The sequence below is a fragment of the Dongia sp. agr-C8 genome, assembly GCF_054658695.1.
The window spans coordinates 110537-220708 of record NZ_BAAGHZ010000002.1; the positions used below are offsets into that span (position 1 = coordinate 110537).

General features: G+C 65.6%; 112 protein-coding genes and 2 riboswitches (2 of these 114 only partly in view). Of the genes, 49 read left to right on the forward strand and 63 right to left on the reverse strand.

All coding sequences use genetic code 11. The features are described from left to right. The 3 genes in view from ACYQ4T_RS07895 to ACYQ4T_RS07905 are tightly spaced (at most 12 nt apart) and all read left to right on the forward strand, a layout consistent with a single transcriptional unit that may run on beyond the window. A protein-coding gene (locus tag ACYQ4T_RS07895) for an adenylate/guanylate cyclase domain-containing protein (RefSeq protein WP_459852275.1) crosses the window boundary here: on the forward strand, positions 1 to 1026 show its 3' portion. It extends 51 nt beyond the left edge of the window; only the last 1026 of its 1077 coding nucleotides appear in the window; the start codon falls outside the window, past its left edge; the stop codon is at positions 1024 to 1026. Between the two features lie 12 nt (positions 1027 to 1038). Next, the gene (locus ACYQ4T_RS07900) at positions 1039 to 1941 is read left to right on the forward strand and encodes an aldo/keto reductase (protein ID WP_459852277.1); all 903 of its coding nucleotides are present in this window, start codon (positions 1039 to 1041) and stop codon (positions 1939 to 1941) included. Further along, complete coding sequence (locus ACYQ4T_RS07905; RefSeq protein ID WP_459852279.1) at positions 1942 to 2613, forward strand: DUF6064 family protein; 672 nt, start codon at positions 1942 to 1944, stop codon at positions 2611 to 2613. Here the strand turns inward: ACYQ4T_RS07905 and ACYQ4T_RS07910 are convergent. Further along, positions 2573 to 4000 (reverse strand): serine hydrolase domain-containing protein, encoded by a 1428-nt coding sequence (locus ACYQ4T_RS07910; protein WP_459852281.1) that lies wholly within the window; start codon positions 3998 to 4000, stop codon positions 2573 to 2575. The genes ACYQ4T_RS07905 and ACYQ4T_RS07910 overlap by 41 nt on opposite strands. 98 nt (positions 4001 to 4098) lie before the next feature. On the opposite strand from ACYQ4T_RS07910, the gene ACYQ4T_RS07915 reads away from it, so the two are divergent. Then, positions 4099 to 4959 (forward strand): NAD(P)-dependent oxidoreductase, encoded by an 861-nt coding sequence (locus ACYQ4T_RS07915; RefSeq protein WP_459852283.1) that lies wholly within the window; start codon positions 4099 to 4101, stop codon positions 4957 to 4959. Here ACYQ4T_RS07915 and ACYQ4T_RS07920 read toward each other — a convergent pair. Next, a complete protein-coding gene (locus tag ACYQ4T_RS07920; RefSeq protein WP_459852285.1) occupies positions 4956 to 6185 on the reverse strand; it encodes an MFS transporter in 1230 nt (409 codons plus the stop codon). The genes ACYQ4T_RS07915 and ACYQ4T_RS07920 overlap by 4 nt on opposite strands. A 12-nt stretch (positions 6186 to 6197) precedes the next feature. Beyond that, on the reverse strand, positions 6198 to 6539 hold the full coding sequence (locus tag ACYQ4T_RS07925) for a GFA family protein (protein ID WP_459852288.1): 342 nt from the start codon (positions 6537 to 6539) through the stop codon (positions 6198 to 6200). Positions 6540 to 6773: 234 nt separating this feature from the next. Between ACYQ4T_RS07925 and ACYQ4T_RS07930 the strand changes: the two genes are divergently transcribed. Continuing rightward, positions 6774 to 8216, forward strand: a complete 1443-nt coding sequence (locus ACYQ4T_RS07930) for an aldehyde dehydrogenase family protein (RefSeq protein WP_459852290.1) — start codon at positions 6774 to 6776, stop codon at positions 8214 to 8216. A 59-nt stretch (positions 8217 to 8275) separates the two neighbouring features. Here ACYQ4T_RS07930 and ACYQ4T_RS07935 read toward each other — a convergent pair whose 3' ends face one another. Together ACYQ4T_RS07935 and ACYQ4T_RS07940 are read right to left on the reverse strand one after the other, a co-directional pair. Next, a complete protein-coding gene (locus tag ACYQ4T_RS07935; RefSeq protein ID WP_459852292.1) occupies positions 8276 to 9199 on the reverse strand; it encodes a DMT family transporter in 924 nt (307 codons plus the stop codon). Between the two features lie 17 nt (positions 9200 to 9216). Then, entirely contained in the window at positions 9217 to 9891 is a 675-nt protein-coding gene (locus ACYQ4T_RS07940) for a peroxiredoxin-like family protein (RefSeq protein WP_459852294.1), read from the reverse strand. Between the two features lie 127 nt (positions 9892 to 10018). Between ACYQ4T_RS07940 and ACYQ4T_RS07945 the strand changes: the two genes are divergently transcribed. Continuing rightward, entirely contained in the window at positions 10019 to 10642 is a 624-nt protein-coding gene (locus ACYQ4T_RS07945; protein WP_459852296.1) for a TetR/AcrR family transcriptional regulator, read from the forward strand. A gap of 70 nt (positions 10643 to 10712) precedes the next feature. Here ACYQ4T_RS07945 and ACYQ4T_RS07950 read toward each other — a convergent pair whose 3' ends face one another. Further along, positions 10713 to 12389: a methyl-accepting chemotaxis protein gene (locus tag ACYQ4T_RS07950; RefSeq protein ID WP_459852299.1), complete on the reverse strand. Its 1677-nt coding sequence runs from the start codon at positions 12387 to 12389 to the stop codon at positions 10713 to 10715. A 145-nt stretch (positions 12390 to 12534) separates the two neighbouring features. Here ACYQ4T_RS07950 and ACYQ4T_RS07955 point away from each other — a divergent pair, with 145 nt between their 5' ends. Further along, positions 12535 to 13338 carry a DODA-type extradiol aromatic ring-opening family dioxygenase gene (locus tag ACYQ4T_RS07955; RefSeq protein WP_459852301.1) on the forward strand — a complete coding sequence of 268 codons (804 nt, stop codon included), beginning with the start codon at positions 12535 to 12537 and terminating at the stop codon, positions 13336 to 13338. A gap of 202 nt (positions 13339 to 13540) precedes the next feature. Then, positions 13541 to 14722, forward strand: a complete 1182-nt coding sequence (locus tag ACYQ4T_RS07960) for a hypothetical protein (protein WP_459852304.1) — start codon at positions 13541 to 13543, stop codon at positions 14720 to 14722. Between the two features lie 54 nt (positions 14723 to 14776). On the opposite strand, the gene grxD is transcribed toward ACYQ4T_RS07960, so the two are convergent. The 11 genes from grxD to ACYQ4T_RS08015 all read right to left on the reverse strand — a co-directional run bounded on the left by grxD (position 14777) and on the right by ACYQ4T_RS08015 (position 23268). Continuing rightward, positions 14777 to 15118: a Grx4 family monothiol glutaredoxin gene (gene grxD, locus ACYQ4T_RS07965; RefSeq protein ID WP_459852306.1), complete on the reverse strand. Its 342-nt coding sequence runs from the start codon at positions 15116 to 15118 to the stop codon at positions 14777 to 14779. Between the two features lie 147 nt (positions 15119 to 15265). Beyond that, a complete protein-coding gene (locus ACYQ4T_RS07970; RefSeq protein ID WP_459852308.1) occupies positions 15266 to 15499 on the reverse strand; it encodes a BolA/IbaG family iron-sulfur metabolism protein in 234 nt (77 codons plus the stop codon). 23 nt (positions 15500 to 15522) lie between these two features. Beyond that, on the reverse strand, positions 15523 to 17751 hold the full coding sequence (gene purL, locus ACYQ4T_RS07975) for a phosphoribosylformylglycinamidine synthase subunit PurL (protein ID WP_459852310.1): 2229 nt from the start codon (positions 17749 to 17751) through the stop codon (positions 15523 to 15525). Further along, a complete protein-coding gene (gene purQ, locus ACYQ4T_RS07980) occupies positions 17748 to 18440 on the reverse strand; it encodes a phosphoribosylformylglycinamidine synthase subunit PurQ (RefSeq protein ID WP_459852312.1) in 693 nt (230 codons plus the stop codon). The genes purL and purQ overlap by 4 nt, the downstream gene beginning before the upstream one ends. A gap of 6 nt (positions 18441 to 18446) precedes the next feature. Continuing rightward, positions 18447 to 18689, reverse strand: coding sequence for a phosphoribosylformylglycinamidine synthase subunit PurS (gene purS, locus ACYQ4T_RS07985; RefSeq protein WP_459852314.1), 243 nt, complete (start codon positions 18687 to 18689; stop codon positions 18447 to 18449). 44 nt (positions 18690 to 18733) lie between these two features. Further along, positions 18734 to 19498 carry a phosphoribosylaminoimidazolesuccinocarboxamide synthase gene (purC, locus tag ACYQ4T_RS07990; RefSeq protein WP_459852316.1) on the reverse strand — a complete coding sequence of 255 codons (765 nt, stop codon included), beginning with the start codon at positions 19496 to 19498 and terminating at the stop codon, positions 18734 to 18736. Between the two features lie 149 nt (positions 19499 to 19647). Beyond that, positions 19648 to 20610, reverse strand: a complete 963-nt coding sequence (locus ACYQ4T_RS07995) for a nickel/cobalt transporter (RefSeq protein ID WP_459852319.1) — start codon at positions 20608 to 20610, stop codon at positions 19648 to 19650. Then, positions 20601 to 21197: a DUF1007 family protein gene (locus ACYQ4T_RS08000; RefSeq protein ID WP_459852321.1), complete on the reverse strand. Its 597-nt coding sequence runs from the start codon at positions 21195 to 21197 to the stop codon at positions 20601 to 20603. Before ACYQ4T_RS08000 ends, ACYQ4T_RS07995 begins: the two co-directional genes overlap by 10 nt. A gap of 5 nt (positions 21198 to 21202) precedes the next feature. After that, positions 21203 to 21490: a hypothetical protein gene (locus ACYQ4T_RS08005; RefSeq protein WP_459852323.1), complete on the reverse strand. Its 288-nt coding sequence runs from the start codon at positions 21488 to 21490 to the stop codon at positions 21203 to 21205. Between the two features lie 46 nt (positions 21491 to 21536). Beyond that, positions 21537 to 22439, reverse strand: a complete 903-nt coding sequence (locus tag ACYQ4T_RS08010; RefSeq protein WP_459852325.1) for a metal ABC transporter solute-binding protein, Zn/Mn family — start codon at positions 22437 to 22439, stop codon at positions 21537 to 21539. Positions 22440 to 22521: 82 nt separating this feature from the next. Continuing rightward, positions 22522 to 23268: an NRDE family protein gene (locus ACYQ4T_RS08015; RefSeq protein WP_459852327.1), complete on the reverse strand. Its 747-nt coding sequence runs from the start codon at positions 23266 to 23268 to the stop codon at positions 22522 to 22524. A gap of 161 nt (positions 23269 to 23429) precedes the next feature. Here ACYQ4T_RS08015 and ACYQ4T_RS08020 point away from each other — a divergent pair, with 161 nt between their 5' ends. Then, entirely contained in the window at positions 23430 to 23753 is a 324-nt protein-coding gene (locus ACYQ4T_RS08020; RefSeq protein WP_459852329.1) for a DUF1476 domain-containing protein, read from the forward strand. Here ACYQ4T_RS08020 and ACYQ4T_RS08025 read toward each other — a convergent pair. From ACYQ4T_RS08025 to ACYQ4T_RS08035, 3 genes are all read right to left on the reverse strand, one after another. Beyond that, positions 23750 to 24592, reverse strand: a complete 843-nt coding sequence (locus ACYQ4T_RS08025; protein ID WP_459852331.1) for a GNAT family N-acetyltransferase — start codon at positions 24590 to 24592, stop codon at positions 23750 to 23752. The two genes, ACYQ4T_RS08020 and ACYQ4T_RS08025, sit on opposite strands and share 4 nt — an antisense overlap. Continuing rightward, positions 24555 to 25850, reverse strand: coding sequence for an adenylosuccinate lyase (gene purB, locus ACYQ4T_RS08030; RefSeq protein ID WP_459852333.1), 1296 nt, complete (start codon positions 25848 to 25850; stop codon positions 24555 to 24557). Before purB ends, ACYQ4T_RS08025 begins: the two co-directional genes overlap by 38 nt. A 307-nt stretch (positions 25851 to 26157) precedes the next feature. Further along, positions 26158 to 27747 carry an anti-phage dCTP deaminase gene (locus tag ACYQ4T_RS08035; protein WP_459852336.1) on the reverse strand — a complete coding sequence of 530 codons (1590 nt, stop codon included), beginning with the start codon at positions 27745 to 27747 and terminating at the stop codon, positions 26158 to 26160. A 113-nt stretch (positions 27748 to 27860) separates the two neighbouring features. On the opposite strand from ACYQ4T_RS08035, the gene ACYQ4T_RS08040 reads away from it, so the two are divergent. After that, positions 27861 to 28424: an NAD(P)H oxidoreductase gene (locus ACYQ4T_RS08040; protein WP_459852339.1), complete on the forward strand. Its 564-nt coding sequence runs from the start codon at positions 27861 to 27863 to the stop codon at positions 28422 to 28424. 67 nt (positions 28425 to 28491) lie between these two features. Then, on the forward strand, positions 28492 to 30450 hold the full coding sequence (locus ACYQ4T_RS08045) for an oxidoreductase (RefSeq protein WP_459852341.1): 1959 nt from the start codon (positions 28492 to 28494) through the stop codon (positions 30448 to 30450). A gap of 4 nt (positions 30451 to 30454) precedes the next feature. On the opposite strand, the gene ACYQ4T_RS08050 is transcribed toward ACYQ4T_RS08045, so the two are convergent. Next, positions 30455 to 31099 (reverse strand): glutathione S-transferase family protein, encoded by a 645-nt coding sequence (locus ACYQ4T_RS08050; RefSeq protein ID WP_459852343.1) that lies wholly within the window; start codon positions 31097 to 31099, stop codon positions 30455 to 30457. Positions 31100 to 31218: 119 nt separating this feature from the next. Further along, entirely contained in the window at positions 31219 to 32337 is a 1119-nt protein-coding gene (locus ACYQ4T_RS08055; protein WP_459852345.1) for an ABC transporter substrate-binding protein, read from the reverse strand. Between the two features lie 207 nt (positions 32338 to 32544). Here ACYQ4T_RS08055 and ACYQ4T_RS08060 point away from each other — a divergent pair, with 207 nt between their 5' ends. Then, positions 32545 to 33204, forward strand: coding sequence for a CGNR zinc finger domain-containing protein (locus ACYQ4T_RS08060; protein WP_459852347.1), 660 nt, complete (start codon positions 32545 to 32547; stop codon positions 33202 to 33204). Positions 33205 to 33208: 4 nt separating this feature from the next. Here the strand turns inward: ACYQ4T_RS08060 and ACYQ4T_RS08065 are convergent, their stop codons facing one another. The 7 genes from ACYQ4T_RS08065 to ACYQ4T_RS08095 all read right to left on the reverse strand — a co-directional run bounded on the left by ACYQ4T_RS08065 (position 33209) and on the right by ACYQ4T_RS08095 (position 40787). Next, complete coding sequence (locus ACYQ4T_RS08065) at positions 33209 to 33562, reverse strand: hypothetical protein (protein ID WP_459852349.1); 354 nt, start codon at positions 33560 to 33562, stop codon at positions 33209 to 33211. 19 nt (positions 33563 to 33581) lie between these two features. After that, a complete protein-coding gene (locus ACYQ4T_RS08070; protein WP_459852351.1) occupies positions 33582 to 34541 on the reverse strand; it encodes a DMT family transporter in 960 nt (319 codons plus the stop codon). A gap of 77 nt (positions 34542 to 34618) precedes the next feature. Next, on the reverse strand, positions 34619 to 35809 hold the full coding sequence (locus ACYQ4T_RS08075) for an aromatic ring-hydroxylating oxygenase subunit alpha (protein ID WP_459852353.1): 1191 nt from the start codon (positions 35807 to 35809) through the stop codon (positions 34619 to 34621). 71 nt (positions 35810 to 35880) lie between these two features. Continuing rightward, a complete protein-coding gene (locus ACYQ4T_RS08080; protein ID WP_459852355.1) occupies positions 35881 to 36726 on the reverse strand; it encodes a 4-(cytidine 5'-diphospho)-2-C-methyl-D-erythritol kinase in 846 nt (281 codons plus the stop codon). A gap of 20 nt (positions 36727 to 36746) precedes the next feature. Continuing rightward, a complete protein-coding gene (locus ACYQ4T_RS08085) occupies positions 36747 to 38432 on the reverse strand; it encodes a tetratricopeptide repeat protein (protein ID WP_459852357.1) in 1686 nt (561 codons plus the stop codon). Positions 38433 to 38706: 274 nt separating this feature from the next. Further along, positions 38707 to 39759 carry a carbohydrate kinase family protein gene (locus tag ACYQ4T_RS08090; protein WP_459852359.1) on the reverse strand — a complete coding sequence of 351 codons (1053 nt, stop codon included), beginning with the start codon at positions 39757 to 39759 and terminating at the stop codon, positions 38707 to 38709. Then, complete coding sequence (locus ACYQ4T_RS08095; protein WP_459852361.1) at positions 39756 to 40787, reverse strand: hypothetical protein; 1032 nt, start codon at positions 40785 to 40787, stop codon at positions 39756 to 39758. The genes ACYQ4T_RS08090 and ACYQ4T_RS08095 overlap by 4 nt, the downstream gene beginning before the upstream one ends. A 111-nt stretch (positions 40788 to 40898) precedes the next feature. Between ACYQ4T_RS08095 and ACYQ4T_RS08100 the strand changes: the two genes are divergently transcribed. Both ACYQ4T_RS08100 and ACYQ4T_RS08105 read left to right on the forward strand, forming a co-directional pair. Then, positions 40899 to 42098: an esterase-like activity of phytase family protein gene (locus ACYQ4T_RS08100; RefSeq protein WP_459852363.1), complete on the forward strand. Its 1200-nt coding sequence runs from the start codon at positions 40899 to 40901 to the stop codon at positions 42096 to 42098. A gap of 91 nt (positions 42099 to 42189) precedes the next feature. Then, positions 42190 to 42609, forward strand: coding sequence for a hypothetical protein (locus ACYQ4T_RS08105; RefSeq protein WP_459852365.1), 420 nt, complete (start codon positions 42190 to 42192; stop codon positions 42607 to 42609). On the opposite strand, the gene ACYQ4T_RS08110 is transcribed toward ACYQ4T_RS08105, so the two are convergent. Both ACYQ4T_RS08110 and ACYQ4T_RS08115 read right to left on the reverse strand, forming a co-directional pair. After that, a complete protein-coding gene (locus ACYQ4T_RS08110; protein ID WP_459852367.1) occupies positions 42606 to 43523 on the reverse strand; it encodes a YihY/virulence factor BrkB family protein in 918 nt (305 codons plus the stop codon). The two genes, ACYQ4T_RS08105 and ACYQ4T_RS08110, sit on opposite strands and share 4 nt — an antisense overlap. 103 nt (positions 43524 to 43626) lie before the next feature. Further along, positions 43627 to 45279 carry an electron transfer flavoprotein-ubiquinone oxidoreductase gene (locus tag ACYQ4T_RS08115; RefSeq protein WP_459852369.1) on the reverse strand — a complete coding sequence of 551 codons (1653 nt, stop codon included), beginning with the start codon at positions 45277 to 45279 and terminating at the stop codon, positions 43627 to 43629. A gap of 99 nt (positions 45280 to 45378) precedes the next feature. Between ACYQ4T_RS08115 and ACYQ4T_RS08120 the strand changes: the two genes are divergently transcribed. The 3 genes from ACYQ4T_RS08120 (at position 45379) to moaB (ending at position 48646) form a co-directional block, all read left to right on the forward strand. Continuing rightward, positions 45379 to 46236 (forward strand): uracil-DNA glycosylase, encoded by an 858-nt coding sequence (locus ACYQ4T_RS08120; RefSeq protein ID WP_459852372.1) that lies wholly within the window; start codon positions 45379 to 45381, stop codon positions 46234 to 46236. Between the two features lie 295 nt (positions 46237 to 46531). Beyond that, positions 46532 to 48073 carry a lytic transglycosylase domain-containing protein gene (locus ACYQ4T_RS08125; protein WP_459852374.1) on the forward strand — a complete coding sequence of 514 codons (1542 nt, stop codon included), beginning with the start codon at positions 46532 to 46534 and terminating at the stop codon, positions 48071 to 48073. A gap of 33 nt (positions 48074 to 48106) precedes the next feature. Continuing rightward, positions 48107 to 48646: a molybdenum cofactor biosynthesis protein B gene (gene moaB / locus ACYQ4T_RS08130; RefSeq protein ID WP_459852376.1), complete on the forward strand. Its 540-nt coding sequence runs from the start codon at positions 48107 to 48109 to the stop codon at positions 48644 to 48646. Positions 48647 to 48679: 33 nt separating this feature from the next. Here the strand turns inward: moaB and ACYQ4T_RS08135 are convergent, their stop codons facing one another. The 4 genes from ACYQ4T_RS08135 to ACYQ4T_RS08150 are packed head-to-tail and all read right to left on the reverse strand — an operon-like array spanning position 48680 to position 52010. Next, positions 48680 to 49669, reverse strand: coding sequence for a glycosyltransferase family 2 protein (locus ACYQ4T_RS08135; protein WP_459852378.1), 990 nt, complete (start codon positions 49667 to 49669; stop codon positions 48680 to 48682). Continuing rightward, positions 49666 to 50403, reverse strand: coding sequence for a class I SAM-dependent methyltransferase (locus tag ACYQ4T_RS08140; protein ID WP_459852380.1), 738 nt, complete (start codon positions 50401 to 50403; stop codon positions 49666 to 49668). The genes ACYQ4T_RS08135 and ACYQ4T_RS08140 overlap by 4 nt, the downstream gene beginning before the upstream one ends. Positions 50404 to 50412: 9 nt before the next feature. After that, positions 50413 to 51579 carry a glycosyltransferase family 87 protein gene (locus ACYQ4T_RS08145; protein WP_459852382.1) on the reverse strand — a complete coding sequence of 389 codons (1167 nt, stop codon included), beginning with the start codon at positions 51577 to 51579 and terminating at the stop codon, positions 50413 to 50415. A 38-nt stretch (positions 51580 to 51617) separates the two neighbouring features. After that, the gene (locus ACYQ4T_RS08150) at positions 51618 to 52010 is read right to left on the reverse strand and encodes a hypothetical protein (RefSeq protein WP_459852384.1); all 393 of its coding nucleotides are present in this window, start codon (positions 52008 to 52010) and stop codon (positions 51618 to 51620) included. Between the two features lie 48 nt (positions 52011 to 52058). Between ACYQ4T_RS08150 and ACYQ4T_RS08155 the strand changes: the two genes are divergently transcribed. From ACYQ4T_RS08155 to ACYQ4T_RS08175, 5 genes are all read left to right on the forward strand, one after another. Next, a complete protein-coding gene (locus tag ACYQ4T_RS08155) occupies positions 52059 to 53195 on the forward strand; it encodes a PA0069 family radical SAM protein (RefSeq protein WP_459852386.1) in 1137 nt (378 codons plus the stop codon). 49 nt (positions 53196 to 53244) lie between these two features. Further along, entirely contained in the window at positions 53245 to 53721 is a 477-nt protein-coding gene (locus ACYQ4T_RS08160; protein ID WP_459852388.1) for a hypothetical protein, read from the forward strand. Between the two features lie 66 nt (positions 53722 to 53787). After that, the gene (locus ACYQ4T_RS08165; RefSeq protein ID WP_459855149.1) at positions 53788 to 54360 is read left to right on the forward strand and encodes a ribonuclease HII; all 573 of its coding nucleotides are present in this window, start codon (positions 53788 to 53790) and stop codon (positions 54358 to 54360) included. A gap of 54 nt (positions 54361 to 54414) precedes the next feature. Further along, complete coding sequence (locus ACYQ4T_RS08170; RefSeq protein WP_459852391.1) at positions 54415 to 55539, forward strand: DNA methyltransferase; 1125 nt, start codon at positions 54415 to 54417, stop codon at positions 55537 to 55539. A 35-nt stretch (positions 55540 to 55574) separates the two neighbouring features. Next, entirely contained in the window at positions 55575 to 55802 is a 228-nt protein-coding gene (locus ACYQ4T_RS08175) for a hypothetical protein (protein WP_459852393.1), read from the forward strand. A 238-nt stretch (positions 55803 to 56040) separates the two neighbouring features. On the opposite strand, the gene ACYQ4T_RS08180 is transcribed toward ACYQ4T_RS08175, so the two are convergent. Both ACYQ4T_RS08180 and ACYQ4T_RS08185 read right to left on the reverse strand, forming a co-directional pair. Beyond that, complete coding sequence (locus ACYQ4T_RS08180) at positions 56041 to 56526, reverse strand: DUF7693 family protein (RefSeq protein WP_459852396.1); 486 nt, start codon at positions 56524 to 56526, stop codon at positions 56041 to 56043. A 138-nt stretch (positions 56527 to 56664) separates the two neighbouring features. Next, entirely contained in the window at positions 56665 to 57129 is a 465-nt protein-coding gene (locus tag ACYQ4T_RS08185) for a hypothetical protein (RefSeq protein ID WP_459852398.1), read from the reverse strand. Positions 57130 to 57591: 462 nt separating this feature from the next. Here ACYQ4T_RS08185 and ACYQ4T_RS08190 point away from each other — a divergent pair, with 462 nt between their 5' ends. The 3 genes from ACYQ4T_RS08190 to ACYQ4T_RS08200 all read left to right on the forward strand — a co-directional run bounded on the left by ACYQ4T_RS08190 (position 57592) and on the right by ACYQ4T_RS08200 (position 62328). After that, on the forward strand, positions 57592 to 58836 hold the full coding sequence (locus ACYQ4T_RS08190) for a DUF2280 domain-containing protein (protein ID WP_459852400.1): 1245 nt from the start codon (positions 57592 to 57594) through the stop codon (positions 58834 to 58836). A 224-nt stretch (positions 58837 to 59060) separates the two neighbouring features. Then, complete coding sequence (locus tag ACYQ4T_RS08195) at positions 59061 to 61478, forward strand: mechanosensitive ion channel domain-containing protein (RefSeq protein WP_459852402.1); 2418 nt, start codon at positions 59061 to 59063, stop codon at positions 61476 to 61478. Positions 61479 to 61572: 94 nt separating this feature from the next. Beyond that, positions 61573 to 62328, forward strand: coding sequence for an SH3 domain-containing protein (locus ACYQ4T_RS08200; protein WP_459852404.1), 756 nt, complete (start codon positions 61573 to 61575; stop codon positions 62326 to 62328). A 20-nt stretch (positions 62329 to 62348) separates the two neighbouring features. On the opposite strand, the gene ACYQ4T_RS08205 is transcribed toward ACYQ4T_RS08200, so the two are convergent. Further along, positions 62349 to 62867 (reverse strand): PAS domain-containing protein, encoded by a 519-nt coding sequence (locus ACYQ4T_RS08205; protein WP_459852406.1) that lies wholly within the window; start codon positions 62865 to 62867, stop codon positions 62349 to 62351. A gap of 182 nt (positions 62868 to 63049) precedes the next feature. Between ACYQ4T_RS08205 and ACYQ4T_RS08210 the strand changes: the two genes are divergently transcribed. Beyond that, positions 63050 to 63310 (forward strand): hypothetical protein, encoded by a 261-nt coding sequence (locus ACYQ4T_RS08210; RefSeq protein ID WP_459852408.1) that lies wholly within the window; start codon positions 63050 to 63052, stop codon positions 63308 to 63310. Positions 63311 to 63363: 53 nt separating this feature from the next. Here the strand turns inward: ACYQ4T_RS08210 and mutY are convergent, their stop codons facing one another. Continuing rightward, the gene (gene mutY, locus ACYQ4T_RS08215; protein WP_459852410.1) at positions 63364 to 64395 is read right to left on the reverse strand and encodes an A/G-specific adenine glycosylase; all 1032 of its coding nucleotides are present in this window, start codon (positions 64393 to 64395) and stop codon (positions 63364 to 63366) included. Between the two features lie 166 nt (positions 64396 to 64561). On the opposite strand from mutY, the gene ACYQ4T_RS08220 reads away from it, so the two are divergent. The 11 genes from ACYQ4T_RS08220 (at position 64562) to ACYQ4T_RS08270 (ending at position 74734) form a co-directional block, all read left to right on the forward strand. Then, positions 64562 to 65554 carry an ABC transporter ATP-binding protein gene (locus tag ACYQ4T_RS08220; RefSeq protein ID WP_459852412.1) on the forward strand — a complete coding sequence of 331 codons (993 nt, stop codon included), beginning with the start codon at positions 64562 to 64564 and terminating at the stop codon, positions 65552 to 65554. After that, entirely contained in the window at positions 65551 to 66339 is a 789-nt protein-coding gene (locus ACYQ4T_RS08225) for an ABC transporter permease (RefSeq protein ID WP_459852414.1), read from the forward strand. The genes ACYQ4T_RS08220 and ACYQ4T_RS08225 overlap by 4 nt, the downstream gene beginning before the upstream one ends. Then, positions 66336 to 67121 (forward strand): ABC transporter permease, encoded by a 786-nt coding sequence (locus ACYQ4T_RS08230; RefSeq protein ID WP_459852416.1) that lies wholly within the window; start codon positions 66336 to 66338, stop codon positions 67119 to 67121. The genes ACYQ4T_RS08225 and ACYQ4T_RS08230 overlap by 4 nt, the downstream gene beginning before the upstream one ends. Positions 67122 to 67133: 12 nt before the next feature. Further along, the gene (locus ACYQ4T_RS08235; RefSeq protein ID WP_459852418.1) at positions 67134 to 67658 is read left to right on the forward strand and encodes a DUF721 domain-containing protein; all 525 of its coding nucleotides are present in this window, start codon (positions 67134 to 67136) and stop codon (positions 67656 to 67658) included. Positions 67659 to 67883: 225 nt separating this feature from the next. Further along, on the forward strand, positions 67884 to 68546 hold the full coding sequence (locus ACYQ4T_RS08240) for a DsbA family protein (protein ID WP_459855152.1): 663 nt from the start codon (positions 67884 to 67886) through the stop codon (positions 68544 to 68546). Between the two features lie 16 nt (positions 68547 to 68562). Beyond that, positions 68563 to 72027 (forward strand): chromosome segregation protein SMC, encoded by a 3465-nt coding sequence (gene smc / locus ACYQ4T_RS08245; RefSeq protein WP_459852420.1) that lies wholly within the window; start codon positions 68563 to 68565, stop codon positions 72025 to 72027. Positions 72028 to 72208: 181 nt separating this feature from the next. Continuing rightward, positions 72209 to 72529: an AtpZ/AtpI family protein gene (locus ACYQ4T_RS08250; protein ID WP_459852422.1), complete on the forward strand. Its 321-nt coding sequence runs from the start codon at positions 72209 to 72211 to the stop codon at positions 72527 to 72529. Positions 72530 to 72571: 42 nt separating this feature from the next. Then, on the forward strand, positions 72572 to 73333 hold the full coding sequence (locus ACYQ4T_RS08255) for a F0F1 ATP synthase subunit A (protein ID WP_459852425.1): 762 nt from the start codon (positions 72572 to 72574) through the stop codon (positions 73331 to 73333). Positions 73334 to 73390: 57 nt separating this feature from the next. Beyond that, complete coding sequence (gene atpE / locus ACYQ4T_RS08260; protein WP_459852427.1) at positions 73391 to 73615, forward strand: ATP synthase F0 subunit C; 225 nt, start codon at positions 73391 to 73393, stop codon at positions 73613 to 73615. A gap of 34 nt (positions 73616 to 73649) precedes the next feature. Then, complete coding sequence (locus ACYQ4T_RS08265) at positions 73650 to 74141, forward strand: F0F1 ATP synthase subunit B family protein (protein ID WP_459852430.1); 492 nt, start codon at positions 73650 to 73652, stop codon at positions 74139 to 74141. Then, on the forward strand, positions 74141 to 74734 hold the full coding sequence (locus ACYQ4T_RS08270; RefSeq protein ID WP_459852432.1) for a F0F1 ATP synthase subunit B family protein: 594 nt from the start codon (positions 74141 to 74143) through the stop codon (positions 74732 to 74734). The genes ACYQ4T_RS08265 and ACYQ4T_RS08270 overlap by 1 nt, the downstream gene beginning before the upstream one ends. Before the next feature lie 164 nt (positions 74735 to 74898). Here the strand turns inward: ACYQ4T_RS08270 and hpnR are convergent, their stop codons facing one another. The 12 genes from hpnR to ACYQ4T_RS08330 all read right to left on the reverse strand — a co-directional run bounded on the left by hpnR (position 74899) and on the right by ACYQ4T_RS08330 (position 85653). Next, positions 74899 to 76410 carry a hopanoid C-3 methylase HpnR gene (gene hpnR, locus ACYQ4T_RS08275; RefSeq protein ID WP_459852435.1) on the reverse strand — a complete coding sequence of 504 codons (1512 nt, stop codon included), beginning with the start codon at positions 76408 to 76410 and terminating at the stop codon, positions 74899 to 74901. A 63-nt stretch (positions 76411 to 76473) separates the two neighbouring features. After that, the gene (locus ACYQ4T_RS08280; RefSeq protein ID WP_459852438.1) at positions 76474 to 76959 is read right to left on the reverse strand and encodes a hypothetical protein; all 486 of its coding nucleotides are present in this window, start codon (positions 76957 to 76959) and stop codon (positions 76474 to 76476) included. Between the two features lie 48 nt (positions 76960 to 77007). Then, positions 77008 to 78180 carry an aminotransferase class V-fold PLP-dependent enzyme gene (locus ACYQ4T_RS08285; RefSeq protein ID WP_459852440.1) on the reverse strand — a complete coding sequence of 391 codons (1173 nt, stop codon included), beginning with the start codon at positions 78178 to 78180 and terminating at the stop codon, positions 77008 to 77010. Positions 78181 to 78419: 239 nt separating this feature from the next. After that, on the reverse strand, positions 78420 to 78944 hold the full coding sequence (locus tag ACYQ4T_RS08290; RefSeq protein WP_459852443.1) for a cysteine hydrolase family protein: 525 nt from the start codon (positions 78942 to 78944) through the stop codon (positions 78420 to 78422). A gap of 75 nt (positions 78945 to 79019) precedes the next feature. Further along, a complete protein-coding gene (locus ACYQ4T_RS08295; protein ID WP_459852446.1) occupies positions 79020 to 79583 on the reverse strand; it encodes an MORN repeat-containing protein in 564 nt (187 codons plus the stop codon). A 5-nt stretch (positions 79584 to 79588) separates the two neighbouring features. Beyond that, a complete protein-coding gene (gene gcvPB / locus ACYQ4T_RS08300; protein WP_459852449.1) occupies positions 79589 to 81133 on the reverse strand; it encodes an aminomethyl-transferring glycine dehydrogenase subunit GcvPB in 1545 nt (514 codons plus the stop codon). Position 81134: 1 nt separating this feature from the next. Continuing rightward, on the reverse strand, positions 81135 to 82487 hold the full coding sequence (gene gcvPA, locus ACYQ4T_RS08305) for an aminomethyl-transferring glycine dehydrogenase subunit GcvPA (RefSeq protein ID WP_459852452.1): 1353 nt from the start codon (positions 82485 to 82487) through the stop codon (positions 81135 to 81137). Positions 82488 to 82537: 50 nt separating this feature from the next. Further along, positions 82538 to 82912, reverse strand: a complete 375-nt coding sequence (gcvH, locus tag ACYQ4T_RS08310) for a glycine cleavage system protein GcvH (RefSeq protein WP_459852454.1) — start codon at positions 82910 to 82912, stop codon at positions 82538 to 82540. Between the two features lie 32 nt (positions 82913 to 82944). After that, entirely contained in the window at positions 82945 to 84063 is a 1119-nt protein-coding gene (gcvT, locus tag ACYQ4T_RS08315; protein ID WP_459852456.1) for a glycine cleavage system aminomethyltransferase GcvT, read from the reverse strand. Between the two features lie 53 nt (positions 84064 to 84116). Further along, positions 84117 to 84261: riboswitch (glycine riboswitch) on the reverse strand. Next, positions 84262 to 84366: riboswitch (glycine riboswitch) on the reverse strand. A 78-nt stretch (positions 84367 to 84444) separates the two neighbouring features. Further along, positions 84445 to 84672, reverse strand: coding sequence for a dodecin family protein (locus ACYQ4T_RS08320; RefSeq protein ID WP_459852458.1), 228 nt, complete (start codon positions 84670 to 84672; stop codon positions 84445 to 84447). 118 nt (positions 84673 to 84790) lie between these two features. Then, positions 84791 to 85357, reverse strand: a complete 567-nt coding sequence (locus ACYQ4T_RS08325) for a hypothetical protein (RefSeq protein WP_459852460.1) — start codon at positions 85355 to 85357, stop codon at positions 84791 to 84793. Between the two features lie 56 nt (positions 85358 to 85413). Continuing rightward, on the reverse strand, positions 85414 to 85653 hold the full coding sequence (locus tag ACYQ4T_RS08330) for a CDGSH iron-sulfur domain-containing protein (RefSeq protein ID WP_459852462.1): 240 nt from the start codon (positions 85651 to 85653) through the stop codon (positions 85414 to 85416). A gap of 270 nt (positions 85654 to 85923) precedes the next feature. Here ACYQ4T_RS08330 and ispH point away from each other — a divergent pair, with 270 nt between their 5' ends. From ispH to ACYQ4T_RS08355, 5 genes are all read left to right on the forward strand, one after another. Continuing rightward, positions 85924 to 86883, forward strand: coding sequence for a 4-hydroxy-3-methylbut-2-enyl diphosphate reductase (gene ispH / locus ACYQ4T_RS08335; protein WP_459852465.1), 960 nt, complete (start codon positions 85924 to 85926; stop codon positions 86881 to 86883). 21 nt (positions 86884 to 86904) lie between these two features. Continuing rightward, entirely contained in the window at positions 86905 to 87867 is a 963-nt protein-coding gene (locus ACYQ4T_RS08340; protein ID WP_459852467.1) for a homoserine kinase, read from the forward strand. Then, positions 87864 to 88313: a ribonuclease HI gene (rnhA, locus tag ACYQ4T_RS08345; RefSeq protein WP_459852469.1), complete on the forward strand. Its 450-nt coding sequence runs from the start codon at positions 87864 to 87866 to the stop codon at positions 88311 to 88313. Before ACYQ4T_RS08340 ends, rnhA begins: the two co-directional genes overlap by 4 nt. 159 nt (positions 88314 to 88472) lie before the next feature. Then, positions 88473 to 89237 (forward strand): alpha/beta fold hydrolase, encoded by a 765-nt coding sequence (locus tag ACYQ4T_RS08350; RefSeq protein ID WP_459852471.1) that lies wholly within the window; start codon positions 88473 to 88475, stop codon positions 89235 to 89237. A gap of 82 nt (positions 89238 to 89319) precedes the next feature. Next, the gene (locus ACYQ4T_RS08355; protein ID WP_459852474.1) at positions 89320 to 91233 is read left to right on the forward strand and encodes an AsmA family protein; all 1914 of its coding nucleotides are present in this window, start codon (positions 89320 to 89322) and stop codon (positions 91231 to 91233) included. On the opposite strand, the gene ACYQ4T_RS08360 is transcribed toward ACYQ4T_RS08355, so the two are convergent. The 4 genes from ACYQ4T_RS08360 to ACYQ4T_RS08375 form a co-directional block, all read right to left on the reverse strand. Then, on the reverse strand, positions 91230 to 92480 hold the full coding sequence (locus ACYQ4T_RS08360) for a flavin monoamine oxidase family protein (RefSeq protein WP_459852476.1): 1251 nt from the start codon (positions 92478 to 92480) through the stop codon (positions 91230 to 91232). The genes ACYQ4T_RS08355 and ACYQ4T_RS08360 overlap by 4 nt on opposite strands. Position 92481: 1 nt before the next feature. Further along, positions 92482 to 94320, reverse strand: coding sequence for a DNA helicase RecQ (gene recQ / locus ACYQ4T_RS08365; protein WP_459852478.1), 1839 nt, complete (start codon positions 94318 to 94320; stop codon positions 92482 to 92484). A 47-nt stretch (positions 94321 to 94367) separates the two neighbouring features. Next, the gene (locus ACYQ4T_RS08370) at positions 94368 to 94850 is read right to left on the reverse strand and encodes a redoxin family protein (protein WP_459852480.1); all 483 of its coding nucleotides are present in this window, start codon (positions 94848 to 94850) and stop codon (positions 94368 to 94370) included. 104 nt (positions 94851 to 94954) lie between these two features. Further along, the gene (locus tag ACYQ4T_RS08375; RefSeq protein WP_459852482.1) at positions 94955 to 96931 is read right to left on the reverse strand and encodes a protein-disulfide reductase DsbD family protein; all 1977 of its coding nucleotides are present in this window, start codon (positions 96929 to 96931) and stop codon (positions 94955 to 94957) included. 150 nt (positions 96932 to 97081) lie between these two features. On the opposite strand from ACYQ4T_RS08375, the gene ACYQ4T_RS08380 reads away from it, so the two are divergent. Then, entirely contained in the window at positions 97082 to 97657 is a 576-nt protein-coding gene (locus ACYQ4T_RS08380) for a YqgE/AlgH family protein (RefSeq protein ID WP_459852484.1), read from the forward strand. A 104-nt stretch (positions 97658 to 97761) separates the two neighbouring features. On the opposite strand, the gene ACYQ4T_RS08385 is transcribed toward ACYQ4T_RS08380, so the two are convergent. Together ACYQ4T_RS08385 and ACYQ4T_RS08390 are read right to left on the reverse strand one after the other, a co-directional pair. Continuing rightward, entirely contained in the window at positions 97762 to 98202 is a 441-nt protein-coding gene (locus tag ACYQ4T_RS08385; RefSeq protein ID WP_459852486.1) for a VOC family protein, read from the reverse strand. 64 nt (positions 98203 to 98266) lie between these two features. After that, a complete protein-coding gene (locus ACYQ4T_RS08390) occupies positions 98267 to 99109 on the reverse strand; it encodes an AraC family transcriptional regulator (protein WP_459852488.1) in 843 nt (280 codons plus the stop codon). 93 nt (positions 99110 to 99202) lie between these two features. On the opposite strand from ACYQ4T_RS08390, the gene ACYQ4T_RS08395 reads away from it, so the two are divergent. The 6 genes from ACYQ4T_RS08395 to ACYQ4T_RS08420 all read left to right on the forward strand — a co-directional run bounded on the left by ACYQ4T_RS08395 (position 99203) and on the right by ACYQ4T_RS08420 (position 105659). After that, a complete protein-coding gene (locus tag ACYQ4T_RS08395) occupies positions 99203 to 99763 on the forward strand; it encodes an SIS domain-containing protein (RefSeq protein ID WP_459852490.1) in 561 nt (186 codons plus the stop codon). A gap of 141 nt (positions 99764 to 99904) precedes the next feature. Beyond that, positions 99905 to 101635: a sensor domain-containing diguanylate cyclase gene (locus ACYQ4T_RS08400; protein ID WP_459855154.1), complete on the forward strand. Its 1731-nt coding sequence runs from the start codon at positions 99905 to 99907 to the stop codon at positions 101633 to 101635. Between the two features lie 70 nt (positions 101636 to 101705). Further along, positions 101706 to 103151 carry an amidase gene (locus ACYQ4T_RS08405; protein ID WP_459852492.1) on the forward strand — a complete coding sequence of 482 codons (1446 nt, stop codon included), beginning with the start codon at positions 101706 to 101708 and terminating at the stop codon, positions 103149 to 103151. 302 nt (positions 103152 to 103453) lie between these two features. After that, a complete protein-coding gene (locus tag ACYQ4T_RS08410) occupies positions 103454 to 104905 on the forward strand; it encodes an amidase (protein ID WP_459852494.1) in 1452 nt (483 codons plus the stop codon). A gap of 2 nt (positions 104906 to 104907) precedes the next feature. Beyond that, the gene (locus tag ACYQ4T_RS08415) at positions 104908 to 105237 is read left to right on the forward strand and encodes a hypothetical protein (RefSeq protein WP_459852497.1); all 330 of its coding nucleotides are present in this window, start codon (positions 104908 to 104910) and stop codon (positions 105235 to 105237) included. Then, complete coding sequence (locus tag ACYQ4T_RS08420; protein WP_459852500.1) at positions 105237 to 105659, forward strand: STY0301 family protein; 423 nt, start codon at positions 105237 to 105239, stop codon at positions 105657 to 105659. Before ACYQ4T_RS08415 ends, ACYQ4T_RS08420 begins: the two co-directional genes overlap by 1 nt. A 23-nt stretch (positions 105660 to 105682) precedes the next feature. Here ACYQ4T_RS08420 and ACYQ4T_RS08425 read toward each other — a convergent pair whose 3' ends face one another. From ACYQ4T_RS08425 to ACYQ4T_RS08450, 6 genes are all read right to left on the reverse strand, one after another. Next, positions 105683 to 106468 (reverse strand): ABC transporter ATP-binding protein, encoded by a 786-nt coding sequence (locus ACYQ4T_RS08425; protein ID WP_459852502.1) that lies wholly within the window; start codon positions 106466 to 106468, stop codon positions 105683 to 105685. Then, the gene (locus tag ACYQ4T_RS08430) at positions 106465 to 107274 is read right to left on the reverse strand and encodes an ABC transporter permease (RefSeq protein WP_459852505.1); all 810 of its coding nucleotides are present in this window, start codon (positions 107272 to 107274) and stop codon (positions 106465 to 106467) included. Before ACYQ4T_RS08430 ends, ACYQ4T_RS08425 begins: the two co-directional genes overlap by 4 nt. Positions 107275 to 107396: 122 nt before the next feature. After that, on the reverse strand, positions 107397 to 108455 hold the full coding sequence (locus ACYQ4T_RS08435) for an ABC transporter substrate-binding protein (RefSeq protein ID WP_459852507.1): 1059 nt from the start codon (positions 108453 to 108455) through the stop codon (positions 107397 to 107399). Positions 108456 to 108518: 63 nt separating this feature from the next. Then, a complete protein-coding gene (locus ACYQ4T_RS08440; protein WP_459852509.1) occupies positions 108519 to 109253 on the reverse strand; it encodes an SDR family NAD(P)-dependent oxidoreductase in 735 nt (244 codons plus the stop codon). A 17-nt stretch (positions 109254 to 109270) separates the two neighbouring features. Then, positions 109271 to 110050 (reverse strand): SDR family NAD(P)-dependent oxidoreductase, encoded by a 780-nt coding sequence (locus ACYQ4T_RS08445; RefSeq protein ID WP_459852511.1) that lies wholly within the window; start codon positions 110048 to 110050, stop codon positions 109271 to 109273. Between the two features lie 7 nt (positions 110051 to 110057). After that, positions 110058 to 110172 carry the 3' portion of a creatininase gene (locus ACYQ4T_RS08450; protein WP_459852513.1) on the reverse strand. 659 nt of this gene lie beyond the right edge of the window, so the window shows 115 of its 774 coding nt (coding positions 660–774); its start codon lies off the right edge, out of view; its stop codon occupies positions 110058 to 110060.

Here is a 110172-nt window from a genome sequence, read left to right on the forward strand (position 1 = left end):
CCGGCCGCCGATGCCTTGCTCTCGGGATTGGGCGCACGACTGATCGCCGACGGCGTGCCGCTCGCCGGCGGCGCCCTCACCCTGGCCGTGCCGGATCCGATCATCGCGCACCGCACCTGGCTCTGGCGCGCCGATAGCGGCGCGGTGATGGAGGCGCTGGGCTTTGCCGGCGGCATGAGCGCCGACGACCCGGGCAATGCCGGCCGCCTCTGGTTGCAGGGGCTGGCGCCGGGCGTCGTCCACGAAGAGGCTGCCGGCAGCGGCGCGGATGCGCCGATGCTGGGCTGGATCGGGCCGCGCGCCTTCACGCCGGATGAAGCCGAGCGGCTGCGCCAAGCGGCGCGGTTTGCAGCCGCGCCGCTCGCGGCAATCGCCGCCCGGTCGACGTTGCGCGTGGCGCTGCAGGCCTATCTCGGCAGGCGCACGGCGGCGCGCGTGATGGGCAGCCCGCTGCGGCGCAGTGTCGGCGAGACCATCCGGGCCGCCCTGCTCTACGCCGATCTTCGCGGCTTCACCGCGCTCTCGGACTCGACCGCGCCCGCTTCGGTCATCGCCGCGCTCGACGCCTGGTTCGACCGCATCGGCCTGGCGGTGCAGGCCTTCGGCGGCGAGATCTTGAAGTTCATGGGCGACGGATTGCTGGCCATCTTTCCGGTCGGCGGCGAGTCTGCAGCGAGCGCCTGTGACGCGGCCTTGCGCGCGGTCGCGGCCGCGCGCGCTGGGATGGCGCATCTCGATAAGACGCGGGCCGCCCAGGGATTGCCGCCCCTGCCCTTCGGCATCGCCGTTCACCTGGGCGAGATCCTCTGGGGCAATATCGGCGCCGCCGACCGATTGGACTTCACCGCGATCGGCCCGGCGGTCAACCTGGTCAGCCGATTGGAGGGATTGTGCCGGCCCCTCGAGCGCTCCATCCTGATCTCGGGTGCGGTGGCTGCGGAAACCGCCACCCCGCTGGTATCGTTGGGAACGCATGCGCTGCGCGGCATCGCCGTGCCCTGCCCCGTCTATACGCTGCCGGATTGAAGGGAGGATCGGATGAAGACCACGCGCCGGGCATTCCTGCAAACCACAGCGGTGGCACCCTTCTTTTCCAGCACGGCGCGCGCTGCGGAGACATCGCCGTCGACCCGCGCCATTCCCTCCAGCGGCGAGGCGATGCCGATGGTCGGGCTCGGCAGCTGGATCACCTTCAACGTCGGCGATGACCCGAAGCTCCGGGAAGAATGCGCTGGCGTCATGGCGGCGTTCTTCGAAGGCGGCGGGCGGATGATCGATTCCTCGCCGATGTACGGCTCGGCCCAGCCGGTGATCGGCTATGGGTTGAACAAGCTGGGGCGCCCGAAGGCGCTGTTCTCGGCCGAGAAGGTCTGGACCTCGGGCGACGGAGCGGCCCAAATCGAGACGACACGGCAGTATTGGGGCGTCGAACGCTTCGACCTGCTGCAGGTCCACAATCTGGTCGATTGGGAGACCAAGCTGCCGCTGCTCATGGAAATGAAGGCGGCGGGCAAGCTGCGCTATGTCGGCATCACGACGTCCGAGGGACGGCGGCACGACCTCTTCGAAGAGATCATGCGCAACCACCCGCTCGACTTCGTGCAGCTGACCTATAATCCGATCGATCGCGAGGCCGAGGAAAGGCTGCTGCCGCTGGCGGCGGAGCGCGGCATCGCCGTGATCGTCAACCGGCCGTTCCAGCAAGGCCGGCTGACCCGCCGGCTTGAGGGCGAGGCGCTGCCGGATTGGGCGGGCGAGATCGGCGCCGCGAGCTGGGCGCAGATCGTCCTGAAATTCATCCTGGCGCATCCGGCGGTGACGGTGGCGATCCCGGCGACCAGCCGGGTCGATCACGTGCGCGAGAACCTGGCCGCCGCAACCGGTCCGCTGCCCGACCCGGCGTTGCGCGAACGCATCTCTACCAGGCTGCGGGATCTTTGAATGTCGGAATGGTGGACCTACGCGCCTGAGGACTTCCTGTTGTTCTCGCCGCGCAGCTATTGGCGGATGTTCGCGCTGCAGAACGAGGCCTATTGGCCGCTGCCGGTGGTGACCCTGGCCCTGGGCGGCATCGTGACCTTCCTCGCGGCGCGTGGCGGACCCCATGCGATCCGCGGGGCTTCGCTCATCCTGGCGCTGGCCTGGGGATTCGTCGGCTATGCGTTTCTCTGGCATCGCTATGCCAGCATCAACTGGGCGATCGCCTATGTCGTGCCCGCATTCGCGCTCGAAGCGATCCTGCTTCCGCTGATCGTTTTTTGCGCGCCGGTCGCCGTCCGGCCGCGCGGGATCATCGCCTGGGTCGGCTATCTCTTGCTGGCCTTTGCCACGGTCGGCGTCCCGCTGCTGCACGGGCGCGATCGCGCCACTTCCGAGATCTTCGGCATCGCGCCCGATCCCACGGTGATCGCGACGCTGGGTTTCCTGATCGTGTTGCGCGGGCCGTGGGTCTGGCTGCTTTATCCGATCCCGATCCTCTGGTGCTTGCTCAGCGGCGTAACCCTCCGCACCATGGGCGAGGCCCAAGCCTGGATGCCCTTCGCCGCGGTTGCTTTCGTCACCTTGGCCCTGCTCACAAGGGCAGTCCGGCGTCCGTTGTCGCCTCGAGGGTGAGCGATTGGATGCGCGGGCTCGGCTCGCCCGTGAGGATGAGCTGTCCCTGCGCGGCGCCGCGCGCGCAGACCAAGGTCAGCTTTGCCGACAAGGCGTGGGTCGGTGCGGCATCGATATGCCGCAGCTCGCCGATCTGCCCAGCCAGCCTGGCGAGATGCCGGTCCCATTCTTCCGCCGGGCGGTCGAGCAGGAAGTTGACGGCGAGCAGGGGCGCGGCCTCGGCGATACGGCCGGCACGGTAGACCCGCGAAACCGCCTCGACCGCCGGCGCCAGATGCGCGCTGACCGGGACGGCTGGCGCCTTCCACAGGCCGGCATCCTTCAGCGCTTGCGCGGCTTCGATATTGGGCTCGTTCATCGCCGCATAGGTGCGGTTGGCAAAGCTGAAGATGCCGACCTGGGTTTCCGGCGAGAACAGGAAATGCGAGCCGTAACCCGGCAATCCACCGCGGTGGTGCAGATAGCGGCCGAGCTCGCTCTCGACCGAGTTGATCAGGCCGTAGCCGTAAGCGCTGGCGGTCCAGACCTCGCGGCCCTGGTGCTTGCGCGGGGTAGGCGCGCGCGGGCCGCTGTGGAGGGACGCGAGCTCGCGGCGCGCGGCGCGGGCGACCGGCCCGCTCTCCGCGGCGTCGCGCGGCGGCCAGGCATCGAGCATGAAGGCGACGAAGCGCGCATACTCGACGGTGTTGGTGACGATTCCGGCCATGGCACCATAGGCGCCGTCATGCTCGAGCTCGGCCGGCGACCAGGTGTCGTCGTGCCGGCGATAGCCGGGCGCCAGCGCACCGTCCGGCAGGTCGTCGATCTCGAAGGTGGTCTGCTGCATGCCGAGCGGCTGCAGGATCTCACGGCGGACGAAGCCGGAATAGGGCTCGCCGCTCGCCGCCTCGACCACGCGCCCCAGCAAGGTATAGCCGAGATTGGCGTATTCGAAGTCGATGCGCGGCGGGCGGGCGAAATGCATCCCCGCCTCCAGCATCGCGTTGAAGTCGCCGAGCGGCTGCGGCAGCAGGCGGTCGCCCCAGGGATCGTCGGTGACGAAACCGGCCTGGTGCGTGAGGAGGTCGCGCAGGCTGATGGACCGGCTGTCCGCGGTCGGCAGCTTGAGCCCGGCAAAGCGCGGCACCAGGTCGGCGACGGCGGCGTCGAGCGAGAGCTTGCCGCGGTCGCGCAGCAGCAGGACGGCAAGCGTCGTCACGCATTTGGTCATCGAGGCGATGCGGAAGAAGGTCTCGGGCCCGACCGGCGCCTGGCTCTCCAGCGCAGCGACGCCCATGCCCTTTGCATGGGCCAGCTTGCCGTCCAGGATGACTGCGTAGACCAGGCCGGGGATGTTCTCCGCCTGCTGGTAGCGTTCGTAGATCGCATCGAGCTCCTGGAACATCATGCCCCCGCAAAAATCCGATGGCTGCCATCGTTACAGGCGGTTTGCAGGCACCGCAAGCCGGCGGCTAGATTGTCGGCGAGGCATCAGAGGAGAAGGTCATGGACGTCGGCTTCATCGGTCTCGGCAAGATGGGCATCGCGATGGCGCGCAATCTCGCCAAGGCCGGGCATCAAGTGCATGCCTGGAACCGCTCTCCCATCGATTCCGCGGGGGTCGATGCGACCGGGCTGACCCTGGTCAAGACCGCGCGCGAGGCGTTCCAAGCCGAGGTGGTGTTCACCATGCTGTCCGACGACGCGGCCTTGCGTGCGGTGGTGCTCGACGGCGGACTGCTGAAGGACGCCCCCAAGGGCCTGGTGCATGTCGGCTGCTCGACCATCTCGATCGCGCTGGCCGAGGAGCTGACGGCACGGCATGCCGATGCCGGGATCGGCTATGTCTCCGCGCCGGTCTTCGGGCGGCCGGATGTCGCCGAGGCGGCACAGCTCAATGTCGTGGTCGGCGGCGCCGAGCATGCCATCGACAAAGTGGCGCCGCTGCTGGCGGCGATCGGCAAGAAGACCTGGGTGATGGGCGATCAACCCGCGCAAGCCAATGCCGCGAAGATCGCCGGCAACATGATGATCGGCATGGCGATCGGCGCGATGTCCGAGGCGACGCTGCTGGCCGAGGGCAATGGTGTTTCAGCCAAGGCCTTCTTCGAGCTGGTGCTGGAATCGCTGTTTGGCTGCCGGGTCTACCAGAGCTACAGCGCCAAGATCGTGACCGAGGACTATACGCCGGGCTTCAAGATGGCGCTGGGCCTGAAGGACCTGCGGCTCGCCGCCGAGGCGGCGGAGCGCGCCGGCGAGCGCTTGCCGATCCTCGAGGCGGTGCGCGACCAGATGACCGAGGCCGTCCATGCCGGCCTCGGCGACAAGGACTGGTCGGCGCTCGCCGATTACATGCGCAAGACCTAGGCAGGGCGCATCACCGCCCTGCGCTGCGGCGGGAAGGCCAGCGCGATCGCCACCGCCCCGAGGCCGACCACCGCCGAGGCGACATAGAGGCCCGTGTAGGCGTTCCAGGTGTCGTAGACCCAGCCGCCGATCGCCGGCCCGAGCGCCATGCCGAGGCTGGAAATCATGGCCGCAGCACCCATGATCGCACCCATGATCTTCGGGCCGAAGTAGTCGCGCGCCAGCACCGCATAGAGCGGCATCACCCCGCCATAGGCGAAGCCGAAGATGAAGGCGACGATGTAGAAGACCTCGAGATTGCCGGCATAGAGATAGGCCCCCGCCCCGACCGCCTGGATCAGGAGACCGACGATCAATGTCGGCTTCACGCCGAACCGGTCGCCGGCAAGCCCGAGCACGAAGCGACCGAACAGCCCGCCGACGCCTTCGACGCTGTAGATTGTCACTGCATAAGCCGGCGCGATCCCGCAGAGCTGCGCGAAGCTCACCGTGTGGATGATCGGGCCGGAATGACAAGCGCAGCAGGCGAAGAACACCAATGCCAGCACGATGAATTGCGGCGTGCGCAGCGCCTGCCCGACCGTCAGGCTGGATTGCTCCGGCTGCGCCGCCATCGGTTGCGGCGCCATCGGTTGCGGCGTTTCCGCGACATCCACCGGCACGTCGGGCGGGCGACGGATCAGGAAAGCCATCGGTACCAGCAGTACCAGGACCGCTACGCCGATGATGAACTGCGCTTCGCGCCATTGATAGGTCGCGATCAGCCATTCGGCGAAGGGCGACACCGTCATCGGCGCAACGCCGATGCCGACCGACACCAGCGAGACCGCGAGGCTGCGGTGCTTCTCGAACCAGCCGACCGTGGTCGCGATCAACGGCGGGAAGTAGCTGCCGCCGGCGATCCCGATCACCACGCCATACCAGATCTGGAATTCGAGCAAGGTGGCGGAGCGGCTGGCCATGATGAGGCCGAGACCGGCCAGCAGATTGCCGACCACCAGGACCGGCCGCGCGCCGATCCGATCGCTCAAGGCACCCCAGCCGAAGCCGGCGGCGCCCATCACCAGGAAGGCGATGCTCATGCTGCCGCCGAGCGCCGTCATCGACCAGCCGGTATCGGTCTCGATCGGTCTCAGGAAGACCGGGAGGGAAAACAGCGCGCCCGCACCGATACAGGTCATCACCGCGCCGGCGAGCACGATCACCCAGCCATAGTGCCATTTCATTGCATCTTCCCCCTAAACCGAGCGGCCATCAAAGTGGTGCAGCGGGATCTTGTCGAGATCCACGGCTTCGAGACAGCGGATGTTGATGTAGACATCACTGCCGCCGGTTTTGTCTTCGCCATGGGTGTGGATGCCGCAGGTCGTGCAGAAGCGGTGGCCGATCACATGGCGGTTGAAGGTGTACTCGCCCAGATCGCCCGGCAGCAGCCGGAAGCGCAGCTGCGCTCTCGGCACGGCCCAGAGCAGCGCACCCTTGCGCGCGCAGATCGAGCAGTTGCAGGACAGGGCGGCCGTGAGCTCGCCTTCGGCCTCGAAGGCGACCTTGCCGCAGTGACAGCTTCCTTTATAGACCATGCTTCGCTCCCTTGGCTGCCGTCCCCACGGCAAGCTCTTGAGAACACGTCGAAGGCAGGCACCCGGAATCGACAGCCGTTTCCGATTTTTTCCAAGATGCCGCCCGGTGCGCAATAACCAATTGAAATAACAAGTATTTTCTCGTGGATTCTGCGGCGGCATCGCGGTTGCCGGATCAAGCTTGGCGCACTAAGTTACCGGCCGAAATCATCCTACAATTCCAGCGGAGCCGTCATGAACATGGAAGTGAAGCGCAACCTGATCGCCGGTCAGTGGGTCGAAGGTTCGGGAACCCGCCAGAACGAGAATCCCTCCGACAAGAGCGATCCGGTCGGCGCCTTCGCTGCGGCCACGGCGGATCAGGTGAATGACGCGGTCGCGGCGGCGAAGAAGGCCTTCGCCGCCTGGTCGCGCACCAGCCCGCAGGTCCGCGCCGACATCCTGGACAAGGCCGGCAACGAAGTCATCGCCCGCAAGGAAGAGCTCGGCAAGCAGCTCAGCCGTGAAGAGGGCAAGACGCTGCCCGAAGGCATCGGCGAGGCGACGCGGGCCGGCCAGGTGCTGAAGTGGTTCGCCGGCGAGGCGCTCAGGATCCACGGCGACAAGATGTCGGGCCTCCGCCCCGGCACCGAGGTCGAGGTGACTCGCGAGGGCCTCGGCGTGGTCGGCATCATCACGCCGTGGAATTTCCCGATCGCGATCCCGGCCTGGAAGGTCGCCCCCGCCCTCGCGTTCGGTAATACGGTCGTGCTGAAGCCGGCCGATCTCGTCCCGGCCAGCGCCTGGAGCCTGGTCGATATCCTGCAGCGCGCGGGACTCCCCGAGGGCGTGCTCAACCTCACCATGGGCTCGGGCTCGGTGGTCGGCAATGCGCTGATCAACCACAAGGACGTTTCCGCGGTCACCTTCACCGGCTCGACCAAGACCGGGAAGACGGTCGCCGAGGCCTGCGTGAAGCGTCTCGCCCGCGTGCAGCTGGAGATGGGCGGCAAGAATCCGATGGTGGTGCTGGACGACGCCGATCTCGACATCGCGGTCGAGGCCTCGTTCCAGGGCGCCTTCGGCAGCACCGGACAGCGCTGCACCGCCTCCTCGCGCCTGATCGTGCAGCAGGGCATCCACGACAAGTTCGTGGCGGCGATGATCGAGCGGCTGAAGAAGGCGAAAATCGACAACGCCCTGGAACCGGGCGCGGAGATCGGCCCGGTGGTCGACCAGCGCCAGCTCGACCAGGACCTCGAATACATCAACATCGCGCAGAAGGAAGGCGCGAAGCTGGCCTGGGGCGGCGAGCTCCTGAACCGCAAGACCCAGGGTTACTACCTCAACTGCGCGCTGTTCACCGAGACCAGCAACAACATGCGGATCAGCCGCGAAGAAGTGTTCGGCCCGGTCGCCAATGTGATCCGGGTCAAGGACTACGACGAGGCCCTCGCCGTCGCCAACGACACCGAATACGGCCTGGTCGGCGGCATCTGCACCACCTCGCTGAAGCACGCGACCCACTTCAAGCGCAACATCGAGGCCGGCATGACCATGGTCAACCTGCCGACCGCGGGCGTCGACTACTTCGTGCCGTTCGGTGGCCGCAAGAGCTCCAGCTACGGCTCCCGCGAGCAGGGCGAGCTGGCGCGCGAGTTCTTCACCGTGGTCAAGACCGCGTATACGCGACCCTAAGTCGTTCGCGTCAAAGAGACGAAGCTGGGAGCCGGGCGGTCTTGCCCGGCTTCTTCTTTTTAAGGCCGGGCCTCGCTGCGCGACGCAAGCAGGCCGACGATCATTCCGCCGGTCACGGCGGCGACGCCGAGCATTCCCGCGGGACCCGGGACTTCCGAAAGCAGCGGGATCGCCGCCAGCGTGGTCACGCAGGGAACCGCGGCGGTGAAGAATGCCGTGGTGGTCGGCCCCAAGCTCGCGACCGCCCGCGTATAGACGAAGATCGACACCGCACCGATGAGCACGCCCTGGACGAGAGCCTGCAGCAGCAGCTCATGCGGGGCGACCTGAAGGAGCGCTCTGCCGGGAAGCACGGCATAGACCGGCAGGAAGGCGCACATCGAGAACACGGCGACGATGGCCGCGCCTTGCGCCGGCGGCAGCCCAAGCCGGCGCGACAGCACGCCGTAGGCCGACCAGAGCAGCGAGGCCAGAAGCAAGCAGCCGTCGCCGAGCAGCTGCCGCGCATTGGCCCCGGCCCAGCTGTCGAGGCCCATCAGCAGGATGCCGCCGGCAATGACCAGGGTGCCGAGCTTCTGCGCGGCAGTGCGACGTTGCGGCGCCGATAGGCTGAGGACCGCGAGCGTCGTCAGCGGCAGCGTGCCGTGCAGCAGCACGGCGCCATGTGCCGCCGGGGCGAGCGCAAAACCGGCATAGGCGGCGAGCGCAAACCCCAGGCCGCCGAACAAGGCCAGCAGCACGGCATGCCGCCAGCGGACTCCCGCAAGCCCCCGGCGCAACAGCACCGGCAGCAACAACATGCCGCCGATCCCGAACCGCAGCGCCGCGATATCGGGCAGGGTCAGCGACGACGAAAAGCCGATCCGAGAGGCCAGCGTGAAACTGGAAAACAGGATGACCGAAAGCAGGCCGCACAACAGGCCGATCGCGCGCCGTCGGTCGAATGCCGGCGCCGCGCCCGCCGGTTGTCCGATATCGGCCATCCTGCCCATGCCCGGCCCTAGGCCGCGCTTCTGGTCAGCGCTTCCAGCACCGGAATGACCTCCAGCGGCTCCGGCCTGCGGGTGTAGTCGGGATCGGCCTTGGCGTAGCGGATCTCACCCTGGCGGTCGATCACGTAACGCGCCGGCATCGGCAGCGTCCAGCTCGGGTCGCCATTGAAAGCCGGGAGATCGACGCCAAGCTGCCGGTAGAGCGCGACCAGGTAGTCGGGCATGCGGTATCGCAAGCCATATTGCTCGGCGACGGCGTTGCCGGGATCGCTGAGCATCAGATAACTGAGCTTATGCTGCTCGATCACCTTGCGGCTATTGGCGGCGCTCTGCGGGGTGACCGTGACCAGGGTCGCCCCGGCGGATCGGATGCGCGCCGCATGGAGCTCCAGTTCCTGCAGCTCGATATTGCAATAGGGACACCAGGCGCCACGATAGAAGCTCAACACCACGGCCCCTTTCATCAACAGATCGCCGATGCTCACGCGCATGCCGTTGGCGTCTTCCAGCGCGAAGACCGGCGCCGGGCCGCTGCGCACCGCGCGCTCGGCGATGCCGGAGGCGCGCAGCTCGTCCAGCGCGCGCTGCATCACCTCATGGGCGGCGGCGGGAACCGCCTCGAACGGTGGCTGGCCGGATTCGAACCTGGCCTTGAAGGCGGAAAGCTTCTCTTGCAGGGACATGGGGGGCTCCTGTTGCGGGACCGACAAATCGTCGCGGTCGGCATCAGGCCCATTTTGTAATGAACAGTCAAGAATGATTCTGTGATAAACGTTCAAAAATTCGCAAGCCAGGATCGGAGCGCAAGAGATGGCGCGACCCAAAGAGTTCGATGCCGAAAAGGTATTGGCCAGCGCCGCGGATGTATTCTGGCGCCGCGGCTATGACGTAGTGAGCATCCAGGAGCTGGAGGCCGCAACCGGGCTCGGGCGCGGCAGCCTTTACAACGCGTTCGGCGACAAGGAAGGCTTGTTCATCGCGGCGCTCGATCGCTATGTCGAACGCCATGGCGCGGCACCGTTCCGGCACCTGTCCAACCCGGACGTGCGCCTCGGCATCCAGCGGCTGCTCGAGGCGATCATCGCCCGCATGGGCGATCCCGCCAATCCGCGCGGCTGCCTGCTCACCAATACCAGCCTCGCCTTCGGCACCGGGTCGGATCGGATCGACGTCCATGTGGCCGAGAAGATCCGAACCATGGAGGCTCTGCTCGAACAGGCGATCGCGCGAGCCCGGCAAGAGGGCCAGATCCCGGCGAGTGCAAGCCCGAAGCAGCTCGCGCGCTTCTACAGCGCGGTGACGCAAAGCCTCGGCGTGATGCACAAAGCGCTGGGCGACGTCGCGGCGTTGCGCGATATCGCGACCGTCGCCATGCGCGCCTGGCCGGCCGAAGCCCGAGGGTCACGACCCAAGCGTGCCATCCGGCAACACTGATACATTGCATCCGCCGGCAGCAAGAAGGCCGGGCCATCGGCCCGGCCTTTCATCCTCCCGCAGCCGGAAATCAGGCGCGCACGGTGCGCAGGAACTCCTCGACCTGAGTCTTCAGCAGCGTGCCGTTGCGCGAGAGTTCGCCGGCAGAGTCGAGGACCTGGCGCGCCGCGTGTCCGGTCTGGCCCGCAGCGTCAGTCACGCCGGAGATGTTCCCAGAGACCTCCTGGGTGCCCTGCGCCGCCTGCTGGACGTTGCGGGAAATCTCCTGGGTCGCGGCGCCCTGCTCCTCGACAGCTGAGGCGATCGCGGTCGAGATCTCGCTCACCCGGTTGATGGTCTGGACGATGCTGGAGATCGCCTGCGCCGAGCTTTCGGTCGCCTCCTGAATCGCGCGGACCTGACCGGCGATCTCTTCGGTGGCCTTCCCGGTCTGAGTCGCCAGGGTCTTGACCTCCGAGGCAACGACCGCGAAGCCCTTGCCGGCTTCTCCAGCACGCGCCGCTTCGATCGTGGCGTTGAGCGCCAGGAGATTGGTCTGGCCGGCGATGTCATTGATCAGGCGAACGACGTCGCCGATGCGCTGGGCCGCATCCGCCAGGCCCTGCACCTTCGAGTTGGTGTCGTTCGCCTGGGCGACGGCTTCGCCGACGATTCGGGTCGATTCGCTGACCTGGCTGGTGATCTCGCCGATGGAAGCCGAGAGCTCCTCGGTCGCCGAGGCCACGGTCTGGACGTTCTGGGTGGTCTCCTCCGAAGCCGCCGCCACGGCGGTGGACTGGCGCGAGGTCTGCTCCGCGGTCGCCGACATCGACTGTGCGGTCGATTGCAGCTGGGTCGCCGCCGCCGTGACGCCGTTCACCACGCTGCCGACCGAGCCTTCGAACCGGTCCGCGAGATCGAGCATGGCCTGACGGCGCTCCGCCTCGCTGCGCTGCTTCGCCGCTTCCTGCTCCTCGCGCAGGCGGTCCGCCTCGATCATATTGTCCTTGAAGACGCCGAGCGCGGCCGCCATGGTCCCGATCTCGTCCTTGCGGTCCTGCCCCGGCACGGCAATGGTCTTGTCGCCGTTGGCGAGCGCCCGCATCGCCCCAGTGATCGCCGCGATCGGCTTCGAAATGCCGAAGCTGGCAATGAACAGAGCCAATCCCAGGCCCATCGCCAAGCCCAGGCCGACCATGGTGAGAACCAGATACACGGTGGACCAGGTCGACGCCGTCGCGGCGTCCGAGCTTTCATCCTGGAACTTGATGGCCGCTTCCGAAAGCGCGACCATGTCGGTGGTCAGCTTGGCCAGCGGCTCCCGAATCTGCGCCGACAGGATCGCCATGGCTTCGTCATTCTTGTTGGCGAGTCCGAGGTCTGCGGCCTGTCGGATCGAGGCATAGAGGGTAGCGTAGCGCGCGGCGAAATCATCGAGCTTTGCGGCGTCTTCCGGACGCGCCGCCTTGGCGATCCCGATGTATTTGTTAAACTGATCCTTGTCGGCATCGAGCACGGTGCTCAAGGCCTTCATCTGCTCCGGCGTCGTCTCGGCGATGATTGCATAAATGTCGCCGCGGGTCTGGGCTAAGGCCCGATTGGCGCGCGGAATCGCCACCGCTTCCTGCGCCGGCCCAGTGAGGAGATCGCTGTAGACATCGTCGATCCCGACCATTCGAAATGCTGCGAAGCCAATGGCGCCCACCGTGATGAGCGAGAGCAGCAGCACCAGGCCGACAATCTTGGTTCCGATCGGGATATTCTTCATCGAGAGCTCCTAAGCGCATTATGGTATCCGGCAGAGCGCCAGGTTGCGCTCATGTGACCGATTGATAATCCTTTCGCCTGAAAATATTCTTAATACACAACCTGCTGAGCAATAATCGCGATACGATAAAACTGTGAAATCAGACATGAGCAATCAAGACAGCACACCAATGCCGGTTGTCTTCGTCTCGCATGGCAGCCCGATGCTGCCCTTCGAGGACATCCCGGCCCGCAAGTTCCTGCTCGGCCTCGGCGCCAAGCTGCCGCGTCCCAAAGCCGTGCTCTGCATCTCCGCGCATTGGGAGAGCCCGGTTGCGCGCGCGACCGGCGCCGCTGCGCCGCAGACGATCCATGATTTCGCCGGCTTCCCGAAGGCGCTCTATGAGCTGCAGTTCGATGCACCGGGCTCACCGGACTTGGCCGCGCGCGCGGTGGCGCTGCTCAACAACGCGGGGATTGCGGCGGAAGTCGATGCCAATCGGGGGCGCGACCATGGCTGCTGGAATCCGCTGATGCTGGTGTTTCCGCAGTCTGGCATACCGGTGGTGCAGCTTTCGCTGATCGACGGCGGCGACGCCGAAGCGCATCTGAAGCTCGGCGCGGCACTGGCGCCCTTGCGCAAGGAGGGCGTGCTGATCTTCTGCTCCGGTGGCGCCGTGCATAACCTGCGCTGGCTCGACCGCGAGGGCCGCGGCGGCACGATCGACTGGGCCGCCGAGTTCGACCGCTGGGTGGATCAGAAGATCACCGCCGGCGATGCGCAGGCGCTGGCGCAGTATCGCGACCAGGGACCGAACGCAGCGCTCGCGCATCCGAGCGAGGAGCATTTCCTGCCCCTGATGGTCGCGATCGGCGCCGCTTCAAACGGCGGCGGCGCCGCCAAGGGCAAGCGGCTCCACGACAGTTTCAATCTCGGCAGCCTGTCGATGGCGGCCTATGAGTGGCGGTAGACCGCGGCGGCTCAATCGCGCGCGGTAGCGATCCCAACCTTCCCCGGTTTGCATCCTTTGGTGAAGGGTTGTAGCTTTATTACAATCCAGGGCTTAGTCGCGGCCACGGATGCAGGGATCGCGGGTGGACGAAGGTACGGTTCGACCAGAGCAGACTGATCGTGCGGTCGGTGTTCACGACCCGGATTTCGTAGCCTGGGCGATGGGAAGCCGCGAGGCGGCGCGGAAGCTGGTGATCCTGCCGATTGCCGTCGGCGTCCTGGTGGCGCTGGTGGCGACCGCGCTGGACTTCGGCGCCGGGATCCCGGTCTTCATGGACAGCTTCGGCTGGGACCTGCTCCGCGGGTACCGCTGCTTCATTCTCCCGAAGCAATTGGTCAACTTCTGCATGGTCGCCGCGCCGATCGCCTCCGCCCTCATCTTCCTGACGCGGCCGCGCCTGCGCGAGCCGGCGCGCGAGAATTCCCCGCCGCCGCCCGCGATCAGCTCAGTCGACCAGGTCGCCACGATTGTCGGCGTCATCGCCTTTGCAGCGATGATCGCGGTCTACCACCTGTTCGGTGCCGGTTGGATTATGGCTTGCAAGCTCGAGAGCGCGATCGGCGTGGTTTCGCGCTATCTGCTCGGCGCGGTCGTGGTCGTCTTCGCGCCGGCGGTCTCGATCGCCGCGCTCAGCTTCGCCTACAGTTTGCGGCAGGGCCTGAGGTTCAACTGGGTCGGGAACGAGGCGCGCGCCGCCCTGCGCCAGGTCGGGCTGATGGTCGCCCTCATCGCCATGCTCAACCTCGACTACGCGATACTGACGCGGCATGGCGGGCTGCGCACGATCAGCGGAACTTTGGCCTTGCTGGCTTGCGGCTTTCTGCTGACGCAGGGCAGCCTGACCGTTGCGCGCATCATCGGGCTGCTGTCGGCGATCGTGATCGCGCTCTCGGTCAGCGAAGTCCTGACCGCACCGATCCAGACGCCGCTCGGCTTGCTGCTGGCGAAGTTCCGCGCGGCGCCGGTCGCGATCACGCTGGCGGTAATCATGATTTTCACCTGGTTCGGCGTCGCGCTCTGGGTCTATCAGGCGCTGCAGGCGAAGCCGATTCGCGAGGCCGCTAAGGCCGCGGGGCGGACGCGATTTCCGCCGCCATGGACCGGTTTCATCTTCGGCCTGTTGATCTTCGCCCTCGGGCTCGGGAACTACCTCATGATGGAGGCCAGGTACGGCGACGAGGCGCGCAAGCGCGCGCGCCTGGCCTATGGCGAGAAATACGCCTTCCAGATCACGGGCTACGGCTATGCCGGCTACACCGACCATGTCTTCGTGCAGCTCGAGGGCTACAACGACACCGAGCTCATCAAGGTGCAAGTGGATTGGAAGGAGCAGCCCAAATAGAAAGCCCGCCCCCGAGACCGGGAGCGGGCAATCTCGTAATCCGGGACGTTGCGCTTACGCCGCTTCGGTGAAGGCGACGCCCTTGGTCTTCAGCATCTCCTGGAGTTCGCCCGACTGGTACATCTCGCGGACGATGTCGCAGCCGCCGACGAACTCACCCTTCACGTAGAGCTGCGGGATGGTCGGCCACTGCGAGAATTCCTTGATGCCCTGGCGCAGCGAGGGGTCGGTCAGAATGTCGATGCCCTTGAACTTCACGCCCATATGGCTCAGCACCTGCACCACCGCCGCGGAGAAGCCGCATTGCGGGAAGACCGGCGTGCCCTTCATGTAGAGCACGACGTCGTTCGAGGTGATGTCGTTCTGGATGCGGTCAACGACCGGGTTGTCACTCATCTTTCTTTCCTCTTTCCATCTCGTCATGCCCGGATTTGGCATCTCTCGCCCGTCGGCCCGAGATTGCCGGGTCAAGCCCGGCAATGACGACTCACTTAAACCGTCATGCCCGGACTTGATCCGGGCATCTTGCTCCGCCCTATTATATCAAGCCGGCGGGCTGGTTTGCAGCGCCAGCGCATGCAATTGGTCGCCCATGCGGCCTTTCAGGGCCTGGTAGACCATCTGGTGCTGCTGCACCCGGCTCTTGCCGACGAAGGTTGCCGAGGTGACCTGGGCGGCATAGTGGTCGCCGTCCCCGCGCAGGTCCTCGATCACCACCTCGGCGTCGGGGATCGCCTCTTTGATCAGCCGCGCTATTTCGCTGGCTTCCATCGCCATGGCGATAACCCCTGTCCTATCAGTTACTTAGAAGCGCCCATGAGCTCCGGGAAGAAGCCTTCATGGGCCGATTTCAGCTCGGAGACAGATATGGCCCCGGCCCCGGTCAGAGTCAAATCGGCGCCCGCAGTCTTGCCGAGATAGCGGAAGGCGATGCCCATCTCCTTGGCCTGCAGCTCCAGCACCTGGACATCAGCCTGACGGACAGTGAGGACATAGCGGCCCTGGTCCTCGCCGAACCAGAAGGCGTGGTCCGGGCTCTCCTTCGGCCGCGCCAGGAGATCGCAGCCGATGCCCGAGGCCATCGCCATCTCGGCGATCGCGACCAGCGTGCCGCCGTCGGAGACGTCGTGGCAGGCGGTGACCATGCCGCGCTCGATCAGGTTGCGCACGAAATCGCCGTTGCGGCGCTCGGCGACGAGGTCGACCGGCGGGGGTGCCCCCTCCTCCCGGCCGTGGATCTCGCGCAGGAAGATCGAGCAGCCGAGCCAGCCGGCGGTCTCGCCGATCAGATAGATGGAATCCCCGGCCTGCTTGAACGCTATCTTCGGCGACTTGGTGACATCGGCGATGACGCCGACGCCGCCGATGGTCGGCGTGGGCAGAATGCCCTTGCCGTTGGTCTCGTTGTAGAGCGAGACGTTGCCGGAGACGACCGGGTAGTCGAGGGCGATACAGGCCTCCGCCATGCCTTCGATGGCGAGGGCAAACTGGCCCATGATCTCCGGGCGCTGCGGGTTGCCGAAGTTCATGTTGTCGGTGACCGCGAGCGGCTTGGCGCCGACCGCGGTCAGGTTGCGCCAACTCTCGGCCACCGCCTGCGCGCCGCCGGTCTTAGGGTCGGCCTGACAATAGCGCGGCGTGCAATCCGAGCTCATGGCAAGCGCCTTCTTGCCGACCTTGCCGTCCTTGCCCTGCGGGATCAGCACCACGGCGGAATCGCCGCCCGGGCGCTGCACGGTATGGCCCATGACCAGGTGGTCGTATTGCTCCCAGACCCAGCGCCTGGAGGCGAGGTCGGGGCAGGACACCAACTGCTTCAAGACCGCCATCAGGTCCTGCGGCGCCGGCACCTGGTTGGCGACGATCACCGGCTGCGCCGGGGTCGGAACCCAGGGGCGCTGATAGACCGGCGCCTTATCGACCAGCGGCGCCACCGGCATGTCGGCCTCGACCTTGCCGTTCTTCTTCAGCACCAGATGGCCGGTATCGGTAAGGACGCCGATCTCGGCGAAATCCAATTCCCATTTCTCGAAGATCGCGCGGGCCTTCTCGCGGCCCTCGGGCTTCAGCACCATGAGCATGCGCTCCTGGCTTTCCGAGAGCATGATCTCGTAGGCGGTCATGCCGGTCTCGCGCACCGGCACCTTGTCGAGATCGATCTCCAGGCCGAGGCCGCCCTTGGAGGACATCTCGACCGAAGATGATGTCAGACCCGCGGCGCCCATGTCCTGGATCGCGACGATCGCGTCCGTGGCCATCAGCTCGAGGCAGGCTTCCAGCAGCAGCTTCTCGGTGAAGGGATCGCCGACCTGGACGGTCGGGCGCTTCTCCTCGCTGTCCTCGTTGAACTCCGCGCTCGCCATCGTGGCGCCGTGGATGCCGTCGCGCCCGGTCTTGGCGCCGACATAGATCACCGGATTGCCGAGGCCCGCCGCCGCCGAATAGAAGATGTTGTTCGCATCGGCCAAGCCCACGGTCATCGCGTTGACCAGGATGTTGCCGTTGTAGCTCGGGTGGAAGTTGACCTCGCCGCCGACCGTCGGCACGCCCATGCAATTGCCATAGCCGCCGATGCCGGCGACCACGCCGGAGACCAGATGCCTGGTCTTCGGATCGTCGGGCGCGCCGAAGCGCAAGGCATTCAGATTCGCAATCGGCCGCGCGCCCATGGTGAAGACGTCGCGCATGATGCCGCCCACACCCGTCGCCGCGCCCTGATAGGGCTCGATGAACGAGGGATGGTTGTGGCTCTCCATCTTGAAGACGGCGGCCTGGCCGTCGCCGATGTCGATGACGCCGGCATTCTCGCCCGGGCCCTGGATCACCCAGGGCGCCTTGGTCGGCAGCTTCTTCAGATGCACGCGCGAGGACTTGTAGGAGCAATGCTCCGACCACATCACCGAGAAGATGCCGAGCTCGGTCATCGAGGGCTCGCGGCCCATGATCTCGAGAATGAGGTCGTATTCTTCCTTGGTGAGGCCGTGCTCGGCGATGGTGTTCGGGGTGATCTTCGAAGTGGCCGCACTCATGCCGCGAGAGCCTCCGCCATCGCCTTGAAGATGCCGCGGCCATCGGTCGAGCCCAGCATCTCGCGGATCGCGTTCTCCGGATGCGGCATCAGGCCCAGCACGTTCTTCTCGCTGTTGAAGACACCGGCAATGGAGCGCACCGAGCCATTCGGGTTGTGCGCGGGATCGAGCGACCCATCCGGCGCACAGTAGCGGAAGGCGATCTGGTCGCGGGCTTCCATCTGGTCGAGGGTCTTCTCGTCGCAGGTATAGTTGCCGTCGTGATGCGCCACCGGCACCGAGAGCACCTGGCCCTTCTCATAGCGCGAGGTGAACAGCGACTGCGAGGTCTCGACCCGCAGGTTCACGTTGCGGCAGACGAACTTGAGGCCGGCGTTCGGCATCAGCACGCCGGGCAGCAGGCCGGCCTCGCAGATGATCTGGAAGCCGTTGCAGATGCCCAAGACCGCCATGCCCTTCTCCGCCCGGGCCTTCACCTCGCGCAGGATCGGCGAATGCGCGGCGATGGCGCCGCAGCGGAGATAGTCGCCGTAGGAGAAGCCACCGGGGACCAGAACCAGATCCACTTTGGGGAGCTCGGTGTCGCGGTGCCAGACCAGGACCGGCGGCGTGCCGCTGATCTCGGTCAGTGCCGCTTCGGCATCCTTCTCGCGGTTGGAGCCGGGGAAGACGATGATGGCGGATTTCATGGCGCCCTACTCCACCAGGTCCACCGAGTAGTTCTCGATCACCGTGTTCGCCAGCAGCTTGGCGCACATCTGATCGACTTCCGACTTGGCCTTGGCCTTGTCGGTCTCCTTGAGGTCGATCTCGATGAACTTGCCCTGGCGGACGTCGCCGACTTTGTCGAAGCCGAGCGAGTGGAGGGCGTTGGCGATGGCGCGTCCCTGGGGATCGAGGACGCCGTTCTTGAGGGTAACGTGGACGCGGGCTTTCATGACACTCCGTCAGCTGAGCGGGTGGACAATCACTGCATCGCCCCTCATTGCATGGTCGAGGGGCCCTTCATGTCGCGCGGGCCGCCTTCGGGCAGAATCCCCAGGCGGCGCGCGACTTCCTGATAGGCCTCTTCGACATTGCCGAGGTCGCGGCGGAAACGATCCTTGTCGAGCTTTTCACCCGTACGAACATCCCAGAGCCGGCAATTGTCCGGGCTGATCTCGTCGGCGAGGACCAGGCGCATCTCCTCGTTCTCATAGAGCCGGCCGAACTCGAGCTTGAAGTCCACGAGACGCAGGCCGACGCCGAGGAAGAGACCGAGCAGGAAATCGTTGATCCGGAGCGACATCGCCAGGATCTCGTCGATGTCCTGGGGCGTCGCCCAGCCGAAGGCGGTGATGTGCTCTTCGGAAACCATCGGATCGTTGAGCTCGTCGGATTTGTAGTAATACTCGACGATCGAGCGCGGGAGCTGGGTTCCTTCCGGCATGCCGAAGCGTTTCGACAGCGAGCCGGCGACCACGTTGCGGATCACCACCTCGAGCGGGATGATCTCGACCTCGCGCACCAGCTGCTCGCGCATGTTGAGGCGGCGCACGAAATGGGTCGGCACGCCGATCTCGCCGAGCTTGGTCATAAGGTATTCGGAGATGCGGTTGTTGAGCACGCCCTTGCCGGTGATCGTGCCCTTCTTCTGGTTGTTGAAGGCGGTGGCGTCGTCCTTGAAATACTGGACGAGGGTCCCCGGCTCCGGCCCTTCGAACAGGACCTTGGCCTTGCCCTCATAAATGCGACGACGGCGCGACATCCGATTCTCCACAAACCGGTCGGCCCGGCGGGTGCGGCGGGAGTCGCGGTTTCGGCCCCCTTCTAGCAGGTGTGCCCCGCGGAAACAATGACGGGCGGCCGCAGCGCACAACCCCGCAGCGTCCGGATTCCGATTGATATTTCAGTCTGTTATGCGGCAGCCGGCAGAAGCAGCGCACCGCATAGGAGCACTGCGCCGATTGCAGTGACGAGAATCGGCCCGGCGAGACTGAAGGCCCGGCTGGCGACGGCGCTTTCCGGGAGGCGGAGCACGACCTGGCGGCGGACCAGGATGCTCGCCACCCCCATGACCGAAAGCGTGATCGCCATGCCGACCGCGATCGCCAGGGTCATGGCGATGCCGGCAAAGACGATGCCGTTGGTCAGCGCGAAGACCAGGATCAGAATCGCGCCGGAACAGGGGATGAAGCCGGCGGCGAAGCCCAGCAGCCCCTGCTCCTTTCGCGCCCCTGGCCGGGCGCCGGGGATATGGGCGCAGTGTTCGCCGTGGTGGTGATGGCCATGGTCATGGGCGTGCGCATGGGCGTGGCCGGTGCCGCGCAACGCCTGCCACAGCATGCCGAGGCCGATCAGCAGGATCGCGGCGTAGCTGAAGACCCTGAGGCCATCGACCTCGTCGACCGGGGAGGCGAGGCTCTCGCTGAGGATGAAGTGGACGACGGTCACGATGACGATGGCGCCGACCACATGGCTCAACGAGATCCAGCTCGCCATGGCGATGCCGCGCAGGGGATGCGCCTCGCGGCCGAGGAAATAGCCGATGATCACCGACTTGCCGTGACCCGGCCCCAGCGCATGGAACACGCCATAGAGGAAGCCGATCAACAAGCCGCCCCAGAGCGCCCAGGGGTTTTCACCGGACTTGATCGCCATGAGCTGGGCATTGATCGCGCGGTTGACGCGGGATTGCAGTATGACCACAGAGGCGCCGATCCGGCGCAGGATGGAGGGCTTTCCTTGCGGCGCATCGCTGGTCGCGGATTCAGCGCTCGGCGCGCCGACGCCGAAGGGCGAAGCCGTATCCGCCTGCGCAAGATGGGCGCCGCAGAGCAGCGCGAGCGCAACGAGGAGAGCGCGCAGGATCAGTGACATGAGAGCGTGATCTCCTGGGGGGTGACGAAGCCGCCGTAATAGGCGTTCTCGTGGTCGTCGCGGATCCTAGGTTCGCAAGTGACGCCCGCATTGCCGTGGAACAGGATCGGTTGCTCCTCGGCGAGATCGACCTCGACGTAGTATTCGCGGTCGTTGATTTCGACCTTCAGCTTCTGGGTCCTGGGGTCCACCGGATGCGGCAGCTTCACCGAGAAGACGAAGGTGACCTTGCGGTTCTTGCCCGCGGTCGCGGTGAAATCGACGGGATCGATCGCGCCGATATCCTTGCCGTCCACCCAGATGTAGTTGAAGTATCGGAATTTCTTGAGGTTGGGCAGCGTGCCTTCCGCCAGCGCCTTGCTTTCGGCGGCGTCGAAATTGCCGTCGCCGTTGGCGTCGAAGCCCTGCAGGAGCTGGTCCGAGAAGATTTCGTCGAAGGTCCAGGATTCGGTCAGCGCGATGATCTTGTCCCCGGCGAACATGAAGACGACGCGGTTGTCGATGAAGACATGCGGATGGGCGAAGGCGGCGCTTGGCGCCATCAGCAATGTCAGAAGGGCCAGCAGCAGACCGGCGAAACGACTCACGTCTCTCAGTTGCCGGCCGTGACGACCATGCGGCAGCCACAGATCGGGCAGGCGACGACTGATTCCGCGCCGGCAGGCTTGACGCCCTGGGCGATCTCGCCCAAGAGGACCGCGCGCGCCTTCTGAATCAGCTGGTCGTGGCCGCCGTTGTTGCCGCCGCAGCCGGCCAGGTACTCCGCTTCCATCGCCGGCGGCATCGGCTGCTCGGTGAAAGCTTGCGCCGCCGAAGCACCGGCCAAGAAGGCGGCGCTGCCGGCAAGGGTGGTGTTCAGAAGCTGTCGTCTGGTCAACATCGCGGATCTCCGACTCACCGCGCCTCCACGCGGGGCGGACCCTAGCTCACCGCAGCACCTTCAGCAACTCCGCGAGATTGTATTTGAACATGTCGAGGTAATGCGGCGCGAGGCCGCCCTCCTGGCTCAGCGCATCCGCGACCAGCTCGCCGCCCACGGGGACGCCGGATTCGCTGCTGATAGTCTGGGCCAAGGTCGGGTTCGACATGTTCTCGAGAAAGATTGCTTTCACATGCCCGCTCTTCGCCTGGCGCGCGATCGCGGCGAGATCGGCGGCGGAAGGCTCGGTCTCGGTGCTGGCACCCTGGATCGAAAGGATGTCGAGCCCATAGGCCTTGCCGAAGTAATGGAAGGCGTCGTGCGAAGTGAGGATCCGGCGGTTGGGCGCCGGCAAGGCCGCGAGCTTGGCTTTGATCTCGGCATCCAGCGCTGTCATCTCGGCATCGAGCTTTGCGGCGCGCGCAGCGATCGCGCCGGCTTCGCCGGGCGCCAGCGCCTCGAGCGCCGCGGCGATCGCCTTCACATAGAGCCGGCCATTGCCGAGGTCCTGGAAGGCATGCGGATCGTCCGGCATCGTGCCGGAGGAATCCGCCTCCTCCTTGAAGGGCAAGGGCGTCACCGCGGCACTGGCGATCACGGTCTTGCCCTTGAAGTCGGCGGCTTCGGTCAGGCGATCCAGCCAGGGCTCCATGCCGAGGCCGTTGGCGACGATGAGATCGGCCTTGGCCACGGCGGCGACGTCGGAAGGCTTGGGCTCGAAGACATGCGCGTCGCCGTCCGGGCCGACCAGAGTGGTGACGCTGACCGCGTCGCCCCCCACCGCCTGGACCAGGTCGCCGATGATGGTGAAGGTCGCGACCACCTTGGGTTTCTCCTGCGCGACCCCCGGTCCGGCCAGCGCCATCAGGAATGCCGCCGAAACCATCACCTTCGCCAAAGTCCGCGCCATGATCGCCGCTCCAATATGTTATGTTATAACATTTCTAGCAAGGTTGACGGATGGGGGCAACTGGGTTTCGTGTAACGGCGGCTCAAAGCTTGATCGGCTGCCAGGGAGTTCGATCCGGCCTTCCGGCGGTGAAACGCCAGATCGGCTTGCGGTCGGCCCATTGCACGCCGGGCAAGGCGATCAGCGAAGACGATGCCGTGCCGAAGCCGGAATTGGAGATGATGTTCATCGCATCGAAGCTGCTGCCGTCCGGCGCGTGCTCGCGCGAGGTCAGCAGTTCCTGCCATTCGGTCCAGTCGTCGTGATCGGGATCCGGCGCCTCGGCGGCCTGCCAGAGCGGCAGGAAATGGCGGATGCGCTTCGATGTGGGATCGTTGGCATCCGAAGCGGTGACCATGGTGACGCCCTCGGCCAGGGGAAAGGCCTCGACCTCTTCACCGAGATTGCGTAGCCAGAAGGCCTGGGTGTTGTCCGCAACCACCATGTTGAACGGGCGATAAGCGTTGGTGTCGAGCTCGGTCAGCATCGCGACCGCATCGGCGGCATCGGCGAAGTCGAGCGCGTCGAGCACCAGTTCTCCCCGGCTGCGCTTGCCCGGTTGCGGCCCCAGCGTATCGCGGCGATTGAGGATGCCGGCGACCACGCCGAGATCGTTCAAGCCGAGCCAGGTGCCGCCCGCGAGTTCGTCGCGGCCGGCCATCACCTCGGGCCGGTCGGGCCAGTGTCGCCCCGGCGCGGACCAGGGCCGGTCGAGCATCTCGTCGCGATTGCTGGCCCAAAGGATGGGCCAGTCATGACCGGGACGAAAAAGAACGATGACGCTGCACATGGTGGGGCTCGTGCATGTCCCAGGAAATCAGCGGGATATGGTGCGGCTTCAGGCCGCCGCGCCGCCCGCGAAAGTCGATTCTTATAGACTTGACGGAGGGATAGCGTCCAACCATTTTACCGGAAAGGACTTATGAATAGAGCGCCCCAGGAGACGCCCCAATGAGCAGCTTTGATGAACGCGAATCGTCGTTCGAGAACAAGTTCAAGCACGACAAGGAGCTGGAGTTCAAAGCGACCGCCCGGCGGAACAAATTGCTGGGGCTTTGGGCCGCCAACCTGCTGGGCATCCACGGTGCCGACGCCGAAGCCTTCGCCAAGAGCGTGGTCAAGGCGGACATGGAGAAGCCGGGCGACCAGGACGTGGTCGACAAGCTGCTCGCCGACTTCAAGCAGCGCGGCGTCGATATGTCCGAGCATCGCCTGCGCAAGCAGATGACCGAGCTGATGACGGCCGCCGTCGCCCAGATCAAGTCGGAAGTCTAACAGCTTCTCGTCAGCACATCCCGATCGGCGGTGATCGCAAACCCGTGGCGCTGGTAGAGATCGAGCGCCACGCGGTTGCTGCTGACCACGTTCAGGCTGAGCGCGCGGCCGGGCAGGCAGCGGCGCGCTTCGTCCAGCACCAGCCGGCCGAGGCCCCTGCCCTTCGCGGCCGGATCGCGCACGATCGAATGCAGGAAGGCATCGTCCGGCGCGTAGCGTAGCGCGGCCAGGATGCGGCCGCCCTGGCAGAGCACCCGCACGGCACCGCGCCCCACGGCGATCACCCGGCGCTGCTCGGCTTCGTCGGGGAAATAGACTCCCGGCATGCCGTCGAAGGCGGCGCGATAGACCCGCAAGAATTCGTCCACCAGCCCCGCCTCCAAGTCGCGCCAGCCCAGGCCTTCCGGCAATGCCATGTCCTGGCCCCAGTCCGCGGCGGCGCAGAGCATGTCGAGATCGCCATAGGCATAGGCGAAGCCGGCATTCTCGATGCCGCGGCGATGCGGCGCCCATTCCGGGGTGATCATCAGATCGACGCCCTGGAGGCCGAGCCGGCGGGATCGCCCGGCGATCTCGGCGACCAGCATTTCCGCCAAGGCATCGGTCAGTGCAGCGGCTCTGAGGCCGGCCAGCTCCACCGGCGCGCAGCCGGTGCCGGAGCGGGCGCGATCGAGAATGACGCAGACGACGCCGGCGTCACGACGGTCGATGATCGCCGCCGGGCCGCTGCTCAGATGCCGGAGGAAGCGCTCGGCATCCGAATCCGGGATCGGATGCGCGGCGCACCAGGCGACGAGATCGTCAATCGCCGAAGACGCGGCGGAAGATGGTGTCGACATGCTTGAAGTGATAGCCGAGGTCGAAGCATTCGGTCAGCGCCGCCTTCGAGATCTTGGCGGAGACCGCCGGGTCGGCCAGCAGCTCGGTCAGGAAGTCCTTGCCCTCGAGCCAGACCTTCATCGCGTTGCGCTGCACCGCCTGATAGGAATCCTCGCGCGAGAGCCCGGCCTGGGTCAGCGCCAGCAGCACGCGCTGGGAATGCACCAGGCCGGAATAGCGGTCGAGATTGGCCTGCATCGCCTCCGGATAGACGATCAGCTTGTCGATCATCCCGGTGAGGCGCGCCAGCGCGAAATCGAGCGCGATCGTGGCGTCGGGTGCGAACACGCGCTCGACCGAGGAATGCGAGATGTCGCGCTCATGCCAGAGGGTGACGTTCTCCAAGGCCGGCGTCACCGCCGCGCGCACGACCCGCGCGAGGCCGGTCAGGTTCTCCGACAAGACCGGGTTGCGCTTGTGCGGCATCGCCGAGGAGCCCTTCTGGCCCGGCGAGAAGTATTCCTCCGCCTCGCGCACTTCGGAGCGCTGCAGGTGGCGGATCTCGGTCGACAGATTCTCGATCGAGCTCGCGATCACGCCCAGCACCGCGAAGAACATCGCGTGGCGGTCGCGCGGGATGACCTGTGTCGAGACCGGCTCGACATGCAGGCCAAGTTTCTTCGCCACATGCGCCTCGACCTTGGGATCGATGTTGGCGAAGGTGCCGATGGCGCCGGAGATGGCGCAGGTCGCGATCTCGTCCTTGGCCGCGAGCAGGCGCTGCCTGGCGCGGTCGAAGGCGGCGTAATGGCCGGCGAGCTTCACGCCGAAAGTGGTCGGCTCGGCATGGATGCCGTGGCTGCGACCGATGGTCGGCGTCATCTTGTGCTCGATCGCGCGGCGCTTGAGCGCCGCCAGCAGCGCATCGAGATCGGCCAGCAGCAGCTCGGCAGCCTGCTTCATCTGCACGGCGAGGCAGGTGTCGAGCACGTCGGACGAGGTCATGCCCTGGTGCACGAAACGCGCCTCGGGCCCGACATACTCGGCGAGGTTGGTGAGGAACGCGATCACGTCGTGCTTGGTCTCGCGCTCGATCTCGTCGATCCGCGCGATCTCCCACTTGCCGCGCTCCCAAACCGCCTTGGCGGCTTCCTTGGGGATGACGCCCAATTCGGCCTGGGCATCGCAGGCATGGGCTTCGATTTCGAACCAGATGCGGAACCGGTTCTCCGGCTCCCAGATGCGCGCCATTTCGGCGCGCGAGTAGCGGGGAATCATCAGCTTGCTCGCACCGTCAGCGACGGCATTGTTAGAGTAGAGAAGATGGCACTGGGCTGAGAAATCGAGAGCCGAGTAAAGATGTACTCAGCCAACTCACTTCTTGTCGGAAGCCCTAGGCGGTGTAAAGATCCCGGCCCTTTCAACGTGCCTGATTGCATTCCTGCGGATTGTGGCCGTCTTGGCATCAGTAAACGTATAAACCGAGCTTCTAGCGTTTTGAGTGAGACTGTCTTGAGGCTTGCCCTTCAATTCGAGCGAGAGCTGGCTTGTCTTTGCATCTTTTGCCATCGCATGCTCCCTCGTCCTACAGCCCAGATTCGGCCGGCACTAGATTGTCCTCCTTATCAGACAAATTCGCAATAATTATTGACTCATAATCCATTGGAGAATCTAGCGGAATTTGAAATATAGGAGTGAGTTCAGCTGCATTTGTAATTGAAAGCCTCCCATTCTCTTTCCTCGGTCGCGTCGGCCTGAACACCTGCAGGTAGCGACTCGGAGCCACTCCGTCATACTGACTGAAGACCACACGGGTAGCGTCGTTCACGTCCTCCGTAACCGCGTCATCATGAAGGACCGTCGCCAAACTCTTCTTATAAGGCTCGATGTAGATCACCCTGGCAATCCCAGCTGCAACAATGTGGCGCGCACAGTTATGGCAGGGATAAGTTGTCGTAAAAAGCGTCGCCCCGACGAGAGAGTGCCGCCCCTCCCTAGCAACGGAAAGAATTGCCTCCATCTCGGCGTGGATTGACCGTGAGAATTCGGTGAGCGAATCTATAGCCGTTCCCGCCAGAAGCTCACGTACGACCTTGTAGTCGGCTCCCTTTTTTAGGAGGCCGGACAAAGCGATCTTCGTCGCTATATCGTCGAGTATCTTTGTCCTTCTCGTCTCGTTGTGGCAGATCTTTCTTCCATGCTTAAAGCACCGATGATCCTTATCTTGCACGCTCTTCAGCGCAACATCCCATACAGCTTGATCATCCTCGACATAAAGCCCGCCGCCGAATCTGGGAACATCATTCCACCCAACAGCGATAAGCTCACCGCTATTCGATATGATCGCGGCGCCAACTTGGCGAGACATGCATGCGGATTTTGGGGCGACTGAGTTTGCTTCGTACATCGCTGACTCGGCGCGCGTTGGCGTGTGAATCTGCGAATCAAACAAGAGCTGAATATACCGTGTGACCTTACGCCTCAATTCTTCCAGCTTCTGGTCGTTGCAAATGAACAGATCAGATTCGACGAAGATCTTTCGAGTCATTTGCCCGAACGTCATGACCTCGCCCTGGTCTCGATCAAGTATCTTCTGTACCTCTGGCTCATCGACACCTTCATCAATGAGCCTTTGGAAGCGCACCTTGTCGGGAGCAAACACGCCGATCAGGCACATTGAATCTGAGTAGATTTGCCGGAGAAGGGTGAGTTCTTCCATGTTCTTTATCGAATCGATCACATAAGCACGTCGGCCGGGAATCTGAATTTGCTTTCCATCGTGCTCGACGTAAGCTCCACGGTCGTGTCGGTAGCGAAATATTTGCTCAACTGCTTTTTCTGCTAGGTAGTCCGCACCAAATTTTTTCCGCAGCTCATTTCCGGCAGTCTGCATATCAGTAATGTATTGGCTCAGCGGCGTCTTCGACGGCACAGCCATTCCAATGCGATGACACTCCTTGCGAATGATCTCACTCGGCTTGATCGTTGGCGCAACGTCGTAGCCGAAGTCTTGAACTAGTATCTCCCGAACATAGTTTGCAGCCGAAGTGACACCCGAACCGACCGGCCCGACAAGCGCGATCACCAGTTCCTGAGATAGTCGCTCCGAGATTGAGGTAGCAACCCCCTGCCCTTGGCGAGTCGAGGTTGTTGCTTGCTGTGCTAACTGAGCCATAGAGCCTCCCGAACTCTACGAACGATAGATAATCAATTTTATAGCTAGCTTGCCTTCGTTGTCCAACGAGGCAGAAGATGGCCGCAATTTGATCAATTTCCTTGGAGTTCCACATGAATGTGCTGATGGTGCTCGCCGCGCCGCGGCGGGATTCGCTGACCGGCCAGGCGGCGGATGCCTTTGCCTCCGCCGCTTCTGCCAACGGACACAAGCTCGAATGGGCCGACCTGCAACGGGAAGGCTTCGATCCGGTGCTGCGCGAAGCCGACGAGCCGGACTGGAACGATCCCGACAAGGTCTATTCGGAGGAAGTCCGCCGCGAGATGGCGCGGGTCGAGCGCAACGACGCCACGGTCATGGTCTTTCCGGTCTGGTGGTGGTCGATGCCGGCGATCCTCAAAGGATGGATCGACCGGGTCTGGAACAACGGCTGGGCCTATGGCGCCCGGAAATTCCCGCAGCGCCGCGCCTGGATGATCGGCATCGCCGGCAGCGAGCTCGCCGCCTATCAGAAACGCGGCTACGACGCAGCGATGCAGACGCAGCTCGAGGTCGGGATTCTGGATTACTGTGGCATTCCCGAGCGCCGGCTCGAGCTGCTGTTCGGCGCAATCGAAGGCGCGCCTTACCCTGAGCAGATCCTCGCCGCGGCGAAAGATCTCGGGAAGCAATTCTGACCGCCCCGCCCTTGCTCTCCGCGCGCCTTTCGTCGCACAGTCACCGCATTCGCCTTGGGAGGGGCAATTGTCCGGCACCGCTTTGAAGCATCTGTTTTCGCCGCTGACCATCCGCGGCAAGACCATCAAGAACCGCATCCTTTCCACCGGCCATGACACCACCATGCCGACGGATTCCCTGCCGAACGACCGGCTGGTGGCCTATCACCAGGCGCGGGCCGAGGGCGGGGTCGGGCTCATTATCGTGCAGGTCGCGGGCGTGCATGATTCCGCCCGCTACACCACGCATGTGCTGATGGCGACCAGCGACGACTGCATCCCCGGCTACAGGAAGATCGCCGATGTCTGCCACGCCAACGGCACCACCGTGTTCGGCCAGTTGTTCCACCCTGGCCGCGAGGTGATGGAGAGCCAGGACGGTACCGCGCCGGTCGCCTACGCCCCCTCCGCCGTGCCCAACGAGCGCTTCCACGTGATGCCGCGGCCGCTCACCAGACGCATCATCCGCGAGATCATCGACGGCTATGGCAGTGCGGCGCGGCGGCTGCAGAAAGCCGGCCTCGACGGTGTCGAGATCGTGGCGAGCCACGGCTATCTGCCGGCGCAGTTTTTGAACCCGCGGGTGAACCTGCGCGAGGATGAATACGGCGGCAGTCCCGAGAACCGGCTCCGTTTCATCCGCGAGATCATCGCCGCGATCCGCGCGGCATGCGGCGAAGAGCTGATCGTCGGCATGCGGATCAGCGGCGACGAGAAGGATTATGCCGGCTTGCAGGACGGCGAGGCGCTGGAAGCGATGGTGGCGCTGGAAGGCACGCTCGACTTCTACAACATCGTGGTCGGCAATTCGGCGAGCTTCGGCGGGGCGATCCATATCGCCGCGCCGATGGCCTTCGAGCATGGCTATGTGGCGCCTTTCGCCGCGGCCGCCAAGGCGCGGGTGAAGACGCCAATCTTCGTCGCCGGCCGCATCAACCAGCCGCAGGACGCCGAGAAGATCCTGGCCTCGGGCCAGACCGACATGGTCGGCATGACCCGGGCGATGATCTGCGATCCCGAGATGCCGAAGAAGGCGCTGGAAGGCCGGCTCGACGACGTGCGCGCCTGCATCGCCTGCAACCAGGCCTGCATCGGGCATTTCCATTTGGGCTACCCGATCTCCTGCATCCAGCATCCGGAGACCGGGCGCGAGCTGGTCTACGGCAAGCGCAAGCCGATTGCGAAGAAGAAGCGGATCCTGATCGCCGGCGGCGGCCCGGGCGGCATGAAGGCGGCGGCGGTGGCGGCCGAGCGCGGCCACGATGTCACGCTCTATGAGGCAACCGAGCGGCTGGGCGGGCAAGCCTTGCTCGCACAGCTGCTGCCGACCCGTGCCGAGTTCGGCGGCATCGTCACCAACCTGACCCGAGAGATGCAGCTGGGCGGCGCGAAGGTCGTGACCAAGACCACGGTCACCCGCGCGCTGGTCGATGAACTGAAACCCGACGCGGTGATCGTCGCGACCGGCGCCAGGCCTCGTGCCGGCGAGATCGAGGGCGTCGAGACCGGCCATGTGGTCAACGCCTGGCAGGTGATCAAGAACGAGGTCAACGTCGGGACCTCGGTGGTGGTCGCCGACTGGCGTTGCGACTGGATCGGCATGGGAATCGCCGAGAAGCTGGCGCGCGCCGGCTGCCGGGTGCGCCTCGCCGTCGACGGCTACATGCCGGGCCAGCGCATCCATCAATATGTCCGCGACAACTGGTGGGGCGAGTTGCAGAAGCTCAATGTCGAGATCATTCCGCTGGTCCGCCTCTACGGCATCGACGGCGAGACGGTCTATCTGCAGCACGCCACCAACGGCGAGCCGATCGTGCTGGACGACGTGAACACTGTCGTCGCCTCGCTGGGGCACGAGCGCGTCGACGCGCTGGCCGACGAGCTAGATGGCTGGGCCGGCGAGGTCCACATGATCGGCGACTGCCTGACGCCCCGCACGGCCGAGGAAGCGGTGTTCGAGGGGCTGAAGGTCGCGACGGAGATCTAAGCCGCTATTTAGGCACCATCGCCAGATAGGGCTCGGCTTCCTTCCACACGCGGGCGTAGGACGGCCGCGCCTTCAGCCGCTCTAGATAAGCGGCAAGATTCTTCCGCGCGCCGATCGGGACCTGCATGTCGGCAAATCGCAGCGGCCCTGCGGCGGCACAATCGGCGAGGCTGAAGCCGCGGCCGTTCATCCATTCCCGACCGGCGAGATGCGGCTCGAGCATGTCATAGGCGGTGGCGATGAGGTTCCTGGACTGGTCGACGCCGTATGGGTCGTTGCTGCCCGGCGGGCGGAGGCGGTCGGTCACGATCTTCTGCATCGGCACATGGACATAGAGATCGAGGAAGCGGTCCCAATAGCGCGTCTCGTCGGCGAGGTCGCGGTCTTCCGGGATGAAGCGGGTGCGGCCGGGGCGGTGGCGGTCGAGATATTCGATGATCACCGTCGATTCCGGCACGGTCTTGCCGCGCTGCTCGTCGCGCAGCACCGGGAAGCGGCCGATCGGCCAGAGCCGGGTGAAGGCCGTCCAGGATGCCTCGTCCATGAAGTTGACGACCTCGCCCGCGAACGGCGTCTCGTTCTCATAGAACGCGGTCAGCACCTTGTGGCAGAAGGACGACAGCGGGTGGAAATAGAGCCGCAACGTCATCGGCAATTCTCCTTCATGCTTTCTTCTTGGGCGGCATGCTCGCGTGCAGCATGGACCGGCGCAAGAAAAAAGGCCCGGGTGGGACGCCCGGGCCTTGCGATCGCCAGAGAGCGAAGCGATCAGTTCAGCGGTTCCTGCGCGTATTTGCCGTCATGCCAGAGGAACCAGGCGTAGCGGATCTGCTTCAGGTCGCCCTTCTCGTCCCAGCCGAGGTCGCCGATCACGGTCGGGATGGTGCTGGCACGCAGCGCCTCCGCAACCTTCTCGGCATCGGTCGTGCCGGCCTTCGCGACGGCCGCCGCCCAGGCCTGGATCGCGGCATAGGAGCTCAAGGTGTAGCCTTCGGGCTCGTAGCCCTCGGCGCGGAACTTCGCGACCACGTCCTTGGCGGAATCGAGGTTGACCGCCGAGGAGGCATCGGAGAAACGCATGCCCTCGCCCGCCGGGCCGGAGATCGACCAGAACTCCTGCGAGTTGGTGGCGTCGGCCGAGATGAACTGCGCCTTCAGCCCCTGCTCGCGGGCCTGGCGCAGCATCAGCGCGGAATCCGGATGATAGCCGCCGATGTAGACGACGTCGATCTTGGCCGCCTTCATCTTGGAGATCATCGCCGAGAAGTCCTTCTCGCCGGCGGTGTAATTCTCCCGCATCGCCGGCTTCAGGCCGTTCGCCTCCATATTCTTGGCGGTCTCGTTCGCCAGGCCCTGGCCATAGGCCGAGCGGTCGTCGAGCACCGCCACGTTCTTGCCGGGATAGGTCTTGGCGAGCCAGGGACCGGCGAACAAGCCCTGCTTGTCGTCGCGCCCGCAGGTGCGGAACAGAGTCGTGATCCCCTTGGCATGGGAATCCTCGGTGAAAGCCGGATTGGTCGAGGCCGGCGTGATCTCGAGGATGCCCTCTTCGGCATAGACCGCGGAAGCGGGGATCGAGGAGCCTGAGCAGAAATGGCCGGCGACGAAAACGACTCCGTCACTCACCATGTCGTTGGCGACCTGCACCGCCTGCTTCGGATCGCACTGGTCGTCGCCGACCACGAGCTTCAGCTGCTTGCCCATCACGCCGCCGGCGGCGTTGATGTCCTTCACCGCCATCTCGGAACCGCGGCGCAACTGCTCTCCGAAGGCGGCCAGCTGCCCGGTCATCGGGCCGGCAACGGCGATGGGGATGTCCTCGGCCTGGGCCGTGCCGGCGCCGACCATGGCCGCGACCGCCGTCGCGACCAGAAACTGCCTGATCATGATGTCCTCCCATGGGTGTGCGCCCGCCACGTTCGAGCGCAGCGGTGGGTGAAAGCGATCCCTTGATGCCCGCCGGGGCGGCATGGGACCATGCCGGCGGCGGAATCAAGGGATCGAGTTTCAACGGTTAAAAGGCATTTAGACCGTTAGAATATGGAACCAGGAAGGCGGCGCTGTCAATATGGCGCCGCGAGGGATGAGCGCGACGTGACGAAGCGGGACGAGCGGCTGCTGTCGGCCTATTCAGGAATGGCGATCGAGACCGGCCATGTCTGGACCGCGCTCGACCTGGTGGGCGGATTGCCCTGTCTCGACTTCGCCAACACCGCCGGCGGCCATAGCAAGATCCGCGAGGTCGAGCGCATCCCGACCTATCAGGATGCGATCAACTGGGCATTGTTCGCGGAGATCCTCAGCGCCGGCGAGGCGCGCGGCGTCGCCCAGGCGGCCAAGGCGAAGCCCGGCGCGGCGGCGCGGCAGGTCGAGGCGATGCATGTCTTCCGCGAAGCGCTGCAGCGGACGGTGGCGGCGATCTCCAGCGGCCAGCCCGTCGTGGCCAAGGACTTCGCCAAGGTCCGCGCCGTGATCACCGAGGCGGTCGGGGTGGCCGAGATCGCGCAGAAGGACGAGGCCTTTCTCTGGACCGCCGATGCGGCGGCGCCGGGGCTCGGCACCGTGCTGACCCGGGTGGCGCTCTCCGCCCATGACATGTTCGCGCGCGAGAAGCCGTCACAGCTCCGGGTCTGCGAGCGCTGCACCTGGGTCTTCATCGACCGCACCAAGAACCAGCGGCGCCGCTTCTGCCGCCAGGACGCCTGCGGCAACAAGGCCCGTGCGGCGCGGTTCTACCACCTGCACAAGGCCTAGCGCGTCAGAGGTTGTGGCGCTTGCGCCAATCGACCGGATAGAGCGCGTAGCAGACCACCGCCTTCTCGCCGCGGTAGGAGATCGGCGTGTTCTCCGGGATCCAGATGACGTCGCCGGGTGCGGCGGTGATCTCGCCTTCCGGGGTGCCGAGGCGGAAGGTGCCTTCGATCACCACGATCATCTCGTCGTAGAGCACGGTCCAGTCGATCGAGGTCCCGTCGAAGGTGGCGATGCCGGCGCCCATGGTCTTCGAGAGATCGGGGCCGATCAGGCGCGCGATGCTGCCCTTGCCCGGCCCGTCGCCGCCGAAATTCTCGAACTGCATGGCGCTGCGCTTGAAATGAACCGTCTTTCCCATCGCTCTCCCCTTCTCTCTTTTACAAACCCGGCGCCTCGTCGATTCCGGCCGGCGGCGGCGATGCCCCCTCCTGGTTGGCAGGGCGCATGGTGGCAAGCTCGGCCCAGAGGATGCCGGCGATCACCATGGCGCCGCCGATCACCTGCTGCAGGTTGGGCAGAGTGCCGCCGAGGCTGAGGATCAGGATCGCGACGATCGGGGTCAAGTTGAGATAGAGGCTGGCGGTGACCACGCCGCTGCGCTGCACCCCGAAATTCCAGAGCAGAACGCCGAACGAGACCAGCGCGAGGACCAGCCAGAGCAGGACCGCGATGTCCGTGCCCGACGTCGGCGGCGGTGGCGGGAAAGGCACGCCGCCCAGCATGGCGACGATCAGATAGACGAGGGTGAGCGCCACGCCGCCGACCGTCATGGTGACGCAGGAGATGCGCACCTGCGACCAGCCACCGAGCCAGCGCTGGGCCGCCGTCGAGTACCACGACCAGCAGGTGAAGGCCGCCAGCATCAGCAACTCGCCGCCGCGCAGATCGAAGGGACTGCCGGCACCGCTGAAATCCACCGTCGCCACCACGCAGCCGATGATGGCGAGTCCTAGGCCCGGCAGCATGCGGCGATCGAGACGGCGACCGAAAATCACCCGGTCGGTGATGGTTGCGACCGCCGGGCTGGCGGCACTCAGGATCGCCGCGGTGACGACATTGGAATGCGCAACGCCGAGCGTATAGAGCCCGGCATAGCCGCCGATCCCGACCGTCCCCAGCAGGGTGATCTTCCAGAGGCCGACGGGCTGCGCCGCAGCGGAGCCGCTGCGGCCCATCAACAGCAGGATCGGCAGCAGCGCCGGACCGCCGCCGAGATAGCGGACGGCCGCCAGAAACAGCGGATCCCAGGTCAGGAGAAGATGCGAGATGGTGGGCACCATCGTGCCCCAGAGCACCGCGAGCAGCAGCAGGCCCGCCGTACCGGCCCAACGGCCCATGATTTCAAGTCCAAGGTGATGACGCGCAGAGCCGCAATCTGGCAGAGCGCCGGGCCGCCGTCAAAATGGTTCGAGGCTTACCGCGCGACGCTCAGCTTCGGCCGCGATTGGCTCTCGGTCTCGCCGGTATCCAGCTTGCGCAGCAGGTACTGCATGAAGTCGTGGATCTCGCGTTCGAGCCAGCTCAACCGCCCGCCTTTGGCCAGCGGGGCGCGGGAGCCCTGGTAGATGCCTTCGGTGACCATCCGGTCCTCGTCGTTCACGCGGTCAAAGAAGGCGTTGGTCTCGGCGATGAACGCGTCCTTGTCCTCGAGGCTTTCGTAGACCTCGGGCGCCAGCGCATAGCCGAAGCGCAGATGCACCTCGCCGAGGGATTTCGGCCGCAGCGAGAGATACCAGAGATGATCCGGCGCCAGCACATACATATGCGTCGGGAACACCGTCGGCATGACCGAGGTGTAGCGCCAGCGGTCGGTGAGGCGCGTGTTCTTCGCATGCGCCAGCCCGTATTTCGCGGTCTGGTCCTTGATGAAGGTCTGGTAGGTGAAGGCGTCGTGGCGCTCGTCCGGAAAGCCGGTCTCCTCGGCCGGAAACCAGGCGCCCACGGTCTTCTTATGCGCGACCGGGAGGTGATAGCCCTCCATGAAATTCTCGGTCAGCAGCTTCCAGTTGGTGTTCCAGACGAAATCCTCGGTCTGGCAATGCACGTAGTCGGCCATCCGGTAGCGCCCGACCACCGGCAGCAGCGGCGCCAGCAGCTCGGCGACGCTGGGCGCCTGGTCGTTGAGCGTGATGTAGATCCAGCCTTCCCAGATCTCGGTGCGAATCTCCGGCAGATGATGGTCGCGCGGGTTGAAGCCCGGCGACTTCTTCATATGCGGCGCGGCGAGCAGGTGCCCGGCATTGTCATAGGTCCAGGCGTGATACGGGCAGACGATGCGGGTGCAATGGCCCTTGCCATCGACCAGGCGCATCATGCGGTGCAGGCAGACATTGGAGAAGCTGCGGATCTCACCGTCATCGCCGCGTATGCTGAAGACCGGCTGGTCGTTGATCGCGAAGGAGATGTAGTCGCCGGGATGGGGAATGTCGGCGGCGCGGCCGGGCGAGAGCCATTCCTTGGCGAAGATCTCCTTCTGCTCGCGGTCGTAGAGCGCGGCGCTGGAATAGAGCTCCGGCGGCATGGCGGTCGCCTGCTCCAGCGGCAGTGCGGCGCAGGCCCTGAGCTTGGCCAGTACGGATTCCAGATCGGTGGATACTTCAGGCATAGCTTCCCCCGTCAAACGATGCAGCGAGGGTACGGGCGCGATGCGCGGCTGACAAGCGCCGCCGGGTTGAATCAGCGCGCGACCGGCGCCGCGACCGCCCACCAGCCGGGATTGGCGGCCAGAACGGCACGGCGTGCCGCCTCCGCCTGCGCCGCATCGGCATAAATGCCGAAACAGGTGGCACCGCTGCCGGAGAGGCGCGCCAGCAGGCAGTCTTGAGTGCCGGCGATCGCGGCCAGCACGTCGCGGATCGGCGGTGTCACGGTGATCGCGGCCTCGGTGAGATCGTTGCCGCGCTCCTTGAGCGCTGCGGCCAGACCCTCCGCGTCGGCGGGCGGGGCGGCCCAGCGCCCCGCGGGCGAGAAGCCGCCCTGCCGCGCCTTGAACACCGCGGGCGTCGGCGTAGCGACGCCGGGATTGACCAGCAGCAGATGCGCCGCCGGAAGATTTCCGACCGGCGCGATCTCCTCGCCGATTCCACCCATGAAGCTCGGCCGCCCCGCGAGGCAGACCGGCACATCGGCGCCGAGGCTGAGCGAGAGACGCTCCAGCGCCGCGCGATCGGGCTTCACCTGCCAGAGCGCCATCAAGGCCTCAAGTGTGGCGGCGGCATCCGCCGAGCCGCCGCCGATGCCCGAGGCGACCGGCAAGTTCTTGGTGAGGGTGATTGCGGCGCCCGAAGTGACGCCGGCGAGATCGCGCAGGCCCCGCGCCGCCCGCAGTACCAGGTTGTCGGCATCGGCGGCGAGCTTGCCGGCGAAGGGTCCGACGATCTGCAGCGAGAGCTCGGCGCCCGGCGCGACGACGATCTCATCGCCGGTCTCGGCGAAGACGACCAGGCTGTCGAGCAGGTGATAGCCATCGGCGCGACGGCCGAGCACGTGCAGGTAGAGATTGATCTTGGCGCGGGCGAGCATGGGCGACGAAAGGGTGTGGGTCAGCCGTCCTGCTGCGTGGATTTGCCGGGCTCGGCGTCCGGCATGCCGTCTTTGATCTTGGTCTCGATCTGGCCGATCGTGTCCGGCTCCGGCTTGAAGTTGAGGGCGCGGCTCCATTGGAATCGCGCCTCGGCCTTGCGCCCGACGCGCCAGTAGGCGTCGCCGAGATGGTCGTTCAGCACCGGGTCGTCGGGCTGCAGCTCGACCGCGCGCTCGAGATAGCCGACTGCCTTCTTGTAGTCGCCGAGCTGGTAATAGGCCCAGCCCAGGCTGTCCACGATGAAGCCTTCCTCGGGCCGCGCCTCGACCGCCTTCTCCAGCATCGGCAGCGCCTTGTCGAGATGCTCGCGCTTCTCGACCCAGGTATAGGCAAGGTAGTTCAGCACATAGGGCTGGTCGGGCGAGAGCTCGAGGGCCTTCAGGAAATCCGGCTCGGCCTTGTCCCACTGCTTGTTGCGCTCGTAGGCGGTGCCGCGAAAATAGAACACCGCCCAGTCGTTCTGCTGCGGCTGCCCGATGCGATCGATCGCGGTCGAATAGGCGGCGGCGGCATCGCCGAACCGCTTCTCCTTGCGATAGAGATCGCCCAGTGCGACGGCGGCCTCCGCGCGTGTCGGCTCGGCGGTGACCAGTCCCTGGAGCTGCTTCTCGGTCTCGTCGGTGCGCTCCAGATCGCGCAGGCAGTCGGCGATCGCCAGTTGCGCGCTCCAGTGATAGGGCGAATCCGCCGGGATCGCGCGATAGGCCTCGATCGCGGATTCGAGGTGCTTGCCGTCCTGCAGCAGCCCGCCGATCAGGAGCTTGGCGATGTCGAGCTTCGGGTTGAGGTAGAGTGCCAGCCGCGTGAACAGGATCGACTGGCCGTTGAGCTTGTCGGAGCGAAGCAGACCGCCGATGTCGAACAGCACTTCCGCAACACCCTTGGCCGGCGTGTCGACCAGCGGCTGCTTCGGCGACGGCTGCTTCAGCTTCTGTTCCAGCACGTCCGACATCGCACCGGTGATCTCGTCCGACATGCCGCGGAACTTGGTGAGGACCTTCTGCGCCTCCTGGTCCTTGCCCTGGCGGTGCAGCAGGTCGAGGTAGACCTCGACCACATGCGAGGTCACATGGTCGTCGGCGATCAAGGCGGCGAAGCGCTTCTCGGCATCAGCCGGCTTGCCGGCGATCACCTCCATCATGGCGATATGGGATTCGACCAGCGGCTTCAGGCCATCGACCGAAGCGACCGGCTTCATCGCCTCCTTCGCCTTGTCGAGCCCCTCTTCTTCCAGCGTAAGCCAAGCCAGGATCAAGGGCTGGGCGATGCGGCCGACCGCATCCTCGCCCATGCCGTCGAGCAGCTTGCGCGCTTCCGCCGGCTTGTCGCGCTGGATCGCATCCACTGCCAGCATGATCGAGGCCAGCGGCGCCTGCGGGTCGACCGCGTTGGTCTGCTTCGCCAGCGCGATCGCCGGATCGAAGCGGCCGTCGCTGATCAAGGCGATCAATGCCTGCTGCGCCAGCGCGCCGTTGTTCGGGTCCGATTGCAGCGCCAGCGGCAGCAGGTCGGCCGCCGTCTTCATGTCCCCGGAATCGACCGCATGCTGACCGGCAAGATAGAGGCCGGCAGCCGACCAGTTCTTCTGATCGATCGGTCCGCCGCTGTCGGCGACGGCCGGATGCCCGGCCTGACAGGCGGCCAAGGCGGCCGGCAGCAGTGCAAATATCAGCGGACGCAATGGGCGGAAAAAACGAAGCGCGGGCAATATCTGGCATCCTTTCATGGAGAAGGAAATCCGGCCCCTGATACGGTTGACCAGGACACGGCTGATCACAGCCTTCCCTGCGGCGGTTCTACCAGGAACCGGACCCCATTCATAGAAGGCTGTTAACGATTGGGTCCAGCCGCTGGAATGAGCCCTAGAGGAAGCCGGGGATGCGGCGAATGTTCCCGTGAATCAAAGGGTCATCCGGGCGTCAGATGGCCTCGCGCGAGCCCCATTGCCGGGCAAGTGCCAGGCAGGTCTGCCACGGTTCGACCGTGCCGGTGGTCGAGATTCCCCGCAGCGAGGCGCCGGCCGTGGCATGGGCCAGCGCCAGGCATTCCGCCGGCTCCCAGTCTTCGTGAAAGCCGTAAAGAAAGCCGGCGGCGAAGGCATCGCCGGCGCCATTCGCGCCGACGATCTCTTCCTTCGGCACGCGCAGCGAGGGCTGTCGCACCAACTCGCCGTCGCGGGCGAGCGCCAAGCCGCCCTTCGGGAAATGCACCGCCACCATCTTCAGCGCGCTCTCATTCAGGACGCGCCGCATGGCGCGGATGCAGGCTTCGACATCGGTGCCCTGTGGCGTCACGGTCTGCTCGCCGGCGACCGCGCCGATCTCGTGGTCGTTGACCACCATCAGGTCGAGATACGGCAGGCAGGGCCGGATCAGCGCGGCGATGCGCGGGGGCTCGATGCTGACCAGCTCGATATTGGTCATCAGCCCGGCGGCGCGGGCCTTCTTCAAGACGGCGACCCAGCCGTTGGCCTCGCCCTGCCAGGGTGCGTCCATGGTGCGGTGCACGCCGGGGAGACCGAGATGCGCAATTCGGGCCCGCGTGGCCGTGAAGTCGAAATGATCGGGCGAAAGGTGCGCGCCGACGCCGTTGAAGGTCATATGCGTGCGGCGGCCGGTGCGCTTGGAGCCGAAGCACTCGGTGTAATGGGTCGGCGCCGCCTTGCTCACGTGCATCTGCCGGCGGTCGATGCCGTACCGATCCGCCTCGGCCTGGAGGAAGCGGCCGTCATCGTCGTCGCCGACGATGGCGATAGTTTCGACCGGCATCTCGGGATCGAGCTTCTTCATGTCGATCGCGAGATTACTGCCGGAACCGCCGTTGCGGCGCTCCTCGGACAGGATCTCGCAGATCGAATCCTCTTCGGGCCAGAACTCGATCAGCTTGTTGCGATCGACGCACCAGGAGCCGCCGGTGATGAAGCCCCTGCGGCCCGCCCCGTTGTCGGCACTCCGGTTCTCAGCTGGACTCACGCAGCCGCCTCTTTCAGGACCGCTTCGGTCACCTTGCTGTCGTCTTCCAGCGACCGGTCCGGCTTTATGCCTTTCTTCTGCAACGCGCCGTGATAGGCCTTCACGGCTTCCAGCGGCTTGACCTGGCCCGATGCCACCCGGCGCAGCATCGCCACCATCTCGAGCGGCGATTCCGCGAGGTTGATCTTCCGGCCGAACAGCGCCACCCGCGCGCCGTAGCGCTCGGCCTGGGAGATCAGCTCGAAGGCGTCGCGGTTGGTCCCCGCCCCGCCGCCGAGCACGCCCACCACCAGGGAGGGGTCGAAGGAGGCCAGCTCCTCCAGCGCTTTCGGGCCGTTATAGGCGATCTTCAGGAATTCCGGCCGCTCCGCCTTGGTGACGCCGGCGAGGCAGCGCAGGATCGCGTCATTGACGTAGTGCGGCACCAGCTCGGGATCGATCCCGCTATCGACGTTCGGGTTGAAGACTTCCAGGAAGTAGCGGAAGCCGATCGCCGAAGCATCGGCGCGGAACTGGTTGAAGGCCTCCAGCGAGCGGACGTCGGCCTCGATGTCGTTGTTGAAGGTGATGGAGTAGAGGCCGAGATCCGGCCCCTTCGCCGCGCGCTTGGCCGTGGGCGCCTTGGCTGTGCCGTACATCACCCGCGCCAGGTTGGCGCTACGGAACGGGATCGAGGCGGTGTGGTGGTAAGCAGCGCCGCGCATCCGCCAGACGCAGGTCGTGTCGTTGGCACGGATCGCCGAGGTGACCGCACTCTTCTGGAACAGCTTCTCGCCGTGCAGCACCTCGGCGTTGGAGGCCGACATGAGCATGATGTCGAGGATGTCCTGCTTCACGATGGCGCGGATCTGGTCCAGGAACTCCGCCCGGGTGCGGAACCGGGTCCAGCTGCCGTCCTTGCCGCGGTTGGGACCGCTGGAGGTCAGGCTCGGCCCCATGTCGCCGTCTTTCGCATCTGCGATGATGAAGTCAGCAGGCTTGTACTTGCCGGCGCGGATGCGGGCCAGCTTCTGGTCCAGGCGTTTCATGAGGTTTTCCCGTATTGTGTGTTTTTTGAAGACTTAGCAAATTCGCGCGGCCTGTGAAACGATCGTGTAACGCCCACCTGCTTTGCTGCACTGGAAACGCCTGAGGAGAACATGATGCCCGGTCGGTCCCTGCTGCTCGCTGCCGCCCTGCTGGCTGCCGCGCTGGGCGCGGCGGAAGCCGATCAGAGCAAGCTGCTGAAATTCCTGGGCATGGCTCCACTGGTCGAACCGATCCGGGTCTCTGCTCTTCGCTTCCTCGGCGCCACGACCATTCCCAATGACGCCAAGATCGGGGGGGTCCCGGTCGGTGGGCTTTCCGGGCTCGACTACGATCCCCGGTCGGGCATGTGGGTTGTCATCAGCGACGACAAATCGGAGCACGGGCCGGCCCGCTTCTATCCAGCCGACATTGAACTGGGCGAAGGGGTGCTGAAGGTGAAGCTGTCCCACCAGGCAACGCTCGGCCAGGAGAACGGCGCGCTCTTCCCTGATGCCGAGACCGGCGGCGAGGTCGTGGATCCGGAATCGATCCGCTTCGATCCCTCGGGAAGAGCGGTGTGGTGGACCAGCGAGGGTGATCGCAAGCTCGGGCTCTCGCCCTTCCTCCGAAAGGCAGAGCTCGACGGCCGCTATCTCCACAGCTTTCCGCTGCCGCCGATCTTCACCATGCATCAGAACCAGGAGATCGGCCCGCGCAACAACAACACCTTCGAGGGCCTGGCCTTCACGCCGGATGGCAGCGCGCTGTGGCTGGCGATGGAATCGGCGCTCTACCAGGATGGCCCGGTGGCCACGGTCGAGGCCGGCGCCTTGGCGCGCTTCACAAAGTTCGACCGGGATGGAAAGCTGCGCGCGCAGTTCGCCTACCAGATCGATCCGATCCAGGCGAAGTCCGCGGGTGAGCACAGCGACAACGGCGTCAGCGAGATTCTGGCGCTCGACGAGGACCGGCTGCTGGTGTTGGAGCGCTCGGGTGTCAACGACGGGAACAACCATTGGACCAGCCATATCCGTCTCTACGAGGCGAGCTACCGGGACATCAACGACGCAACGGCGCCCCACGCCGACTTTGTCACGGATGCTGAATCGCTCGCCGGCCTGCGGATTCGCCCGCTGAGCAAGCGCCTGGTTCTCAATCTCGACGATTTGCCGCAGCTCGGCTCGGCCGCGCTGCCGAAGATCGACAATATCGAGGGAATGAGCTTCGGCCCCGACTTGCCGAACGGGCATCGCAGCCTGGTATTGGTCTCCGACAACAACTTCAACCCGGATCAGATCACCCAATTCCTGGCCTTCGAGGTCTTGCCCTGAGGCCAGAAAGGAACCCTGTTTTCGGGTGGAGGTTGACGGCAGAGAGATTGCGGCGCCAAAGCGCGCCGCGTTGACCTGCAGGAGGCCGAAAATGAATACAGTGACTCGTGGTGCCTTGTTTGGCGCGGCTTGCGCGCTCTGCGCCGTCGTTGCCGCCGGAACCGCCGCGGCCCAGACCTATCCACCGGGTACCAACTGTCAGAGCCTGCTGCCCGGGCTGCGCGGCGCCTGCATCAGCCAGGCGCAGCAGATGAACAGCAGCAATAACACCATCATCCCGAACAGCGCCGGCTCCAACACCGTGCAGTCACCTGGCAATCTGAACTCCGGCAACACGGTCACGCCGAACGGGACCGTCAGTCCGAATGCCGTCACCACCCCGAACGGAACGGTGAACGGAAACCCGGTCACCATCATCCCGCCGGCCAACTCCGGAACCGGCGCGGCGGGCGCTCCCGGTACCTCCGGGACCGGCACGGGCGCCGGCGGGGCCGGTAGCAGCGGCAACTAGATCCGCTTCGCTTTCGGGTCAACCCGCTGCCGCTTGCTTGCGGCATAGGCTTTGACGAACTCGGCGCCGAACAGGAGGATCTGGGTCGAGTAGTAGACCCAGACCATGAGCGTGATCACGGAAGCGGCCGCGCCGTAGCTTGAGGCGATGTTGCTGCGTCCGAGATAGAAGCCAATCACGAACTTGCCGAACACGAACAGCACGGCAGTCAGGATCGCACCCGGCCAGACGTCGCGCCAGGGGATGTGCAGACTGGGCAGCACCTTGAAGATAAATGCGAACAGCAGGCTCGCCATGGCGACACTGGCGAGCAGATTGACCATGCCCAGCGCCAGCGCCTCATCCTTCATGGAGAAATACTGGCTGGCCGCCGATGCGAGGGCATCGAAGGTCAGGGAAATCATCAACAGGAAAGCGAGGGCCGCAATCATTGCGAAGGTGAGCAGCCGCGACCAGAGAAAATGCAGGAAGCCGGTAGCACTCGGTGCCTTCGCCCTCCAGATCACATTCAGATCGGACTGCAGCTCGGCGAAGGCTCCGGTCGCCGTCACCAGAAATGCGACGGGCCCTATGACCGTGCCGATGATGCCGGATCCGATGTTGCTGGCGCTGGCGAGGATTTTGCCCACGGCCGCGGCGCCGGATTCACCAATCAAGCCGCCGAACTGGGCCAGCACCGCGTCGCGTGCAGCATCGCCGCCGAACACCAGCCCGCCGATCGCGATCACCATCAGCAGCACCGGCGCCAGGGAGAAGATCGCATAATACGCGATCGCGGCGCCCATGCTGAGGCAGCGGTCGTTGAACCAGCCGATAGCCGCCTCGCCGAGCAACGACACCCAGCGGTTCTGCATCACGCCACGGAGCGTCCGCGCGCCGCGCGAATCTGCCAGCTGGCGCCAAGTCAACTGCATCCGATGCTCCGCATTTCGCCCGTCTGGTCAACCGGCGCTGCGGGCTTTCGTTCCTGCTTCGGCTACTTGCGGAAGCGTGCCTGAACGGCCCTGGGGGAAGAGGCTACATGTTCGGGTAGTTCGGGCCGCCGCCGCCTTCGGGATTGACCCAGACGATGTTCTGGGTCGGGTCCTTGATGTCGCAGGTTTTGCAGTGGACGCAGTTCTGCGCGTTGATCTGCAGCCGCGGGTTGGAGCCGTCGCCCTCGCGCACGATCTCGTAGACCCCGGCCGGGCAGTAACGCTGCTCCGGCGCGTCGTAGATCGCGAGATTGGTCTTGATAGGAACGCTCGGGTCCTTGAGCGTGAGGTGAACCGGCTGGTTCTCCTCGTGGTTGGTGCTGGACAGGAACACCGAGGAAAGCCGGTCGAAGGAGAGCTTGCCGTCCGGCTTCGGATAGGCGATCGGCTTGCACTCCCGCGCCGGCTTGGTCTTCTGCGCGTCGGTCTTATGCGCATGGAGTGTCCAGGGCGCTTTGCCGCCGAACAGCTTCTGGTCCATGCCGGCCATCAAGGTGCCGATCAGCAGGCCCTTGTTCATCCAGGGCTTGAAGTTGCGCGCGCGCCAGAGCTCGTCATGCAGCCAGGAGGATTCGAAGGCCTTCGGATAGGCGGTGAGCTCGTCATGCGCGCGCTCTTCGCCGAGTGCGGCAAACGCCGCTTCGGCCCCGAGCATGCCGGTCTTGATTGCGGCATGGCTGCCCTTGATCTTCGGCACGTTCAAGAAACCGGCATCGTCCCCGATCAAGGCACCGCCCGGGAAGACCAGCTTCGGCAAGGCCTGCACGCCGCCGGTGACGATCGCGCGGGCGCCATAGGCGACCCGGCGGCCGCCTTCCAGGAACTGCGCCACCTGCGGATGGTGCTTGTAGCGCTGGAACTCCTCGAACGGGTTGAGGAAGGGATTGGCATAGCCCAGGCCGACGACGTAGCCCACCGCCACCTGGTTGTTCTCGGCGTGATAGAGGAAGGAGCCGCCGTAGACGTCGTTCGAGACCGGCCAGCCGGCCGTGTGCATGACCAGGCCCGGCTTGTGCTTCGCCGGGTCGATGTCCCAGAGCTCCTTGATGCCGATCGAATAGCTCTGCGGATCGCGGCCCTCGGCGAGGTTGAAATGCGCGATCAGGCGTTTGCCGAGATGGCCGCGGCAGCCTTCGGCGAACAGCGTGTATTTGCCGGTCAGCGCCATGCCGGGCTGGAAGTCGGGCTTCTCGCTGCCGTCCTTGGCGCGGCCCTTGTCGTCGGTGATGACACCCAGCACCTTCTGCTTGGCGTCGTCCCAGAGAATGTCGGCGGCGGCGAAGCCCGGGAAGATCTCGACGCCGAGCGCTTCGGCTTGGCTCGCCAGCCAGCGGGTCACGTTGCCGAGGCTGACGATGTAGTTGCCCTCGTTATGCAGGGTCTTCGGCAGGAAGATGTTGGGCAGGCGGAAGGCGTTCTGCTCTGTGGTGAGGAAGAGGAAGCGGTCCTCGGTCACCGGCTGGTTCAAGGGCGCGCCCAGCTCCTTCCAGTTCGGGAAGAGCTCGGTGATCGCCCGCGGGTCCATGACCGCGCCGGACAATATATGTGCGCCGACCTCGGAACCCTTCTCGAGCACGACGACGCTGACCTCGCGCCCGGCCTCGGCGGCGAGCTGCTTCAAGCGGATCGCGGCGCTGAGGCCGGCGGGCCCGCCGCCGACGATCACCACGTCGTATTCCATCACTTCGCGATCCATGAACCCCTCCCAAGACTCATTTCCCGGCTGCTTACACTGCCGGTGCCGGGTGATGCAAACCCTCCGGACGGGTGCTAGCTTCCCGGCATGGGCGACCCGTTGACAGCCGAATCCCTTGCTTTGCTTAAGCTCTATATCGAGTGGGGCGCGGACGAAGCTATTGAATCGACGCCGCAAAGCCGCCTCGGCGCGACGGCGGTCCCCGCCGCTCTCCTTCGCCCGCAGCCCGGGCCCAGCGAAGCGCGCCCGGTCATCCCCGAGCGGCCCGCCGCTCCGCCGCCACCGGCGGCCGCTAGACCCGCCGCACCCCGGATCGATCTCCGCAAACTCGGGCCGATGGACCAGGCGGCGATCGAAAGCGCCCGGGACTTCGCCCGCAACGCCGCCAGCCTGGAAGAGCTGAAGGCCGCCCTCGCCCGCTATGACGGCGTCTCGTTGCGGAAGACGGCGACCAATCTGGTCTTTGCCGACGGAAACCCGAAGGCCGAGGTCATGCTGGTCGGCGAGGCGCCTGGCGCGGACGAAGACCGGCAGGGCCTGCCCTTCGTGGGCGTCTCCGGCCAACTGCTCGACCGGATGATGGCCGCGATCGGCTATGACCGCAGCACCTTCTATATAACCAATGTCTGTTTCTGGCGGCCGCCGGGCAATCGCAAGCCGACCGAGGCGGAACTGGCCGCCCAGCAGCCCTTCGTCCTTAGACATATAGAGTTGATCCGGCCGAAGGTGCTGGTCCTGGTCGGCGGCTCCTCGGCACAGATGCTGCTCGGCACCACCGACGGCATCACCCGGCTGCGCGGCAAGTGGTTCGACTATCGATCGGACGGGCTCGACCAGCCGATCCCGACCCTGCCGATCTTCCATCCCGCCTATCTGCTCCGCCAGCCGGAACTCAAACGCGAGGCCTGGCGCGATTTGCTGAAGCTTCGGGTACGGCTGGACGCGCTCGGCGCTTAAGTCGGCCTCGCTGCCCGAACTTCGCCACGACTCACTCCAAAATTAACCATCTTGAGCCCGTAGAAGGCCGTTTCTTAACAAATTTCCTGTGGATAAGTCGGGCGAAAAATCTGTGGATCAATCAAGATGTGGTAGGTGCGGCATATCGCGGTGCCATATCTATTGATTGTACACGGCAAATTTTCTGGACATGCAAGACATCGTCGTCTAAAGCGGAACCCGAATTAGAAACCATTCGTTAAGAAAACGCAGACCCCTGGATGGGCCGGGGGCGACCATTCAAGGGGGCAATACCTTGAATCTAGACCGTGCACAGCGCGGCGGACGCTCGTTCCTTGCGTCGACCGCGATGGTGGCGATGTTGCTCACGGCGAGCGTAGCCGTCGGGCAGCCGGCCTGGGCGCAGGAAGCGACCGCGGCCCTACCTGGTAACGATTTCACCCCCGGCACCCGCTCTTCCCTGCCGGAACCCCTGGAGCAGATCGACGCCGACCGCTACCGGCAGATCTTCAAGCTCCAAGCCTCGGGCGACTATCGTGACGCCGACGAACTGATCTCGGAATTGAGCGATCAGTCGTTGCTGGGTCATGTCCTGGCGGACCGCTATCTGTCGCGCGGCTACAAGAGCTCGCCGAAGGAGCTTTCCGACTGGCTGAAGCAGTATGCCGGCCAGCCGGATGCCGAGCAGGTCTACCAGCTCGCCGTCCGCAAGGGCGCCGAAAACCCGACCAAGCCAAAAGCGTCGATCACCCGGACCGGTTCCCCGGACGAGGCCTCGACCGCCGACAGCGGCTATTGGCAGTGGGGCCTGGAGAACTGGCGCTCGAAGAAATTCACCGATGCCGCCAGCAACTTCAGCAAGGCGGCCGGGCTGAAGAACTCGTCTTCCTGGGACCGCGCAGCGGCCGCTTTCTGGGCGGCGCGCTCGTACCTGCGGGCCCAGCGTCCGGAACAGGTGAGCCACTGGCTGAAGGAAGCGAGCAAATATCCGCGCACCTTCTACGGCCAGCTGGCGCAGCGCGCGCTCGGCATCGACCCGAGCTACGATTGGACCGTGCATGACCTCAGCGGCAATGATGCCGCCAAGCTGATGCGTTCGGGCGCCGGCAAGCGCGCCCTGGCGCTGATCCAGGTTGGCGAGATCAGTGCCGCGGAGAAGGAACTGCTGATCCTGGCCGACAGCTCGGACGGCGAGCTCGATGCCGCGCTGATGGCGGTGTCGCAGGCCGGCGGCCTGCCTTCGCTGGCGCTGAAAGTCGGCGGTCGCAAGCTGCTGAAGAACGACGAGTTCGTCGATGCCGCGATGTATCCCCTGCCCGGCTGGACGCCGCGCGCCGGATACAAGGTCGATCGCGCGCTGATCTTCGCGATCATGCGCCAGGAATCGGGCTTCAACCCGAATGCCAGCAGCCAGGCGGGTGCGGTCGGCCTGATGCAGCTGATGCCGGAGACGGCGAAGCTGGTCAGCGGCGAGAGCAAGCCGGAGCTGCGCGACCCGGAGACCTCGATCGGCATCGGCCAGGAATACATCGCCGACCTGCTGAAGATGGACACCGTCGGCAACAACCTCTTCATGCTGGCCGCCGCCTATAACGCCGGCCCCGGCAACCTGCAGAAGTGGAAGAGCGCCAGCCGGCATGTCGATGACGATCCGCTGTTCTTCATCGAGACCATGCCGTCGCGGGAGACGCGGCTGTTCATCGAGCGCGTGATGGCCAACTACTGGATCTACCAGAACCGGCTCGGCCAATCGACTGCGACACTCGACGCGGTGGCCTCCGGTGCCTCGCCGATCTATGATCGCCAGGACGAGAAGGTGACGACCGCCTCGAACTAAGGGGCGCGTCACCGCTCTTTTCCGGATTGAAGCATGGCGAAGATCGACGAGACGCGGCCGTTCAAGCCGGTTCATATCGCGGTGATGACGGTCTCCGATTCCAGGACCGAGGCCAATGACACCTCGGGCCAGGCGCTGGTCGACCTCATCGCGCGCGACGGGCACGTCTTGAAGGCCCGAACCATCGTCAAGGACGAGCAGGCGGCGATCGTCGCCCAATTGAAGGCCTGGATCGCCGATCCCGAGGTCGACGTGGTGATCTCCACCGGCGGCACCGGAGTCACCGGGCGCGACGTGACGCCGGAAGCCTTCGAGAGCGTGTTCGAGAAGAAGATCGACGGCTTCGGCGAGCTGTTCCGCTGGCTCTCATTCGAGAAGATCGGCACCTCGACGATCCAGTCGCGCGCGACTGGCGGCGTCGCCAACGCGACCTATCTGTTCGCCCTGCCCGGCTCGCCGAGTGCCGCGCGCGACGGCTGGGAGCAGATCCTGAAGTTCCAGCTCGACAACCGCCTGCGCCCCTGCAACCTGGTCGAGCTGATGCCGCGCCTCAACGAGCATTTGAAGAAGTAGCAAGCTTGGTCATTGCCGGGCCTGACGATTGGACTACTTCTTCCCGCGCACAAGCTCGCTGACGATGTAGAGCGGCCGGTTCTTCGCCGCCATGTAGAGCCGTCCCAGATACTCGCCGATGATGCCGAGTATGATGAGCTGCGCGGTTCCGAACATCACCACCACCATCATCACCGAGGCCCAGCCCGAGACGGAAAGGCCGAGCAGCCAGCCGCCGATGATGTAGACCGTCAGCAGGATGGCGACCGGCATCGACAGCAGCGCCATGGCGATGGCGAGCCGCAGCGGCCGGATCGAGAAACTGGTGATCGCATCGACCGCGAGCGTGGTCAGCCGGCTGATCGAGTAGCGGGTCTTGCCGCTGGCACGCGAGCCGCGGTGGAACGGCAGCGGCCTCTGGTCGAAGCCGACCCAGCTGATCATGCCGCGCACGAAGCGGTGCTGTTCCGGCATCGCGTTCAGCACGTCGAGCACGCGCCGCCGCATCAGGCGGAAGTCGCTGACATTGGGCGGGATCGTGCGTTCGGAGAGATATTCCAGCAGGGCGTAGAACAGCCGCGCCCCCGCCCTGCGGATCCACGGCTCCTCGCCGCGCGAGATCCGCTGGCCGTAGACGACGTCGGCGCCGGCCGCGATCAGCTTCATCATGTCCGGCAGCAGCTCCGGGGGATCCTGCATGTCGGCGTCGATGATGAAGATGAGATCGCCGCGGCATTCCCGAAGGCCGGCGGTCAAGGCCAGCTGCTGGCCGTGATTGCGCGAAAGGCGGATACCGACGACATGGGGATCGTTCGCCGCGAGCCCCGCGATCATGCCCCAGGTCTGGTCGCTCGAGCCGTCATCGACCAGGACCAGCTCGAAATCCTCCGCCACGGCTTCGCGGCACGTCTTGGAGACGCGTTCGTGCAGCGCGCCGACGGCACCCGCTTCGTTGTAGCAGGGCACCACCACGGAGACCGCCGGCCGGGTCGCCGGCTGCGGCGCGGGTTGTGCCGCGGATTCCGCCGTCACTGGATCATTCATGCGCCGGTCTCACGCCTCGCCAGCACGAGGGCCGAAACGCCGAAGCCGGGTTTCAGCAGCGGCGCGGTCCGCGTGTCCAGGGCAAAGATAGCCGAGAGCACGGTGTTCAGAAAGGGCGCGAACTCGGTCTCGTTGCGTTGCGACGGCGGCCGGGCGCGCGCCAGCCGGCGCACGCACCAGATCGGCAGGAAAAGCAGATAGTTGAAGTAATAGGACTCGACCGGCGCGAGGCCGGCGGCGCGAACCCGTTCCAGCAAGGCCGGCATCCGGTAGCGCCGTTTGTGATGCAGCTTCACGTCCTCATGACCCCAGAGCGACTGAAAGGCCGGGACCGTCACCAGGCAGTGGCCGCCCGGCTTCAGCACCCGCAGCATCTCCTTCAGCGCCAGGTCGTCGCGGTCCACATGCTCGATGATGTCGGTCGCGAGCACGAAATCGAAGCTCGCGTCGGGAAACGGCATCGCGCAGATATCACCCGGCTCGATCGGACCGAGCCCCTTCGCCTTGCACAGCGCGATCGCATGCGCGCTGATCTCGAGCCCGGTGAAATTCGAATAGCCTTCGTCGCGCAGCAGGCGCAGGTTGCTGCCGCTGCTGCTGCCGGCGTCCAGGATGCGTGCGTCCTTCGGGATGCCGAGGCGCTGGAGAATCCGCCCGAACAGCCGGCGCCGGCCCTTGAACCACCAATGGTCGGCCTCGATCTCGGTCTCGGCGGAATGACTCGCAAGCTCCATCGCGCCATTCTAGGGCTGCGGCCCGGCGTCGCCAATGCTTGCCGTCGCGCGGCGCAGCAGGATCCAGAACAGAGCGGCCAGAACCGGCGCGCCGATCGGCACATGAACGAGGCTGAGCGGGATCATCAGCAGCGGCAGCAGCCAAGCGGCGGCATGGAGCTGACGCTGCCCCGGAGGCAACGCGCCGCCTCGGCTGAGCACCAGGACCTGCGCCGCGGCGACGATGGCCAGATCATAGGCCGAGCAGTAAGGCGTCACCAGGAAGGTGCCGACCATCGCGACCGGCAGCTTCAGGCCCAGATCGATCGCGCGGCGGCTGAACAGCCGGGAGCAGGCGGCGATCGTCGCCACGGCCGCGACGCCCTGCAGGAGGTAGTTGATGCCGGTCGGCAGGCCGAGCAGCCGACCGGCGTTGAAGACCGAAGGCATGGTCAGGATGGCAAAGCCGCCGCCGCTCTCCAGGAAGACGCGGTGCGACGGCAGTGCGGCCTCGAAATAGAGCCGCCAAGGTTCCAGGCCGAACAGCAGCAGGCTGAGCAGCACCAGCCCGATCGCGACTGCCGCTGCGATGATGAAACTGCGGTAGTGCCCCCCGGCGATGAGAACGAAGGGCAGCAGCAGGCCCAGTTGCGGCTTGAAGCTCAGCAGGCCGATCAGCACGCCCGCGAGAAGCGGCCGGGTCCTCAACAGCAGCAGGCCGCCGCAGAGCAGCGCGCCGGCGAGGAAGCCGTTCTGTCCGGCGGCGATGTTGTCCAGCGCGGCCGGCGCCAACAGCAAGGCCGTCGCGGCATGCCACGGGCGCGTCGCGCGGCGTGCCACCAGCCACACCAAGGCCGCGGCCGGAAGGCCGAGCCAGATCAACGGCCCGAGGAATCCCGGCAGGTATTCCAGGGGCGCCACCACCCAGAGCGCGCTCGGCATATAGGGAAAGGGCGCGAAGCCGACCTCCGTCCGCAGCGCGGCCTCGTGGGCGGCCAGGAACTTCTGCGGATCGAAGAGCGTCGCGAGATCGCCCTGCCACAGCAGCTGCGACGCGAAGCGATAGATCGCATAGTCATTCGCGAGGATCCGGCCTTGGGAGGTCGCATGCCGCAGATAGAGTTCGTTGCCGAAGAACAGGATGGTCACGAGGGCGGCGGCGGCGATGAACCAGGGAATGATGCGCTGGTCCGCCAACGCCTCCCGATTCCCGTTCCACCCCCGCTTCCACCCGTTCACCGCAAACTCCGCTCGGCTTCCCAGCGCCTGCCCGGCAGCAGCAGGACCGCGGCCCCATGCCCGGCAACCGCGACTGCCGCCCGGACCGTCAAGTCGGTGAAAGAGCGACTGCCCCAAAGCGGGATGGCGGGCGCCCAAGAGAGATTGAACAGGGCGAAGAACGGGCCGAACCGAGGGATCCGCCAGCCGGCCATGGTCGCCGGCACCGCGATCGTGGCGTGAAGGGATGGAATGGTCATGAGCGGCGGTTGTCGCTCAAGCACGATCAGCTGCGGCTGCTGCGTCACGATGCGAATGATGCCGTCCACCCCAAACGCCCAGCCACCGTCGAGAAACGCATCGTCCCGGCGGATCCCACTTTCGCATGCCGGGCGGCCGCCATCCAGCATGGCGGGCGGGCTTGCATTCCGCGGCGCATTTGTTCTATTTTTGTTCCCATGTCGAAGGCACCCAAGATCAGGCCGGTTGCGCCGCCCGAACCGGAGGAGATCGCCGATCTCCCGCAGAAGGGGCGCGGCGCGGTGAGCAACCGTCCCGGCCGCTACGAACCCGGCGACCGGCCGCGCGAGAGCGACGGCTGGGATTGGCAAGACGAAGAAGATGCGCCGAAGCTCCGCACCACGGTCGCGGTCGACAAGACCAGGTCGATCATCGCCCGCAACCAGTCGCCGGACATCGCCTTCGACCAGTCGATCAATGCCTACCGGGGTTGCGAGCATGGCTGCATCTATTGCTTCGCCCGACCGACCCACGCCTATCTCGGCCATTCGCCCGGCCTCGATTTCGAGAGCCGGCTCTATATGAAGCCGGAAGCGGCGAAGCTGCTGGAGGCCGAGCTCCGCAAGCCGGGCTACAAGCCGAAGGTCATCGCGATGGGGACCAACACCGACCCCTATCAGCCGATCGAGCGGCGCTACAAGATCACGCGCCAGGTGCTGGAGGTCTTGAACCGCTTCAACCACCCGGCGGGCATCACCACCAAATCCGCCAACGTGCTCCGCGATGTCGACATCCTCGCCGAGATGGCGAAACGGAACCTGGTGAAGGTGTTCATCTCGGTGACGACGCTCGACCGCGATCTCGCCCGGACCATGGAGCCGCGCGCCTCGACGCCTGAACTCCGCCTGAAGGCGATCGCCGGATTGCACGAAGCCGGCATTCCGGTCGGCGTCTCGGTGGCACCGATCATCCCGGCGCTGACCGACATGGAGATCGAGAGCATCATCGAGCGCGCCGCGGAAGCCGGCGCCGACAGCGCCAACTTCACCCTGCTGCGCCTGCCGCTGGAGATCAAAGACCTGTTCATAGAATGGCTGGAGGCGCATGCGCCCTTGAAGACCAAGCATGTGATGGACCTGGTCCAGGACATCCATGGCGGCCGGACCTACAATGCGGAGTTCGGGGAGCGCATGACCGGCTCGGGGCCTTACGCGGACCTGATCCGGCAGAGGGTGCAGGCGGCGGCCAAACGGTTCATGATGGAGCCGCGCTACCGCTTCAACGTCGATTGCAGCCAGTTCAAGGTCCCGCGCGCCGACTCTCCGCAAGGGGATCTGTTCGCATTGCCGGGGTGATCCCTCCCGCCGTTTGACACGACTCCGAGCGCCCGCCAGGATCGCGCTCATGTGGATCCGTACCTCCATGGCGCTCGGCGCCCTTTTTCTCGTTGCGCTTTCGGGCGAAGCCGCGGCCGGCGATCCCGCGGCACTGGCCCAGGGCTTCAAGGACGAGGAGGCCTGCAACCCGCCTTACGCCGAGACGCTCGATGCCAAGGCCTTCATCGGCTGCCTCAACAAGCTGGAGAAAGCTTACAAGGGTGATAAGACCCAGAAGCAGAGCTACATCGTCGGCCTCGGCTTCAACGGCTGGTCGCTGGCCAACATCATTGCCGCGCAAAAGGAGGGCGATCTCTTTCCCGAAATCGCCAGCCGGGCCAAGGCCAGCAAGGAGCGCAAGGTCGCGATCCAGCTGTTCGACGTGTTCCGCAAGGCGCAGAAGGAGCAGAAGATCAAGGACGAGGACCTGGCCAAGCTGGCCGGGGCGGATTTCACCGGGCTGAAGCCGGTGCTCGACTATTACGACGCGCTGCCGAAGAAGTAGGGAGCTGGGGACGCATCCGTGCCGAACTGGAAGCACGAGATCGAGGCGGGGATCAAGAACGGCGTCATGGTCTGCGGCGTCGATGAGGTCGGCCGCGGCCCCCTGGCCGGCCCGGTGGTGGCTTGCGCGGTCTGCCTGCCGGTGGACATGCCGCGCAAGATCACCAGGCGCCTGAAGGACTCCAAGCAGATCGACCGCGAGGAACGCGAAGAGGTCGCCCTGATCCTGCGCGAGTCCGTCGCCTTCGGGGTCGGCATGGCCGATGTCGAGGAGATCGACCGGATCAACATCCTGCGTGCCTCCCATCTGGCCATGCTCCGGGCCTATGAAGGACTGCCGAGTCGACCCGGCTATGCCCTGGTCGATGGCAACCAGCCGCCCAACCTGCCCTGCCCGATCACCTGCATCATCGGCGGGGATGCGATCTCGCTTTCGATCGCGGCGGCCTCGATCATCGCCAAGGTCGAGCGGGACAAGATCATGCGGGAGCTCGCCGTGGCTCACCCCGTATATGGGTGGGAAACGAATGTCGGCTACTCGACCAGGGACCATCTGACTGCCCTCAGAGAGCACGGTCCGACCCCCTATCATCGCCGATCGTTTCGACCTGTTTATGAGCTTCAGCTCCCACTGGATTGACTCTAAAGCATTTTTTTATTGACTTACTGAGTCGCTCGAATCACCATCGAGCGCATGACAAGGAAGAACGGCGCGGCCGCCCAGGCCAAATCCCCAGAGAAGCCCCGGAATGGGCTGCGGCTCGACACGATCATCGAGGGCGATTGCATCGCGGCGATGAACGCCTTGCCGGCGGGCTCAGTGGACATGATCTTCGCCGACCCGCCCTACAATCTGCAGCTCCAGGGCGACCTGCACCGGCCGAACAATTCCAAGGTCGATGCCGTCGATGACGACTGGGACAAGTTCGACGACCTCGGCGCCTATGACCGCTTCACCCATGAATGGCTGAGCGCCGCCCGCCGGGTCCTGAAAGACGACGGCACGATCTGGGTGATCGGCTCCTATCACAACATCTTCCGGGTGGGCGCCAAGCTCCAGGACCTCGGCTTCTGGGTCTTGAACGACGTGATCTGGCGCAAGACCAACCCGATGCCGAATTTCCGCGGCCGCCGCTTCACCAACGCCCATGAGACGATGCTCTGGTGCTCCAAGTCGAAGGACAGCCAGAACACCTTCAATTACGAGGCGATGAAGACCCTGAACGACGACCTGCAGATGCGGTCCGACTGGCTGATTCCGATCTGCTCGGGATCCGAACGAATCAAGGGCGACGATGGCAAGAAGGGCCACCCCACGCAAAAACCCGAGGCTTTGCTGCATCGGGTGATCGTGGCGGCCACCAAGCCAGGGGACGTCGTCCTTGACCCCTTCTTCGGCAGCGGCACCACCGGCGCCGTCGCCAAGCGCCTCGGCCGGCATTGGATCGGCCTGGAGCGCGACAAGGGTTACATCAAGTTGGCGCTGGAACGTATTTCCAAGGTGCAGAAGGCGGAGAACGAAGTGCTGACCATCCAGGCCAAGCGCGAGGAACCGCGCATTCCGTTCGGCTGGCTGGTCGAGCGTGGCCTGCTGCAGCCGGGCGCGGTGCTGGAAAGCTTCAACCGCCGCTGGAGCGCCAAGGTGCGGGCCGACGGCACGCTGGTCTCGGCCGAACATCGCGGCTCGATCCACCAGGTCGGCGCCGCGGTCCAGGGCGCGCCCGCCTGCAACGGCTGGCAGTTCTGGTGCGTGCCGAAGGACGGGGTGCTGGTGCCGATCGATCACTACCGCCAGCTGCTGCGGGCCGAGTTGCACTGACTTCGTAGATCATTTTGGCACTGAGGGGGATGACTGTGCCGAAGCCCACCAAAGAGACACCGACCACCACCTCTGCGCCCGAGGCGCTGCCGGCTCTGCCGGCGAAGCGCGCGCGCCGCCGGACGACGCGCGCATCGCATTCCTGGCGCTTCCGCCGCCCGCCCTCGCGCAAGCGCGTCGAGATCGCCACCGCCCGCGGCCTGCCGGAAGTCACCCCGGCGCCGGCGCCGGACCTGCAGCCGATCAACGACAGCTGCAACTGAGCTCACCGCCCCGGCGCCACGCCTGAACGCAGTCGCCGAGTTCGTTATTCACCGCCCCCTTCGGTACTGGATGCCGCCGCCGCGAAGGCTCCCTCCATTTTCCCGCCCGCAAGATGGGGGCGGGTGATGTCTGAAAGCCGATCATAACAATAGGCACGGTAAGTCCGCTTTGGGTCAGGAGGTAACTTCCGAATTTGACGCAGTAGCTGCAGACGGAGACAGAGGCGACCTTCCCGCGTCACATCCCAAAATCAAAGTTCGAGAGCAAGATTGCCAAACCAAGGGAAGCAAGCGCGATAACAATCCAATCAAACCGAGAATATACAAGCCCGATGTGTCCGCCCGCTCGCGTCGTCTCTTCTTCTGTGCTTACCTTGATTTCCTGAGACGGTGCTGCGACAAGGATCGTCTCAAGCGCCTGTTGCTCGTCTTCACTCAGCAGGTCAAGTGGATTTCCGGCTTCGAGCTTTGCTTTCTCAGCCGCGCGCCGCCAGTCATCAAACGTGCAGCGCCGTCCATCCGGTGCTACTGTCCAATCAACATAGTCAAGGCAGCCCGCGTCATCATAGATGCTGATCGTGAAGCCCTCTGCATGGAAATCTGCCGACGATCTCTCGTTTGGCACATAAGGGAAATCGACTGTCACTGGGATCTCTCCCCGCGCCGCACGTCGCAGGACGTCGGCCATTTCCGTCATGCTGATAGACGGGTCTTCGTCACTCATCTCCATCCCCGAAGCTCCACCTCGACTCGTTCAGTATCGAATTGCGGGACATCGATTGGGGGACATAATACGCAATTCATGATGGAACGGCTGTGCCACCGCGCCAGAATGTCTACTATGGGTCAGGAGCGGACCTCCTTATGTTGAGCGTTGCTTGATCACGCTCACCGCCGACGAGGCGCCGGGCCAGAGCTGGATCCTATAGTGATCGTCGCCTCTCAGCCCATCATCGGACAACCCATTCAGGCCGCCATACGAAACCCGCGAAAGATAGCACCCCGAGGGAACGTCAATACGGGTTGCGTCGGGGAAGTAGTCCGTACAGCCCGCGATTACCAAGCGACCCGACTGCAGATCGATGGACGCCTCGACCACGTGATCCCATGCGTCCAAATCTTCGAGAGGTTTCTGATCGTGAATCTCGACCACAACGACGACATCCATGTTCCGAACCGTGCCGATTCCGATAGTCCCTGGCGCTATCGCCAGCAATCGAGCCGTCGCCTCGTCGTTCCAGCTATCAGACAAATCCCCCGTTACGGCTTCGTCCTGGATATAGAATTGGAAGTAGTCGGCAACGAGCGAAAGTTGGATTGACCTCATTCGAAAAATGTCTCCCGATGCTCTTTCCTAAGTCGGATGACTACCTTCAAGCTTCTGCTTTGGGTCAGGAGCGGACCAAGTGCGCTTCATGCACCTCAACGCTGGACCCATCGACCCATCTTCGTATTCGATCGAATAGACGATCCCTTGAGGAAACCGTTCGAAGAATCTACCGGGTCGATCGACAAAGATCCCCACAATCCAAGCCTTCTGGTCAGGACGTAGATTTGCGGGCGCGTCTTTGACGAACTTGACCACGTCGTCGTAGTCGGCCTTGGGCGCCGACTTCTCCGACATTGCACATCCTTCCCATTGGCAGATGTCTGCCCAGGTGATGACAGACACTTCAATCTGCTGAGGTTAACCCTGCCACAATCCGCCGAATTCCGAAGGTGCTAACTCCTTGAATTCTAAAACTAATCGTTGCATAAGGCCGGCAAAGGAACTACACTCCTCTGTCAGTTGGCGCCACGCCGCGTAACCCCTGCGCCGCGCTTGCAAAGACTGTTTGCAGTCTCGCCCGAGATCCCCGTTCCGCGCAGCCGAGCGCGGGCGACGCTGCCCTGCGCCTCCCTTCCCGGAAAGGCTCTCACGATGTCCAGCATGCCCCCAACGCCCATCAAGACCGCGCTCATCCCCGCCGCACTGGGCGCACCCGATCGCATTCCGCGCCTTATGGACGACCCCGCCCTCGACCGCGCTGTGAAGGAGCAGATCGTCGCGCTCGTTCGGCGCTTCGATCTCGCGCGCGTCGCCGCCATGGTCGAGGCCAACTTCAACGTCACGGTCAGCCGCGAGCAGATCCTCGCCGTCTGGAACGGACGGCATGCGCGGCGCACCGAGCCCCCATCCCCAGCGGAGCCATCCCGTTCGGACAAGGAATCCGTGCATCCGGCCGACGCGCCGCCGGAATGCCTGCTCATCCCACCCGCCGCCGCACCCGATCCCACGCCGCCGCTCTCCTTCACGGCCGAAGCGCCGCCAACCCGGACTGGACCCGGACAGGAAGAAGAAATCATGCCGGACCCGGTGGTGGAGATGAAGGACGCCGCGCCCGATCCGGCAACAACCGAACCCCACCAGATCGTTCCGGCCGAGGTGCGAGAGTTCATCATCGCGCGTATGGCGCGCCAAAGTCCGCCCTGGGCGATCGCCAAGGATGTCGAGCGGGATTTCGGCTTCGTGGTCGATCGCGACGAGATCATCGTCTGCTGGCGGGACCGTGATGCGCCGCCAGCCTCAATCCGGACCGGACCCGGACCGGAAAAGGAATCCAGGCCGAGACTGAATGACGAGGTCAAGGAGTTCATCGTGAAACGCCTGGCCTGCTACGAGACGCCGTCGCGGATCGCGGCCGCCGTCCGGGTCAATTTCGGCATCGACGTCGACCGCCGCCGGGTCTTCGACTACGACCCGACAGGGTCGCGCCCGCCGGCGCAGCGCTGGATCGATCTCCACGCCGCGACCCGCGCGCGGTTCCTCCGCGATGTCGCCGAGATCGGCGTCGCGCAGAAAGTCATCCGCCTCAGGATGCTGGATCGCTTCGCGGCAATGGCCGAGGACGACAACTGTCACGACAAGGCCGCCAAATACCTGGCGCAGGCCGCCCGCGAATGCGGCGGCTTCTACGACAAGCAGCCCCTGCAGATGGATTCCGCTCCCCTTGTGGGGAAGGTTGCCGGAGACCAACCCTTGAGCGCGCCGTAGCGGCACAAAGCCGGCTAGGCCCATGCGCGTTAAGCCCTTGATATCGCTTGGTCGCACGGACCTATCGGAACTCCGGCCGGACACGATCGGTTTATCCAGACGAACCCGGCGTTGCCGGTCCGTGATGGGTTCAGTAGCATCCAGGCATCTGAGAATCGGCGCTCGGACCCGGCGCCGCCTCGCTCCCGACAACTGTTCTGTTTCGCATGGCGGCCTCTCACTCTTTGAAAGCTCCGCGGGTCTTCCGCAGCGTCGCGGCGCTCCTTCTGATCGGGCTGTGCTGGCTGCTGCCGGCGTCCCAGGCCTCGGCGCAGACCATCCCCGGCGTGACCCCGCCCGCCGCGTCGAAGCAGACGACGGCCGATGTCGAGAATCTGATCAAGACCCTCGACGACCCCAAGGCGCGGGACGAGTTGAAGAAGCAGCTCCAGCTGATGCTGCAGGCACAGCGCGGCGAACAGGGCGGCGGCGAAGCGGTGGTCGAGGAACGCGGGCTCGGCGCGCGGCTGCTGGCCACGATCTCGCACCAGGTGGAATCGGTCAGCAACACCCTGGTCAACCTGGTCGAGGCCATCGCCGACATGCCGCAGCGCGCGCGCGCGGCGAGCGTGCTGCTGACCGACCCGCAGCGCCGCGCCTATTGGATGGATGTCGTCATCGACTTGGTCGGCGTGCTGGCGACCGCCTTCATCGCCGCCTGGGCGGCGCGGCGGCTGCTGATCGGCGTGCATGGCCGGCTCGCCCGGCAGCGGCCGGAGCGCTGGCTGACCCGGCTGCTGTTCCTGCCGCTGATCTTCGTCCTCGAAGTGCTGCCGACCCTCGCCTTCGCGGTGGCGAGCTCGGTCGCCCTGCCCGTCTTCCAGCCCAATCCCGACGCGACGCGGATCACCTCCGCCATCGTCTTCGCCCAGCTCGCCACCATGCTGACCGCGGTCGTCAGTTCGACCTTGCTGGCGGCGCGGGCGCCGGGCCTCAGGCTGTTCCGGATTTCGGACGAGACCGCGGTCTATGCCCAGGTCTGGGTGCGGCGCCTCTCGGTCGTCGCCTTCTACGGCTATGCGATCACGCAGCTGGCCGAGGTGATTGGCGTGGACCCCGCCCTGCGCGAGGTGATCGCCCGGTTCTGGGGATTGCTCCTGGCCGCCATGACGCTGATCGTGGTGCTGCAGAACCGCGCCGCGGTCGCACAACGGATCGCCGGCGGTCCGCTGGTCGATCCGCCGAACCCGGCGCCGACCGACGAGCCGATGGCGACGCCGCTGCCGGACCCGGAGCAGAGCAACGGCCGAGCCCTGCGCTTCAAGGCGTTCCGGCGGCAGCTGGCGAAGCTCTGGCATGTGCTCGCGATCGGCTACATCGTCGCCGGCTATCTGGTCTGGAGCTTCCAGATCGAGGGTGGGTTCGCCTTCCTGCTGCGCGCGACGGTGCTGACCGCCATTCTCTTCGTCGTGCTGCGCCTGGCCGACCGGGCGCTGCGCCAGGTGTTCGACCGCAGCTTCGCCCTGCCCGAGGACGTGAAGCGCATCCTGCCCGGGCTCGAGACCCGCGCCAACCGCTACCTGCCGGTCTTGAAGAAGACGGTGCTGGTGGCGCTCTACGTGGTCGGCGCCTTCGCGCTGCTCCAGGTCTGGGGCCTCGACATGATCGGCTGGCTCTCGACCGGATCGGGGCGGCCGGTGATGGCGGCGTCCTTCAAGATCGTGATCATCATCCTGCTGGCCGGCCTGCTCTCCGAGCTGGTGAACATGGCGATCGAGCATTACCTGCGCGACACCGACGCGCAGGGGCGCCGTATCTATCACAGCGGGCGAATGCGCACCCTGCTCCCGCTCCTGCGCAACGCCTTCCGCATCACCTTGGGCGTGCTGGTGCTGATGGTGGTCTTGTCCGAGATCGGGCTCGACATCGCGCCGCTGCTGGCCGCCGCCGGCGTGGTCGGCCTCGCGGTCGGCTTCGGCGCGCAGACCCTGGTCAAGGACATCATCACCGGCGTCTTCATCCTCTTGGAAGACACGATTGCGGTCGGCGACGTGGTCGATCTCGGCGGCCATGCCGGCGTGGTCGAGGGCATGACCATCCGCACCATTCGCCTGCGGGACGGTGCCGGCGCGGTGCACACGGTGCCGTTCGGCGCGGTCACCATCGTGCAGAACATGACCAAGGATTTCTCCTACGCCACCTTCGACATCAAGGTCGATTATCGCGAGGATCCCGACAAGGTGATCGCGATGCTGAAGCAGGTCGGCGCCGAGATCGAGAAGGAGCCGCAGTTCCGCTACGGCCTCTTGGGCAGCACCGAGATCATCGGCCTCGATACCCTGGGCGACAACGGCTACATCATCAAGGCCCGCATCAAGACCCGCGCCATGAGCCAGTGGGACGTGATGCGCGCCTTCAATCTGCGCCTGAAGCGCGCCTTCGACCAGGAAGGCATGCTGTTCCCGGGCGTCATGGCCGCGATGCCGCCGCGCACCGCCGCCAAGGTGATCTACGAGCAGGCGCCGCCGCCAATGGCCGCGAAGGGCGGGGCGCCCGAGGCGCCGAAGACCAAAGACCAGGCCGCCGCCGAGCCGACGGAATCGCCGGACCAGCCGGTGGCGCCGGCCAACCCGGCCGGCCAGACGATCGTGCCGCCGCGCTGAATCGGGGTTGGCCGGGCTTTCCTTCCCCGGCGCGAAACTTATACAGCGCCCGCGGGTTAATGACGGCGGAAGGCTGATCTGCGATAACGGCAGGATGGCTAGCATGCACCCGCTCATGATCCTGGGTTTCGCGCTGCTGGGCGCCGTCGCGCTCAGCCAGATCTCGCATTTCACCGCCCCGCCCGTCGTCTCGACCACGGCGGCGGTGCCGGCCCAAGGGCATAAGGCGGCAACCCCGAACCACGACCCGCATCATGCCCGCCTCGCACAGCCACCGGCTGCCAGCGCGGCGGCAGCCGCGACGCCGAACCACGACCCGCGTCATGCCCGCCCCGTGCCGTCCTTCGCCCTGGACCCCGTCACGCTTGCGGCCGGCCCGGAACCTGTCCCGCCGTCCACCGCAACTTTTGCTGCGGTACCCGAACCGAAGCCCACCCTGGCCCCCGCCGGCAAACCGAAGCCCGCGCCGACCTTCGTCCAGGCCGAAGCCCTGCTCTATGCCAAAGGCAGTGCGCGGCTGCGCGCGGCGCCGAGCACAAAGGCCGATGTCCTGGCCAGGCTCGCCGTCAATTCGCCGCTCCAGGCCGTCGCGCGCTCGAGCGATGGCGCCTGGTGGCGGGTCGCGCTCGGCGGCGGGCGCCTCGGCTATGTGCACGAAGCGGCCGTCAGCAAGGACCGGGTGGAGGCACAGCCGCAAACGGCGGCACCGACCTCGGTCGCCGCCGCCACGCAGCCCGCGCCGACGCGCGAAGACCAAGGCCTGCTCGGCTATGTGGACGAAACGATGGATTGGCTCGCCGACAAGGCCAGCCGTGGCACCGCACCGAAACCCGTTCGCCCCGAACGCTGATCGCCTCGAAGCTCCGGAAGCTAGCTCTCCAAGGCGTCCGGACGTTTCGGCGCCACGTCCTCGAAGGGGATGCTGTCGTCGGCCATCGCGCGCGAGAAGCCGGAATAGTCCTCGATGCCGAGGCATTGCTGGACCCGCTCGCCGACGCGCAACGGAAACATGCCGACGCGCACTTCGAGGGTATAGCCGGCGCGGGTCGGCCAGCTGTAGCTGCAGAAGGCGGGCGCCGCGGTATCGTAAGCCCGGGTATAGGCGTCAAGCAGAATCCGGTTGGCGCCGTTGATGTCCTTGCCCAGGAACTCGTCGATATAGCGGCCGGTGAGATTGAAGCCGTTCCAGCGGTCGGCCTCGGTCCCGGTCAGGATGTAGCGCACCCGAAACGGATCGCGTTCGTAGGTGACGATGTAGAGGAACGGCAGCAGCGGCTTGATGTCTGCCGGGTCGATGTCGCTGCGCTGCGGCGCCAGCCCGCCGGCGCGGCTGTTCCAATACCGGTGGAGCGCCTCGATGCTGCCCTTGGAGCCGTCCCAGCTTGACATGGCCGGAAGCATGGCGCGGCATGCCGATGCTGTCGAGCCGCATTCGCGCGATCGCGCCTGCAGGGCTGAGCCCGGCGTAACGGTTAAGATCTGGTTTGGATGCCGCCAGACATTTTTCGGGTGGCGCCGTAACCTCGTCCCTTGCCGCTGCGTACTGCCCTGAGACACCAGGGACATGGAACATGTCGATCGGCAGTGCCAACTACCCGCAACCGGTCCAGGTGAACGGCTTCACCTGTCGCAACTGCACCGACGTCGACAATGCCAAGAAGCATATCGACCCGGCGCATCCGCGATCGGGCCCCTACGGCATCTATGCCGCCACCGACCCGACCAACCCGAAAAGCTTCATCCTATTGGGCGGCAGCCTGTCCGGCATCGAAACCACAACCACCCAGGCCACGGCACGGATCACCGGGCAGGCCGTCGATATCCGCGTTTGAACCCTGCGCGCCGCGCGCCGTCCGGCGCGCGTCCCTCCCCCAGCGGGCTTGCCTCAACCGCCTTTCGCGGCCGCATTGACGATCTTGCGCATGACGCTGGGCAACGCGTACTCGCCAAGCCGGTCGAGCGGCGCCGCGATCAACCCTTCGGGGGCCCTTTGCAAGCTTCCCGCCAGCAGCGAGAGGCGCAAATCGATATGGGTGAAGACGTGGCGGATGTTGCCCGGGAGGTCGCGCCATTCCGCCGTGGCGGGCGCCGCGCCGCGGGCTTCGTCCGCGCCCCAGGGCCGCGCGCGCCAGGTATTGGTGGGGATCTCCATCATGCCGCCGAGGAGGCCCTGCTCCGGGCGGCGGCGCAGCAACACGCTGCCGTCGGGCAGCGTCATCCAATAGGCGACGGCGTGGAGGACCGGGCGTTCCGGCTTCGCGGTCTTGCGCGGGTAGGCTTCGGCATCGCCGGCCTTGAAGGCGGCGCAGTCTTCGCGCCAGGGGCAGAGCGCGCAGCGCGGTTTCCTCGGCGTGCAGATGGTGGCGCCGAGATCCATCATCGCCTGGGCGAAGTCGCCGGGGCGCGGGTCGGGTGTCAGCGCGTCGGTCAGGGCGCGGAGCTCGGGCTTCGCGGCGGGCAGTGGGTTCGCGATGCGATGGAGGCGCGCGACCACACGCTCGACATTGCCGTCCATCACCACGGCGCGGCGGTCGAAAGCGATCGCCGCAATCGCCGCTGCGGTATAGGCGCCAATTCCGGGGAGCGCGCGCAAGTCCTCTTCGGTGTCGGGGAAGCGGCCGTCGTGCCGTGACGCTACGGCCTGCGCGCATTTGTGCAGGTTGCGGGCGCGCGCATAGTAGCCGAGGCCCGCCCAGGCGGTGAGCACGGCGTCGAGCGGTGCCGCGGCCAGCGCGGTCACGTCCGGCCAGCGCGCAAGAAAGGTCAAGAAATATGGGCCGACCGTCGCTACGGTCGTTTGCTGCAGCATGATCTCGGAGAGCCAGACGCGATAGGGATCGGCGGTCTCGCCGGGCCGCGCGCGCCAGGGCAGCACGCGGCGATGCCGGTCGTACCAGGCGAGCAAGCGCGCCGGCATGGCGGTGTCTGGTCCGGTGCCGGACGTCCGTTGGTGGCGGGTTGGCATCGCCCTCTCTATCATGCTCGTCCCATCGTCACCCGCGGGCTTGACCCGCGGGTCTCGTCGGGAGTGTGCACCTGTGACAGATCCCCGGGTCAAGCCCGGGGATGACGGAATTGGGCCCATGATCGAAGTCGACGGTCTCGTCAAACACTATCAAGTCACGAAACGCGAGGGCGGGTTTCGCCAGAGCCTGCGCGCCTTCTTCAAGCGCCGCCGCGAGACCGTGAAGGCGGTCGACGGCATCCGCTTCCACATCGCCGCCGGCGAGATCGTCGGCTTCCTGGGGCCGAACGGCGCCGGCAAGACAACCACCCTGAAGATGCTGGCGGGCCTGCTCTATCCGACCGCCGGCATGGTCTCGGTCGCCGGCTTCCGGCCGCAGGAGCGGCGGCGCGCCTTCCTCTCGACGATCGCCATGGTGCTCGGGCAGAAACAGCAGCTGATCTGGGACCTGCCGCCCGCCGACACCTTCCTCCTCAACAAGGAGATCTACGGCGTCTCCGATGCCGACTACAAGGAACGGGTCGGCGAGCTGATCGAGATGCTCGACCTCGGCGCCCTGGTCACGCGCCAGGCACGCAAGCTTTCGCTTGGGGAACGCATGAAATGCGAGTTGGCGGCGGCGCTCATCCACCGCCCGAAGGTGCTGTTCCTCGACGAGCCGACCATCGGCCTCGACGTCAATATGCAGCAGGCCCTGCGCGACTTCATCGCCGATTACAACAAGCGGACCGGCGCCACCATTCTCCTCACCTCGCATTACATGGCGGACGTGACCGCGCTGTGCAAGCGCGTGATCGTGATCGAGCGCGGCCGCCTGATCTTCGACGGCGACTTCGCCGCGATCGTCGAACGCATGGCGCTGGAGAAGGCCGTCAGGCTGAACTTCTCGGCGCCGGTGGCGCGCGAGCGGCTCGAGACTTACGGCGGCGTCACCCGCGCCGAAGGCCTGGAGGCAGAGCTGCGGGTCGCGCGCGGCATCGTCGCCGCCACGGCGCAGCGCATCCTGGCCGAGTTGCCGGTTGCCGATATCGCGATCGAGGACACGCCGATCGAAGCCGTCATCGGCCAGTTCATGACCTCAGGCGCCGGGGCGGGGGTGGCGCCGGCATGATCGGTCACCTGCTCCGCTTCGCCCGCGCCTATTTCCGCACCTGCTTCGCGATCATGCTGGAATATCGGGCGACGGTGTATCTCTGGATCTTCGCCGGCGTGACGCCGCTGATCATGATGTTCGTCTGGCGCCACCTCGCCGCGGCCGAACCGATCGGCGGGCACGACCCCAAGTCCTTCGCCTTCTATTTCCTGCTGGCCTTCCTCTCGACGCAATGCTGCACGGTCTGGGTGGTGTGGAATGTCGACTACGCCATCCGCAGCGGCACCTACGCGATCCAGCTGTTGCGGCCGTTCGATCCCTGGCTCGCCGAAGTGATCGAGAATCTCGCGGCCTATGCGCTGCGGGTGCCGCTCAACGTGCTGATCGTCGCCCTGGGCCTCACCCTCACCGGCGCCTGGGACCTGATCGTGCCCGCACGGCTGCCGGTCTATCTGCTCTCGCTGGTCCTCGCCTGGCAGCTCATGTTCAACATGAACTATGCGATCTCCCTGCTCTGCTTGTGGAGCGAGCGGGTGAAGTCGGCCGATGCCTGGGTCTACACCATGCTCTATACGCTGGGCGGCGCGTTGTTTCCGCTCGACCTGCTGTCACCTGCCCTGCGCGCCGCCATCGCCTGGACGCCGTTCCCCTGGATGGTGAATTTCCCGGTGCAGCTCCTCGCCGGCGACGCGCCGCCCTTCCCGGGCCTCGCCATGCAGGCGCTTTGGCTGGCGATCATGATCATGAGCCACCGCCTGCTGTGGCGGCTCGGGCGCAAGCAGTTCGGGGCGGTCGGCGGATGATGCGGGTGCTCAAGCTCATCCGCGCGTTCTGGGGCAATTCGCTGGCCCTCGACCTGGAGTATCGCTTCGACTTCCTGTTGAGCGCCGTAACCGCGCTGTTCACGACCGGCGCCGGCCTCCTGGTGCTGCATGTGATGTTCAGCTATGCGCAGGACCTCGGCGGCTGGAGTTTCCACCAGGCACTGGCGCTTTACGGCATCTACCTGCTGCTCGAGGCCTTCGCGACCGGCTTCCTCACCTACAACATCGGCGAGATGCCGGAGCTGATCCGCCGCGGCGACCTCGACTTCATCCTGCTCAAACCGGCCAGCAGCCAGCTCCAGGTCTCGATCCGGCATTTCCGCATCGTCGACCTGCCGGCCTATCTGCTCGCACTCGGCATCCTGTTCACGGCGATGGCAAAGATGGGATCGCTGACGCCGCTGAACCTGCTATTGCTGGCGGGCTTCCTGGTTTGCGCGGTGCTGACCGTCTATGCGATCTGGGCGCTGCTGCACACGCTGGCCTTCTGGCTGGTGCGGATCGAGAACCTCTCGCAGATCTTCTTCGCCGTGTTCAAGGTAGCGCGCTTTCCGATCGGCGCCTTTCCCGGGCCGATGCAGTTGGTGTTCACCGTGGTGATCCCGATCGCCTTCATGACCACGGTGCCGGCCAGCGCCGCCGCCGGCATTCTCGACTGGCGCTACGCCGTCGCGGCGCCGTTGATTGCACTGCTGGGATTGTGGCTCAGCCACCGGTTCTGGCAATTCGCGCTCAAGCATTACACCAGCGCCAGCAGTTGATAGACTGCGCTCATGAAACCGACCGACAAGAAAGAGGAGCCGCAGCGCCGCAATGGGGTCGCGCGGCTGTCGTCCGAGCTCTCCGCGCTGACCAAGACCGCGTTCCGCAATACCTTGGGCGGACGCGGCTTCGCCGAGGCCGGGCTGATCACCGAATGGGCGGCGATCGTCGGCAATGATGTCGCGCACATGAGCCGGCCGGTGCAGCTCGCCTTCCCGCGCGGCGAAAGGAAGGGCGGCGTCCTCACCGTCGAATGCGGCGGCGCGGCAGCGCTGGAGCTGCAGCATCTGAAGCCGCAGATCCTCGACCGCATCAACAGCCATTTCGGCTATGGCGCCGTCGCCGAGCTGCGCTTCAAGCAGGGTTCCACACCGGTCAAGGCGCGATCCCGCACCGGCCTGCGCGACTCGAAGCCGCCGACGGCAGCCGAGATCGCGGAAACCGCCGCCGCGCTCACCGCCGTGCCGGAGGGCGAGATTAAGGCAAGCCTGATGCGACTCGGGCTTGCAATCCGGCGCGACAGCCGCAGGAAATGAGCCGGGCAAACCGCGGGATTCCGCGGGTTTTTCAGCTATCCGCGGATCACGCGGATTTCATCCACAGAAGATGACGAATCGCGCTTCGCCCTTGGCGCCCCACATCTTGCACTCGCCTTTGAATCCTGCCAAAACCGCCGCTCAATCCCTGAGCAGAAATGCCGCCACCGCCGACTCGGTGCGGCGCTTCCGGCTCTGAATTCAATGGAGTGTCGCTTGCGGAATGTGCTGATTGCGGGAGCTGTCGTGGTCGTGGCCGGGATCGCCGGCTTCCTCGCCTGGCAGCATTACCAGGGCGCGCCGGCGACCACCGCGGGCCAAGCGCCCGCCGACCTGAAGCCGATCAACAGCCCGCTCGCCCAGCCGCAACCGGACGACGTGGTCGAAGGCGACGCCAACGCGCCGATCACCGTGATCGAGTATTCCTCGCTCTCCTGCCCGCACTGCGCGCGGTTCCAGGTGGAGGTCCTGCCGCAGCTCAAGAAGGACTTCATCGACACCGGAAAGGTGAAGCTGATCCAGCGCGACTTCCCGCTGAACAAGCCGGCGGTGCAGGCCGCGCAGCTGGCGCATTGCGCCGGCCCGATGCGCTATTCGGCGCTGGTCGATGTGCTGTTCAAGACCCAGGAGCAGTGGCTGAACGAGCAGGCGGTGGAGAAGCTGGCGCAGATCGCGGCGACGGCGGGCATGGACCGCCCGACCTTCGACGCCTGCCTCGCCAACAAGGATATCGAGGCCAAGATCGTCGCCAGCCGCAAGGCGGGCGAGGATGCGTTCCAGGTCAACGCCACGCCGACCTTCATCGTCAACGGCGTGAAGATGGAAGGCGAAACCTCCTACGACGCGTTCAAGGCGCTGTTCGAGAAGCTGGCGCCGTCCGGTTCCTGAGTTCGGAGTTCTTTCGTTGGTCCATTTCACCAAGCTTCGTCTTCAGGGTTTCAAGTCCTTCGTCGAGACCACCGAACTCGCGATTCAGCCGGGCATGACCGGCATCGTCGGCCCGAACGGCTGCGGCAAGTCGAACCTGGTCGAAGCCTTGCGCTGGGTGATGGGCGAGACCTCCGCCAAGCGCATGCGCGGCGGCGAGATGGACGACGTGATCTTCGGCGGCACCGGCAACCGCCCGGCCCGCAACGTCGCCGAAGTGCAGCTGCTGCTCGACAACAACGACCGCAAGGTCCCGGCGCAGTTCAACAACGCGGTCGAGATCGAGATTTCGCGCCGCATCGACCGCGGCATGGGCTCGACCTACAAGGTCAACGGCTCGGAAGCACGCGCCAAGGACGTGCAGATCCTGTTCGCCGACGTCTCGACCGGCGCGCATTCGACCGCGCTGGTCAGCCAGGGCCGCATCGGCGCCATCATCAACGCCAAGCCGATCGACCGCCGCTCGCTGCTCGAGGAAGCCGCGGGCATCACCGGCTTGCATTCGCGCCGGCATGAGGCTGAGCTGCGGCTGAAGGCCGCCGAGACCAATCTTTCGCGGCTGGATGACGTGATCGTCACCCTGGAAAGCCAGCTCGCGGCCTTGAAGAAGCAGGCGCGGCAGGCGACCCGCTACCGCAACCTGCAGGACCATATCCGCCGCGCCGAGGCGACGCTCTCGCACCTGCACTGGCTGGACGCGACCTCGCGCAAGGAACACGCCGATTCCGCGCTGCAGAATGCGGAAGCGGCCGTCAACGCGCTGACCGAAGCCGCCGCCATCGCCGCGACCCAGCAGGCGGAGGCCGCGGCCTCCCTGCCCGCCTTGCGGCAGAGTGAGGCCGAGGCCTCGGCCGAGCTGCAGCATCTCACCATCAGCCACGCCAACCTCGCCCGCGAGGAGGAGCGCGTCTCCGCCGAGCTCGCCGGCCGGCAGCAGCAGCTGCAGGACAACGAGACGGATACAGCGCGGGCGCAGCAGCTGGCGCAGGATGCCGCCGAGGCCGCCGCGCGGCTGAACGCGGAAGCCGCCGAGATCGACGAGACCACCGCGCATGAAAGCGCGATCGCCGAGGAAGCGGCCCGCGCCGTGATCGCCGCCAATGCCGATCTCGAGGAATGCGAGGCAGACCTGGCGCAGGTGACCGGTGCCGTTGCCGAGGGCGAGGCGCAGCTTTCGGCGCTGAACCGCCGCATCAACGACTTCACCCACCGCCTCGAGCAGCTGCAGCGCCGCCGCGAGGATGCCGAAAGCGAGTTGGCACGGCTCCGCGACGAGATCGCCAACGACGCCGGCATCCAGACCGCGCGCGCCGCACTCGCCGCCGCGGAAGCACAGCTTGAAGCCGACCAGGCGACCTTGACCCAGACCGAGGCCGCCCGCGCCACCGCGGTCGCAAAGGAGACCGAACGCCGCGAGCAGCACCAGGCGCTCTCGGCCGAACGCGCCAAGCTGCAGGCCGAGGCCGATGCGCTGGCCTCGATCTTCGCCGGCAGCGATTCCGACATGTGGCCGCCGCTGATCGACGCGCTTTCGGTGGCGCCGGGCTATGAGCAGGCCCTGGGCGTGGCTTTGGGCGAGGACCTGCAGGTCTCGACCGACACCGGCGCGCCGGTGCATTGGCGCGACCTCGGCAGCGATCCCGCGGCGTTGGATCTGCCGGGCGGCCTGCCGCGGCTTTCGGATTTCGTCACCGGCTCCACGGCGCTGGCGCGGCGCTTGAACCAGATCGGCGTGGCGCCGGACGAGGCCACCGGCCGCGCGCTCTCGGCCGAGCTGAAGCAGGGCCAGCGCATTGTGACCCGCGAGGGCGCGATGTGGCGCTGGGACGGCTACACCGTCGCCACCGAAGCCGCGACCGCCGCCGCGACCCGGCTGCGCCAGCGCAACCGCCTCAACGAGCTGACTGCGCGGCTGGCCGACAGCCTGCCGGTGTTCGAATCCAGCGCTTCGGACCTCACCTGGTTCAAGGAAGAATCCGTCGCCCTCACCGACCGCGAGAAGGCGGCACGCCAGGCCTTGCAGGTTGCCTACAACGCCGCGCGGGCCGCGCGCGACGAGGCCGACCGGGCCGAGAAGCGCGCCATCGACAAGAACGCCCGCATCGCCGCGCTGGAGCAGCAGGTCCAGGGCATCGCCGGCGACATCGAGGAAGCGCAGGCGCAGAGCACCGCGGTCCAGGAAGAGCTGGCGTCGCTGCCGGACCTGCAAGTCGCCCGCGACCGCGCCGCCGAACTGCGGCCGATGCTGGCCGAGCGCCGTGCCCGGCTCATCGAATGCCGTTCCGCCAGCGACCGTCTGCAGCGCGAGGCCGAGGCCCGGGCGCGCCGTCGCAGCGCGGTCGACCAGGAACTCGCGTCCTGGAACGAGCGTGCGGCGCAGGCGCAGCGCCACGGCGAGGACCTCGCCGAGCGCCGCGAAGGCATCGCCGCCGAGATCGCGCGGCTGGAGACCGAGCCCGCCCGCATCGCCGGCGAGCGCGCCCGCCTGTTCGACCTGATCGCCGCATCGGAAGAGAAGCGCAAGCTCGCCGCCGATACGCTGGCCGAGGCGGAAGCCGCCTTGAGCGTCGCCGACAAGAACCTGAAGGCCGAAGAGCATCGCCTGGCCGAGGCCCGCGAGAATCGCGTCCGTGCCGAATCCATGGTCGCGCAGGCGACCGAGGCCGCCGATACCCTCGCCGCGCATATCCGCGAGAAGCTGGAATGCGCGCCCGAGCAGGTCCTTGAACTGGCCGAGCTCGATCCCGGCGAGCCGCTGCCCGACCACGCCTCGACCGAGGCGAAGGTGCAGCGCCTGCTGCGCGAGCGCGAGAATATCGGCCCGGTCAACCTGCGCGCCGAAGCCGAAGCCGCCGAGCTCGACCAGCAGCTGGCCGGCATGCAGACCGAGCGCTCGGACCTCATCAACGCCATCTCGCGCCTGCGCCAGGGCATCAACAGCCTGAACCGCGAGGGCCGCGAACGCCTGCTCGCCGCCTTCGAGCTGGTCAGCGGCCATTTCGAGACCTTGTTCTCCCGGCTGTTCGGCGGCGGCAAGGCCTATATCAAGCTGACCGAATCGGAAGATCCGCTCGAAGCCGGGCTCGAGATTTTCGCCTCGCCCCCGGGCAAGAAGCTGCAGGTCATGTCGCTGCTGTCGGGCGGCGAACAGGCACTGACGGCGCTCGCGCTGCTGTTCGCCGTGTTCCTGGTCAACCCGGCGCCGATCTGCGTGCTGGACGAGGTCGACGCCCCGCTGGATGACGCCAACGTGGAGCGGTTCTGCGACCTGGTGGACGAGCTCGCCCGCCAGACCGGCACCCGCTTCCTGGTCATCACCCACCACCGCCTGACCATGGCCCGGATGGACCGCCTGTTCGGCGTCACCATGGCCGAGCGCGGAGTCTCGCAATTGGTCTCGGTCGACCTCCAGGAAGCCACCCGGCTGCGGGCCGCCTCTTAACCACTCTCAGCCTGGTCTTTTCGGGGCGATTTACCGCTCGCATCAAAGACTTAACCCACCCCGAATCAAACTTGACGTTGTAAAGGCGTTTACCTATGTTGCGCGCGCTCACGGCGGGGCGACTGTCGGGGGCATCCTGTAGCAGTGCGCATGTCTCGGAGCATCGCTTGAGGATCGGCAGATGACCGAGAAGGAGCCACCCAGTTTCAATTCGCTCGACGCGAAGCTAAAGGCGGCGCGAGAGGCGAACAAGGGACCAGGTGAGGCCTCCGGACCGTCCCAAGGGACTGAGTCCGGACTGGGGTTTGGATCCCGCCTGTCGGTGGAGATCATCACCAGCCTTCTCGCGGGCTTGGGTTTGGGCTGGGTGATCGATCACTATGCCGGAACGCAGCCACTGTTCATGCTGGTCTTCATGTTCCTGGGGATGGGATTAGGCGTCTATCACGTGATGCTGATCTCGAAGCGCCAGCAGCAGGAAGACGAGAACAAGGAGCAATGAGCGCCTGGCTTAACGGGCGCTCTAGACAGCCGGGGACGAAAATTGGCCGAAGGTCATTCACCGCTCGCACAGTTTGAGATCAAGAAGCTGATCCCGCTCGAGATCGGCGGCGTCGACATCTCCTTCACCAATTCCGCGCTGGTCATGACCTGCGTGGCGATCTTCATCACCGGCTTCATGCTGATCGGCATGCGCAAGCGCGCGGTGGTGCCGGGACGGTTCCAGGGCGCGGTCGAGTTCTTCCACGACTATGTGCACGGCTTGATCGCCGAGAACGTCGGCGCCGCCGGCAAGCGCTACTTTCCCTTCGTCTTCACCATCTTCATCTTCATCCTGTTCCTGAACCTGTTCGGCCTGGTGCCGAGCGGTCCGACCAGCCTGATCTTCACCGCGACCAGCCACATCATCGTGACCTTCGCGATGGCGCTGGTGGTGTTCCTGCTCGCCACGGCGGTGGGCTTCATGCACCACGGGCTGCACTTCCTCTCCTTCTTCGTGCCGAAGGGCGTGCCCGGCTGGCTGCTGCCGCTGATGGTGCCGATCGAGGTCGCGTCCTACTTCCTGCGCCCGATCACGCTTTCCGTCCGGTTGTTCGCCAACATGGTCGCCGGCCACGTCATGCTGGCCGTCATCGGCGGCTTCGTGGTCACGCTGGGCGCGATGTTCGTCCTGCCGGGCATCGTGCCGCTCGCCGCCGTGGTGGCGATCTTCGCGCTCGAGCTGCTGATTGCCTGCCTGCAGGCCTATGTCTTCGCGACGCTGACCTGCATCTATCTCAACGACGCCATCCACATGGCGCATTGATCGCACTCACTCTCAACTAACTCTCACCAAATCATCTAAGCAAAAGGGAACGCTAAAATGGATATCGAAGCAGCAAAGCTGGTTGGCGCGGGTCTCGCGGTTCTGGCGCTCGCCGGTGCGGGTATCGGTCTCGGTGTCATGTTCGGCCACTACATGGAAGGCGCGATGCGCAATCCGGAAGCCCAGGCCAAGCTGAAGGTCCAGCCGATGGTCGCCTTCGCGCTGATCGAAGCCACCGGTCTGATCGGCTTCGTCGTCTCGATGCTCATCCTGTTCAAGTAATCGAGAACGGACTCGCGCGACGAGGTAGGGCGACATGCCGCAGTTTGATCCGACGTTCTGGGTGCCGCAGCTGTTCTGGCTGGCGGTGATCGCGACCGTTCTGTTCCTGGTGATGTGGAAGATCACGCTTCCCCGGGTCGATGCGGTCGTCACCGACCGCCAGGACCGGATCGCCGGCAACCTGACCAAGGCCGAAGCGCTGAAGGCCGAGGCGGAAAGCGCCCTCGCCGCCTATCAGAAGGCGATCGCCGACGCCCGGGCCGCGGCCCAGGCGGAGCACGCCAAGGCGGCAGCCGCGATCGCCGCGGAAACCGCCAAGCGCGAGGCCGTGTTCGGCAAGCGCCTCGGCGACCAGGAAGCGGCGGCGGAAGCCAATATCGCCGCCGCCCGGACGGCCGCCATGGCGCAGGTGAAGCCGATCGCTATCGACATCGCCTCGGCCCTCACCGAGAAGCTGATCGGCGCCAAGGTCGGCGCCGATGCCGCCTCGAGCGCCGTTGAGTCCGCGGCAAAGGAGCGTGCGTAATGGAGACGGAAACCAACAACGCCGTCACCACCACCCCGGCCGAGAGCGCCACCGCGGCGACCACCGAGCAGGCGACCGACCACGCGGCGGAAGCCGGCGAGCACGGCCCGATTCTGGAGAATCCGGAGCTTTGGGTCGTCGTCGGCTTCCTGATCTTCCTGGTCTATGTCGGCCCGAAGGTCTGGAAGATGATCGTGACCGGTCTCGACCAGCGCTCAATCCGGATCAAGGGCCAGCTCGACGAGGCGCAGAAGCTCCGTGACGAAGCCCAGGCGCTGCTGAACGAGTATCAGCGCCGCCAGAAGGAAGCCGCCCAGGAAGCGGACGCCATCCTGGCCGCCGCCAAGGATTCCGCCGCGCACCACACCAAGGACGCGATGGCCGCCCTGGAAACCTCGATGGCGCGTCGCGAGAAGCAGGCGCTGGAGAAGATCGCTCAGGCGGAGGCGCATGCCACCGCCGAAGTCCGCCGCGAGGCAGTCGAGGTCGCGACCGCCGCGACCCGCAAGCTGCTGGCCCAGGCCCTGACCGACGACCGCGCCACCGCGCTGGTCGACCAATCGATCAAGGAACTGGACCGCAAGCTGCACTGAAGCGGTCGCCTATCGGATGCGATGCGGCGCCCTTGTGGGCGCCGTTTTCGTTTGTGGGCTGTGGATGAGGACGCCGGCTCCAAAGGCGCTACGGCTGCATCACCCCCCACCCCGCCCCCATCGTGGAGTTTCCAACGTCGCCCCGCACAAGGATCCAACGCGGGCTACGCCACGCCCGGCGCCGCCGCCTCCACGGTGCCGGCGCGCTTCGGTTTCGGGTGGATGTAGAGCTCGCTGCGCTCCTTGCTGAGCGGCACGATCGGTCCAGGCGGACGGATCTCGTAGACCACTTTCTGCTGATGGTCGGCGAACTGGCGGTCGGCGTTGTAGACCTTGTTGAACTTCCAGATCGACTGGATGAAGTTGAACTGGCCTTCCAGCGCGAGGCGCCCCATCAGCTTCGCCGCCTTGCGCACCACAGCGACGCCCAAGTGCTTGCGGGCGATGACGCGCTGGGTCTCCACCAGCTCGGAATAGAATTCGTGCAGCGGCAGCGTGGTCGGCAGCACCGCATGCTGGATGTCGAACAGCCGGTAGTCCCGGGTCGTCAGCTTGCGGGATTCGGTCAGCCACAATTCCGTCCCCGGATAGGGCGTCGCCACGGTGAGGTGCACGATGTCGGGAATGCTGCTGGCCCATTCGCGCACGATGGCGAAGCGCTCCTTGTCCCATGAGGGATCGGCGATCAGGTTGATCGCCACCTTGACGCCGATCTCGCGCGCGACTTCCAGCGCCTCGCTGTTGGTGCCCATCGAGACGCGCTTGCGGTGCAGCTTCAGCCCCTCGGCATCGATCGCCTCGAGGCCGAGGAAGAGATAGCGCAGGCCGAGCTTGCGCCAATAGGCGAAGACTTCCTTGTTCTTCAGGAGCACGTCGGCGCGGGTCTCGAGGTAGAAGCGCTTCCGGATGCCGCGCTTCTCCATCTCCTGGCCGATGGCGAAGCCGTGCTCCGGATGGATGAAGGCGACGTCATCGACGATGAAGACATTGGGCTCCTGAATCGCGGCCAGTTCCTCGCCGATCTTCTCCGGGGTCGCGCTGCGGTAGGAGCGGCCGTAGAAGGTCCAGGCGCTGCAGAAGGCGCAGTCCCAGGGGCAGCCGCGGGTGAACTCGATCGAGGCGCAGGGATCGAGCTCGCCGATGAAATACTTGCGCCGGCGCTTCAGCAGGTCGCGCGCCGGTTGGTAGAGGTCGAGATTCTCCAACAGCACCGGCGCCGGTCCCTTGCCCGCGCGCGTCACCGCGCCGGGCACGGTCAGCACCTCATCCTTCGGGATGGCTTTCAGCAGCATCTGGGTCGAGAGCTCGCCCTCGCCTTTCAGCACGCAGTCGATGGTGCCGCGGCCATGCTCCAGCAACTCGTCGGCGATGAAGGAGCCGCTATGGCCGCCGATGAAGACATAGCAATCCGGCAGGCGGCCCTTGACCGCCTTCGCCAGGTCGATGACCTCGGGAACGTTGGCGAGGTAGTTGAGCGAGAGGCCGACTGCCTCGGGCTTGAATTCCTTCAGCTCGGTAAAGAGCTCGGGATGCGAGTGGGTCTGCAGGTCGATGATGCGGACCTCGTGTCCGGCCATGCGCACCGCCTGGGCCACCCGCTCCATGCCGAGCGGTTCGAGGCGCAGATAGATCTCGCTGTACATCAGCGGCGACGGATGCACCAAGAGAACGCGCATTGCTGCTCCTTGCTTTTATTGGCCCCTACGCGGTACTCGCCTCCGGAATCTTGTTCCCGCCGTTCAACCGAGGAATCGGCGCTGTGGGCTTTCTGTCTCAGTCAAGATTGCCACCACCAGGGCGCTGAAGGCCAGCAGGAACAGCGCGGCGCTGACCGCATGCCCGGCCTCCCAGCGATCCCGGAAGCTCATCCAGTTATCGGGCAGCGTCTCCGGCGTCCAGGCGTTGAGGGCCGTGTTCACCGGATCGACCCAGGCGAACCAGATGCCGAGCGCCACCGTGGCCAGGATCGCCGCGAGCAGGGTCAGGATTCGGGCCGCCTTCCAGCTGCGGATCTGGGCGAAGACGATCCAGGTGGTCAGGATCGCGGTCACCTCGATGATCGCGCCGACCACGCCGAAGGCGACATAGATGTTGTGCTGCACGGTCAGCCATTCCGGGCCGTCCAGCTTCACCTTGCCCGGATATTCCAGGGCGTGGCAGAAGGCCATGCCGAGCGTCAGCGCGACCAGCAGCAGATTCACGAAGCGAACGAATTTCAGCAGCATCTCCCCGTCCACCCTCGGGATCACCCGAGGCAGACGGGATCCGAGGCTTCAGATTTCGGCGACGGCGGCGATCAGCCGATCCAGTTCCGCCGTGCTGTTGACGTAATGAACGGAAGCCCGGACCAGTTCCCGTAAACCCCTGGCCGACATGTCAAAAAGCGTCGAGGAGGCGCCCGAGACCGAGGTGTTGATGCGGCGCTTGGCCAAGGCGGCCTTGATCGCGCCGGCGCTGCTTCCCGCCTTGGTGAAGGTCACGATCCCGCCCTTCTTGCGGCCGATGTCGTGGACGGTGACGCCGGGCAGCCTGGCCAAGCCCTCGCGGAGCTGCGCCGCCTTCTCGGTGAGATCGGCCTCGATCGCCTTCATGCCGACTTTCAGCGCGTAGTCGGCCGCGGCACCCAGCCCGAGCCGGCCCGCGACATAGCTCTCCCAGTTCTCGAAGCGCCGCGCATCCTTGCGGATCTCGTAGCGGTCCTTGGCCACCCATTCCGCCGCGTGGAGATCGAGGAAGGGCGGCTCCAGCCGCGTGATCCAGTCGCGCCGCACATAGAGAAACCCGGTGCCGCGGGGCCCGCGCAGGTATTTCCGCCCGGTCGCCGAGAGCATGGTGCAGCCGATCTTGCGGACGTCGATGTCGATCTGGCCGACCGACTGGCAGGCGTCGAGCAGGAAGGGTATGCCGTGCCGCTTCGCCACCGCGCCGATCTTCGCGGCCGGGTTGACCAGGCCGCCGTTGGTCGGGACATGGGTGAAGCTGATCAGCTTGACCTTCTTGTCGATCATGCGCTCGAGATCGGCGACCGACACCTGGCCGTATTTGTCGTTGGGCACCGCCTCGACCACCGCGCCGGTCTTCTTCGCGATCTGCAGGTAGGAAATCACGTTGCTGGCATATTCCGAGATACCGGTGAGGATGCGGTCGCCCGGCTTGAACGGCATCGCATAGAAAGCCATGTCCCAGCCGCGGGTCGCGTTCTCGACCAGCGCGATCTCGTCGGGCCGCGCGTTGATCAGCTTCGCGACCGAGGCATAGACCGCTTCGAGGCGATCGTTGGCCTTGGCCGCCGCCTCATAGCCCCCGATCCCGGCTTCGAGCTCGAGGTGATCGATCACCGCCTTCAGCACCGGCTTCGGCGGCAGCGATGAGCCCGCATTGTTGAAATGCGCCACCTTCGCGCAACCCGGCGTGTCGGCCCGCAAGCGTTTCAGGTCGATGGTCATTTGATTCTGCCCCCACATGAAATGAATCCTCTCCCCGCTCTCTCGTGTCCCTCCCCCGAGACCGGGGGAGGGTTAGGGAGGGGGTTGATGCAGCTTGAGCGTATCTAAGTTTGTCGATGAAAGAAGATCCAGGGCTGGATCAGCAGTCGGTGACCCATCCAGCAGCATTACGGCTGCATCAACCCCCTCCCCACCCTCCCCCGGTCTCGGGGGAGGGGGAAGAAAGGAAATCTTCGCTATCAGCTGAACTCGATCTGTGCGACCGGCTGAAACCGGGCGAAGCGGTCCTTCAGCAGGCGGCTGTGATAGGCGATGGTGTCGGCGGCGTTCATCGTGTCGTTGTCGAGCGTGGTATGGGCGTCCTCGGCCAGGGTCACGTCGTAGCCAAGACCATGCGCCACGCGGCAGGCGGTGTCGACGCAGAAATCGGTCTGCATGCCGGCGACCACCAGCTTGTCGACCCCGAGCTGCTTTAGCGCAGCGTCCAGGCCGGTGTCGCGGAACGAGCTGCAGTGATACTTGGTCACAATCTTCTCGCCGGCCTTGGGCGCGACTTCCGGCCGGATCGCGAAGCCTTCCTGGCCTTCATGCAGCGGATCTCCCGCGCCGCCGTCATGGCGGATATGGATCACCGGCACGCCCTTGGCCCGCGCCTTCTCCAGCAGCGCCGCGGCATTCTTCAGGAAGACCTGGTCGTTGTGCGGCGGCTTCGGCTCCATCCACATCCCCTGTTGGATGTCGATCATCAGCAATGCCGTGGTCATGCCAACCTCACTCATTGAAGGAAACCGAGGCCACCTGATAGCGCCGGATCGCGCTGCGATCAACCGTGGTTGCCGTCACTCCGGCTTCTTAAGAATCCGGTCGCATTCATCGTCATTGCGCAGGGAAATCACCTCTCCCTCGTGGTCCAGGCAACCTTGGATCCATTGGCCTTCGTAGCTCTCATTGCCCGACGTGTAGACGCCGGAGCCGTGCGGCTGGCCGTCCTTCCAAGTGCCGGCATATTTCGCGTCCTCCCAGAGGAAGACGCCCTCCCCGTCCTCCTTGCCGCCCCGGTACTCGCCGTCGTAGCGGTTGCCGTTGGGGAAGACGTAGCTGCCGCGGCCCTCTTCCTTGCCGTCCACCATGGTCCCCGAGTAGGTCTCGGTCTGCGGCTGTCCGGTGCGGTCGGTGTAGGACCAGGTGAGGACGCCATCGCCCTGCGCCTTGCCGGACCGGCAGGGGCCGGTCCAGGTCACGGTCTCATTCCGCTGTGGGAAGGCGTCCCAGGCCTGGCAGTCGCGGCGATCCGTGTCCATCCACTTGGATTCCGGGTCCCAATGCGAATCCCAGATCCCCCAGCCGGCGATACCGACGACCGCGATCGCGATCCCGCCGAGGACAAAGGCCGGCCAGCGCATCGCCGCTACTCCGCGGCCTTCTTCGGCGCCTCCGGCTTCCAGCGCAGATGCGGAGAACGGGCGGCCAGGGTCTCGTCGAGGCGACGCCGCGGCGTGTGATAGGGGCAGCCTTCGAAATAGGCCTTGTCCCCCGCCTTGGCCCGCCGAGCCAGCCCCTTCACGCTCTCGATATAGCGGTCGAGCGCGTCGCGGCTCTCGGTTTCGGTCGGCTCCATCAGCAGGGCGCCGTGGACCACCAGCGGGAAATACATGGTCATCGGGTGATAACCCTCGTCGATCATCGCCTTGGCGAAATCGAGCGTGGTGACGCCGGTGCCTTCGAGGAAGCTGTCGTTGAACAGCGCCTCGTGCATGCAGGTGCCCTCGAAAGCCGGGGTCAGCTCGTCCTTCAGACCCGCGAGGAGATAGTTCGCGTTCAGCACCGCGTCGCCGGAAACATGGCGCAGGCCATCCGAGCCGTGGCTCATCATGTAGGCCAGCGCGCGGACGAACATGCCCATCTGGCCATGGAATCCCTTCAGGCGGCCGAAGGACTTGCCGCTCGCATCATGCTCGACCAAGTCGAAGCCATCCTTGCCATGGACGACATAGGGCACCGGCGCATAAGGGGCCAAGGCTTCGGAGAGCACGACCGGGCCGGCGCCGGGACCGCCGCCGCCATGCGGCGTCGAGAAGGTCTTGTGCAGGTTGATATGCATGGCATCGACGCCGAGATCGCCCGGTCGCACCCGGCCGACGATGGCGTTGAAGTTGGCGCCGTCGCAGTAGAAATAGCCGCCGACCGCATGGATCGCGTCGGCCAGTTCCTTGATGTCGTTCTCGAACAGCCCGCAGGTGTTGGGGTTGGTGATCATCGTGCCGGCGACATCGGGACCGAGCTTGGCCTTGAAGGCGGCGACGTCGACCCGTCCCCGCGCATCGGCCGGGACCGGATCGACCTCGTAGCCCGCCGCGGCAGCCGTGGCCGGATTGGTGCCATGGGCGGATTCCGGGACCAGGATGCGCTTCCGGGCATCGCCCTTGGCGACATGGGCCGCGCGGATCGCCAGGATGCCGCAGAGCTCGCCATGGGCGCCGGCCGCCGGCGAGAGCGCCACGGCGGGCATCCCGGTCAGCACCTTCAGCCAATGCGCCAGGGTGTCGATCAGCTCCAGGGCGCCCTGCACCGTGGACACAGGCTGCATCGGGTGGAGGTCGCCCAAGCCCGGCATCCGCACCGCCTTCTCATTGAGGCGCGGGTTGTGCTTCATGGTGCAGGAGCCCAGCGGATAGACCCCCATGTCGATCGCGTAGTTCTTCTGCGAGAGCCGGGTGTAGTGCCGCACCACCTGGGGCTCGGAGAGTCCCGGCAGGCCGATCGGGTTCTGGCGGCGGAGGCCGCCCAGCCGATCCTGGTGCTTCGGCACTACGGGGAGGTCGACGGCGGTGCGGCCGGCCATCCCCTGTTCGAAGATCAGCGGCTCCTCGAGCATCAAGCCGCGGTTGCCGGAGATGGTCCCGGCCCCGGCGCTGATCGGCGCGGTCACCGTGCCGCTCGGTCTGTCGGCCATGTCACTTCACCTCTGCGATCGAATCTTTGAGTGCGGCTTCCAGTGCCGCCATGTCGGCTTCGGTCACGGTCTCGGTCGCCGCGACCAGGAGCAGGTTCTCGAATTCCTTGCCCGGAATGAGGCGCGCCACCGGCACGCCGCCCAGCACCCGGCGCTTCGCCATGGCCTCGACCACCGGGATTGCCGGCTTCGGCAGCGCCAGGGTGAACTCGTTGAAGAATGTTTCGTTGAGCAGCTTCACACCCGGGACCTTCACCAGGCGATCGGCCAGGTTCGAGGCCACGGCATGGTTGAGCTCGGCCAATCGTTGCAGCCCGGCCTCGCCGAGCAAAGTGAGATGAATGGTGAAGGCGAGCGCGCAAAGGCCTGAATTTGTACAAATGTTCGAGGTCGCCTTCTCGCGCCGGATATGCTGCTCGCGGGTCGAGAGGGTGAGCACCCAGCCGCGCTTGCCGTCGACATCGACGGTCTGCCCGGCGAGGCGGCCCGGCATCTGCCGCAAGAACTTCTCCTTGCAGGCGAAGAGCCCGACATAAGGCCCGCCGAAACCAAGCGGATTGCCGATCGACTGGCCTTCCGCCACGGCGACATCGCAGCCGGTATTGCCGGGCGCGCGCACCAATCCATAGGAGATGACCTCGGTGGAGACCGCGATCACCAGCGCGCCGGCGGCATGGGCCGCCTCGGACAAAGCCGCAAAATCAATCAGATGGCCGAAGAAGCTGGGATTCTGGATGACAACGCAGGAGGTGTCCTTGTCGATCATCTTGAGGATGTCTTCGCGCGCTTCGGGATCGTAGGGCGCGGCGGCAACCGTGAAGCCGGTATGCTCGCCATAGGTCTCGATCACCGCACGGTAATGCGGGTGGAGACTGCCGGAGATGACCGCTTTCTTCCGGCGGGTGACCCGGTTGGCCATCATCACCGCTTCGACCGTCGCGGTGGCGCCGTCATACATCGAGGCATTGGCGACATCCATGCCGGTCAGCAGCGCCACCTGGGTCTGGAACTCGAAGAGATACTGCAGCGTCCCCTGGGTCACCTCCGGCTGGTAGGGCGTGTAGGAGGTCAGGAACTCGCCGCGCTGGATCAGGTGATCGACCGAGGCCGGGACATGGTGCCGGTAGGCCCCCGCACCCAGGAAGCTCGGCACGGCGCCGGTCCCGAGGTTCTTGGCGGCCATGGCGGCGATCGCCCGCTCGACTTCGAGCTCGCCGGCATGGGGCGGCAGATCGACCGGCCCTTTCAACAGGGCGGCGGCGGGCACGTCGCGGTAGAGGCTTTCGACCGAAGGGACCCCGATCTTGGCCAGCATCGCCCGACGGTCTTCGTCGGTCAGCGGCAGATAACGCATGGTCTTAGTCCTTAGAGAGAATTATTGCGCGGCACCCCGGTGCATGGCGCTCAGTGCAGCCCGTCCACGTAGGCCTTGTAGGCGGCCTCATCCATCAGCCCGTCGAGCTCTCCCTTGTTGGCGAGCTTGATCTTGGCGAACCAGCCCTTGCCCAGCGCGTCCTCGTTGACGGTGGCCGGGGCGTCGGTCAGGGCGTTGTTGACCTCGGCCACCTCGCCGCTGACCGGGGCATAGACTTCGCTCGCCGCCTTCACCGATTCGACGACCGCCATCTCCTTGCCCTTCTCGATCTTCTTGCCGACCTCGGGCAATTCGACGAAGACCACGTCGCCCAGCTGCTCCTGGGCATAGGGGCTGATGCCGACGGTAGCGGTGTCGCCGTCGACCAGCACCCATTCATGTTCCTTGGTGTAGCGGATCGTCATCGTGGTCTCCCTGCTGATCTCAAAATGTCTGCTCAATTGCGGTGATAGCGGTGCGGCGCGAAGGGCATCTTGGCGACGCGGGCCGGCAGGGCCTTGCCCCGCACCACCAGGTTGACGGCGGTGCCGATCGCAGCCGAAGCCGTCGCCACATAGCCCATGGCGATCGGCTTGCCGAGCGAAGGCCCGAAGCCGCCGGAGGTGATCTCGCCGATCTCGCGGCCTTCGTCGTTGGCGATCTCGGTATGGGCGCGGGCCGGCGCCTTCCCTTCCGGCAGGATGCCGACACGCTTGCGTGAAACGCCCTCGGCCCATTGCTTCTGCAGCACGGCGTCGCCCGGGAAGCCGCCTTCCTTGCGGCGCCGCTCGGCGATCGCCCAGGAGAGACCGGCCTCGACCGGCGAGGTTTTCTCGGTGATGTCGCTGCCGTAGAGGCAGAGTCCCGCTTCAAGGCGCAGGGAATCGCGGGCGCCCAGTCCGATCGGCTTCACTTCCGGCTCCTTCAGGAGCGCTTGGGTGAATGCGACCGCAGACGCGCTGGGGACCGAGATTTCGAACCCGTCCTCGCCGGTATAGCCGGAGCGGGTCGCGTAGCACCGGGTGCCGGCGATTTCGAGCGCGGCACCGGTCATGAAGGTCATTTTGGCACTGGCCGGCGCCAGGCGCGCGATTACCGTGCCGGCCTTCGGGCCTTGCAGCGCCAGCAGCGCGAAATCCTCCAGCCGCTCGATCCGGCAATCGGCAGGCAAATGCGCCGCGATATGGGCGTGGTCGGCGTCCTTGCAGGCCGCGTTGACCACCATGCGCAGGACCTCGCCGTCGCGGGTCACCATGAGGTCGTCGAGGATCCCGCCCTTGCCGTTGGTCAGGAAGCCGTAGCGCTGCTGCCCGGACTTCAGGGAGCGGAAATCGTTGGGGCAGAGCTTCTCGATCGCCGCCGCGGCCGCGTCGTAACTCGGCGCGGTGATGCGGAACTGGCCCATATGAGATACGTCGAACAATCCCGCCGCGGCGCGCGTGTGCTGGTGCTCGCCGAGAATGCCCATGGGATACTGCACCGGCATGTCATAGCCGGCGAAGGGCACCATCTTGGCGCCGAGCTCCACATGGAGCGCGTGAAGCGGGGTTTGCTTGAGGGATTCAGTCTCTGACAACGGCGGCCTCCGACAGAAATGGGATGCGCGGACTCCCCCTCACGGCGGAAGCGCAACCCCCCTCTGTCCTTGGACCTGAGAGATTTCCCGGGCGTCACTCACCGCGCGGAAGACCGCGCACGCCGGGTTTACTCCTTCGGTGGGCCGAATCGCCCCTCTTTATTCAAAGGGTACGGGCTCGGCCGCTTTCCAGAGCTGCATGTCGCCGCGGTCCTTTTGCCTGAGAGTTTCCGGGGGCGGTTGCTCCTTCGGCGTCGAACCACACTCGCCTGAATGCGGCTCGATCTCTCCCGCAGGCGACAGTGTCGCGCGCACCTTGGGCCGGGCGCCGCGCAAGGTCAAGGGGGCAAGTACATCCTTGGGATGACGCCGGGCGGATCGCTACTTCTTCTTGCCGCCGCTCGGATCGTATTTGAACGAGACCTTGAGCTTGGTGCGGAAGGCTTCGACCTTGCCGTTCTCGATCACCAGGTCCTGCTCGATCACCTCCGCGACCCGGAGGTCGCGCAGGCTGCGCGAGGCCAGCTTGATTGCCGCCATCGCGGCATCTTCCCAGGACTTCGGGCTGGTCCCGATCAGCTCGAGGACCTTATAGACGCTGTCAGCCATTCCTGCCTCCCATGCCTGGGTGGTGCGGAATTCCCGGTCAGGCCCAAGCTCCCTAACCGGGTCTTGGAAAGCTTGGCTAAAATGCTAGGGCCGAAACCGGGCCCGCGTCAAACGCGCGCTATTGCTGCGGGTTGCGGCGGTTGTAGGCGAGCTCTTTCTCGGTCACTTCGATGAAGACGTAGATCTGGTAAAAGTCGCCGTTCTCGCCCTTCTTCAGCGGGATCGTCACCGTCGGGGTGTCGATGATCTGGGCGTTCGGCTTGTCCGCGGCGAGCGGGATCGTGACGTCGAACGGCTGGCGGGTGAGCTTCTGGCCACCCCGGCCGGTCAGCGCGACGACGTAGTTGAAGGTGACCTTGTCGTCGGTCAGCTGCGGCCCGCGCGAGGCCGCGATCTTCACCTGGATATCGCTCTCGATCTTGGTCTTCTGCGTATCGGTGTCCTCGATGTAGTGGCAGATCGACTGCGCGCTCAACAGCCGCGCCTCGAAGACGGTGTCGGTGAGGTCCTCGGACTCGCCGGCGAAGCGGGTGAGATAGGAGGCGTCGGGCACCTGCTTCACCACCGGGCAAGGCATCGACTGCTTGGGTGTCTGCGAGCAGGACGCCAGACTGACCAGGACCGCCGCGAGCAGACCACCGCGCTTCATCCAACCGATCGCGCGCCCGCCGGCAGCCATCGCCATCCCCTTCCCCATCATGAATGATTCACAGTCCCAATGCTTCACAGCGGCCCAATGCTTCAAAGGGCCTTATGCGAACCGTCGCAAAACGGCTGACCGCGGGTGTGCTTGCAGCCGCAAAAGAACACGGTCTTCGATTCCGTCGCGTCGTATTTCATCGGCGAGAACTCGGAGCCCTTATGCGAGCCGTCGCAGAACGGCTGGTTCTTGCTCCGGCCGCAGGCGCACCAGAAATAGGCCTTCCCGGCCACCACATCGACTTTGAAGGGCGCCTTCTGCGCGATATTCGGCTCGGCCATCGGTAATCCTCTCCCGCCCGACCAAGGCCGGCCCAAACTCCGCTCCTGGAGTCGCCGGGCCGGACCGGGGTCGTGGCCGGGACTTTAATTAACCCCCTGAAATTCCACAAGCCCGCCGCGGTTTGGTCATGAAGCGGCGGCATGATCCGGCCCGCCATGTCCGCCCCCTTCGTCTGCCGCCATGCCCACCGGAACGTCGTCCGGTTTGAAGTTGCCCGCCCGCCGCAAATCCCTATATTCCGGGGCAACGGTGCAACTGCGGAATCCGGAATGCCCCAGCGCGCTTCCAAGGGTCGGCCCCTCACCATATTGCTTGCCTCGCCGCGCGGCTTCTGCGCCGGGGTGGATCGCGCCATCCAGATTGTCCAGCGCGCCCTGGAGCGGTTTGGCGCCCCGGTCTATGTGCGCCACGAGATTGTGCATAACCGCCACGTGGTCCAGGAGCTGGAGCGCCAGGGCGCGGTCTTCGTCGAGGAACTGGACGAGATTCCGGGTCAATATCCTGTCGTCTTCTCCGCGCACGGGGTGCCGAAATCCGTCCCCGCCGACGCGGAAGCGCGCAACCTGCTCTATCTCGACGCCACCTGCCCGCTGGTCAGCAAGGTGCACCGCGAGGCCGAGGTCCACTACAACGCCGGACATCACCTCATCCTGATCGGCCATGCGGGACATCCCGAGGTGATCGGCACGATTGGCCAGCTGCCGGCCGGCGCTGTCACCCTGATCGAGACCGCGGAAGACGCGGAGAAAATCGAGTTCAAGGATCCCACCCGCCTCGCCTACATCACACAGACGACGCTTTCGATCGACGACACAGTCGGCATCATCGACGTGCTGCGTCGCCGCTTCCCGGCGATCCATGGGCCGCGCAAGGAAGACATCTGCTACGCCACCACCAACCGGCAGTCGGCGGTGAAGACGATCGCCGAGCGCTGCGACCTGATGCTGGTGATCGGCGCGCCCAATTCCTCGAACTCACGCCGGCTGGTCGAGGTGGCGAAGAGCTGCGGCTGCCCCGAGGCTCATCTGGTGCAGAAGGCGGCGGAGATCGACTGGGCCTGGCTGGAGAATGTCGAGACGGTCGGCATCACGGCCGGCGCCTCGGCGCCCGAATTGCTGGTCCAGCAGGTGATCGACGAACTGAAGCAGCGCTTCGACGTCACCATCGAGGAAGTCTCGGTCACGGTCGAGACCACGCATTTCAAACTCCCGCGCGCCCTCACCGCCTGACCCCCTTCACGACTGAATTCCATGGCCGTCTATACTGAAGTCCCCGACGGCGATCTCGCCCAGTTCATCGCCGAATACGACATCGGCGATGCCGTGTCGTGCAAAGGCATTGCCGAGGGCGTCGAGAACAGCAACTACCTGCTGCGCACGACGAAAGGCACCTTCATCCTCACGCTCTACGAGAAGCGGGTGAAGCTCGAGGATCTGCCCTTCTTCATCGGCTTGATGCAGCATCTTGCGGGCAAGGGCCTCAATTGCCCGACGCCGATCACCGACCGCAACGGCCAGGCGCTGAAGACCCTGTGCGGCCGGCCGGCGGCGATCATCAGCTTCCTGGAAGGCATGTGGCCGCGCCGGCCTACCGAGAAGCACTGCCTGGCCCTGGGCGGCGCGCTGGCCGATTTTCATCTGAAGGGCCGCGACTTCGCCATGCGGCGGCCGAACAACCTCTCGGTCGAAGGCTGGCGCAAGCTGATCGCCGACACCGCCCAGCGCGCCGACGAGGTCGAGCCCGGCCTGAAGGATCGACTGGCCGCCGAGTTCGCCTATCTCGAAGCCCATTGGCCGAAAAATCTCGAGAGCGGCGTGATCCACGCCGATCTCTTCCCGGACAACGTTTTCTTCCTCGGCGACAAGCTCTCCGGGATCATCGACTTCTATTTCGCCTGCACCGATTTCCTGGCCTATGATCTGGCGGTCTGCCTGAATGCCTGGTGCTTTCAGCCGGATTTCAGCTTCAACGTCACCAAGGCGAAGCTGATGTTCGACAGCTATCGCAAGGTCCGCCCGATCCCCGAGGCCGAGCTGCAGGCCATGCCGCTGCTCGCCCGCGGCGCCGCGCTCCGCTTCCTGCTGACCAGGCTCTACGACTGGCTGAACCACCCGCCCGGCGCCTTCGTGAAGCCGAAGGATCCGGTCGAATACATCAAGAAGCTCCGCTTCCATCAGGGTGCGCGCGATGTCGGCGCCTATGGGCTGAAATGACCGACAAACCGCTGGTGGACATCTTCACCGACGGCGCCTGTAGCGGGAATCCCGGCCCGGGCGGCTGGGGGGCGCTGTTGCGCTACGGCGAGGTCGAGAAGGAGCTCTCCGGCGGCGAGGAGCAGACCACCAACAACCGCATGGAGCTGATGGCGGCGATCGCCGCGCTGGAAGCGCTGAAGCGCCCGGCCAAGGTGCGGCTCCACACCGACAGCCAGTATGTGAAGAACGGCATCACCGAATGGGTGCCGCAATGGAAGCGCCGCGGCTGGCGCACCGCCGACAAGAAGCCGGTCAAGAACTCCGATCTCTGGCAGCGCCTCGAAAAGGCCGAAGCGCCGCATCAGGTCGAATGGCTCTGGGTCAAGGGCCATAACGGCCATGTCGAGAACGAGCGCGTCGACCAGCTCGCCAGGCTGGCCATTCCGGCGAAGGCGCTGGGTTAAAGTCGCCCCGGCGTCGCGCTGCCTTCAGCGTTTCTGCAGCACTCTCAATCCCAGTGGCGCTGGATCTTCCATGGCCGCAGGACTTCTTTGCAGGAAGCAAGCACGACAACTACAATTGCATGGCGAGAAGAATCCAGCACATGCAGGCACCGTCACGCAATGCGGGTTAGCAAGGAAAAGATCGGTCGCACGGCCCTTTACGCCACCCGCCATCATCGCGAGAAGCGCAATCTTCTCATTCTGCACGGCGCTCTGGGCAGCTCCGAACGCATCTTCTTCGCCGGGGTCCCGTTCGAAGACGATTTCAACGTCCTGTTTTGCGACTTGAGAGGTCACGGATCGTCGGATGTGCCCCCGGACGGATACGAACCGGCCAACCTGGCGGCGGACCTGGTGGAGCCCATAAAGGCGACTTTCGGGACGGCACCGTTCGGTGTGCTGGCAGAGTCGTTCTCCGGAATAGTCGCGCTTGAGCTCGGTCGGCTCCTGCCTCAGCTGCAGTGCATCGCGATGATCGATACCCCGTTCGACAATCAGCGGATGACGAAAAGCATCGACGTCATTGCCCAGTCTTACCAGGACTACCCGAAGTCGCGTCCCGTACTCGCCGCCTTCGGCGCTGAGTTCTTCGGATGGGATATATCTTCCAGAACTGTAACCCCAAAGCGCTACTTCTCGCATCTCGAAGGGATAGGCGTGCCGATCTTGATGATCACCGGAAGCCAAAAGGCCGTGGAAGGAAATGAGGAAGGCGCCTATTTCACGGAACAGGATCGATCAACGATCAGCTCTGTCTATAAGGGAACCTTCACGGTTTATGAGGTTCGCGGCGGCGGACACCAACTCCTGAAGACCCATGTTGTAGCCACGATCGAAGCCGCACGTTCCTTTTTCGAGCGGAATTGCCCGGCAGGGATTCCCTGAAGTCTCTCTCGGCATCCAGGGAACGCCGCGCCCCGACCCCGGTTGATCTCCATCGGCCCGGTGTTCAATGGGATGGCATCCCTTGCGCAGACTCGGAAAAATTCTCCTCTGGGTATTGGGAACCCTTGTCGCGCTGCTGGTGGTGGCCGCCATTGGTCTCTATACGCTGCTGAACTCCTCCTATCTCCTCGAACAGGCGCAGGGACGCGCGAGCAAGGCCACCGGCCGCGCCGTCACCATCGGCGCGCTGGACGTCGATTGGAGCTGGACGCCGGTGATCCATCTCCGCGACGTCAACCTCGCCAATTCGGATTGGGGCGAGGCGGAGCAGATGTTCTCCGCCGAAGCCGTCGCTTTTGCGATCAAGCCCTGGCCGCTGCTCGGCGGGCATGTCGTGCTGCCGTTCATCCGCGTCGAAAGCCCTAAGGTCTCGCTGGAGAAGCGCAAGGACGGCGCCAGCAACTGGGACTTCGACGAGAATCCCGTCGCCGCGACCGCCGTGGAAGCGGTCCGGCCCGACGACCGCGGCGAGGCGCCGTTCATCGGTCAGCTGGAGATCACCAAGGGCAAGATCGCCTACCGCGACGCGTCGCGAAAGCTGAAGCTCGACGGCGACATCGATCTGGCCGCCGGCGAGGCCGCGGGCAACGATCCGACCGTGGAGTTCAAGGCCGAGGGCACGCTGGAAGACCGGCCGCTCAAGCTCGCCTTCAAGGGCGGCTCGATTGCCATGCTGCGCGACACCGAACACCCCTATCCCATCGATCTCCGGGTCGATTACGGCGCCACCTTCATCACTCTTAAAGGCGCGGTCGGCGATCCCTTCACCTTCGGGAATGCCGACGTGAGAATGCATCTCAAGGGGCCTGATCTCGCCGACGTCTTCCCGCTGCTCGGCATCCCGGCGCCTTCGACGCCGCCCTACGATCTCGCCGGGGACCTGAAGCGCACGCCGAAGGAATGGCGGCTCGAGAACATGAAAGGCCGGATCGGCAACAGCGACGTGACCGGCGTAGTCGCGGTCGAGCCGCGCGAAAAGCGCAACTATCTTAACGCCAAGCTGGTCTCCAATAACCTCGACTTCGACGACCTCGGGCCGCTGATCGGCATTCCGCCGGAAACCACCGAAACCGCCTCCAAGGAGCAGAAGAAGGAGGCGACCGAGATGAAGGCGGAGGGCAACCTCTTCCCGGACCAGCCGCTCCAGACCGAGAAGCTGCGCGCCATGGACATGGACGTGACCCTGGACGCCAAGAAGGTGACAGCCGCCCCCTATCTGCCCGTGAAGGCCATCACCTTCAACGTCAAGGTCGATGACGGCAACGCCCAGCTCTCGAAGCTCAACATGGCCGTCGCCAACGGCACGGTGACTGGCAAGATGGGCCTCGACGCGCGCAAGGACGTGCCGCTCGCGACCGCCGAGCTGTTCCTGAAGAACCTCGATCTCGCGACCTTCTTCAAGGGCTCGGAATACATCGAGACCACCGACGGCAAGATCGGCGGCAAGGTCACCTTGCAAGGCAACGGCAAATCGCTTGCCCAGGTGTTCGGCGGCGCCGACGGCGCCATCGAGCTCGGCATGACCGGCGGCTCGTTCAGCGAGCTCATGCTGGCCCTGGCCGACCTCGACATCCAGAACGCGCTGTTCCTCTACATCACCGACGACCACAAGATCCCGGTGCGCTGCGTCGCCGGCGGGCTGACCTTCTCCAAGGGCAATGCCAAGTTCTCGCGCACCCTGATCGACACCAAGGAATCGGTCATCTATGTCAACGGCAACATCGACCTGAAGTCGCAGACCCTGAAGACCGAGCTCGACGCGGATTCCAAGGTGGTCAGCGTGCTCAACATCCCTGCCCCGGTCCTGATCCAGGGCAAGATCCGCCAGCCGAAATTCTCCCTGGGCAAGGGCTTCCCCCTCCCCGTGCCGCGGATCGGCGACGCCGAAGACAAGCCCTGCGACAAGATGCTGAACGACATCTTCTCGCCCTCCTAGGTCGCCATCGCCTCCACCGCGGCGACGGCGGTGAGATAGGCGCCGTGGGCGGTGCCGGCGAAATCCACCGAGCAGGCTTCGCCGGCGAAGAACAGGATGTCGTCGATCGGGCGCGCCAATTCCGCGCGCTGGAGGCTGGCGCCGGGCAGCGCCGATGAATAGGAACCCAAGGTCCAGGGATCGCCGGCCCAGGCGGTGACGATGCTGCGGGCCGAGAGCGCATCGCGGATGTCGCTGCCGAAAGCGCCGACCAGGCGCTCGGTCAGATAGTCCACCGAAGCCGCGGCGCCGGCGCGCTCCAACCAGGCGCCATGGCGCCCGCCGGTGACGCCGACCACATAGTCGTAGCCGAACGGGCGCAGCTGGGTGGCGATCGGCATCTCGCCCTCCAGCATGAGCGTGGCGCTGGCCGGCGCATCGGGGCCGAAAGGGTTGCGCTTCAGCAGGATGCCGATCCGGTTATGCACGCCGAGCGGCAGGTCGCGCGCGGCCGCGAGTTTCCAATCCGGCAGCGGCGGATCGAAGGCGATGCGGCCTGAGGCCAGCAGGTTGGTCGAGACCGTCAGCAACAGCCGTCGCCCGGCGATGTTGCCCTTCGCGGTCTCGGCCACGACGCCGCCCGAGCCCCAGCGGATGCGCGTCGCCGCGGCGTTCAGCGTCACCGGGACATCGGCGCCCCAGCGCGCCACCAGCGCGCCATAGCCTTCGCGGACCGGCCAGTTCTCGTCGGTATCGTTATAGGCATCGACGTCCACCGTGGAGATCTCGTCGGGGTCGTGCGAGGTCGCCAGCGAGAACCAATAGGCGTGCAGGGCCGCCCAGGGATGGTCGAGGTCCATCACCTCGGCCACCGCCACGTCCTCGCCGCGCGCCGCGGCCTTGGCGATCGCCGCGTAGTTGCCGGCCATGCCGCGATGGATCTCCGCATGCTCCGCTTCGGAGAGCCGGCGCGCGCCCATGAAGCCGTTCATCCGCCAGGCGCCGTCGCGCCGATAGGTGAAGCCGAGGCGGTCGGCGATCGCGGGAAAGGGATTGAGGCTGGCGGAATGCATCCAGTGGCAGCCGAGATCCATCGGCATGCCCGGCGCCATCTCCTCGGTATAGGCACGGCCGCCGATCCGATGCGAGGCCTCGATCAGATGGAAGGTGAGCCCGCGCGCTTGCGCCGCCTGGGCCGCCGCCAGGCCCGCAACGCCGGCGCCGACGATGACGAGATCCACATCCCCAGCCTTTGTTTGGACCGGCATTTCACGCAAACTCCGCGATCACCGCCATGAAATCCTGGGCGTAGCGCGCGACCTTGCGCTCGCCGATGCCGGGGATTTCCAGGAACGCGTCCCGGCTCTGCGGCTTGCGGCGCGCAATCTCCGCCAGGGTGGCGTCGTGGAAGATGACATAGGGCGGCACGTTCTGCGCCTGGGCCAGCGCCCGGCGCCGCGCCCGCAACGCCTCCCAGAGATTCTGGTCGAGATCCTGCGCCCCCGCCGGCGCGCCCAGTTGACGCTTCCGCCCCTTGCCCCGCTCGGCAGGCTTCCGGAGCATGACCTGCTGCTGGCCCTTGAGGACCGGCCGCGCCGCCTCGGTGATGGTGAGGACGTTGAACCCGTCACCCTCGACCTTGAGGAAGCCCAGCGAGATCAGCTGGCTCGAGAGCGCGCGCCAGTCGTGCAGCGAAAGGTCCTTGCCGACGCCGAAGGTCGGCAGCTGGTCGTGGCCGTAGTTGATCACCTTCTCGGTCGCATTGCCGCGCAGCACGTCGATCAAATGGGTGATGCCGAAGCGCTGGCCGGTCCGCAGCACCGCCGAGAGCAGCTTCTGCGCCGGCACGGTCGCGTCCCAGGTCGCCTGCGGGTTGAGGCAGAGATCGCAATTGCCGCAGGGCTGCGATTCCTCGCCGAAATAGCCGAGCAAGGCCATGCGCCGGCATTCCGGCGTCTCGCAGAACCTGAGCATCGCGTCGAGCTTGCGCTGCTCGACGAACTTGCGCGCCTCCGGCGCATTGGAATCCTGAATGCGCTTGCGGAGCAGCATGACGTCGCCGCGGCCGAAGGCGAGCCAGGCATCGGCGGCGGCGCCGTCGCGCCCCGCGCGCCCGGTCTCCTGATAGTAGCTCTCGATGCTGGACGGCAGATCGAGATGGGCGACGAAGCGCACGTCCGGCTTGTCGATCCCCATGCCGAAGGCGACCGTCGCGACCACCACCACGCCGTCATCGGTGATGAAGCGGCGCTGGTTCTCGCGCCTTGCCTCCTGGGTCATGCCGGCATGATACGGCAGCGCGTTGACACCATGGCCGCGCAGCCAGCCGGCGACCTTCTCGGTCTTGTTGCGCGACTGGCAATAGATGATGCCGGGCTCGTCCTTGTGTTCCTTCTGGATGAAGTTCAGCAGCTGGCGCTTGCCGTCGACCTTCTCCACCAGCTGGTAGCGGATGTTCGGCCGGTCGAAGCTGGCGCGATAGACCTCCGCCTCCTCCAGCTTCAGGCGCTGGATGATCTCGCGCTGGGTGTCGTGGTCCGCGGTCGCGGTGAGGGCGATCCGCGGCACGTCCGGGAAGCGCTCGTGCAGGACCGAGAGCTGGATGTATTCCGGCCGGAAATCGTGGCCCCATTGCGAGACGCAATGCGCCTCGTCGATCGCGAACAAGGCAGGCCTCAGGCTGCCGAGGAGATCGAGGAAACGCGGCGTGGTCAGGCGCTCGGGCGCGATGTAGAGCAGCTTCAGCGCGCCCTTGCGCAGCTGCTGCTCGATCTCGCGCTGCTCGTCCGGCATCAGGCTGGAATTGAGGAAGGCCGCGGCCACGCCGAGCTGGCGCAAGGCCGCGACCTGGTCCTGCATCAGCGCGATCAGCGGCGAGACCACGACCGCGACGCCGTCGCGCAGCATCGCCGGGATCTGGTAGCAGATCGACTTGCCGCCGCCGGTCGGCATCAAGACCAGCGCGTCGCCGCCTTCGCTCACATGACGGATGATCTCGGCCTGGTTGCCGCGAAAGGCGCGATGGCCGTAGATCTTGTGGAGAATGTCCTCCGCCCTCTGGGTGAGGGCGACGGCGGTCGATGCTGCAGATTGTGTCTCGACCGCCATCCTGGACCTCGAAGCGCGCAGCGCCGACCGTTGCGCGCCAATCGTTGTTACAGCGCCTTCATCACCGCTTCGGCGCTGGAGACTTCGAAGGCGCCGGGCGCCTCGACGTTGAGGGTCTTCACCTTGCCGTCCTCGAGCACCATGGCCCAGCGGCTGGTGCGCAGGCCCATGCCGTAGCCGCTGCCGTCCATGGTGAGGCCGGTCGCCTTGGCGAAATCCGCGTTGCCGTCGGCCAGCATCATCACCTTCTCGCCGGCATTCTGCGCCTTGCCCCAGGCATCCATCACGAAGGCGTCGTTGACCGAGAGACAGGCGATGACATCGACGCCCTTCTTCTTCAGGTCGTCGGCATGGGTGACGAAGCCCGGCAGGTGCTTGGCCGAGCAGGTCGGCGTGAAGGCGCCGGGCAGGCCGAACAACACGGCCTTCTTGCCCTTGAACAGATCGTCCGTCGTGGCGGTCTGCATGCCGTCCTTGTTCATGTACTTGAGGGTGACGGAGGGGAGCTTGTCGCCGACCTTGATCGTCATCGGAAGTTCCTTTCAGCTTCAGGCAGTATGTCGGGAGATTCGAACCGAAACTTAGCCCGGCCGGGCGGCGAAATTCAACCGCCGCGACCCTGGCTGCTCGGGTTTCAAAGCCCCTGGGCTTTGCGAATGGCGTCGACCATCGTCTCGACCGTGCAGATTTCCGGCACCACGATGCCCTGCGGCGCCCCCGGCCCATAAACCACATTGAGAGGAATGCCATAGCGGTTGTGCTGGGCCAGGAAGCGGCTGATCACCGGATCCGGCCGGGTCCAATCCGCCACCATGGCGACGACATTGTCCTGGTTCAGCATGGTGCTGACCGGCGGCGGATCGATCAGCAGGGCCTTGTTGGCCTTGCAGGTGATGCACCATTCCGCGGTGACATCGACGAACACGGTCTTGCCCGCGGCGACCAGCTCCGGGATCTTGTCCGGCTCGAAAGCCTGCCAGCGGACCGCCTCGCCCTGCACCTGGCTGATCGGCGTCGCCTGCAGCAACCCGACCTGCCCCGCCAGCACCCAGCCCAGCCAGAGCGCGGTCGCCGCCATGCTGACGCCGAGCGCCTTCCGGAGCCAGACCATCCAGCGGCCGGGCCGCGGCAGCATCACGGCGAGATGCGGTGCGGCGGCAACCGCGAGATAGGGCAGCGAAAGCCCGATCGCCATCGCCAGGAAGATCGCGAAAATCTCGGTCCCGCCGCGTGACAAGGCGAAGCCGATCGCGGTGCCGACGAAGGGCGCCGAGCAGGGCGTCGCCAGCACGGTGGCGAAGACGCCGGTGAGAAACGCCCCCAGCACCTTGTGATTGCGCGCGCGCTGGTCGGCCGCCAATGCCAAATCGCCGGCCAGTGCCGGCAGCGGCACCTGGAACAGGCCCCAGAGATTGGCGGCGAAGACCAGACAAATCGTCGCCAGGACGGCGAGGAAGACCGGTTGCTGGAACTGGATGCCCCAGCCGATCTCGTGGCCGGCCAGCTTCAATCCGACCAGCGATGCGGCCAGCGCCAGGAAGGCGGAGATGATGCCCGCGGCGGTGGCGAGGAAGCTCAGGCGCACATGCTCGCCCTCCCCGCCACCATGCTGCAGCACCGAGGTCAGCTTCAGCACCAATACCGGCAGCACGCAGGGCATCACGTTGAGAATGAGCCCGCCCAGCAGCGCGATACCGAGGATGAGCAACAGCGGCGATGATTCAGGCGTCGCGGGCTGCGGCGTCGCAACCGCGCTGGTCAGCAGCGTGCCGGGTGCGAGGCTGGGAAAATAGACGCGCTCCTCCACGCTGCGATCGCCGTCGGTCAAGGTCAGCGTGACCGTGCCGCTGGTCTCTGATCCGGCGTTGGTTTCGATCGGCAAAGTCAGCGCCGCGTGGCGACCGGTGGCGTCGAGCACCACGCTTGGCTTGCCGAACAGCAGGCCATTCATGCCTTCGACGATCGCATCGGGCGATACGAAGTCCTGCGTGTCGCTCCGCGCCTCAATCACCAGCTTGTTGCCGGCTTCGATGCGGACAGTGCCGACTTGCAGACCGGAGCCGACCGCGGGTCCCGGCACCATGGCCTCGAAGCGGTTGATCAGCGGCGCTTGATCGCTGGGCAGCGCCGGGCCCGCGGGGATGTCCAGCGCGAGATCGGCGTCATAGGGAATGCAGACCTGCTCGCAGACCAGATAGCGCAGATGCGCGCGCAGCTTCACCGCTTCGCCGGGCCGCTCGGGTGTCACCGCAATCGGGTAGACCACCTGCTCCTTGTAGCCGAAGGTCTGGAAGCCGAAGAGCTCGAAGCGATGCGGCGTCGGGTATTTGAGCTGAGCCCAGGTCACATTCTCCGAACCGTCGAATTTGAGCTCGGGGGCGAAGCCGGCATCGCCGGGTGAGCGCCAATAGGTCTTCCAGCCGGGTTTGAGGGTGATCTCGAGGCCGGCGGGCAGGGTCTTCAAGTCCCCCGCCCCGGTCACCGCCGTCACCAGCCGCGCCGCGCTCTGCTCGGTCTCAACCCGGTTGCCGGCGCCCGATTCGGCATGCGCGATGCATGCCCAAAGCAGGGCCAACAGGAGCGTGGCGCCGGAAGCACACTTGCGGGTCAAGCTGTTGTGATTCCGCCGCTTATTTGGATCCGCCGGTCTTGCCGTCGCATTCATCATTTGCCAACTTTCGAGGCGGATTATAGGCTTACCAGAGATTGGTTAAGGGTCACGAGATCGTGGCCGTGCTGCTTGGCGTTCGTGAGGGAAACTATGGGCAAAACTGTTTCTCATCAAGGCTTTATGACCGGCGAACTGCTGGTCGCGATGCCGCAGATGCGCGACGCCCGCTTCACCCGTTCGGTGATCTATATCTGTGCCCATACCAGCGACGGCGCCATGGGCCTGGTGGTGAACCGGCTGGTCGGCTCGCTGACCTTCCCGGACCTGCTGCAGCAGCTCAATATCGACTCCCAGGGCATGGGCGAGCATATCCGAATCCGCAGCGGCGGCCCGGTCGAGACCGGCCGCGGCTTCGTGCTGCACAGCACCGACTATGTCGATGACGCGACGCTGAAGGTCGGCGACACGGTGGGCCTCACGGCAACGATCGACATTCTGAAGGACATCGCCTCGGGTTCCGGCCCGCGGCGCAGCCTGCTGGCGCTCGGCTATGCCGGCTGGGGTCCCGGCCAGCTCGACCAGGAGCTCCAGGCCAATGCTTGGCTGACGGTGCCGGCCGACGAGGAGCTGATCTTCGACGACGCGCTCAACGACAAATGGGAGCGCTCGCTCAGCAAGATCGGCGTCGACTTCACCTTCCTCACCGCCGACGCCGGCCACGCCTAAGTCTTGAACGTGATTGCCGGGCTTGACCCGGCAATCTCGGGCCGAATGGAACCAGATGCGCGGATCAAGTCCGCGCATGACGGTTCAAACTGAGCCGGCCGCGCCTAGGCGCTTTTGAGCATCTCGGTGTAGCGCCGCTGCATTTCCGCGGGCTCGACCGCTTCGATCGAATGGCCGATCAGCCAGTCGTAGCCGAAGGGGTCCCTGACGGCACCCGAACGCTCGCCGTAGAAATGGTCCGCCGCCGCGCGCACCAAGGTCGCACCGGCCTTGATCGCCTGCGCCATCAGCGCATCGCAATCCTCGACATGGATGTGGATGCTCATCTTCACCGCGGCAGGGTCCGGCGCAGTGATGCCGTATTCCGGAAACTCGTCGGACAGCATCAGCGTGTTGGGGCCGAAGGCGAGCTCGACATGGCCGATCCGCCCGCTGGGCTCGACCAGGCGGAACTTCTCCGCGACGCCGAAGGCTTCCTTGTAGAAGCGGATCGCCGCCTCGGTGTCCTTCATACGGAGATAGGGATACATCTCGTGGATCTGCATGGCTGTTCTCCTGCGTTGAGGCGCGCAATCTGCGCCGCTCCGGCCGCGGGGTATTGAACGAATTTTACCGGCGCTTCTCCGGGACATGGCGGCCGGTCCCGCCGGCCTTGCGATACGCGCCCGGCGAGATGCCGGCGAAATCGCGGAAGTCGCGGTTGAAATGCGCCTGGTCGGCATAGCCCGCCTCCTGCGCGATCTCCGCAAGACCCGTCTCCTTCTGTCGCTCCAGCCGCAGCAGCACCCGGCCGAACCGGGCGAGGCGCGCATAGCGCTTGGGCGAGAGGCCCACCGCTTCGGAGAAGCGGGCGATGAAATGCCGGTGGCTCCAGTCGAGCGCGGCGGCGACCCGGCCGACCGGGCGGCGCTGCAACAGCAACGCGGCCTGGACGATCGCCGGATCGACGCCGCGGATCCGCGGCAGGCGCTGCAGCAAGGCGGTCTCGAGGGTATCGAGGCGGCGCGCGAGATCGCTCGCCGCGGCGAGTTCGTCGCGCAGGCTGTCGACCGCGCCGCCCCAGAAGGCATCGAGCGGCGTGTGACCGCCGGCGAAGCTGTCGGTCGGCGCGCCGAGGAAGGCGCCGGCGGCGCCGGGGCGAAACACTGCGCCGACGGTCGGCACGGGATCGCTGCTGTCCTTCAGGTAGGCGGCATCGCGCACGCCGCCGATCACCGCATGCGAGACAGTGTCTCCGGTCTCGTCCGCTTCATCGGCAAACAGACGCACCGGCCTGCCGCCGAGGCGGATGACCAGATGCGCCGAGACCGCTGGCAGCATGCGCTCGCGCTCGGAGACCGGCCCCTCCGGCAAGCTCGCCCAGAGCAGTTCCACGAAGGGACGCAGGATCGGATGCGGCGGACGGCTGATGTGAATGGCACTGTCCTCCTCGCTGGCATAGTATGACGTCATGCGCGGACTTGATCCGCGCATCTGTATCCGAGAGTGCACCGGAGACAGATGCCCGGGTCAAGCCCGGGCATGACGAGTGTGTTTAGGGGAATCATGCCCAAGGTCTCCGAATCCTTCGCCAACGCCGTCGCCGAGCTCGGCCGGGTCGCGGCACGCATCGATGACAGGCAGGTCGATGCCTTCATGGCGGCGATCGCACGCGCGCCGCGGATCTTCGTGGTCGGCGCCGGGCGCGAAGGGCTCTCGGCCAAGGCCTTCGCGATGCGCCTCACCCATCTCGGCAAGCCGACCCATTGGATCTGGGACGACACCACGCCCGGCATCGCCAAGGGCGATCTGGTGATCGTCGTTTCCGGCGGCGGCTCGATCGGCCATATCGACTATGTCTTCGACCGGGCGGTCGAAGCCGGCGGCGAGATCGCCGTCGTCACCGGCGATCCTTCCGGCGCCACACCGCAGAAGGCGAAACTGGTCCTGTTCCTGCCGGCCGCAGTCTACAAGGGCAAGGCCGCGGTCGAGCCGTCGACCCAGCCGATGGGCAACCTGTTCGAGCAGGCGCTGTTCATCCTGTTCGACCAGATCGCTGTCGCCCTGGCCGAACGGATGGGAATCTCCAAGGCGGCCATGGAAGCGCGCCACCGCAATGTAGAGTAGTTTTATTTAATATAATCAATTGGTTATCGTATCGCGGCGCGATCGTTAGGGATTGTCAAATTGATCTCAATCATGCTTCACTGAAACCCAGCGCCGGGCGGCGGCGTTGCATCTTCGAGTGTGCGACCGATCGTGACCGGTATGAGCTGGCATCGCAGGCGTCAGATCATCACTCTTCTGTTCGGGGCCGGTATCGCCTTGCTGATCGCAATGGCGGGCGTTTCCGTCTACCTCGACAACCAGGCGGTGAAGCGCAGCGCCGAGCTCTCCCAGATGCGCGATCACACCGCTGCCGCCCAGCGCGTGCTGGTTGCCCTGGTGGACATCGAAACCGGCATTCGCGGCTACCTCATCACCGGTGAATCGAGTTATCTGGCGCCGCTGTTCCGAGGTCGCGACCAGATCACCAACCTCCGCGCGGTGATGGGACCGGAGATTGATCCCTGGTCCGCGCCGGGCTACAGCGACCTCACCCTGGCTCAATTGATGACGCGGCGGCAGAACCTGAATGACAGCCTGCTGGAAACGGCGAGGGTCAAGGGCTTCAACATGGCGCGCGAGGAACTGCGGCTCGGCGAGAGCAAGTTCCTGATGGACCGCATGCGCGCGGTGCTGACCTATAAAATAAACATGTTCGAGGAAGAAGCCGATCGCACACAGCTGAGCGCCGACTTCTACTCGCAACTCCACTCGATCCTGGTCGTCGCATCTCTGGGTATCGCCATCCTGTTCTCGATCGCCCAATATTTCCTGTTCCGCAGCGAGATCAGCGGCCGCGGCGCCGTCGAGCAGGTGCTGCGCCGGCGCAACGCGGATCGTCACCAGGTGACCGAGATGTCGACCGCGCTGCAGCTCGCCGATTCCCGGCACGAGGCCTACGCCATCATCGCCTCCTTTGCCCGGCGGATGATGACCGAGGTGTCGGGCGTGCTCTATGTCTACACCGCGTCGCGCGACCAGCTGACCCAGGTCGCGCAATGGAGCCGCAAGGGCGAGGCGCATACCTTCGCCGAGCAGCTGCATCCGCAGGAATGCTGGGGTCTGCGCCAAGGCAGCCGCCATGACGGCCGTGCCGGAAATTCCGACGCCGGAGAGACCGATGCGGCGCCGATCACCTGTCGCCACCTGGACGGCGAGGATGAGCTCGGCCCCTATGCCTGCATCCCGATCGTCGGGCGCGGTCAGATCCTCGGCATGCTGCATCTCCGCGGCGAGATCCTGCGCACGCGCAAGACCGCCGCGGCGCTGGACGACACGATCGAGCGCCTGACCGACCAGCTGTCGCTGTCGCTCACCAACATCGAGCTGCGTGAGAAGCTCGAGAACATGGCGCTGCGCGACGGGCTGACCGGCCTCTACAACCGCCGTTTCCTCGACGAGACCCTGGAGCGCGACCTCTCGAAGCTGCAGCGCGACCGGAAATCGGGCGCGGTGCTGTTGCTCGATGTGGACCATTTCAAGCGGTTCAACGACACCCACGGCCACCAGGCCGGCGACGAAGCCCTGCGCCGGGTCGGCACGGCGCTCCTCGCTTCGGTTCGGGCGAGCGACGTGGTCTGCCGGTATGGCGGCGAGGAGTTCCTGGTCTTCCTCCCCGACTGCAACACGGCCGAGGCCACCGCTAAGGCGGAGAAGATCCGGGCCGCGGTGTCCGGAACGTCGATGACGATGGGCGAGCGTGTTATCCCCTCGGTCACGATCTCGATCGGCCTGGCCATGTTCCCGGCCCATGCCCAGACCCGTGCGCTCCTCCTCCAGATGGCGGACCGCGCGCTCTATCAGGCCAAGGCGGCGGGACGCAACCGCGTGGTGGTGGCCGGCACCGAGCCGACCGCGCTCCCCTCCCCCGTCCCCGCGCAGGCCGCCAAGTAGCATCTTCCGCCCGCGGAAGCCGATCGTCTAAGCTCCGGCGCAAAGATCGAAGCGCAGGGGAATTCCGTCCATGAAGATTGCAGAATATGCCGGCTATGACGCGACCGGACTGGCAGAGCTTGTCGCAAAGAAGCAGGTGACGCCGAAGGAGCTGGCCGAGACGGCGGCCGCGGCCATCGCCGCCGCCAACCCCCAGGTCAACGCGGTGGTCGAGACCTATCCCGACCGGATCGAAGGGCTGGACGAGAAGACGCTGCATGACGGCCCGTTCCGCGGCGTGCCCTTCCTGATCAAGGACATCGGCCAGCATCTCGACGGGCGGAAGTTCGAATGCGGGAGCCGGCTGATGCAGGGCTTCGTGGTCGAGGGCGACAGCCATGTCGGCAAGCTGTTCAAGGAAGCGGGCCTCAACATCATCGGTCGCTCCAACGCGCCGGAATACTCGATCGCCGGCACCTCGGAGAACGCGCTCTACGGCAACACCTCGACGCCCTGGCGCGAGGGCTATTGCGCCGGCGGCTCGAGCGGCGGCAGTGCGGCGGCGGTGGTTGCGGGTATGGTGCCGATGGCGCATGGCTCGGATATCGGCGGCTCGATCCGCATCCCGGCGAGCTTCTGCGGCGGCGTCGGCCTGAAGCCTTCGCGCGGGCGGGTCTCGGCGGGACCGCGGGTGGAGGAAGGCGGCTGGGGCCTCGCGATGAATCTCGGTCAGACCAAGACCATCCGCGACACCGCCGCCCTGCTCGACGCGATGGCCAAGCCGCAGGTCGGCGATCCCTTCTGGATCCCGAAACCCGATGAAACATATCTGGCGCTGATCAAGAAGCAGCCCCAGAAGCTGAAGATCGCCTGGTCGGTCGATCCGGTGATGGACTGGCCGGTGGACAAGGAAGTCGCCGCCGCGGTGGAGAAGACCGCGAAGCTGCTGCAATCGCACGGCCACGAGGTGTGGGAGGAAGCGCCGGAATTCGACGGCGAGGAAGCCAGCCGCAAGATGCTCGACGTCTGGTTCTTCGGCTTCGCCGACAACCTGGACGCGGTCGGCGCCAAGCTCGGGCGGAAGCCGGGGCCGGATACACTCGAGCCGGTTACCTTAAAGATCTATGAGCACTCAAAGCGCATCACGCCGGCGCAATTCCTTGCCAGCCACAACATGATCAACACCTTGCGGCGCAAGCTCGGCAAGTTGATGGCGAAATGCGATGTCTGGATCTCGCCGACCACGGCCCATGTCGCCGAGCCGAACGGGCTCTACAACCTGGGGCGCGAAGGCGTCGGCGCGGAGGAATTCCTGGTGACCGCCGACCGGCCGCTGCAATTCACCTTCCAGCATAATGTCATGGGCACGCCGGCGATCTCGCTGCCGCTGGCGATGCATTCCAGTGGAATGCCGATCGGGGTGCAACTCGGTGCCAACCCGGCGCAGGAGCATATCCTGCTGCAGCTCGCCGCTTTGCTGGAGCAGGAGATGCCCTGGAAGGACCGCGTGCCGCCGCTGCATGTGACGCGCGCCTGATTTCCGAAGTGAATTCTCGCGGCTGAATTCGGACGCCTGAATCGGCCCTTGGTTCGTGCCCCAGGATGGATTCTTTGGAACAAAACTGGTACAATTGCTCTCGTTGGGTCGCGAGAGATGGACTGGGGTCGGCGCCCGTCAACTTCGGCAATGCATTGACAGTGCATGTACAGAATGAAGGATCGACATGGCCCTTCCACGAGGGTTCACCTGGATCTTCAGGGGCTTGCCGTGGATTTGCGTCGTCGAGATGGATCGGCCGCAAATGTAAGATTGACCCCGGGCGCAGCGAAAGAAAATCCGTGAAAATTTCAGAATACGCCGCCTTTGACGCAACCGGACTGGCGGGCCTGGTGCAGAAGCGCGAGGTCTCTCCAACCGAGCTCGCGCGCACCGCGGCCGAGGCGATCGCCGCGCTGAACCCGAAGATCAACGCGGTGATCGAGCTCTATCATGACCGCATCGACACGCTTGCCGAGAGCACACTCCGCCCCGGCCCCTTCCATGGCGTGCCCTTCCTGATCAAGGACATCGCCGGGCATCTCGACGGCCGCAAGGTCGAGTTCGGCAGCCGGCTCTGCGAGGGCCTGGTCACCACCGACGGCGACACCAATCTCGGGCGGATGTTCCAGGAGGCGGGCCTCAACATCATCGGCCGCTCGAACGCGCCGGAATACTCGATGTCCGGCACCACCGAGAACGCGCTCTACGGCAACACCGCGACACCCTGGCGCGAAGGCTACAGTGCCGGCGGCTCCACCGGCGGCGGGGCGGCGGCGGTTTCGGCCGGCATGGTGCCGATGGCGCATGGCTCGGACATCGCGGGTTCGATCCGCATCCCCGCGGCCTTGTGCGGCGGCGTCGGGCTGAAGCCGTCGCGCGGCCGGGTCTCGGTCGGCCCGAAGATCGATGAGGGCGGCTGGGGTCTGGCGGCAAATTTTGCGCAGACCAAGTCGATCCGCGACACCGCTTTGCTGCTCGATTGCATGAGCGTGCCCCAGCCCGGCGATCCCTTCGTGATCCAGCGGCCCTCGGAAACCTACGCCACGCTGATCGGCTGGGCGGCACCGCGCCTCAAGATCGGCTGGTCCGCGAAACCCTTGAACGACCGCCCGGTCGATCCGGAAATTGTCGAGGCGGTCAAGCGGACCGCAAAGGTCCTGAGTGGCCTCGGCCATATCGTCGAGGAGGATCACCCGGATTATGACGGCGAGGACGCGGCGCAGCGCATGCTGGACGTCTGGTTCTTCGATTTCCCGAAGCGGATCCACGACCTCGCCGCCAAGACCAGGCGCAAGCCCGGCCCGGACACGCTGGAGCCGGTGACGCTGAATATCTACGAATACGCCAAGACCATCACGACCGACCGCTTCCTGGCCGCGCATGCCAGCCTGAACGCGATCCGGCGCAAGCTCGGCCCCTACTTCCAGCGCCACGACCTCTGGCTCTCGCCGACCACGGCCGCAGTCGCCGAGCCCTGGGGCCATTACAATCTCGGCCGCGACGATCTCTCGCCGCAGGACTACATGGCGCATATCTTCCGCCAGATCCAATTCTGCTTCCCGCACAACGTCATGGGCACGCCGGCCATTTCGCTCCCGCTGGCGATGCACGGCAACGGGCTGCCGATCGGCGTGCAGTTGGGCGCGCGGCCGGGCGAGGATCACCTGGTGCTGCAGGTGGCGGCGCAGTTGGAGCGGGAGATGGGGTGGGAGAAGCGATCGGCGCCGTTGGGCGCTCAGGGAGTGCGATAGCGATGTGCTGGGCAAGGCGCCGCCGATATGCCTTATCTCTGGTTTGCGCCGGATTGCTCGCCGGTTGCGCGGTAGACAAGAAGTTCGAAGGCATCACTGTCAGCCGGAACGGCGAAGGCACATCGCCATATTTATACAACGCCATGGGCTCGCTCGAATTTTCCGGCCAGAATCCAGTCGTCAAAGCCACCAAAGTCATGAACGCCGCTTGTCCGCAAGGTCAGCCACGCTTGCTGATGGCTGACGGGCCGGACTTCAAGATTGGGAACAGCACTCGGAGCATGCTGATCGCGATCTTTAGCTGCAACCAGATGATTCCAGGAGTGGAGTGATGCTCGCCATCCATCATCTCGGCCCGGCTGTCGCGTTCGCGGCATTCACGCTGTGGCCTTGCCTCGCTCTGGCCGAGGGCAGCGGCCCCACCTGCCCGGAGAAGATCGAGACTGAGCAGAGCCTGAGCAAGCCGGTCGAGGGCTTCGAGGCCTCCAGGCAGGACCTGCCGCATTGGTGGGATGCAATCGTCTTCTACGACGGGCGGCCCGAGGAAATGGCGGCGCTGGTCTATGATGACGACGTCGAAACCGCCGACGGCAAGGAAGTCCAGACCTGGAACCTGGATCCGAAGAGCGAATACTGGATCCGCTGCCAATATTCCTCGACCTCGATCTCGCTGATAAGGAAGCTGCCGCCGGTCAGCCGATGCACCGTCACCTTCGATAAGAACGAAAAGACGCTGGCGCTGGTTTGCCGCTAGGCGATCTTCGCGCCGGGAGGCCGCTAAGCCGCTTCCGCGCCGGCCTGCTGGCGCATCATGCGCATGATATCGCGTTCGAGCTCGGCATAGCCGTCGAGCTCCAGCACTTCTTCCTTGCGGCGCCAGCGTTTGCCTTGCTTGAAATCGGGCAGGATGTTGGCGGCGACGGTGCCGGGATGGCGCGAGAGGAAGATGATGCGGTCGGCCATGAAGATCGATTCCTCGATGTCATGGGTGACCATCAGGACGGTCTTGCCGGTCTCCTCGGCGATCGCGACGCTGAGCTCCTGCATGTGCCAGCGGGTCTCGGCATCGAGCGCGCCGAACGGCTCGTCCATCAGCAGGATCTCGGGGTCGTTGGCGAGCGTCCGGGCGATGGCGACCCGCTGCTTCATGCCGCCGGAGAGCACCTTCGGGTAGGCGTCGGCGAACTTGGTGAGGTGCACGAGGTCGATGAAATGCGCCGCCTTGTCGCGGCGCTCGGATGCCGCCACGCCGCGCAGGCGCAGGCCGTATTCGACATTCTGCCGCACCGTCAGCCAGTCGAAGGAGGTATAGGCCTGGAACACCATGCCGCGGTCGCGGCCCGGGCCTTCGATCGTCCGGCCGTCGAGGGTGATCCGGCCGCTGGTCGGCTGGTCGAGGCCGGCCACCATCCGGAGGATCGTCGACTTGCCGCAGCCCGAAGGCCCGAGCAGGACGCAGACCTCGTTGCTGCCGACCTCGAAGGAGACGTCGCGGATCGCCTCGACGATGCCGCCTTTCGCATCCTGGAAGGTCTTGCCGATGCTCTCCAGCTTCAGTCTCATCGGGCGCTCTCGTCGATATAGGGGAAGAGCAGGCGGTGGGCCATGCGGAACAGCATGTCGCACAACAGGCCGAGCACGCCGATCACCACGATGCCGGCCATGATCTCGTCGGTATGCAGGAAGCGGCGCGCCCGCATCATCATGGCGCCGATGCCGTTGGTCGAGGCGACGATCTCGGCGATCACCAGGTAGGTCCAGGAGACCGCCAGCATCTGCCGCATGGCGACGACGACGTTGGGCAGCACCGCCGGCACGATCACGGTCCAGAGCACCTGGCCGCGCGTGCCGCCGAGCGTCATCGAGGTCTCGATGAACTCGGTCCGGACCTGCTTGGTGTAGTCCATCACCAGCACAATCAGGAAAAAGACCACGCCGATGAACAGCAGCGCGATCTTCGGCCCCTCGCCGGTGCCGAACCACATCAGCAGCACCGGGATGAAGCTCGGCGCCGGCAGGTAGCGCCAGGCCGCCATGAAGGGATTGAAGAAGGCCTCCAGCGCCCGGAACGAGCCCATGACGATGCCGAGCGGCACCGCGATCGCGCTGGCCATGGCGAAGCTGACCAGGATGCGCAGCACGCTGGCGCCGATGTCGATCCAGAAATCCGGCGTCGAAAGCAGCTGCAGCAGGGTCGCGAGCACCTTAAAGGGACTGGGCAGCAGCAGCTGGGTCACCAGCCCGGCCGAGACCGCGAACTGCCAGAGGGCGAAGAACAGCACCCAGCAGGCGATGCCCAGCGCGATCGCAGCGCGCCGGGTGATCGGCGTGCGGAGGGTGAGCAGCGGGCGGCGCGGCGGTTGGGTCATTGCTGGACCAACATAACTCAGTCGTCATGCCCGGCGAAGGCCGGGCACCCCTGAGTTCCCATCTAAAAGAACGAACTCAGGGGTCCCCGGGCCAAGCCCGGGGATGACGAGCGAGTATGCCCCTACCGCGCCTTTATTTCCTGGCGGAAGCCGGCTTTCACCAGGTCGGCCATCAGGCTGCAATCGACGCCCTTGGCAGGGTCGATCTTGGTCTTCATCAGGCCCAGCTTCAGCCACCAGTCGTTGATCAGCGCCACCGTGTCGCGCATGCCGTCGCGGGCGATGCCGAGCGGCGGCTCGCCGTCGAGGACGCCGCAGGAGCGCGCCGCCTCGTCGAAGTCGTAGGTGTAGTTGCCGCCCTTCAAGTCCTTGCCGTTGGTGCCGACCACGGATTCGACGTCGCCGACCGGCCATTTCAGGAAGTCGGCATAGACCTGGTTGATGCCCGGCGTGTCGTCATGCCAGGCCTGGACCGCGGTGAACAGCGCCTTCAAGGTGCCGACCGCGACCGGGCGGCGCTCGGCGATGAAGGTCTTGTTCATGTAGAGCACGTCCATGAAGATGCCGGTCTTCAGGAACACCGGGTCGGCCGAGGTCGCGACCGCGCGCGAGCCCTTCAATTCCGCGGTGAGCTTGGAGACCCAGGGCTCGTATTCATAGGCGGCGGCGAGATCGCCGGCGACCATCGGGCCCACCGCCTCGTCGGCGTTCAGGTTCACCCATTCGACCGAGTCATACTTGATGCCCTGGCTGTCGAGCCAGACGCCCATCAAGAGCTGGCCGATATAGGCCTGGGGTGCGGCGATCTTCTTGCCCGGCAGGTCCTTGGGCTCGACGTTCGGCGCCAGCGCGATCTGATCGACGCCGTAGCTGGGGTTGAGGAAGGTGACCATCACCTCGTTGGTACCCTGCTCCACGGCGATCGGCGTGTACTCGCTGGTGCAATAGAGGACGTCGATCTGGCCGGCCGCGAGCGCCGAATGCGCGCCGACCGGATCGTCGAAGATCGTGTTCTCGATCTCGAGGTCGGGCGCCAGGTTCTTCTGCTTGGCGACCTCGAGGCTGGAATAGCCCGGCCAGGACACGCAGAGCCCGACCTTCACCTTCTCCGCGGCGAAGGCGCCGCTGCTGAGCGCGAATGCTGAGACGGCCATGCAGGCCGCGGCGATCATCTTGTTCATTCTTGCCTCCTTGTTTTTCGTTGCGCCGGGTTGCGACCCGATCGTTCCGTGGTTGTCCCCTGATTAAGGCATCACGCTGCCGCCGTTCGGGCCGAGGCCCTGGCCGGTGAAGTAGCGCCCGCCAGGCCCGGCGATGAAGGCCGCGAGGGCGCCGATCTCATGGGCCTCGCCGAAGCGGGCGAGCGGGATCTGCAGCTCCTTCGCGCGCCATTCCGGGCTCATATGCGCGGCGTCGAGCATGGCGGTGTCGATCGGGCCGGGGCAGATCGCATTGACCAGGATACCCGGGGCGAACTCCTTCGACCAGCTGCGCACCAGGCCGAGCACGCCATGTTTCGAGGCGACGTAAGCCGAGAACTGCTCGCGGCCGTAATAGGACATGTCGGAGGCGATCAGGATCGCCCGCGCCTCGTCGCCCGGCTTCGGCTGGGAGTCCCGCATCCAGCGCAAGGCCTCGCGGCCGACCAGGAAGCTGCCGCGCAGGTTGATCGCGATCACCTGGTCGAAGTCGGCAGCGCTGGTCTCGAGCAGCGGCTTCTCCTGGATGATGCCGGCGCAATGGACCAGGATGTCGAGCCGCTTCACCATGCGCCGGGCGACATTGAACAGCGCCAGCACGCTTCCCTCGTCGGCGACATCGAGGTCGAAGGCAACGGCGCCGGGAATGGCCGCGGCGGTTTCCGCGCAGTCGAGCCGATCGGCCAGGATCAGCTGCGCACCCTCGCCCGCCAGCGCTTTGGCACAGGCGGCGCCGATGCCGCGATGGGCGCCGGTCACCAGCGCGACCTTGCCGGCCAAGGATTTCCCGGGGGCGGTCACGACATCACCTCGCCGCGGTCGATGTTGACGGTCTGGCCGGTCATGTTGGCGGCGGCGTCGCTGGCGAGAAAGAGATAGAGGCCGGCGATGTCGGCGGGGTTCATCAGGCCGGGGAGCGACTGGCCGGCCATGATCTCGTCCAGCAGCTGGCTCTCCGGCAGGTTGCTGCGCTCGGCCATGCGCTTCAGCGAGAGCATCGACTGGTCGGTCTTGACCCAGCCGGGCGCCACGGCGTTGACGTTGATGCCCTTGGGCCCGAGCTCCAGCGCCAGCGCGCGGGTCATGCCGACAATGGCGTGCTTCGAGGCGCAATAGGCGGAAAACTCCGCGGCGGCGGTGCGGCCCCAGATCGAGGCGGTGAAAACGATGCGGCCGCCCCGCTTCATCTTCGGCAGCGCGTCGCGGGTGACGTAATAGGTGCCGAGGATGTTGATGTCGATGATGCGGGCGAAGGTCGCCTCGACCTCCGGCCCGGGTTCGGCGATCGGCGTGATCCGCTCCAGGCCGGCGTTATTGACCAGCACGTCGATGCGGTCGAGCTGGAACAGTGCCTTCGACACGGCGGCGCGGTCGGTGATGTCGCAGCGGAGCGCCTTGACCGGCCGGCCGGACAGCCTGGAGATTTCCTGCGCCGTGGTCTCGACGCCCGCATCGTCGGCCAGGATCGCGAGATCCGCCTGGGCCATGGCGAAGGCCTCCGCCACGCCGCGGCCGATGCCGCGGCTGGCCCCGGTCACCAGGACCGACTTTCCCCCAAAGTCGAAGCTTGCCCCCATGGATCGCTTATCCGAACTCCTTCTTCACCGCGGCGGCAATGTCGCGGCAGTATTGATCGATCATCGCCTTGCCCTTCGCCGCCGAAGCGCCCTTGGCCGAGGTCAGCGCGCCCGAGGAAGGC

Bases quoted from the DNA above. Each gene is read 5' to 3' on its own strand.
- ACYQ4T_RS07900 (WP_459852277.1), top strand. From the start codon at position 1,039: ATGAAGACCACGCGCCGGGCATTCCTGCAAACCACAGCGGTGGCACCC.
- ACYQ4T_RS07905 (WP_459852279.1), top strand. From the start codon at position 1,942: ATGTCGGAATGGTGGACCTACGCGCCTGAGGACTTCCTGTTGTTCTCG.
- ACYQ4T_RS07910 (WP_459852281.1), bottom strand. From the start codon at position 4,000: ATGATGTTCCAGGAGCTCGATGCGATCTACGAACGCTACCAGCAGGCG.
- ACYQ4T_RS07915 (WP_459852283.1), top strand. From the start codon at position 4,099: ATGGACGTCGGCTTCATCGGTCTCGGCAAGATGGGCATCGCGATGGCG.
- ACYQ4T_RS07920 (WP_459852285.1), bottom strand. From the start codon at position 6,185: ATGAAATGGCACTATGGCTGGGTGATCGTGCTCGCCGGCGCGGTGATG.
- ACYQ4T_RS07925 (WP_459852288.1), bottom strand. From the start codon at position 6,539: ATGGTCTATAAAGGAAGCTGTCACTGCGGCAAGGTCGCCTTCGAGGCC.
- ACYQ4T_RS07930 (WP_459852290.1), top strand. From the start codon at position 6,774: ATGAACATGGAAGTGAAGCGCAACCTGATCGCCGGTCAGTGGGTCGAA.
- ACYQ4T_RS07935 (WP_459852292.1), bottom strand. From the start codon at position 9,199: ATGGCCGATATCGGACAACCGGCGGGCGCGGCGCCGGCATTCGACCGA.
- ACYQ4T_RS07940 (WP_459852294.1), bottom strand. From the start codon at position 9,891: ATGTCCCTGCAAGAGAAGCTTTCCGCCTTCAAGGCCAGGTTCGAATCC.
- ACYQ4T_RS07945 (WP_459852296.1), top strand. From the start codon at position 10,019: ATGGCGCGACCCAAAGAGTTCGATGCCGAAAAGGTATTGGCCAGCGCC.
- ACYQ4T_RS07950 (WP_459852299.1), bottom strand. From the start codon at position 12,389: ATGAAGAATATCCCGATCGGAACCAAGATTGTCGGCCTGGTGCTGCTG.
- ACYQ4T_RS07955 (WP_459852301.1), top strand. From the start codon at position 12,535: ATGAGCAATCAAGACAGCACACCAATGCCGGTTGTCTTCGTCTCGCAT.
- ACYQ4T_RS07960 (WP_459852304.1), top strand. From the start codon at position 13,541: ATGGGAAGCCGCGAGGCGGCGCGGAAGCTGGTGATCCTGCCGATTGCC.
- grxD (WP_459852306.1), bottom strand. From the start codon at position 15,118: ATGAGTGACAACCCGGTCGTTGACCGCATCCAGAACGACATCACCTCG.
- ACYQ4T_RS07970 (WP_459852308.1), bottom strand. From the start codon at position 15,499: ATGGCGATGGAAGCCAGCGAAATAGCGCGGCTGATCAAAGAGGCGATC.
- purL (WP_459852310.1), bottom strand. From the start codon at position 17,751: ATGAGTGCGGCCACTTCGAAGATCACCCCGAACACCATCGCCGAGCAC.
- purQ (WP_459852312.1), bottom strand. From the start codon at position 18,440: ATGAAATCCGCCATCATCGTCTTCCCCGGCTCCAACCGCGAGAAGGAT.
- purS (WP_459852314.1), bottom strand. From the start codon at position 18,689: ATGAAAGCCCGCGTCCACGTTACCCTCAAGAACGGCGTCCTCGATCCC.
- purC (WP_459852316.1), bottom strand. From the start codon at position 19,498: ATGTCGCGCCGTCGTCGCATTTATGAGGGCAAGGCCAAGGTCCTGTTC.
- ACYQ4T_RS07995 (WP_459852319.1), bottom strand. From the start codon at position 20,610: ATGTCACTGATCCTGCGCGCTCTCCTCGTTGCGCTCGCGCTGCTCTGC.
- ACYQ4T_RS08005 (WP_459852323.1), bottom strand. From the start codon at position 21,490: ATGTTGACCAGACGACAGCTTCTGAACACCACCCTTGCCGGCAGCGCC.
- ACYQ4T_RS08010 (WP_459852325.1), bottom strand. From the start codon at position 22,439: ATGGCGCGGACTTTGGCGAAGGTGATGGTTTCGGCGGCATTCCTGATG.
- ACYQ4T_RS08015 (WP_459852327.1), bottom strand. From the start codon at position 23,268: ATGTGCAGCGTCATCGTTCTTTTTCGTCCCGGTCATGACTGGCCCATC.
- ACYQ4T_RS08020 (WP_459852329.1), top strand. From the start codon at position 23,430: ATGAGCAGCTTTGATGAACGCGAATCGTCGTTCGAGAACAAGTTCAAG.
- ACYQ4T_RS08025 (WP_459852331.1), bottom strand. From the start codon at position 24,592: ATGTCGACACCATCTTCCGCCGCGTCTTCGGCGATTGACGATCTCGTC.
- purB (WP_459852333.1), bottom strand. From the start codon at position 25,850: ATGATTCCCCGCTACTCGCGCGCCGAAATGGCGCGCATCTGGGAGCCG.
- ACYQ4T_RS08035 (WP_459852336.1), bottom strand. From the start codon at position 27,747: ATGGCTCAGTTAGCACAGCAAGCAACAACCTCGACTCGCCAAGGGCAG.
- ACYQ4T_RS08040 (WP_459852339.1), top strand. From the start codon at position 27,861: ATGAATGTGCTGATGGTGCTCGCCGCGCCGCGGCGGGATTCGCTGACC.
- ACYQ4T_RS08050 (WP_459852343.1), bottom strand. From the start codon at position 31,099: ATGACGTTGCGGCTCTATTTCCACCCGCTGTCGTCCTTCTGCCACAAG.
- ACYQ4T_RS08055 (WP_459852345.1), bottom strand. From the start codon at position 32,337: ATGATCAGGCAGTTTCTGGTCGCGACGGCGGTCGCGGCCATGGTCGGC.
- ACYQ4T_RS08065 (WP_459852349.1), bottom strand. From the start codon at position 33,562: ATGGGAAAGACGGTTCATTTCAAGCGCAGCGCCATGCAGTTCGAGAAT.
- ACYQ4T_RS08070 (WP_459852351.1), bottom strand. From the start codon at position 34,541: ATGGGCCGTTGGGCCGGTACGGCGGGCCTGCTGCTGCTCGCGGTGCTC.
- ACYQ4T_RS08075 (WP_459852353.1), bottom strand. From the start codon at position 35,809: ATGCCTGAAGTATCCACCGATCTGGAATCCGTACTGGCCAAGCTCAGG.
- ACYQ4T_RS08080 (WP_459852355.1), bottom strand. From the start codon at position 36,726: ATGCTCGCCCGCGCCAAGATCAATCTCTACCTGCACGTGCTCGGCCGT.
- ACYQ4T_RS08095 (WP_459852361.1), bottom strand. From the start codon at position 40,787: ATGAAACGCCTGGACCAGAAGCTGGCCCGCATCCGCGCCGGCAAGTAC.
- ACYQ4T_RS08100 (WP_459852363.1), top strand. From the start codon at position 40,899: ATGATGCCCGGTCGGTCCCTGCTGCTCGCTGCCGCCCTGCTGGCTGCC.
- ACYQ4T_RS08105 (WP_459852365.1), top strand. From the start codon at position 42,190: ATGAATACAGTGACTCGTGGTGCCTTGTTTGGCGCGGCTTGCGCGCTC.
- ACYQ4T_RS08110 (WP_459852367.1), bottom strand. From the start codon at position 43,523: ATGCAGTTGACTTGGCGCCAGCTGGCAGATTCGCGCGGCGCGCGGACG.
- ACYQ4T_RS08115 (WP_459852369.1), bottom strand. From the start codon at position 45,279: ATGGATCGCGAAGTGATGGAATACGACGTGGTGATCGTCGGCGGCGGG.
- moaB (WP_459852376.1), top strand. From the start codon at position 48,107: ATGGCGAAGATCGACGAGACGCGGCCGTTCAAGCCGGTTCATATCGCG.
- ACYQ4T_RS08135 (WP_459852378.1), bottom strand. From the start codon at position 49,669: ATGAATGATCCAGTGACGGCGGAATCCGCGGCACAACCCGCGCCGCAG.
- ACYQ4T_RS08140 (WP_459852380.1), bottom strand. From the start codon at position 50,403: ATGGAGCTTGCGAGTCATTCCGCCGAGACCGAGATCGAGGCCGACCAT.
- ACYQ4T_RS08150 (WP_459852384.1), bottom strand. From the start codon at position 52,010: ATGCTGGATGGCGGCCGCCCGGCATGCGAAAGTGGGATCCGCCGGGAC.
- ACYQ4T_RS08155 (WP_459852386.1), top strand. From the start codon at position 52,059: ATGTCGAAGGCACCCAAGATCAGGCCGGTTGCGCCGCCCGAACCGGAG.
- ACYQ4T_RS08160 (WP_459852388.1), top strand. From the start codon at position 53,245: ATGTGGATCCGTACCTCCATGGCGCTCGGCGCCCTTTTTCTCGTTGCG.
- ACYQ4T_RS08165 (WP_459855149.1), top strand. From the start codon at position 53,788: ATGGTCTGCGGCGTCGATGAGGTCGGCCGCGGCCCCCTGGCCGGCCCG.
- ACYQ4T_RS08170 (WP_459852391.1), top strand. From the start codon at position 54,415: ATGACAAGGAAGAACGGCGCGGCCGCCCAGGCCAAATCCCCAGAGAAG.
- ACYQ4T_RS08180 (WP_459852396.1), bottom strand. From the start codon at position 56,526: ATGAGTGACGAAGACCCGTCTATCAGCATGACGGAAATGGCCGACGTC.
- ACYQ4T_RS08185 (WP_459852398.1), bottom strand. From the start codon at position 57,129: ATGAGGTCAATCCAACTTTCGCTCGTTGCCGACTACTTCCAATTCTAT.
- ACYQ4T_RS08200 (WP_459852404.1), top strand. From the start codon at position 61,573: ATGGCTAGCATGCACCCGCTCATGATCCTGGGTTTCGCGCTGCTGGGC.
- ACYQ4T_RS08205 (WP_459852406.1), bottom strand. From the start codon at position 62,867: ATGTCAAGCTGGGACGGCTCCAAGGGCAGCATCGAGGCGCTCCACCGG.
- ACYQ4T_RS08210 (WP_459852408.1), top strand. From the start codon at position 63,050: ATGTCGATCGGCAGTGCCAACTACCCGCAACCGGTCCAGGTGAACGGC.
- mutY (WP_459852410.1), bottom strand. From the start codon at position 64,395: ATGCCGGCGCGCTTGCTCGCCTGGTACGACCGGCATCGCCGCGTGCTG.
- ACYQ4T_RS08220 (WP_459852412.1), top strand. From the start codon at position 64,562: ATGATCGAAGTCGACGGTCTCGTCAAACACTATCAAGTCACGAAACGC.
- ACYQ4T_RS08225 (WP_459852414.1), top strand. From the start codon at position 65,551: ATGATCGGTCACCTGCTCCGCTTCGCCCGCGCCTATTTCCGCACCTGC.
- ACYQ4T_RS08230 (WP_459852416.1), top strand. From the start codon at position 66,336: ATGATGCGGGTGCTCAAGCTCATCCGCGCGTTCTGGGGCAATTCGCTG.
- ACYQ4T_RS08235 (WP_459852418.1), top strand. From the start codon at position 67,134: ATGAAACCGACCGACAAGAAAGAGGAGCCGCAGCGCCGCAATGGGGTC.
- ACYQ4T_RS08250 (WP_459852422.1), top strand. From the start codon at position 72,209: ATGACCGAGAAGGAGCCACCCAGTTTCAATTCGCTCGACGCGAAGCTA.
- atpE (WP_459852427.1), top strand. From the start codon at position 73,391: ATGGATATCGAAGCAGCAAAGCTGGTTGGCGCGGGTCTCGCGGTTCTG.
- ACYQ4T_RS08265 (WP_459852430.1), top strand. From the start codon at position 73,650: ATGCCGCAGTTTGATCCGACGTTCTGGGTGCCGCAGCTGTTCTGGCTG.
- ACYQ4T_RS08270 (WP_459852432.1), top strand. From the start codon at position 74,141: ATGGAGACGGAAACCAACAACGCCGTCACCACCACCCCGGCCGAGAGC.
- hpnR (WP_459852435.1), bottom strand. From the start codon at position 76,410: ATGCGCGTTCTCTTGGTGCATCCGTCGCCGCTGATGTACAGCGAGATC.
- ACYQ4T_RS08280 (WP_459852438.1), bottom strand. From the start codon at position 76,959: ATGCTGCTGAAATTCGTTCGCTTCGTGAATCTGCTGCTGGTCGCGCTG.
- ACYQ4T_RS08285 (WP_459852440.1), bottom strand. From the start codon at position 78,180: ATGACCATCGACCTGAAACGCTTGCGGGCCGACACGCCGGGTTGCGCG.
- ACYQ4T_RS08290 (WP_459852443.1), bottom strand. From the start codon at position 78,944: ATGACCACGGCATTGCTGATGATCGACATCCAACAGGGGATGTGGATG.
- ACYQ4T_RS08295 (WP_459852446.1), bottom strand. From the start codon at position 79,583: ATGCGCTGGCCGGCCTTTGTCCTCGGCGGGATCGCGATCGCGGTCGTC.
- gcvPB (WP_459852449.1), bottom strand. From the start codon at position 81,133: ATGGCCGACAGACCGAGCGGCACGGTGACCGCGCCGATCAGCGCCGGG.
- gcvPA (WP_459852452.1), bottom strand. From the start codon at position 82,487: ATGCGTTATCTGCCGCTGACCGACGAAGACCGTCGGGCGATGCTGGCC.
- gcvH (WP_459852454.1), bottom strand. From the start codon at position 82,912: ATGACGATCCGCTACACCAAGGAACATGAATGGGTGCTGGTCGACGGC.
- ACYQ4T_RS08320 (WP_459852458.1), bottom strand. From the start codon at position 84,672: ATGGCTGACAGCGTCTATAAGGTCCTCGAGCTGATCGGGACCAGCCCG.
- ACYQ4T_RS08325 (WP_459852460.1), bottom strand. From the start codon at position 85,357: ATGGCGATGGCTGCCGGCGGGCGCGCGATCGGTTGGATGAAGCGCGGT.
- ACYQ4T_RS08330 (WP_459852462.1), bottom strand. From the start codon at position 85,653: ATGGCCGAGCCGAATATCGCGCAGAAGGCGCCCTTCAAAGTCGATGTG.
- ispH (WP_459852465.1), top strand. From the start codon at position 85,924: ATGCCCCAGCGCGCTTCCAAGGGTCGGCCCCTCACCATATTGCTTGCC.
- ACYQ4T_RS08340 (WP_459852467.1), top strand. From the start codon at position 86,905: ATGGCCGTCTATACTGAAGTCCCCGACGGCGATCTCGCCCAGTTCATC.
- rnhA (WP_459852469.1), top strand. From the start codon at position 87,864: ATGACCGACAAACCGCTGGTGGACATCTTCACCGACGGCGCCTGTAGC.
- ACYQ4T_RS08350 (WP_459852471.1), top strand. From the start codon at position 88,473: ATGCGGGTTAGCAAGGAAAAGATCGGTCGCACGGCCCTTTACGCCACC.
- ACYQ4T_RS08360 (WP_459852476.1), bottom strand. From the start codon at position 92,480: ATGCCGGTCCAAACAAAGGCTGGGGATGTGGATCTCGTCATCGTCGGC.
- recQ (WP_459852478.1), bottom strand. From the start codon at position 94,320: ATGGCGGTCGAGACACAATCTGCAGCATCGACCGCCGTCGCCCTCACC.
- ACYQ4T_RS08370 (WP_459852480.1), bottom strand. From the start codon at position 94,850: ATGACGATCAAGGTCGGCGACAAGCTCCCCTCCGTCACCCTCAAGTAC.
- ACYQ4T_RS08380 (WP_459852484.1), top strand. From the start codon at position 97,082: ATGGGCAAAACTGTTTCTCATCAAGGCTTTATGACCGGCGAACTGCTG.
- ACYQ4T_RS08385 (WP_459852486.1), bottom strand. From the start codon at position 98,202: ATGCAGATCCACGAGATGTATCCCTATCTCCGTATGAAGGACACCGAG.
- ACYQ4T_RS08390 (WP_459852488.1), bottom strand. From the start codon at position 99,109: ATGACGTCATACTATGCCAGCGAGGAGGACAGTGCCATTCACATCAGC.
- ACYQ4T_RS08395 (WP_459852490.1), top strand. From the start codon at position 99,203: ATGCCCAAGGTCTCCGAATCCTTCGCCAACGCCGTCGCCGAGCTCGGC.
- ACYQ4T_RS08400 (WP_459855154.1), top strand. From the start codon at position 99,905: ATGAGCTGGCATCGCAGGCGTCAGATCATCACTCTTCTGTTCGGGGCC.
- ACYQ4T_RS08405 (WP_459852492.1), top strand. From the start codon at position 101,706: ATGAAGATTGCAGAATATGCCGGCTATGACGCGACCGGACTGGCAGAG.
- ACYQ4T_RS08415 (WP_459852497.1), top strand. From the start codon at position 104,908: ATGTGCTGGGCAAGGCGCCGCCGATATGCCTTATCTCTGGTTTGCGCC.
- ACYQ4T_RS08420 (WP_459852500.1), top strand. From the start codon at position 105,237: ATGCTCGCCATCCATCATCTCGGCCCGGCTGTCGCGTTCGCGGCATTC.
- ACYQ4T_RS08425 (WP_459852502.1), bottom strand. From the start codon at position 106,468: ATGAGACTGAAGCTGGAGAGCATCGGCAAGACCTTCCAGGATGCGAAA.
- ACYQ4T_RS08430 (WP_459852505.1), bottom strand. From the start codon at position 107,274: ATGACCCAACCGCCGCGCCGCCCGCTGCTCACCCTCCGCACGCCGATC.
- ACYQ4T_RS08435 (WP_459852507.1), bottom strand. From the start codon at position 108,455: ATGAACAAGATGATCGCCGCGGCCTGCATGGCCGTCTCAGCATTCGCG.
- ACYQ4T_RS08445 (WP_459852511.1), bottom strand. From the start codon at position 110,050: ATGGGGGCAAGCTTCGACTTTGGGGGAAAGTCGGTCCTGGTGACCGGG.